The organism is Micromonospora sp. NPDC005203 (assembly GCF_042872705.1).
Classification (GTDB): domain Bacteria; phylum Actinomycetota; class Actinomycetes; order Mycobacteriales; family Micromonosporaceae; genus Micromonospora.
In genome coordinates, this window is sequence record NZ_JBIAKV010000002.1 from 163,690 (window position 1) to 276,783 (window position 113,094).

108 protein-coding genes and 1 tRNA gene are annotated in these 113,094 nt (G+C 71.1%); 63 read left to right on the forward strand and 46 right to left on the reverse strand.

Annotation, left to right across the window (positions count from 1 at the left end):
- The first annotated feature begins 25 nt into the window (after positions 1-25).
- Positions 26-922 carry a carboxylating nicotinate-nucleotide diphosphorylase gene (nadC, locus tag ACFYPM_RS05945; protein ID WP_387193349.1) on the forward strand — a complete coding sequence of 299 codons (897 nt, stop codon included), beginning with the start codon at positions 26-28 and terminating at the stop codon, positions 920-922.
- Between the two features lie 17 nt (positions 923-939).
- Complete coding sequence (locus ACFYPM_RS05950) at positions 940-1,698, forward strand: type III pantothenate kinase (RefSeq protein WP_357067967.1); 759 nt, start codon at positions 940-942, stop codon at positions 1,696-1,698.
- 15 nt (positions 1,699-1,713) lie between these two features.
- Here ACFYPM_RS05950 and ACFYPM_RS05955 read toward each other — a convergent pair whose 3' ends face one another.
- A complete protein-coding gene (locus tag ACFYPM_RS05955) occupies positions 1,714-2,454 on the reverse strand; it encodes a class I SAM-dependent methyltransferase (protein WP_387191727.1) in 741 nt (246 codons plus the stop codon).
- An 88-nt stretch (positions 2,455-2,542) separates the two neighbouring features.
- On the opposite strand from ACFYPM_RS05955, the gene lysS reads away from it, so the two are divergent.
- A complete protein-coding gene (lysS, locus tag ACFYPM_RS05960) occupies positions 2,543-4,051 on the forward strand; it encodes a lysine--tRNA ligase (RefSeq protein WP_387191729.1) in 1,509 nt (502 codons plus the stop codon).
- 111 nt (positions 4,052-4,162) lie between these two features.
- Complete coding sequence (locus ACFYPM_RS05965) at positions 4,163-4,507, forward strand: Lsr2 family protein (RefSeq protein ID WP_355032647.1); 345 nt, start codon at positions 4,163-4,165, stop codon at positions 4,505-4,507.
- 4 nt (positions 4,508-4,511) lie between these two features.
- Here ACFYPM_RS05965 and ACFYPM_RS05970 read toward each other — a convergent pair whose 3' ends face one another.
- A complete protein-coding gene (locus tag ACFYPM_RS05970; RefSeq protein ID WP_387191731.1) occupies positions 4,512-4,715 on the reverse strand; it encodes a hypothetical protein in 204 nt (67 codons plus the stop codon).
- Between the two features lie 387 nt (positions 4,716-5,102).
- Between ACFYPM_RS05970 and ACFYPM_RS05975 the strand changes: the two genes are divergently transcribed.
- Positions 5,103-7,646 carry an ATP-dependent Clp protease ATP-binding subunit gene (locus ACFYPM_RS05975; protein WP_357252797.1) on the forward strand — a complete coding sequence of 848 codons (2,544 nt, stop codon included), beginning with the start codon at positions 5,103-5,105 and terminating at the stop codon, positions 7,644-7,646.
- 816 nt (positions 7,647-8,462) lie between these two features.
- Here ACFYPM_RS05975 and ACFYPM_RS05980 read toward each other — a convergent pair.
- Positions 8,463-9,374 (reverse strand): A/G-specific adenine glycosylase, encoded by a 912-nt coding sequence (locus ACFYPM_RS05980; protein ID WP_387191733.1) that lies wholly within the window; start codon positions 9,372-9,374, stop codon positions 8,463-8,465.
- Between the two features lie 96 nt (positions 9,375-9,470).
- Between ACFYPM_RS05980 and ACFYPM_RS05985 the strand changes: the two genes are divergently transcribed.
- From ACFYPM_RS05985 to ACFYPM_RS05995, 3 genes are all read left to right on the forward strand, one after another.
- Entirely contained in the window at positions 9,471-9,983 is a 513-nt protein-coding gene (locus ACFYPM_RS05985; protein ID WP_387191735.1) for a glycine cleavage system protein R, read from the forward strand.
- A gap of 14 nt (positions 9,984-9,997) precedes the next feature.
- On the forward strand, positions 9,998-10,552 hold the full coding sequence (locus tag ACFYPM_RS05990; RefSeq protein WP_387193351.1) for a peptide deformylase: 555 nt from the start codon (positions 9,998-10,000) through the stop codon (positions 10,550-10,552).
- Between the two features lie 118 nt (positions 10,553-10,670).
- Positions 10,671-11,402 (forward strand): hypothetical protein, encoded by a 732-nt coding sequence (locus ACFYPM_RS05995; protein ID WP_387191737.1) that lies wholly within the window; start codon positions 10,671-10,673, stop codon positions 11,400-11,402.
- 8 nt (positions 11,403-11,410) lie between these two features.
- Here the strand turns inward: ACFYPM_RS05995 and disA are convergent, their stop codons facing one another.
- From disA to ACFYPM_RS06015, 4 genes are all read right to left on the reverse strand, one after another.
- The gene (disA, locus tag ACFYPM_RS06000) at positions 11,411-12,595 is read right to left on the reverse strand and encodes a DNA integrity scanning diadenylate cyclase DisA (protein ID WP_184179279.1); all 1,185 of its coding nucleotides are present in this window, start codon (positions 12,593-12,595) and stop codon (positions 11,411-11,413) included.
- 132 nt (positions 12,596-12,727) lie between these two features.
- A complete protein-coding gene (gene radA / locus ACFYPM_RS06005; RefSeq protein ID WP_357252779.1) occupies positions 12,728-14,185 on the reverse strand; it encodes a DNA repair protein RadA in 1,458 nt (485 codons plus the stop codon).
- Positions 14,186-14,270: 85 nt separating this feature from the next.
- Positions 14,271-15,086 carry a hypothetical protein gene (locus ACFYPM_RS06010; RefSeq protein ID WP_387191739.1) on the reverse strand — a complete coding sequence of 272 codons (816 nt, stop codon included), beginning with the start codon at positions 15,084-15,086 and terminating at the stop codon, positions 14,271-14,273.
- A 141-nt stretch (positions 15,087-15,227) separates the two neighbouring features.
- Positions 15,228-16,067: a UbiA family prenyltransferase gene (locus ACFYPM_RS06015; RefSeq protein WP_387191741.1), complete on the reverse strand. Its 840-nt coding sequence runs from the start codon at positions 16,065-16,067 to the stop codon at positions 15,228-15,230.
- Positions 16,068-16,112: 45 nt separating this feature from the next.
- Between ACFYPM_RS06015 and ACFYPM_RS06020 the strand changes: the two genes are divergently transcribed.
- The 4 genes from ACFYPM_RS06020 (at position 16,113) to ACFYPM_RS06035 (ending at position 19,897) form a co-directional block, all read left to right on the forward strand.
- The gene (locus ACFYPM_RS06020) at positions 16,113-16,877 is read left to right on the forward strand and encodes a methyltransferase domain-containing protein (RefSeq protein WP_387191743.1); all 765 of its coding nucleotides are present in this window, start codon (positions 16,113-16,115) and stop codon (positions 16,875-16,877) included.
- 41 nt (positions 16,878-16,918) lie between these two features.
- Positions 16,919-18,085: an acyl-CoA dehydrogenase family protein gene (locus ACFYPM_RS06025; RefSeq protein WP_387191745.1), complete on the forward strand. Its 1,167-nt coding sequence runs from the start codon at positions 16,919-16,921 to the stop codon at positions 18,083-18,085.
- Between the two features lie 94 nt (positions 18,086-18,179).
- Complete coding sequence (locus ACFYPM_RS06030; protein WP_387191747.1) at positions 18,180-19,229, forward strand: type III polyketide synthase; 1,050 nt, start codon at positions 18,180-18,182, stop codon at positions 19,227-19,229.
- 32 nt (positions 19,230-19,261) lie between these two features.
- Positions 19,262-19,897, forward strand: coding sequence for a hypothetical protein (locus ACFYPM_RS06035; protein WP_387191749.1), 636 nt, complete (start codon positions 19,262-19,264; stop codon positions 19,895-19,897).
- 49 nt (positions 19,898-19,946) lie between these two features.
- On the opposite strand, the gene ACFYPM_RS06040 is transcribed toward ACFYPM_RS06035, so the two are convergent.
- A complete protein-coding gene (locus ACFYPM_RS06040; RefSeq protein ID WP_387191751.1) occupies positions 19,947-20,633 on the reverse strand; it encodes a hypothetical protein in 687 nt (228 codons plus the stop codon).
- Between the two features lie 328 nt (positions 20,634-20,961).
- On the opposite strand from ACFYPM_RS06040, the gene ACFYPM_RS06045 reads away from it, so the two are divergent.
- Genes ACFYPM_RS06045 through ACFYPM_RS06060 form a run of 4 tightly spaced genes read left to right on the forward strand, consistent with a single transcriptional unit; the run spans position 20,962 to position 23,736 of the window.
- Positions 20,962-21,447 (forward strand): CarD family transcriptional regulator, encoded by a 486-nt coding sequence (locus ACFYPM_RS06045; protein ID WP_088950500.1) that lies wholly within the window; start codon positions 20,962-20,964, stop codon positions 21,445-21,447.
- 55 nt (positions 21,448-21,502) lie between these two features.
- On the forward strand, positions 21,503-22,198 hold the full coding sequence (gene ispD / locus ACFYPM_RS06050) for a 2-C-methyl-D-erythritol 4-phosphate cytidylyltransferase (RefSeq protein ID WP_387191753.1): 696 nt from the start codon (positions 21,503-21,505) through the stop codon (positions 22,196-22,198).
- 13 nt (positions 22,199-22,211) lie between these two features.
- A complete protein-coding gene (ispF, locus tag ACFYPM_RS06055; RefSeq protein ID WP_387193354.1) occupies positions 22,212-22,697 on the forward strand; it encodes a 2-C-methyl-D-erythritol 2,4-cyclodiphosphate synthase in 486 nt (161 codons plus the stop codon).
- A gap of 10 nt (positions 22,698-22,707) precedes the next feature.
- On the forward strand, positions 22,708-23,736 hold the full coding sequence (locus ACFYPM_RS06060) for a tetratricopeptide repeat protein (RefSeq protein ID WP_387191755.1): 1,029 nt from the start codon (positions 22,708-22,710) through the stop codon (positions 23,734-23,736).
- Here the strand turns inward: ACFYPM_RS06060 and ACFYPM_RS06065 are convergent.
- On the reverse strand, positions 23,733-24,899 hold the full coding sequence (locus ACFYPM_RS06065) for a homogentisate 1,2-dioxygenase (protein ID WP_387191757.1): 1,167 nt from the start codon (positions 24,897-24,899) through the stop codon (positions 23,733-23,735). The two genes, ACFYPM_RS06060 and ACFYPM_RS06065, sit on opposite strands and share 4 nt — an antisense overlap.
- A 94-nt stretch (positions 24,900-24,993) precedes the next feature.
- Here ACFYPM_RS06065 and ACFYPM_RS06070 point away from each other — a divergent pair, with 94 nt between their 5' ends.
- The 6 genes from ACFYPM_RS06070 to ACFYPM_RS06095 all read left to right on the forward strand — a co-directional run bounded on the left by ACFYPM_RS06070 (position 24,994) and on the right by ACFYPM_RS06095 (position 29,898).
- A complete protein-coding gene (locus ACFYPM_RS06070; RefSeq protein ID WP_387191759.1) occupies positions 24,994-25,863 on the forward strand; it encodes a hypothetical protein in 870 nt (289 codons plus the stop codon).
- Positions 25,860-27,056 (forward strand): fumarylacetoacetase, encoded by a 1,197-nt coding sequence (fahA, locus tag ACFYPM_RS06075; protein WP_387191761.1) that lies wholly within the window; start codon positions 25,860-25,862, stop codon positions 27,054-27,056. The genes ACFYPM_RS06070 and fahA overlap by 4 nt, the downstream gene beginning before the upstream one ends.
- Positions 27,057-27,230: 174 nt before the next feature.
- A complete protein-coding gene (locus ACFYPM_RS06080) occupies positions 27,231-27,440 on the forward strand; it encodes a DUF397 domain-containing protein (RefSeq protein WP_357252746.1) in 210 nt (69 codons plus the stop codon).
- A 143-nt stretch (positions 27,441-27,583) separates the two neighbouring features.
- Complete coding sequence (locus tag ACFYPM_RS06085) at positions 27,584-28,063, forward strand: SRPBCC family protein (protein ID WP_387191763.1); 480 nt, start codon at positions 27,584-27,586, stop codon at positions 28,061-28,063.
- Positions 28,064-28,165: 102 nt separating this feature from the next.
- Positions 28,166-29,422 carry a PQQ-binding-like beta-propeller repeat protein gene (locus ACFYPM_RS06090; protein WP_387191765.1) on the forward strand — a complete coding sequence of 419 codons (1,257 nt, stop codon included), beginning with the start codon at positions 28,166-28,168 and terminating at the stop codon, positions 29,420-29,422.
- 101 nt (positions 29,423-29,523) lie between these two features.
- Positions 29,524-29,898 carry an LPXTG cell wall anchor domain-containing protein gene (locus tag ACFYPM_RS06095; RefSeq protein ID WP_387191767.1) on the forward strand — a complete coding sequence of 125 codons (375 nt, stop codon included), beginning with the start codon at positions 29,524-29,526 and terminating at the stop codon, positions 29,896-29,898.
- A 141-nt stretch (positions 29,899-30,039) separates the two neighbouring features.
- Here ACFYPM_RS06095 and ACFYPM_RS06100 read toward each other — a convergent pair whose 3' ends face one another.
- The 6 genes from ACFYPM_RS06100 to hppD all read right to left on the reverse strand — a co-directional run bounded on the left by ACFYPM_RS06100 (position 30,040) and on the right by hppD (position 35,915).
- Positions 30,040-30,921: a hypothetical protein gene (locus ACFYPM_RS06100; protein ID WP_387191769.1), complete on the reverse strand. Its 882-nt coding sequence runs from the start codon at positions 30,919-30,921 to the stop codon at positions 30,040-30,042.
- A 160-nt stretch (positions 30,922-31,081) separates the two neighbouring features.
- On the reverse strand, positions 31,082-31,636 hold the full coding sequence (locus ACFYPM_RS06105) for a hypothetical protein (protein ID WP_387191771.1): 555 nt from the start codon (positions 31,634-31,636) through the stop codon (positions 31,082-31,084).
- Positions 31,637-31,756: 120 nt separating this feature from the next.
- Positions 31,757-32,860 (reverse strand): histidinol-phosphate transaminase, encoded by a 1,104-nt coding sequence (gene hisC / locus ACFYPM_RS06110; protein WP_387191773.1) that lies wholly within the window; start codon positions 32,858-32,860, stop codon positions 31,757-31,759.
- Positions 32,857-33,867: an RDD family protein gene (locus tag ACFYPM_RS06115; protein ID WP_387191775.1), complete on the reverse strand. Its 1,011-nt coding sequence runs from the start codon at positions 33,865-33,867 to the stop codon at positions 32,857-32,859. Before ACFYPM_RS06115 ends, hisC begins: the two co-directional genes overlap by 4 nt.
- 126 nt (positions 33,868-33,993) lie before the next feature.
- Positions 33,994-34,698 carry an RDD family protein gene (locus ACFYPM_RS06120; RefSeq protein ID WP_387191777.1) on the reverse strand — a complete coding sequence of 235 codons (705 nt, stop codon included), beginning with the start codon at positions 34,696-34,698 and terminating at the stop codon, positions 33,994-33,996.
- Between the two features lie 11 nt (positions 34,699-34,709).
- Positions 34,710-35,915, reverse strand: a complete 1,206-nt coding sequence (gene hppD / locus ACFYPM_RS06125; RefSeq protein ID WP_387191779.1) for a 4-hydroxyphenylpyruvate dioxygenase — start codon at positions 35,913-35,915, stop codon at positions 34,710-34,712.
- A 130-nt stretch (positions 35,916-36,045) separates the two neighbouring features.
- On the opposite strand from hppD, the gene ACFYPM_RS06130 reads away from it, so the two are divergent.
- From ACFYPM_RS06130 to ACFYPM_RS06160, 7 genes are all read left to right on the forward strand, one after another.
- Positions 36,046-36,540, forward strand: coding sequence for an Lrp/AsnC family transcriptional regulator (locus tag ACFYPM_RS06130; protein ID WP_387191781.1), 495 nt, complete (start codon positions 36,046-36,048; stop codon positions 36,538-36,540).
- 72 nt (positions 36,541-36,612) lie between these two features.
- Positions 36,613-38,055, forward strand: a complete 1,443-nt coding sequence (locus ACFYPM_RS06135; protein WP_387191783.1) for a PQQ-binding-like beta-propeller repeat protein — start codon at positions 36,613-36,615, stop codon at positions 38,053-38,055.
- Between the two features lie 114 nt (positions 38,056-38,169).
- Positions 38,170-39,837, forward strand: a complete 1,668-nt coding sequence (locus tag ACFYPM_RS06140) for a fumarate hydratase (protein WP_387191785.1) — start codon at positions 38,170-38,172, stop codon at positions 39,835-39,837.
- Between the two features lie 265 nt (positions 39,838-40,102).
- Positions 40,103-43,081 carry a BTAD domain-containing putative transcriptional regulator gene (locus ACFYPM_RS06145; protein WP_387191788.1) on the forward strand — a complete coding sequence of 993 codons (2,979 nt, stop codon included), beginning with the start codon at positions 40,103-40,105 and terminating at the stop codon, positions 43,079-43,081.
- Positions 43,082-43,116: 35 nt separating this feature from the next.
- On the forward strand, positions 43,117-44,526 hold the full coding sequence (locus ACFYPM_RS06150; RefSeq protein WP_387191790.1) for a class II fumarate hydratase: 1,410 nt from the start codon (positions 43,117-43,119) through the stop codon (positions 44,524-44,526).
- Between the two features lie 313 nt (positions 44,527-44,839).
- Positions 44,840-45,061 carry a DUF397 domain-containing protein gene (locus tag ACFYPM_RS06155; RefSeq protein ID WP_387191792.1) on the forward strand — a complete coding sequence of 74 codons (222 nt, stop codon included), beginning with the start codon at positions 44,840-44,842 and terminating at the stop codon, positions 45,059-45,061.
- A gap of 172 nt (positions 45,062-45,233) precedes the next feature.
- Positions 45,234-45,788, forward strand: a complete 555-nt coding sequence (locus ACFYPM_RS06160; RefSeq protein ID WP_387191794.1) for a GNAT family N-acetyltransferase — start codon at positions 45,234-45,236, stop codon at positions 45,786-45,788.
- On the opposite strand, the gene ACFYPM_RS06165 is transcribed toward ACFYPM_RS06160, so the two are convergent.
- Entirely contained in the window at positions 45,785-46,330 is a 546-nt protein-coding gene (locus tag ACFYPM_RS06165; protein WP_357252704.1) for a CGNR zinc finger domain-containing protein, read from the reverse strand. The two genes, ACFYPM_RS06160 and ACFYPM_RS06165, sit on opposite strands and share 4 nt — an antisense overlap.
- An 85-nt stretch (positions 46,331-46,415) precedes the next feature.
- Between ACFYPM_RS06165 and ACFYPM_RS06170 the strand changes: the two genes are divergently transcribed.
- Complete coding sequence (locus ACFYPM_RS06170; protein WP_387191796.1) at positions 46,416-47,381, forward strand: DMT family transporter; 966 nt, start codon at positions 46,416-46,418, stop codon at positions 47,379-47,381.
- A gap of 13 nt (positions 47,382-47,394) precedes the next feature.
- A complete protein-coding gene (locus tag ACFYPM_RS06175; protein ID WP_387191798.1) occupies positions 47,395-48,108 on the forward strand; it encodes an HAD family hydrolase in 714 nt (237 codons plus the stop codon).
- A gap of 161 nt (positions 48,109-48,269) precedes the next feature.
- Here ACFYPM_RS06175 and ACFYPM_RS06180 read toward each other — a convergent pair whose 3' ends face one another.
- Positions 48,270-48,866 carry an endonuclease domain-containing protein gene (locus ACFYPM_RS06180; RefSeq protein WP_387191800.1) on the reverse strand — a complete coding sequence of 199 codons (597 nt, stop codon included), beginning with the start codon at positions 48,864-48,866 and terminating at the stop codon, positions 48,270-48,272.
- 1,219 nt (positions 48,867-50,085) lie between these two features.
- Positions 50,086-50,850, reverse strand: coding sequence for an IclR family transcriptional regulator (locus tag ACFYPM_RS06185; protein WP_387191802.1), 765 nt, complete (start codon positions 50,848-50,850; stop codon positions 50,086-50,088).
- A gap of 63 nt (positions 50,851-50,913) precedes the next feature.
- On the opposite strand from ACFYPM_RS06185, the gene cysS reads away from it, so the two are divergent.
- Positions 50,914-52,329 carry a cysteine--tRNA ligase gene (cysS, locus tag ACFYPM_RS06190; RefSeq protein WP_387191804.1) on the forward strand — a complete coding sequence of 472 codons (1,416 nt, stop codon included), beginning with the start codon at positions 50,914-50,916 and terminating at the stop codon, positions 52,327-52,329.
- Positions 52,329-53,474, forward strand: a complete 1,146-nt coding sequence (gene rlmB / locus ACFYPM_RS06195; RefSeq protein ID WP_387191805.1) for a 23S rRNA (guanosine(2251)-2'-O)-methyltransferase RlmB — start codon at positions 52,329-52,331, stop codon at positions 53,472-53,474. Before cysS ends, rlmB begins: the two co-directional genes overlap by 1 nt.
- A 224-nt stretch (positions 53,475-53,698) precedes the next feature.
- On the opposite strand, the gene ACFYPM_RS06200 is transcribed toward rlmB, so the two are convergent.
- Positions 53,699-54,790, reverse strand: a complete 1,092-nt coding sequence (locus ACFYPM_RS06200) for an ABC transporter ATP-binding protein (protein WP_387191807.1) — start codon at positions 54,788-54,790, stop codon at positions 53,699-53,701.
- 341 nt (positions 54,791-55,131) lie between these two features.
- Between ACFYPM_RS06200 and ACFYPM_RS06205 the strand changes: the two genes are divergently transcribed.
- Positions 55,132-55,208: transfer RNA gene (locus tag ACFYPM_RS06205), tRNA-Thr, on the forward strand.
- Positions 55,209-55,598: 390 nt separating this feature from the next.
- Here the strand turns inward: ACFYPM_RS06205 and ACFYPM_RS06210 are convergent.
- Entirely contained in the window at positions 55,599-56,507 is a 909-nt protein-coding gene (locus ACFYPM_RS06210) for a copper transporter (protein ID WP_387191809.1), read from the reverse strand.
- A gap of 217 nt (positions 56,508-56,724) precedes the next feature.
- On the opposite strand from ACFYPM_RS06210, the gene ACFYPM_RS06215 reads away from it, so the two are divergent.
- The 4 genes from ACFYPM_RS06215 to ACFYPM_RS06230 all read left to right on the forward strand — a co-directional run bounded on the left by ACFYPM_RS06215 (position 56,725) and on the right by ACFYPM_RS06230 (position 59,080).
- Positions 56,725-57,288: a hypothetical protein gene (locus ACFYPM_RS06215; RefSeq protein ID WP_387191811.1), complete on the forward strand. Its 564-nt coding sequence runs from the start codon at positions 56,725-56,727 to the stop codon at positions 57,286-57,288.
- A gap of 182 nt (positions 57,289-57,470) precedes the next feature.
- The gene (locus tag ACFYPM_RS06220; protein ID WP_387191813.1) at positions 57,471-57,872 is read left to right on the forward strand and encodes a helix-turn-helix domain-containing protein; all 402 of its coding nucleotides are present in this window, start codon (positions 57,471-57,473) and stop codon (positions 57,870-57,872) included.
- Between the two features lie 35 nt (positions 57,873-57,907).
- A complete protein-coding gene (locus tag ACFYPM_RS06225) occupies positions 57,908-58,327 on the forward strand; it encodes a VOC family protein (protein ID WP_387191815.1) in 420 nt (139 codons plus the stop codon).
- 108 nt (positions 58,328-58,435) lie between these two features.
- Complete coding sequence (locus ACFYPM_RS06230; RefSeq protein ID WP_387191817.1) at positions 58,436-59,080, forward strand: histidine phosphatase family protein; 645 nt, start codon at positions 58,436-58,438, stop codon at positions 59,078-59,080.
- Here the strand turns inward: ACFYPM_RS06230 and ACFYPM_RS06235 are convergent.
- Positions 59,068-59,610 (reverse strand): hypothetical protein, encoded by a 543-nt coding sequence (locus ACFYPM_RS06235; RefSeq protein ID WP_387191819.1) that lies wholly within the window; start codon positions 59,608-59,610, stop codon positions 59,068-59,070. The genes ACFYPM_RS06230 and ACFYPM_RS06235 overlap by 13 nt on opposite strands.
- 275 nt (positions 59,611-59,885) lie before the next feature.
- Between ACFYPM_RS06235 and ACFYPM_RS06240 the strand changes: the two genes are divergently transcribed.
- Positions 59,886-60,653 carry an enoyl-CoA hydratase/isomerase family protein gene (locus tag ACFYPM_RS06240; RefSeq protein WP_387191820.1) on the forward strand — a complete coding sequence of 256 codons (768 nt, stop codon included), beginning with the start codon at positions 59,886-59,888 and terminating at the stop codon, positions 60,651-60,653.
- Between the two features lie 63 nt (positions 60,654-60,716).
- Positions 60,717-62,225 carry a serine/threonine-protein kinase gene (locus tag ACFYPM_RS06245; RefSeq protein WP_387191822.1) on the forward strand — a complete coding sequence of 503 codons (1,509 nt, stop codon included), beginning with the start codon at positions 60,717-60,719 and terminating at the stop codon, positions 62,223-62,225.
- Between the two features lie 61 nt (positions 62,226-62,286).
- On the opposite strand, the gene ACFYPM_RS06250 is transcribed toward ACFYPM_RS06245, so the two are convergent.
- From ACFYPM_RS06250 to ACFYPM_RS06265, 4 genes are all read right to left on the reverse strand, one after another.
- Positions 62,287-62,730, reverse strand: a complete 444-nt coding sequence (locus ACFYPM_RS06250) for an HNH endonuclease (RefSeq protein WP_357252658.1) — start codon at positions 62,728-62,730, stop codon at positions 62,287-62,289.
- Positions 62,731-62,943: 213 nt separating this feature from the next.
- Positions 62,944-64,155, reverse strand: coding sequence for a hypothetical protein (locus ACFYPM_RS06255; RefSeq protein ID WP_387191825.1), 1,212 nt, complete (start codon positions 64,153-64,155; stop codon positions 62,944-62,946).
- A 67-nt stretch (positions 64,156-64,222) separates the two neighbouring features.
- Positions 64,223-65,776, reverse strand: coding sequence for an FAD-dependent oxidoreductase (locus ACFYPM_RS06260; protein ID WP_387191827.1), 1,554 nt, complete (start codon positions 65,774-65,776; stop codon positions 64,223-64,225).
- A 30-nt stretch (positions 65,777-65,806) separates the two neighbouring features.
- Complete coding sequence (locus tag ACFYPM_RS06265) at positions 65,807-66,289, reverse strand: MSMEG_6728 family protein (RefSeq protein WP_387191829.1); 483 nt, start codon at positions 66,287-66,289, stop codon at positions 65,807-65,809.
- A gap of 95 nt (positions 66,290-66,384) precedes the next feature.
- Here ACFYPM_RS06265 and ACFYPM_RS06270 point away from each other — a divergent pair, with 95 nt between their 5' ends.
- The 4 genes from ACFYPM_RS06270 to ACFYPM_RS06285 all read left to right on the forward strand — a co-directional run bounded on the left by ACFYPM_RS06270 (position 66,385) and on the right by ACFYPM_RS06285 (position 69,575).
- Positions 66,385-68,355 carry a potassium channel family protein gene (locus ACFYPM_RS06270; protein WP_387191831.1) on the forward strand — a complete coding sequence of 657 codons (1,971 nt, stop codon included), beginning with the start codon at positions 66,385-66,387 and terminating at the stop codon, positions 68,353-68,355.
- A gap of 77 nt (positions 68,356-68,432) precedes the next feature.
- On the forward strand, positions 68,433-68,723 hold the full coding sequence (locus ACFYPM_RS06275; protein WP_387191833.1) for a DUF1778 domain-containing protein: 291 nt from the start codon (positions 68,433-68,435) through the stop codon (positions 68,721-68,723).
- Positions 68,720-69,241, forward strand: coding sequence for a GNAT family N-acetyltransferase (locus ACFYPM_RS06280; protein WP_387191835.1), 522 nt, complete (start codon positions 68,720-68,722; stop codon positions 69,239-69,241). The genes ACFYPM_RS06275 and ACFYPM_RS06280 overlap by 4 nt, the downstream gene beginning before the upstream one ends.
- Before the next feature lie 34 nt (positions 69,242-69,275).
- Positions 69,276-69,575 (forward strand): type II toxin-antitoxin system Phd/YefM family antitoxin, encoded by a 300-nt coding sequence (locus ACFYPM_RS06285; RefSeq protein ID WP_387191837.1) that lies wholly within the window; start codon positions 69,276-69,278, stop codon positions 69,573-69,575.
- 65 nt (positions 69,576-69,640) lie between these two features.
- On the opposite strand, the gene ACFYPM_RS06290 is transcribed toward ACFYPM_RS06285, so the two are convergent.
- On the reverse strand, positions 69,641-69,913 hold the full coding sequence (locus tag ACFYPM_RS06290) for a hypothetical protein (protein WP_387191839.1): 273 nt from the start codon (positions 69,911-69,913) through the stop codon (positions 69,641-69,643).
- 750 nt (positions 69,914-70,663) lie between these two features.
- On the opposite strand from ACFYPM_RS06290, the gene ACFYPM_RS06295 reads away from it, so the two are divergent.
- From ACFYPM_RS06295 to ACFYPM_RS06305, 3 genes are read left to right on the forward strand one after another with little or no spacing between them, the layout of a single operon-like run.
- Positions 70,664-73,600 (forward strand): BTAD domain-containing putative transcriptional regulator, encoded by a 2,937-nt coding sequence (locus tag ACFYPM_RS06295; protein ID WP_387191841.1) that lies wholly within the window; start codon positions 70,664-70,666, stop codon positions 73,598-73,600.
- A gap of 30 nt (positions 73,601-73,630) precedes the next feature.
- Positions 73,631-74,620, forward strand: a complete 990-nt coding sequence (locus ACFYPM_RS06300; RefSeq protein WP_387191843.1) for an ATP-binding cassette domain-containing protein — start codon at positions 73,631-73,633, stop codon at positions 74,618-74,620.
- The gene (locus ACFYPM_RS06305) at positions 74,617-75,402 is read left to right on the forward strand and encodes an ABC transporter permease (RefSeq protein ID WP_357252634.1); all 786 of its coding nucleotides are present in this window, start codon (positions 74,617-74,619) and stop codon (positions 75,400-75,402) included. The genes ACFYPM_RS06300 and ACFYPM_RS06305 overlap by 4 nt, the downstream gene beginning before the upstream one ends.
- 29 nt (positions 75,403-75,431) lie before the next feature.
- On the opposite strand, the gene ACFYPM_RS06310 is transcribed toward ACFYPM_RS06305, so the two are convergent.
- Both ACFYPM_RS06310 and ACFYPM_RS06315 read right to left on the reverse strand, forming a co-directional pair.
- On the reverse strand, positions 75,432-76,670 hold the full coding sequence (locus tag ACFYPM_RS06310; RefSeq protein WP_387191845.1) for an APC family permease: 1,239 nt from the start codon (positions 76,668-76,670) through the stop codon (positions 75,432-75,434).
- A gap of 10 nt (positions 76,671-76,680) precedes the next feature.
- The gene (locus ACFYPM_RS06315) at positions 76,681-77,427 is read right to left on the reverse strand and encodes a phosphatase PAP2 family protein (RefSeq protein WP_387191847.1); all 747 of its coding nucleotides are present in this window, start codon (positions 77,425-77,427) and stop codon (positions 76,681-76,683) included.
- A gap of 47 nt (positions 77,428-77,474) precedes the next feature.
- Here ACFYPM_RS06315 and ACFYPM_RS06320 point away from each other — a divergent pair, with 47 nt between their 5' ends.
- Positions 77,475-78,740 carry a DUF4032 domain-containing protein gene (locus ACFYPM_RS06320; RefSeq protein ID WP_387191849.1) on the forward strand — a complete coding sequence of 422 codons (1,266 nt, stop codon included), beginning with the start codon at positions 77,475-77,477 and terminating at the stop codon, positions 78,738-78,740.
- A 38-nt stretch (positions 78,741-78,778) separates the two neighbouring features.
- Here ACFYPM_RS06320 and nagA read toward each other — a convergent pair whose 3' ends face one another.
- The 3 genes from nagA to ACFYPM_RS06335 are packed head-to-tail and all read right to left on the reverse strand — an operon-like array spanning position 78,779 to position 81,794.
- Positions 78,779-79,888, reverse strand: coding sequence for an N-acetylglucosamine-6-phosphate deacetylase (gene nagA, locus ACFYPM_RS06325; RefSeq protein ID WP_387191851.1), 1,110 nt, complete (start codon positions 79,886-79,888; stop codon positions 78,779-78,781).
- The gene (locus tag ACFYPM_RS06330; RefSeq protein ID WP_387191853.1) at positions 79,885-80,868 is read right to left on the reverse strand and encodes an ROK family protein; all 984 of its coding nucleotides are present in this window, start codon (positions 80,866-80,868) and stop codon (positions 79,885-79,887) included. Before ACFYPM_RS06330 ends, nagA begins: the two co-directional genes overlap by 4 nt.
- Positions 80,865-81,794 carry an SIS domain-containing protein gene (locus tag ACFYPM_RS06335; RefSeq protein ID WP_387191855.1) on the reverse strand — a complete coding sequence of 310 codons (930 nt, stop codon included), beginning with the start codon at positions 81,792-81,794 and terminating at the stop codon, positions 80,865-80,867. The genes ACFYPM_RS06330 and ACFYPM_RS06335 overlap by 4 nt, the downstream gene beginning before the upstream one ends.
- Before the next feature lie 190 nt (positions 81,795-81,984).
- On the opposite strand from ACFYPM_RS06335, the gene ACFYPM_RS06340 reads away from it, so the two are divergent.
- The 9 genes from ACFYPM_RS06340 (at position 81,985) to ACFYPM_RS06380 (ending at position 88,782) form a co-directional block, all read left to right on the forward strand.
- Entirely contained in the window at positions 81,985-82,770 is a 786-nt protein-coding gene (locus tag ACFYPM_RS06340) for a DeoR/GlpR family DNA-binding transcription regulator (RefSeq protein WP_357252614.1), read from the forward strand.
- Positions 82,771-82,890: 120 nt separating this feature from the next.
- Positions 82,891-83,901, forward strand: coding sequence for an ATP-binding cassette domain-containing protein (locus ACFYPM_RS06345; protein WP_387191858.1), 1,011 nt, complete (start codon positions 82,891-82,893; stop codon positions 83,899-83,901).
- Positions 83,898-84,914 carry an ABC transporter permease subunit gene (locus tag ACFYPM_RS06350; protein WP_387191860.1) on the forward strand — a complete coding sequence of 339 codons (1,017 nt, stop codon included), beginning with the start codon at positions 83,898-83,900 and terminating at the stop codon, positions 84,912-84,914. Before ACFYPM_RS06345 ends, ACFYPM_RS06350 begins: the two co-directional genes overlap by 4 nt.
- Before the next feature lie 112 nt (positions 84,915-85,026).
- Positions 85,027-85,434, forward strand: a complete 408-nt coding sequence (locus ACFYPM_RS06355; RefSeq protein ID WP_387191862.1) for a DUF3263 domain-containing protein — start codon at positions 85,027-85,029, stop codon at positions 85,432-85,434.
- A gap of 183 nt (positions 85,435-85,617) precedes the next feature.
- Positions 85,618-86,253 carry a hypothetical protein gene (locus tag ACFYPM_RS06360; RefSeq protein ID WP_387191864.1) on the forward strand — a complete coding sequence of 212 codons (636 nt, stop codon included), beginning with the start codon at positions 85,618-85,620 and terminating at the stop codon, positions 86,251-86,253.
- Positions 86,250-86,645, forward strand: a complete 396-nt coding sequence (locus ACFYPM_RS06365) for a phage holin family protein (RefSeq protein ID WP_088950443.1) — start codon at positions 86,250-86,252, stop codon at positions 86,643-86,645. The genes ACFYPM_RS06360 and ACFYPM_RS06365 overlap by 4 nt, the downstream gene beginning before the upstream one ends.
- 22 nt (positions 86,646-86,667) lie before the next feature.
- Positions 86,668-87,267, forward strand: coding sequence for a DUF3618 domain-containing protein (locus ACFYPM_RS06370; protein ID WP_387191866.1), 600 nt, complete (start codon positions 86,668-86,670; stop codon positions 87,265-87,267).
- A complete protein-coding gene (locus ACFYPM_RS06375) occupies positions 87,236-88,132 on the forward strand; it encodes a hypothetical protein (RefSeq protein WP_387191868.1) in 897 nt (298 codons plus the stop codon). Before ACFYPM_RS06370 ends, ACFYPM_RS06375 begins: the two co-directional genes overlap by 32 nt.
- Before the next feature lie 140 nt (positions 88,133-88,272).
- Positions 88,273-88,782: a GNAT family N-acetyltransferase gene (locus tag ACFYPM_RS06380; protein WP_387191870.1), complete on the forward strand. Its 510-nt coding sequence runs from the start codon at positions 88,273-88,275 to the stop codon at positions 88,780-88,782.
- Between the two features lie 52 nt (positions 88,783-88,834).
- On the opposite strand, the gene ACFYPM_RS06385 is transcribed toward ACFYPM_RS06380, so the two are convergent.
- The 8 genes from ACFYPM_RS06385 to ACFYPM_RS06420 all read right to left on the reverse strand — a co-directional run bounded on the left by ACFYPM_RS06385 (position 88,835) and on the right by ACFYPM_RS06420 (position 98,047).
- Positions 88,835-89,767 carry an SMP-30/gluconolactonase/LRE family protein gene (locus ACFYPM_RS06385; protein WP_387191872.1) on the reverse strand — a complete coding sequence of 311 codons (933 nt, stop codon included), beginning with the start codon at positions 89,765-89,767 and terminating at the stop codon, positions 88,835-88,837.
- A gap of 92 nt (positions 89,768-89,859) precedes the next feature.
- Positions 89,860-92,085, reverse strand: coding sequence for an AAA family ATPase (locus ACFYPM_RS06390; RefSeq protein WP_387191874.1), 2,226 nt, complete (start codon positions 92,083-92,085; stop codon positions 89,860-89,862).
- A 36-nt stretch (positions 92,086-92,121) separates the two neighbouring features.
- The gene (locus ACFYPM_RS06395) at positions 92,122-92,637 is read right to left on the reverse strand and encodes a hypothetical protein (protein WP_387191876.1); all 516 of its coding nucleotides are present in this window, start codon (positions 92,635-92,637) and stop codon (positions 92,122-92,124) included.
- Between the two features lie 37 nt (positions 92,638-92,674).
- A complete protein-coding gene (locus ACFYPM_RS06400) occupies positions 92,675-93,421 on the reverse strand; it encodes an ATP/GTP-binding protein (RefSeq protein WP_387191878.1) in 747 nt (248 codons plus the stop codon).
- Positions 93,399-93,887 (reverse strand): DUF742 domain-containing protein, encoded by a 489-nt coding sequence (locus ACFYPM_RS06405; protein ID WP_387191880.1) that lies wholly within the window; start codon positions 93,885-93,887, stop codon positions 93,399-93,401. The genes ACFYPM_RS06400 and ACFYPM_RS06405 overlap by 23 nt, the downstream gene beginning before the upstream one ends.
- A complete protein-coding gene (locus tag ACFYPM_RS06410) occupies positions 93,884-94,357 on the reverse strand; it encodes a roadblock/LC7 domain-containing protein (RefSeq protein ID WP_355027544.1) in 474 nt (157 codons plus the stop codon). Before ACFYPM_RS06410 ends, ACFYPM_RS06405 begins: the two co-directional genes overlap by 4 nt.
- On the reverse strand, positions 94,354-96,882 hold the full coding sequence (locus ACFYPM_RS06415; protein WP_387191882.1) for a nitrate- and nitrite sensing domain-containing protein: 2,529 nt from the start codon (positions 96,880-96,882) through the stop codon (positions 94,354-94,356). Before ACFYPM_RS06415 ends, ACFYPM_RS06410 begins: the two co-directional genes overlap by 4 nt.
- Positions 96,869-98,047 carry a hypothetical protein gene (locus ACFYPM_RS06420; protein WP_387191884.1) on the reverse strand — a complete coding sequence of 393 codons (1,179 nt, stop codon included), beginning with the start codon at positions 98,045-98,047 and terminating at the stop codon, positions 96,869-96,871. Before ACFYPM_RS06420 ends, ACFYPM_RS06415 begins: the two co-directional genes overlap by 14 nt.
- 375 nt (positions 98,048-98,422) lie before the next feature.
- Here ACFYPM_RS06420 and ACFYPM_RS06425 point away from each other — a divergent pair, with 375 nt between their 5' ends.
- Together ACFYPM_RS06425 and ACFYPM_RS06430 are read left to right on the forward strand one after the other, a co-directional pair.
- Positions 98,423-101,287 carry an alpha/beta fold hydrolase gene (locus ACFYPM_RS06425; RefSeq protein WP_387191886.1) on the forward strand — a complete coding sequence of 955 codons (2,865 nt, stop codon included), beginning with the start codon at positions 98,423-98,425 and terminating at the stop codon, positions 101,285-101,287.
- Entirely contained in the window at positions 101,287-102,153 is an 867-nt protein-coding gene (locus ACFYPM_RS06430) for an ABC transporter permease (RefSeq protein ID WP_387191888.1), read from the forward strand. Before ACFYPM_RS06425 ends, ACFYPM_RS06430 begins: the two co-directional genes overlap by 1 nt.
- Here ACFYPM_RS06430 and ACFYPM_RS06435 read toward each other — a convergent pair.
- The 4 genes from ACFYPM_RS06435 to ACFYPM_RS06450 form a co-directional block, all read right to left on the reverse strand.
- Positions 102,150-102,731 carry a DUF4232 domain-containing protein gene (locus ACFYPM_RS06435; protein ID WP_387191890.1) on the reverse strand — a complete coding sequence of 194 codons (582 nt, stop codon included), beginning with the start codon at positions 102,729-102,731 and terminating at the stop codon, positions 102,150-102,152. The genes ACFYPM_RS06430 and ACFYPM_RS06435 overlap by 4 nt on opposite strands.
- A gap of 238 nt (positions 102,732-102,969) precedes the next feature.
- Positions 102,970-103,446 carry a hypothetical protein gene (locus tag ACFYPM_RS06440; RefSeq protein ID WP_387191892.1) on the reverse strand — a complete coding sequence of 159 codons (477 nt, stop codon included), beginning with the start codon at positions 103,444-103,446 and terminating at the stop codon, positions 102,970-102,972.
- A complete protein-coding gene (locus ACFYPM_RS06445; RefSeq protein WP_387191894.1) occupies positions 103,421-103,729 on the reverse strand; it encodes a hypothetical protein in 309 nt (102 codons plus the stop codon). The genes ACFYPM_RS06440 and ACFYPM_RS06445 overlap by 26 nt, the downstream gene beginning before the upstream one ends.
- 98 nt (positions 103,730-103,827) lie before the next feature.
- Positions 103,828-104,331 (reverse strand): hypothetical protein, encoded by a 504-nt coding sequence (locus ACFYPM_RS06450; RefSeq protein WP_387191896.1) that lies wholly within the window; start codon positions 104,329-104,331, stop codon positions 103,828-103,830.
- 357 nt (positions 104,332-104,688) lie between these two features.
- Between ACFYPM_RS06450 and ACFYPM_RS06455 the strand changes: the two genes are divergently transcribed.
- Positions 104,689-104,817, forward strand: coding sequence for a GntR family transcriptional regulator (locus tag ACFYPM_RS06455; protein WP_387193358.1), 129 nt, complete (start codon positions 104,689-104,691; stop codon positions 104,815-104,817).
- Here the strand turns inward: ACFYPM_RS06455 and ACFYPM_RS06460 are convergent, their stop codons facing one another.
- The 3 genes from ACFYPM_RS06460 to ACFYPM_RS06470 all read right to left on the reverse strand — a co-directional run bounded on the left by ACFYPM_RS06460 (position 104,818) and on the right by ACFYPM_RS06470 (position 106,444).
- Positions 104,818-105,402 (reverse strand): hypothetical protein, encoded by a 585-nt coding sequence (locus ACFYPM_RS06460; RefSeq protein WP_387191898.1) that lies wholly within the window; start codon positions 105,400-105,402, stop codon positions 104,818-104,820. It abuts the gene before it with no gap.
- Positions 105,399-106,040, reverse strand: coding sequence for a hypothetical protein (locus tag ACFYPM_RS06465; RefSeq protein ID WP_387191900.1), 642 nt, complete (start codon positions 106,038-106,040; stop codon positions 105,399-105,401). Before ACFYPM_RS06465 ends, ACFYPM_RS06460 begins: the two co-directional genes overlap by 4 nt.
- A 140-nt stretch (positions 106,041-106,180) precedes the next feature.
- Positions 106,181-106,444 (reverse strand): hypothetical protein, encoded by a 264-nt coding sequence (locus ACFYPM_RS06470; RefSeq protein ID WP_387191902.1) that lies wholly within the window; start codon positions 106,442-106,444, stop codon positions 106,181-106,183.
- A gap of 210 nt (positions 106,445-106,654) precedes the next feature.
- Here ACFYPM_RS06470 and ACFYPM_RS06475 point away from each other — a divergent pair, with 210 nt between their 5' ends.
- From ACFYPM_RS06475 to ACFYPM_RS06485, 3 genes are read left to right on the forward strand one after another with little or no spacing between them, the layout of a single operon-like run.
- Complete coding sequence (locus tag ACFYPM_RS06475) at positions 106,655-108,193, forward strand: N-6 DNA methylase (RefSeq protein ID WP_387191904.1); 1,539 nt, start codon at positions 106,655-106,657, stop codon at positions 108,191-108,193.
- 11 nt (positions 108,194-108,204) lie between these two features.
- Positions 108,205-109,395 carry a hypothetical protein gene (locus tag ACFYPM_RS06480; protein ID WP_387191906.1) on the forward strand — a complete coding sequence of 397 codons (1,191 nt, stop codon included), beginning with the start codon at positions 108,205-108,207 and terminating at the stop codon, positions 109,393-109,395.
- A gap of 46 nt (positions 109,396-109,441) precedes the next feature.
- The gene (locus tag ACFYPM_RS06485) at positions 109,442-112,852 is read left to right on the forward strand and encodes a DEAD/DEAH box helicase family protein (protein ID WP_387191907.1); all 3,411 of its coding nucleotides are present in this window, start codon (positions 109,442-109,444) and stop codon (positions 112,850-112,852) included.
- The last annotated feature ends 242 nt before the right edge of the window (positions 112,853-113,094 follow it).

The following is a 113,094-nucleotide window of genomic DNA, read 5'->3' on the forward strand; positions in this document are numbered from 1 at the left end:
CCCGCAGTCGCGAACCGAGACCTCACTGACGGGGTCGACAGAGGCGGCGTTGCGGTCGGGCGGGCTGGATCCGGCGCAGGTGCGGCAGGTGATCGAGACCGCGCTGGTCGAGGATCTGGGTCCCGATTTCCTGGACGTCACGAGCGTGGCCACCATTCCGGCGGAACAGACCGACACCGCCGACCTGGTGGCTCGCGCGGATGGCGTGCTGGCCGGGATGGCGGTGGCCGCCGCCGTGTTCGAGCTGGTGGGCGAGGTGACCGGCTTCGGTCGTACCGTCGAGGTGTCGGTGTTGGCCCACGACGGTGAGCGGGTGGCCCGCGGCGCGGTGCTGGCGACGGTGACCGGCCCGACCCGGCTGCTGCTGACGGCCGAGCGGACGGCGCTGAACCTGCTCTGCCGGATGTCCGGGGTGGCCACCCACACCCGTGCCTGGGCGGACGCGTTGGCCGGCACGAAGGCGATGGTGCTGGACACCCGCAAGACGACGCCGGGCCTGCGGGCGCTGGAGAAGTACGCGGTGCGGGCTGGTGGGGGCACCAACAAGCGGATGGGCCTCTACGACGTGGCCATGATCAAGGACAACCACAAGTTGGCGGCCGGAAGTATCACGGCGGCCTACCGGCGGGTCCGGGAGGCGTTCCCGGAGATGCCGGTGCAGGTCGAGGTGACCGGAGTCGACGAGGCGGTCGAGGCGGTGGAGGCCGGGGCGGATTTCCTGCTCTGCGACAACATGACGCCCGAGGTGCTGGCCGAGGCGGTGGCCGCCGTGGGCGACCGGGCAGAGTTGGAGGCGACCGGCGGGTTGACCCTGGAGGTGGCGGGCCGGTACGCGGCGACCGGCGTCGACTTCCTCTCGGTGGGCGCGTTGACCCACTCGTCGCCGATCCTGGACATCGCGCTGGACCTGCGCACCGACTAGTTGTCTAGGCTGCGTGCGTGCTGCTCTGCATCGACATCGGAAACACCAACACCGTGCTGGCGACCTTCGACGGCGACAAGCTGGTGCACTCCTGGCGGATCAAGACCGATGCCCGCTCGACGGCGGACGAGTTGGGCCTGATGTTCCGAGGGCTGCTCGCCGGGGACAACGTCGAGATCACCGGCGTGGCCGCCTGCTCGACCGTGCCGGCCGCGCTGCGGTCACTGCGCACCATGCTCGGCCGCTACTACGCCGACCTGCCGAGCGTGATCGTCGAGCCGGGTGTGCGGACCGGGGTGCAGTTGGCGATCGACAATCCGAAGGAGGTGGGTGCCGACCGGGTGGTGAACACGCTGGCCGCGTACTCCCTCTACGGCGGGCCGTCGATCGTGGTGGACTTCGGTACCACCACCAACTTCGATGTGATCAGCGGTCGCGGCGAGTTCCTCGGCGGGGCGTTCGCCCCGGGCATCGAGATCTCCTTCGACGCGCTGGCCGCCCGGGCGGCCCAGCTGCGCAAGGTCGAGGCCACCAAGCCCCGCTCGGTGATCGGCAAGAACACCGTGGAGTGCCTCCAGGCCGGCCTGTACTTCGGCTTCGCCGGGCAGGTGGACCGCATCGTGGAGCGGATGACCGAGGAGTTGGGCGAGGTGAAGGCCGTGATCGCCACCGGCGGGCTGGCCTCCCTGGTGATCAACGAGTGTCGCACCATCACCCACCACGAGCCGATGATCACGCTGATCGGCCTCCGGATGGTCTACGAGCGCAACCTCTGACGCCGCAGCGGGCCGTCAGCGCCGGCGGGCTCGGAAGACAAGCGTCCGGTACGGCAGCTCCACGCGGTCCCGTCCGGCCAGGTCCGGATGGGTGGCGAGCAGGTCGCGCAACTCCCGCTCCACCGCCTCCTGGCTCGGCCGGTCGGCGGTGAGGTAGTACGAGCGGGTGCGCATCATGCCGACGACCTCGTCCACGGTGAGGGCGGTGCGCTGGCTGAACTCACCGACCTCCACGTCGCCGAACGCCGGGCCGAACGTGGTCACCGACTCGATGAGGTTGTCGGCGTTGCTGTCCATGTGGGCGGTTCGACCCAGCTCGGCCACCCACTCGACCCGATCGTCGCGGATGTTCCAGATCGGGGCGAACGTGCCGTCCGTCCGGAGCACACGGGCGATCTCCGCATGTGCCCGCTCCCGGTCGAACCAGTGGTAGGCCTGCCCGACCAACACCGCGTCCGCCGCCCCGTCCGGCAGGGGAATGGACTCCGCTCCACCAACCAGGGAGTCGACACCCGGGGTGGCCACCGCCAGTTGGGCGCGCATGCCCGGATCGGGCTCCACCGGGGTCACCTCGTGCCCGAGGGCGAGCACCTCGCGGGTGAGGATGCCGGTGCCCGCGCCCAGATCGACGACCCGGGCGGCGTCGCCCAGCCCCTCCAGCGCCCAGCGGACCGCGGCCTGCGGGTAACGGGGTCGAAGCCGGTCGTACTCCGCTGCCGCCGCGCCGAACGACAGGGCCTGAGTGTGATTCGCCATGACGGGCAGGTTATCCGGTAACGACCCTCTGGCGGCATGAGTACGCTCAGGGGCTGACCCCGCCGAAGACTCCCTGAGGAAACGTGCCGTGAGCGAGCAGAACGCCGTGCCAGTGGACCCCGCCGACGACCTTCCCGAGCAGATGAAGGTCCGCCGGGAGAAGCGGGACCGGATGCTCGCCGAGGGCATCGAGCCCTACCCGGTCGGCTTTGCCCGGACGGCCACCCTGGCGCAGATCCGGACCCGCTACGCCGACCTGCCGACCGACACCGCGACCGGCGACCAGGTCGCGGTCACCGGCCGGGTGATCTTCGTACGCAACACCGGGAAGCTGTGCTTCGCGACCCTGCGCGACGGCGACGGCACCGAGTTGCAGGCGATGCTCTCGCTGGACCGGGTCGGGCCGGAGCGGCTGGAGGCGTGGAAGCGCCTGGTCGACCTCGGCGACCAGGTCGGCGTCACCGGTGAGGTGATCACCAGTCGCCGGGGTGAGTTGTCGGTGCTGGCGCAGCAGTGGGAGATGACCGCCAAGGCGCTGCGACCGTTGCCGGTGGCACACAAGCCGCTCTCCGAGGAGGCCCGCGTCCGGCAGCGTTACGTCGACCTGATCGTCCGGCCCCAGGCACGGGAGATGGTCCGTACCCGAGCCGCCGCCGTGCGCAGTCTGCGCGATTCACTGCACGGGCAGGGCTTCGTCGAGGTGGAAACGCCGATGCTGCAACTGCTGCATGGTGGTGCGACGGCCCGACCGTTCGTGACCCACAGCAATGCGTTGAGCACCGATCTGTATCTGCGAATCGCTCCGGAACTGTTTCTCAAGCGCGCTGTGGTTGGCGGCGTCGACCGCGTCTTCGAGATCAACCGCAACTTCCGTAATGAGGGTGTCGACTCTTCGCACTCGCCGGAGTTCGCGATGCTGGAGACGTACCAGGCGTACGGCGACTACGACACGATCGGCGAGCTGACCCGCAATCTCGTGCAACAGGCGGCGATCGCGGTCAGCGGTTCGATGGTGGTGACCCACGCCGACGGACGCGAGTTCGACCTGGGTGGCGAGTGGCGGTCGGTGACACTCTTCGGCGTGCTTTCCGAAGCGCTCGGCGAGGAGGTCACGGTCCGCACCGACCGATCTCGCCTGGTGGAGTACGCGGACAAGGTGGGATTGGCGGTCGACCCGAAGTGGGGGCCGGGCAAGCTGGCCGAGGAACTGTTCGAGGAGCTGGTCGTCCCCAGCCTGGTGGCACCCACCTTCGTGCGGGACTATCCGGAGGAGACCAGCCCGCTCACCCGGGGCCACCGCAGCGAGCCGGGGCTGGCCGAGAAGTGGGACCTCTACGTGCTCGGATTCGAGCTGGGCACCGGATACTCCGAGCTGGTCGACCCGGTCGTCCAGCGGGAGCGGCTGGTGGCCCAGGCGCAGCTCGCGGCCCGTGGCGACGACGAGGCGATGCGCCTCGACGAGGACTTTCTGCGGGCGATGGAGTACGGAATGCCACCGTCCGGCGGTATGGGAATGGGAATCGACCGGATGTTGATGGCCCTGACCGGCCTCGGAATTCGGGAAACGATCCTCTTCCCGTTGGTCCGCCCCGAGTAGGGCTCGCCCGGCTCACCCACGCCGTAACGGCATCCTATTGACGCGGCAAGTACTGCGGGGGTTATTGTGCTCTCGTTAGCAGGAGTGCCCTGCTCGAAAGGAATGTGGGACGTGGCCAAGCAGATCATTCACAAGCTGGTCGATGACCTGGACGGCGGGGACGCGGAGGAGACCGTCAAGTTCGCCCTCGACGGCGTTCAGTACGAGATCGACCTGTCTAGTGCCAACGCGGCTAAATTGCGCGACGCTTTTGCCTCGTACGTGGGCGCCGGCACCAAGGTCGGCCGGGGCGGCGTGGTGATCGGTGGGCGTGCTGCTCGCGGTCGGGGTGGCGCGACCGCCGATCGGGAACAGAACAAGGCGATCCGGGAGTGGGCCAAGAAGGCCGGCAAGGACATCTCGGACCGGGGTCGTATCCCGCAGGAGATCGTTGACGAGTACCACGCGAAGCGCTGATCCATCAGCGGTGGGTGCCAGTCGCCCCCGCAGGCGGCGACACCGACGCCGGGCCGGAGTGGTTCTCCGGGCCGGCGTCGCCGTGTCCGGCGTCGCCGTGTCCGGCGTCGCCGTGTCCGGCGTCGCCGTGTCCGGCGTCGCCGTGTCCGGCGTCGCCGTGTCCGGCGTCGCCGTGTCCGGCGTCCAAGGTCCGGGGGGCGGGAAGCATTCCGCCTCCACCGACGTTGTCCACAACCAGTGGAGCAACTATCCACAGCCTGTGGACAACCCTTCCCAGGGTCGGCGCAGCGGTCGTCACAAGCCCGGTTCACCCCCACCGGAGGCTTCCGGAGCGCTTCCGAGGCCGGGATCGGGCTCCGGTCGTGCAGTCGGATTTCGCTCTGCGCGTAGCGACAGGACTACCGGAACACCTCCTGAGCGCGGACGGTTGTCCAAAACGACGCGGAACCGACCCAGACCGAAGACACACGACCTCAGCTGAGTCGGTCAGCGACGATAGAGTAAGGAGGCACGGACGCCCGTCCCGGACGTTCGTGCACCGGCCCCGCCAAGATCTTGACCATCAAGGCGCACGGCACGTGAGGAGCACGAGGGCATGTTCGAGCGGTTCACCGACCGAGCGCGACGGGTTGTCGTCCTGGCCCAAGAAGAGGCCCGGATGCTCAACCACAACTACATCGGTACGGAACACATCCTGCTGGGCCTGATCCACGAAGGTGAAGGCGTCGCGGCAAAGGCCCTGGAGAGCCTCGGCATCTCCCTGGAGGGCGTCCGCCAGCAGGTCGAGGAGATCATCGGCCAGGGCCAGCAGGCGCCGAGCGGGCACATCCCGTTCACGCCGCGGGCCAAGAAGGTGCTGGAGCTGTCGCTGCGCGAGGCGCTGCAGCTCGGCCACAACTACATCGGCACCGAGCACATCCTGCTGGGGCTGATCCGCGAGGGCGAGGGCGTCGCCGCCCAGGTGCTGGTCAAGCTCGGCGCCGACCTCAACCGGGTCCGCCAGCAGGTGATCCAGCTGCTCTCCGGCTACCAGGGCAAGGAGCCTGCCGCGGCGGGCGCCGCGCCGGGTGAGGCCGCGCCGTCGACCAGCCTGGTGCTGGACCAGTTCGGCCGCAACCTGACCCAGGCCGCCCGCGAGGGCAAGCTCGACCCGGTCATCGGGCGCGAGAAGGAAATCGAGCGGGTCATGCAGGTGCTCTCCCGCCGTACCAAGAACAACCCGGTCCTGATCGGTGAGCCCGGCGTCGGTAAGACCGCCGTGGTGGAGGGGCTTTCCCAGAAGATCATCAAGGGCGAGGTGCCCGAGACCCTCAAGGACAAGCAGCTCTACACGCTCGACCTGGGTGCGCTCGTCGCCGGTTCCCGCTACCGCGGTGACTTCGAGGAGCGCCTCAAGAAGGTGCTCAAGGAGATCCGCACCCGCGGCGACATCATCCTGTTCATCGACGAGATCCACACCCTGGTGGGTGCGGGTGCCGCCGAGGGCGCGATCGACGCCGCGAGCATCCTCAAGCCGATGCTGGCCCGTGGTGAGCTGCAGACCATCGGCGCCACCACGCTCGACGAATACCGCAAGCACCTGGAGAAGGACGCCGCTCTCGAGCGCCGGTTCCAGCCGATCCAGGTGGGTGAGCCGTCGCTGGCGCACACCATCGAGATCCTCAAGGGCCTGCGCGACCGGTACGAGGCGCACCACCGGGTCTCGATCACCGATGCCGCCCTGGTGGCCGCCGCGACGCTGGCCGACCGGTACATCTCCGACCGCTTCCTGCCGGACAAGGCGATCGACCTGATCGACGAGGCCGGTGCCCGGATGCGAATCCGTCGGATGACCGCGCCGCCAGACCTGCGTGACTTCGACGAGCGCATCGCCCAGGTGCGTCGCGACAAGGAGTCCGCGATCGACGCGCAGGACTTCGAGCGTGCCGCCCAGCTGCGCGACAAGGAGAAGCAGCTGCTCGGCCAGAAGGCCCAGCGGGAGAAGGAGTGGAAGGCCGGTGACCTGGACGTCGTCAGCGAGGTTGACGACGAGCAGATCGCCGAGGTGCTCGGCAACTGGACCGGCATCCCGGTCTACAAGCTGACCGAGGAGGAGACCTCTCGCCTGCTGCGCATGGAGGACGAGCTGCACAAGCGCGTCATCGGCCAGGAGGATGCGGTCAAGGCGGTCTCGAAGGCGATCCGGCGTACCCGGGCCGGCCTGAAGGACCCGAAGCGCCCGTCGGGCTCGTTCATCTTCGCCGGCCCGTCCGGTGTCGGTAAGACCGAGCTGTCCAAGGCGCTCGCCGAGTTCCTCTTCGGCAGCGAGGATGCCCTCATCCAGCTGGACATGTCCGAGTTCCACGACCGTTACACGGTCTCCCGGCTCGTGGGTGCCCCTCCCGGCTACGTCGGTTACGACGAGGGCGGGCAGCTGACCGAGAAGGTGCGGCGTCGGCCGTTCTCGGTGGTCCTCTTCGACGAGATCGAGAAGGCCCACCCGGACGTGTTCAACACGCTGCTCCAGATCCTCGAGGACGGTCGGCTCACCGACGGTCAGGGTCGGATCGTGGACTTCAAGAACACGGTAATCATCCTGACCACCAACCTGGGCACGCGTGACGTCGCCAAGGCGGTGTCGCTGGGCTTCCAGGCGTCGGAGGACTCCGAGTCCAACTACGACCGGATGAAGCAGAAGGTCAACGACGAGCTCAAGCAGCACTTCCGGCCTGAGTTCCTCAACCGGATCGACGACACCATCGTCTTCCACCAGCTGCGTCAGACCGAGATCCTCTCGATCGTGGACATCATGATCCAGCGGATCGAGGGCCAGCTGCGCAACAAGGACATGGGTCTGGAGCTGACCGACAACGCCAAGAAGTACCTGGCGGCGAAGGGCTTCGACCCGGTGCTCGGTGCCCGTCCGCTTCGTCGCACGATCCAGCGCGACATCGAAGACAACCTCTCCGAGCGGATCCTCTTCAACGAGCTGACCCCGGGTCAGATCGTCGTGGTGGACTGCGAGGGCGACCCGAACGACATCGACAAGTCCAAGCTCGTCTTCCGGGGCGCGGACAAGCCGGTCGAAGTTCCGGACGCCGTGCCTGCCGACCTCGGTGGCACTGCCGCTGGCACCGCCGCAGCGGCCACGGACGAGTAGCACAACCAGCAATACGGGGCGGGGTCTCGGTGGCGTGAGCCATCGGGGCCCCGCCCCTCGTTGCGCTACCCCGAAGGTCACCCACACCGCACCCGCCGGTGCCGCGCCAGCGCCGGTGCCGCGCCAGCGCCCGTGCCTGTGTCGCGCCCGTGCCTGTGTCGCGCCCGTGCCTGTGTCGCGCCCGTGCCTGTGTCGCGCCCGCGCCCGCCCCTGTGTCGCGCCCGCGCCCGCCCGGCCCGTGCCGCGCCCGTGGCTGTGCGTGCCCGTGGCTGTGCCTGCCTGCGTCCGTGCCTGCCTGCGCGCGTGCAGTGCCCGTCGCACTCGCCGTGCCATCTCAGGCAAGATCCACGCAACATCAGGGAAAGTGCTGCCTCAGCGCGTTCGGAGGCAGCACTTTCCCTGATGTTGCGGGTGAAAGAAAAGGGACGGGGCCGGAGCGTGGGGCGGCGTGTCGAGGTCGGGTTGGGGCATGGCCTCCCGGCGGAGCACCCTGCCCCAAGATCATGCAACATCCAGGATTTAGGGGTATCCGGCGCGCGACGACACCACTACACCCGGGATCGAGCACGATCTTGGGGTGCTCGAGGGCCGTCCGGCAGATGTGCGAGTTTGGTCGGCTGGGCTGGACGGAACCCGGCCCAGGCGCGGCCTCCCGAGCGGAACCCGGCCCAGGCGCGGCCTCCCGAGCGGAACCCGGCCCAGGCGCGGCCGCCCCAGCGGAGGCCGCGTTAGGCGGAGGTGCCCAGGCGGGGCCGCCCCAGGAGGACTCGCCCCAGGGGGCCGTCTCGGTGGGACCCCCAGCGAGGGGCCGGTGAGTCAGCTGGTGAGGTCGGCGGTGGGAAAGGACGGGCCGTCGCCGGCGAGGCGGAAGGAATCGGTGTCGGCCGGTTCGACGAGCCCGTCCTGCACCAGGCCGGCCAGGGCTCGGGCACGTTGCACGTCGTCGGTCCAGACCTGGTCCAGCCGTTCGTGCGGCACCGGACCGGTGCTGTCCCGGAGCACCCCGAGCAGCAGGCCGCGTACCTGTCGGTCGGTGCCCGCGTACCGCTGGGGTCGGCGGGTTGGACCTGTTGGGGCCTCCTGGCCGGAAGCCCGCCACGCGCAGATCGACTCGACCGGGCAGGCCGGGCAGCGCGGCGACCGGGCGGTGCAGATGACCGCGCCCAGTTCCATGAACGCGGCGCTGGCCAGCGCCGCCGCAGCCGGTTCCGTCGGGAGTAGCTCTTCGGTGGCGACCAGGTCGGCTGGCCGGGTGACCGGTCCGGCGTCCGGCTCGCCGGCTACCGCCCGGCAGACCACCCGTCGCACGTTGGTGTCGACCACGGGGTGCCGCTGCCCGTACGCGAACGCGGCCACCGCCCGTGCCGTGTATGTGCCGACTCCCGGCAGGGCCAGCAGTTGCTCCAGGCGGTCCGGGACCTGGCCGCCGTGCCGGTCGACGATCGCCACCGCGCATTCCCGCAGCCGAACCGCGCGACGGGGGTAGCCGAGGCGTCCCCACATCCGGATCGCCTCGGCGGGGGTGTCCGCCGCCAACGCTGCCGGATCCGGCCAGCGGGCCAGCCACGCCTGCCAGACCGGCACCACCCGGACCACGGGTGTCTGCTGAAGCATGACCTCGCTGACCAGGATGGCCCACGGGCTGGTGTCCGCCGCACGCCAGGGGAGGTCACGGGCGTGTTGCTGGAACCATCGGCTGACCAGGGTGGCGAAATCGGGTTGAGTCATGGCGACGTCGATGATGTCACGCGCCGGGGTCCCGCTGGTTGGGCGGCTCGGGCGGGGTGTCACGGCGGCGCGCCCCGGATCGGAGAGAATGCGCGGATGAACGAGCTAGCGATCACCGTCATCGGTCGGGACCGGCCGGGCATCGTGGCCGACGTAGCCGAGGTGCTGGCTCGACTGGGCGCGAACCTGACCGACAGCACGATGACCCGGCTGCGGGGGCATTTCGCGATGACCCTGATCTGCACCGGGCCGGCCACCGCCGAGGTTGAGGCCGCGCTGGCGCCGTTGGCCGCCGAGGGTCAACTGCTGGCGACGGTACGCGCGGTCACCCCGGACGGTGAGGTGCCCGCGGTGGGTGAGCCGTACGTGCTGGCGGTGCACGGTTCGGATCGGATGGGCATCGTCGCGGCGATGACCCGGGTGCTTGTCGACGCCGGCGGGAATGTCACCGACCTGAGCACCCGGTTGGCGGGTGCGCTCTACGTGGTGCTGGCCGAGGTCGAGTTGCCGGCGGGGGTGGCCGACGCGCTTGTGGACCGGCTGCACCGGACGGCTGCTGACCTGGGCGTGGAGGTCACGCTCCGGCCGGCCGACCCGGATCTGTTGTGAGCGGCGCGGAGAGCGTGCCGTACGCCGGTCTGGGTGGCTGGACGCCGGAGGCGCTGGTCGCGTCGGGTGCGGTGCGTGCGGTGTTGTCCGCCCCGCATCCGGTGCTGAGTCGGGCCGCCGGAGAGGTCGATCCGACGGCGGACGAGACGGTCCAGCTCGCGGCAGACCTGGTGGCGACGATGCGGGTTTCGCCGGGTTGTGTCGGGTTGGCCGCCCCGCAGGTCGGGGTGGGTGCTCGTGTCTTCGCCGTCGACGTGACCGGGCACCCGAAGGCGGTGACGGTGCACGGGACCTTCGTGTTGTGCAACGCCCGTGTGGTGGAGGCGACCCGGTGGAAGCCGGGCCGGGAGGGTTGCATGTCGGTGCCGGACCTGACCGGTGACGTAAAGCGGGCCAGCCGGCTGGTGGTCGAGGGTGACCTGCCGGGCACCGGGGAGCCGGTCCGGTTGGTGACCGACGGTTTCGAGGCGCGGGCGTTGCAGCACGAGATCGACCACTGCTCGGGGCTGCTTTTTCTGGATCGGGTGGCTGGTGCGCACGCCGTCTATCAGCGCAAGGTCTACCTCTGAGCGGGCGCCGGACGATCGGGGTGTCCATCCAGAGTGGAGGGTCGTGCCCGCGTTCCGACGGGGCTCCGGCGCGTCGCGCCACACTGGCGGGCACACCGCGGCTACGGTGGGGGGCATCATGCGTCTGACGGTCGGCCCCCTGCCACCCGCCGTGTACTGGCGGCGTCGCGTCGTCGTACTCGGAGCGGGGCTTCTCTTCCTGATTGTCCTGCTCTACTCCTGCACCGGCTCGGATCGTCCCGACCGCGACCGGAAGGCTGCGGGGTCGCCGACGGCCACGCCCACCGGGGCGGCCGGTCCGGGCGCGCCGGTGCTGACGCCACAGACCGGCGCTCCGCCGCCGTCCGCCTCCGGCGATGCGGGCGCGACGACCCCGGACGCGAAGACCCCGAGCCCCGCGATCACCAGCAACGACCCTCCGCCGGGCACGGTGGCCAATTCGGTGGACGACGGCACCTGCACCGATGCGGAGATCCGCGTGGTCTCGCTGGCAAGTCCGACCTCGGTCCAGCGCGGGGCGGTGGCCGACCTGCAACTCAAGATCAAAAACACGTCGGACCGGACGTGCAGCCGCAACGTCGGCGCCGACCTGCAAGAGATCTTCATCAAGTCCGGTGCCGAGAAGATCTGGTCCTCGGACACCTGCGGCAAGGTCCAGGGCTCGGACGTGCAGTCCTTCACCCCGAACTTCGAGCGCTCCTACCAGGTGGTGTGGAACGGGCGGGACACCAGCCGGTGTGACGCCAGTGGGTTGGCCGCTGGGCCGTTCCCGCCGCTCGGCGCGTACGAGGTGTTCGCCCGGGTCGGCACGAAGCTCAGCGCTCCGGTGAAGCTCACCGTCACCGGCTGAGCCGGAGGTCAGACGTACCGCTCCAGGATCGACGCCTCGGCGAGCCGGGACAGCCCTTCCCGGACACCGCGCGCCCGGGCGTCACCGACCCCCTCGACGGCCTGTAGGTCCTCCACGGTCGCGCCCAGCAGCCGTTGCAGGCTGCCGAAGTGCACCACCAGGCGGTCGACCACCGCCACCGGCAGCCTCGGCACCTTGGCCAGCAGTCGGAAGCCGCGCGGGCTGACCGCCGCGTCCAGCGCGTCCGACGCGGCCGGGTAGCCGATCGCCTTGGCCACCGACACCAGGTCGATCAACTCGGTGGCACCGAGCAGGTCCAGCTCGACAAGTGCCTCGTCGAGGGTGCGCGACTTGCGGCCGACCGGCAGGTAGTCCCGGATGACAAGCGTCCGATCGGCGTCCACGCCGGCCATCAGCTCGTCGAGCTGCAGGGCCAGCAGGCGGCCGTCGGTGCCCAGCTCGACCACGTAACCGGCGATCTCGTCGGCGATCCGGCGGACCATCTCCAGGCGCTGCACCACGGCCACCGCGTCCCGTACGGTGACAAGATCCTCGATCTCCAGGGCGGATAGCGTGCCGGAGACCTCGTCCAGCCGGAGCTTGTAGCGCTCCAGGGTGGCGAGCGCCTGGTTGGCCCGGGAGAGGATCGCCGCCGAGTCGTCGAGCACGTGCCGTTGGCCGTTGACGTAGAGGCTGATGATCCGCATCGACTGGCTGACCGAAATGACCGGATAGCCGGTCTGCCGGGCCACCCGCTCGGCGGTGCGGTGCCGGGTGCCGGACTCCTCGGTCGGGATGGACGGGTCGGGCATCAGGTGCACGGCGGCCCGGACGATCCTGGTGCCGTCGCTGGAGAGCACGACGGCGCCGTCCATCTTGCACAGCTCGCGGACCCGCGTCGCGGAGAACTCCACATCCAGCGGGAAACCGCCGGTGCACAGGCCCTCGACGACCTTGTCGTAGCCGAGCACGATGAGCGCGCCCGTGCGGCCACGCAGGATGCGCTCCAAACCGTCGCGCAGGGCGGTACCCGGGGCCATCAGCGCGAGGTTGGCGCGCAGTGGATCGCCGGCACTCCCGGTGGCTCCCGCGGTCACGCTCACGCTGATCGGGCGGGCGGGCGAGCCCACGGCGCCGGTGCGGGCCTGGGGCGGCGCGCCGGCTGGCTTGGTGGTATCGCGGTCGATCGGCACGAACACAGTCTACGGACTGCCGTGCGGTGGGTGCTGTCGTGGTTACTGTGATGTGTCACGATGCGGCCCTTCCAACCCGTTTCCCGCTTGCGGCGTGCTGTCCGGTTTTGCCGTCCCCGTCGGCACGCTGGGTCACTCGGCGGACGCGCGGGCCGCATGGTGCAGCGCCGAACGGACGTCCGTGACCTCGGTCACCCGCATCTGCTGGGGGCCGGCGCCGGTGCTGGTCGGGCCGCATCCGGGCGGCACGAGGGCCACCTTGAACCCCAGCCGGGCCGCCTCGGCCAGCCGGCGGGGCACCGCCCCGACCCGGCGCACCTCGCCGGTCAGACCCACCTCGCCGATCGCCACCAGGTGCGGTGCGATGGCCAGGTTGAGCCCGCCGGAGGCGACCGCCAACGCGACCGCGAGGTCCGCGGCCGGCTCCACCACCCGGATGCCGCCGACCGTGGCGGCGAAGACCTCCCGGTCGTGCAGGGTCAGCCGCTCGGTGCGCCGCTGGAGCACCGCGAGCACCATCGCCAGTCGCGCCGAGTCGAGGCCGGAGACGGTACGCCGGGGAGAGCCGGCCACCGTCGCGCCGATCAGCGCCTGCACCTCGGTGACCAGGGCGCGCCGCCCCTCCATGGCCACCGTGACGCAGGTGCCCGGGACCGGCTCCGCGTATCGGGTCAGGAACAGCCCGGACGGGTCCGCCAGGCTGCTGATGCCGCCCTCGTGCATCTCGAAGCAGCCGACCTCGTCGGCCGCGCCGAACCGGTTCTTCACACCGCGCACCAGGCGCAGCGAGGAGTGCTTGTCGCCCTCAAAGTGCAACACCACGTCGACCAGGTGCTCCAGCACCCGAGGCCCGGCCACCTGGCCGTCCTTGGTGACGTGCCCGACCAGCACGGTGGCGATGCCCCGCTCCTTGGCGACCGAGACCAGCGCGGCGGTGACCGCGCGCACCTGGGTGACCCCACCGGGCACCCCCTCGGTGCCGGTGGTCGAGATGGTCTGCACCGAGTCGAGCACCAGCAGGCCCGGCTTGACCGCGTCGAGGTGGCCGAGCACCGACCCCAGGTCGCTCTCCGCCGCGAGGTAGAGCTGGTCGTGCAGGGTGCCCATCCGTTCGGCACGCAGGCGCACCTGACTGACCGACTCTTCCCCGCTGACGACAAGCGAAGGGCTGCCGGCACCGGCTGCCCACTGCTGGGCCACGTCCAGCAGCAGTGTCGACTTACCGACGCCGGGCTCGCCGGCGAGCAGCACCACGGCGCCGGGCACCAGACCGCCGCCGAGCACCCGGTCGAGCTCGCTCACCCCGGTGGGCACGGCACGGGCCGGGGCGGCGCTGATGGTGGCGATCGGCCGGGCCGGCTCGGCCGGCATCCGGGAGCTGACCACCCGACCGGCCACGGTCGGGCCGGTCGTCGTGCTCTCGACCACCGCGCCCCACTCGCCGCACTCCGGGCAGCGCCCCACCCACTTGGGCGGCTGGTGCCCACAGGCGTCGCACTCGTACGCCGGGCGCGGCTCGCGGGCGGCGGACCGCCCACGCGCGGCACCGGCCGTGCCGCTACGCGAAGGAGTCGATCGGGAGGTGGTCACATCAGGACGCTAGCCCTCTCGTACGACGAAAACACCCCGGCGTGGTGGTCACCACGCCGGGGCGTCCGTCGATACGGAGGTCGTGTCACTCGTGGGTCGTGCCGCCCTCGTTGCCCTCGTAGCCGCCCTCACGCTCGATGAGCGGCGAGGGAGGCGCCGCAGGGGTGAGCGGCACCGCGATCGGCGCCTGGCCGGTCACCGTGTTGCCGTTGCCGAAGTCGAAGGTCACCGACACGTTCTGGCCGGAGCGCAGCGATTCGGTCAGGCCGATCAGCCGGAGCTGCGAGGTGGCCTCGGAGTTGAGTTGGATGTAGCTGAGCGGAGCCAGCTCGATCCGGGCCAACTGGCCGGGGGCGGCCGGACTGGCCGAGCCCGACGCCCGCGCCGACTCCGGAGCGGACGGCGTGGCCGAGGACGAGCCGGTCTCGGACGGGGTCGCCGACGGGCTGGCCGAGCGGGACGTGGAGGTCGACGGGCTCTGCGAGCCGGACGGAGTCGCGCTGCCCGACGGAGTCGCGCTGGCCGAGGCGGACGCGCTGGCCGAGGCGGACGCGCTGGCCGAGGCGGACGCGCTGGCCGAGCCGCCGCCGATGCGCACCTCGCGGGCGCTCTCGGCGGTGACGGTGACGGTGACCGTCTGCTTCGAGTCGTTGTAGATCACGGCGCTCAGCGGAGCGTCCTGGCCGGCCCGGTAGCCCTCGGTGCCCGGGTACTCCACCAGCAGACCACGCACGGAGAAGGATCCGTTGTTGGTGGTGAGGTTGACGCCCTGGATCGACGGCTCCTTCAACGCGGTCTCGGCGATCTGACCGGCGCCGCATCCAGACGCCAGCAGGCCGGTTGCCGCAATCCCGGACAGCAACAGGGCCGCCCGCCGGGAACCCCTGATCGAGCGCGTCACGTCGGTCCTCCTCGTCACAATCCCCACCCGGGCCGCACGCCCGGGCACGGTGGCCATACCCGCGCAGACCGCGCTCCAGGGTAGTTGGGGCTGATCGAGGCCCGCACGCGGACCCGGCAATGCCACCTGGCCGGGTGGCGCTCACACCACCCGACCGCTCGCCACCAGCAGGACCACGTCGATCAGGGCCACCAGCATGACCGCGCGGAAGGCCGCCACCGGCCGCCGGCCGGCCCGGACCGCCGAGCGTCCCGCGTACCAGCTCAGTGCCGGCACCACGGCGGCCGTGCCGACCGCGGCCAGCCCGATGGCCGACGGCGGCCCGGGTGGTCCGAGGACCAGGGTCGCGGTCGCCGCGAGGAGCAGACCGGCCGCCGCCGCCCGACTCCCGGCGGACCCCAGCCGATGCGGCAGGCCGCGCACCCCGGTCCGGGCATCGTCGGCCAGGTCGGGCAACACGTTGGCGAAGTGCGCGCCGGCCCCCAGGCAGGCCGCCGCGACCAGCAGCCAGGCGGGTGGGGTCGGCTGACCGGGCAGCGCGAGCACCACGAAGGCGGGCAGCGCGCTGAAGGAGACGGCGTACGGCACCACCGAGAAGGCGGTGGCCTTCAGCGGCCAGTCGTAGAGCAGCGCCGAGACGAGGGCCACGGTCAACCAGAACGCCGCCGTCGGGTTCGTGGTCAGCGCCAGCAGCGGACAGGCCACCGCGGCCGCCGCCGCAGCCCAGGCCGTGGTGCGCCGGCCGACCGCGCCGGCGGCGACAGGTTTGTCGGTACGCCCCACCGTGGCGTCCCGCTCGGCGTCCAGCGCATCGTTGGTCCAGCCCACGGCGAGCTGGCTGGCCAGCACGGCGAGCACCACAGAGACGATTCCGGACGGTCGGTGACCCACTCCCCAGGCCAGTAGGCCGGAAACCGCGGTGACCGCTGCGGCCGGTTCCGGATGGCTCGCTCTGACCAGCCCTAACACCCTTGACGACATAAGGGAAGTCTGGTCGTTACCGAGCAGTCGTGCCACGCTCGTGCCATGCGAGACGTGGCTGCGTCCGCGGCGTCCACCGGCCCCCGGGTGCTGCCGCGAAACGACCCGCGCCAGTACGACGACCTGGCCGCCGAGTGGTGGCGGCCGGATGGCGCGTTCGCGATGCTGCACTGGCTGGCCGCGGCCCGCGCGGCGCTGGTGCCACCGGCGACCCGTCCCGACGAGCTGCTGGTGGACCTGGGTTGCGGTGCCGGTCTGCTCGCGCCACACCTGGCCGGCAAGGGCTACCGCCACGTCGGTGTGGATCTGACCCGCTCGGCGTTACTTCAGGCGGCCGAGCACGGAGTACGCGTCGTCCAGGGTGATGCGACGGCGGTCCCGCTCCCGGACGGCTGCGCCGACGTGGTCTCCGCGGGCGAGTTGCTGGAGCATGTGCCGGCCTGGCCGCGGGTGGTTGCCGAGGCGTGTCGCCTGCTGCGTCCTGGTGGCCTGTTGGTCCTGGACACCCTGAACGACACGGCCCTGGCCCGGCTCGTCGCGGTACGGATCGCCGAGCGGTTGCCGACGGTGCCGCGCGGAATCCACGATCCACGGTTGTTCGTGGACGCCCGGGCCCTGGTGGCCGAGTGCGCCCGGCACGGCGTGGACCTGCGGGTGCGCGGCATCCGTCCGCAGGTCGGGGGCATGTTTGCCTGGTTGCTGCGCCGGGCCCGCGCGACCGGTGCGACGTCCACCGTCCGCGCGCCGCGCATCGTGCCGACCCGGTCCACCGCCGTGCTCTACCAGGGCCGGGGGGTCCGCAAAGGATAGTCCGGCCGTGGTGGGGTATGGGACGCCGAGGAGGAGACGATATGACGGTGCAGGCGTTTGAGGCGGCCCGCCGGTTGGCGCCGCGGTTCGCCGCGCGCGCGGCGGAGCACGACCGGGACGGTTCCTTCCCGACCGAGGACTTCCGCGACCTGCGGGAGGCTGGCCTTTTCGGGTTGATGGTGCCCCGGGCGCTGGGAGGCATGGGGGCCAGCTTCGCCGAGTACGCCGCGGTGGCCACTGAGCTTGCCCGAGGCAACGGCGCGACGGCCCTGGTGTTCAACATGCACGCCTCGGTGACCGGTGCCCTGGGCGCGGTCACCGAGGAGTTGGCCGAGGCGTTGGGCGTGCCGGACGAGGCGTTGGAAGCTCGGGATCGCCTGCTCACCGCCGCCGCCCAGGGCTCCTGGTACGCGGTCGCGATGAGCGAGCGCGGTGCCGGTGCCCGGCTGTCCCAGCTCACCATGGCGTACGAGGAGACCGACGAGGGTTGGCATCTCAAGGGCAGCAAGACGTTCTGTTCCGGCGCCGGTCACGCCGACGGTTACCTGGTGGCGGCACGCAGCGCGGCCGACCAGTCGGTGGTCTCGCAGTTCCTGGTGCCGGCCGGCGACGGGTTGACCGTGGAGCCGACCTGGGATTCGCTCGGCATGCGCGCCACCTCCTCGCACGACCTGCACCTGGATGTCACGGTGCCCACGGACCGACTGCTCGGCGGCGTGGAGGGGCTGGCGCTCGTGGTCGCCCAGTTGATGCCGCACTGGCTGGTGGCCAGTTACGCGGCCGTCTACGTGGGGGTGGCCCGGGCGGCGATCGACGCGGCGGCCGAGCACCTGAACGCCCGCAACCTGGCCGGCCTGCCGGCGGTGCGGGCCCGGCTGGGGCGGGCGGACGCCACGACCGCCGCCGCGCAGCTGGTGGTCGCCGAGGCGGCCCGTCGGGTGGACGACGCGCCGGGCGACGAGGAGACCAACCGCTGGGTGTGGCGGGCGAAGCTGCTCGCCGGCACCACGGCCGCGGAGGTGGCGGCGTCGGTGTTGGAGGCCGCGGGCACCTCGGCGACCCGACGTGGTCACCCGTTGGAGCGACTCTACCGCGACGCCCGCTGCGGCTCACTGCACCCGGCCACGTCGGACGTCTGCGCCGACTGGCTGGGCATCGCCGCTCTGGGCGGCGACCCGGACCGCGACGGATCGGCACCGCGTTGGTGAGGCGGATCCGCGGGTTCGGCACGGAAGGAGGGCCAGCCAAGGCTGCTGGTGGGACGGCCAGGGGGAGGACAGCATCTGACGAGAGGTGGGGATCGTGTCCGTACCAGTGATCGCGGGGCTCGGGACTGCACAGCCGCCGTCCGCTTCGCAGGACGAGTTGTGGGAGGGCTTCTTCTCCCGGCACTTCACCGGCACCACCCGGTCGTTGGCCCAGCGGATCTTCGCGAACTCCGGGGTGACCCGGCGTCAGGCCGCGGTCAATCCGCTGTTGGAGGACGTATCGGACTGGCCGACCGAGCGTCGGATGCGCCGCTACCAGGTGGAGGCGCTGCCGCTGGGCAAGGAGGCGGTGGGTCGCGCGTTGACCGCCGCCGGGCTGGACGCCGGCGACATCGGGATGTTCATCGTCTGCTCCTGCACGGGCTACGCCACCCCCGGGCTGGACATCCTGCTCGCCCGGGACCTCGGCATGGCGGCGGACACCCAGCGGATGTTCATCGGCCACATGGGCTGTTACGCGGCGCTGCCCGGCCTCGGCGCGGCGAGCGACTTCGTCACCGCGCGGGGGCGGCCGGCGCTGTTGCTCTGCGCGGAGCTGACCAGCCTGCACATCCAGCCGTCCAGTGCCAGGGTGGACACCCAGCAGATCGTCTCGCACGCGCTCTTCTCGGACGCCGCGGTCGCCGCCGTGGTCGTGCCGGGTGGTCCGGGGTACGCGTTACGCGAGGTCACCTCGGTCACCGACACCTCGACCGCCGATCACATGACCTGGGACGTCACCGATGCCGGCTTCCGGATGGGGTTGTCGCCAAAGGTGCCGCAGGTGCTGTCGAGGCACGTACGCGGGTTGGTAGACGACCTGTTGGCCCGGCACGGCGTCACCACTTCCGAGGTGGATGGTTGGGCCGTGCACCCGGGTGGGCCGCGGATCCTCAACGTGGTGGAACGGGAGTTGGCCCTCCCTCCGGAGGGGCTGGCGGCGTCTTGGGCGACGCTCGACGAGCACGGCAACTGCTCGTCGCCGACCGTGTTGCTGATCCTGGACCGGTTGGGCCGTTCTACGCCGGCGGCTCGACGCATCGTCATGCTCGCGTTCGGCCCCGGCCTCACCCTGTACGCCGCCCTGCTCGATCGACAGGAGTAAGAATCTGCCGCTGGCGGCGTTACGCTCGACGAATGGATGCGACGGCTGAGGGGCGGCTGCGCTCGACGGTGCTGTTCGGTGCGACGGTGGCCGTCCTGGTCGCCGGTGGCTGGTGGTGGCGCTCTGCCGCGCCCTCCCCGTTGGCCGGGCCGGCTGGTGCGGCGACGGCACCTGCCGTGGGGCCGAGCGTCAGCACGCCGTTGGATCTCCCCCTGGTCCGGGGTGGTGGGCTGACCGCGCGGGTTGACGGAGAGACGGGGGCGGTCGTCCGGGCGGTGGATATCCCGCGGGCGGTGCTCGACCCGGCCAGCGGTGAGATCATCGACATCGAGGGTGATCCGAGCTGGCTCTTCTTCCAGGGTGAGCTGCCCTCGTTCCGCGAGACGATCTGGCAGGAGCGGGCGGTGCTCGTGCCGAGACAGCGCATCGTCCGGCAGGCGGGCGGCGGCGACTCCCGCTACCTGCTGCAGTACCGGTGCACCAGGCCGGGCACCCTGTCGGTGACGGTCTTCGAGGCCGAGTCGGCCGGGCCGTCCGAGATCGACTGCGATGGCGTGATCACCAGCGCCGAGGTGCTCTCGGGCGGCAGGCCGTTCCGGGTGACGCTGTCGACCGGCGGGGTGCACGAGATCGATATCGAGGCGCAACTCGTCGGCCTGCCCCGCTAGGCCCGGTGTCGACGCACCTGGCCCGGCGGGGTCATCGGCCTTCGTGGCGTCAGCCGGCAAGGGCGCTCAGGTCGTTGCGGTAGGAGTCGACAGTCCCCAGTTCCGACAGCACCCGGGTCACCGTGCCGGTGCGGTCGACCAGCAGTGCGGTCAGAGTGCCGGGGTGGACCGGTTGGCCCAGGAACGACCGCAGTCCGCCAGCGGGGTCGGCAAGTGCCCGGACGTCCGTGCTCGCCGATGGCGAGGTCGCGACCCTCCGCCCTCCGGCCACGGTGATCACCGCAATTCCCGGGGGCGCCGCGGCCGCGGCCTCGTCGATCCGCTCGGGGCAGGGGCAGCCGTCCACCAGGATGATCATGGCGGGCAGCAGGCCGCGCAGCGGCACCGGCGCCTGGGCGGCGTCGACCAGGTCCAGCGCGGGCAGTGCCCGGCCGGCGACGGTTGCGGGAGGCGCGTACGGGGCCGGGGTCGGTCGGTCGGTGCCCCGGCTGGCGCGGGGCCAGGCGACGGCGAGCAGGCCGGCCATCGTGGTGAGTAGCGCGACCACCAGCACCAGCAGTGGCAGGGCCAGTTGGCCGGGGCGGTCGCCGGCAGCACGGCGCAGTTCGCGACGAAGCTTGGCGGCCTCGTCGGCGAGCGCCGAGGCGTCGTCCGGGACCACGATGCGCCCCCACTCGGGCGGTAGGCCGGGCAGGCCGTCGGCTGGCCCGTGACCCTCGGCATCCGGCTTGCCCATCGGACCTCCTGGGAGGGGCTCGAGAGCGGTGTGCGGCTCGGCCTCCAGGGTCGCGCACCAGGGGCACCTCCCGCTACACCTGGGCGCATTCCCGCCAGCCGCGATACCATGGGAGGAGCGCATAGCCCTTGATCTCGACGTTCTGTTCACCCGTGCCGGGCAGTCATCCGCACGTTACGGAGCGTGTTCGAACCATTGGTTTGACCGCCTGTCAAGCTGAAGCAAGACCTCTCACAGGGCCCCTGAGCTGCGCCAATGGTCAGGACATCGGTGAGACATCGGTGCCTGATCGTGTTACCCTAGACACAGCGAAAGGGGTTTCGAACCTATGGTTTTCAGTGTCGGCGAGACCGTTGTTTACCCCCACCACGGGGCCGCACTCATCGAGGCAATCGAGACTCGGATCATCAAGGGCGAGCCTAAGAAATACCTCGTCCTGAGGGTTGCGCAGGGTGACCTGACGGTCCGGGTGCCGGCCGAGAACGCCGAGATCGTGGGCGTCCGCGAGGTGGTCGGCGAAGAGGGCCTCGGTAAGGTCTTCGACGTTCTGCGGGCTCCGCACACCGAGGAGCCGACCAACTGGTCGCGGCGTTACAAGGCCAACCTGGAAAAGCTGGCCTCCGGCAATCCGCTGAAGGTCGCCGAGGTCGTTCGCGACCTGTGGCGCCGGGAGCGGGAGCGGGGCCTCTCTGCGGGCGAGAAGCGGATGCTGGCCAAGGCCCGCGACATTCTCGTTGGTGAGGTCGCGCTGGCTGAGAAGAGCACCAAGGATGAGGCGGAGACGCTGCTCGACAAGGTCCTCACCGAGGCCTAGTCCGCAGAGCATCGTCGTCCTACCAAGTAGCAAAGAAACCACCGAGGACCGCGACGTGACCGCGCAGCTCAACCCGCGCGGTGACGTTGCGGTCCTCGTTCCTGCGGCGGGTGCCGGCGTACGGCTCGGCCCCGGCCGACCCAAGGCGCTGCGCCTGCTCGCCGGTGAGCCGCTGTTGGTGCATGCCGTGCGGCGACTGGCCGCCGCGCCGTCGGTGCACACGATCGTGGTGGCCGCGCCGGTCACCGACGTGCAGGCCGTCCGCGAGCTGTTGGCCCCGGTGGCAACGGTGATCGTGGTGGCCGGCGGTGCGGAACGACAGGCGTCGGTGGCCGCCGCGCTGGCCGCGGTGCCCACCGGCCCGACGATCGTGCTGGTGCACGACGCCGCCCGCGCGCTCACCCCACCCGAACTCGTCGAATCCGTCGCGGCGGCGGTTCGTGACGGGCGGGACGCGGTGATCCCGGTGCTGCCGGTCGTCGACACGATCAAACAGGTGGATGCCGACGAGGTGGTGCTCGGCACCGTCGACCGTTCCGCCCTGCGCGCGGTGCAGACCCCGCAGGGTTTCCGCCGGGCCGTGCTCAGCGCCGCGCACGCCGCGGCCGGAGATCCCCTCACCGACGACGCCGGGCTGGTCGAGAAGCAGGGCGTCGTGGTGAGCTGCGTGCCGGGCTCGGAGTACGCCCTGAAAATCACCAGGCCGTTCGATCTGGCGCTGGCCGAGCACCTGCTTGCCGCCTCCGGTTGACGCGTACTCTCGGATCATGATCGTTCCCCGGGTCGCCATCGGCACCGACGTGCACGCGTTCGAGCCCGGCCGGCCCTGCTGGGTCGCGGGCCTGCTCTGGCCCGACCAGGACGGCCTCGCCGGGCACTCGGACGCCGATGTGGTCGCGCACGCCGCCTGCAACGCGCTGCTCTCCGCCGCCGGCCTCGGTGACCTCGGCTCCGCCTTCGGAGTGGGCCGGCCGGAGTGGGCCGGCGCGTCCGGGGTGGCGCTGCTGACCGAGACGGCCCGCCGGGTACGCGCCAGCGGCCTGGAGATCGGCAACGTGTCGGTGCAGGTGATCGGCAACCGACCCAAGATCGGCCGGCGTCGGGCAGAGGCCCAGGAGGTGCTGTCCGCTGCCGTCGGCGCCCCGGTCACCCTCTCCGCCGCGACCACCGACGGCCTTGGCTTCACCGGCCGTGAGGAAGGGCTGGCCGGCGTCGCGGTGGCCCTGGTGTACGACGCGCCGGCCGCTTAAGCTCGCCGCGATGTCCAGCGACCCAGCCCCCGACCAGTCCGCCGCCGACGGCTACCTCCAGCGGGCCCAACTTCTCGCCGAGCTCGGGCGCCACGACGAGGCGGCCGGGGAGCTGGCCTACGGGTTGGCCCTGCAACCGGATGACGTGGACGCCCTCACCACGCTGGCTCGGGTGCACCTGGCCGCCGGTCGCCCGACCGAGGCGCTCACCGCCGCCGACACGGCCGTGGCCGCCGCACCGGAGGCCCTACCGTCGTTGGTCGCCAGGGGCATGGCGCTGGCCGACCTGGAGCGCTACGGCGAGTCGGCGGCCACCGCCGACCGGATCCTCGCCCTCGGTCCGGCCGACGCGTACGCCCAGCGGAGCGCGGCGGCGCTCCTGGCCGACGCCCGCAACGGCCAGCCGGCGCTGAACGCGGCCTGGCGTGGTGTCGAACTGGCTCCGGAGGAGCCGCAGGCGCACCTGGTGCTCAGCCTGGTTGCCGCCCGGCTGAACCTGTTCGACCTGGCCGAGCGGGCCTACCGGGAGGCGTTGCGGCTCGACCCGCGCGTCGCCGAGGCTGGGCACGACGTCGGGGTCCTGAGGTTGGAGCAGCGCCGCTGGTCGGAGGCGTTGGCGCACGTCGCCGAGACCGTCGCCATCAGCCCGAGTCGCATCGACTCGCCACGGACGCTCGCGCACGGCCTGCACCGCCTGGTGCTCTACGGCGCGGGTTGGTCGCTGGTGGCGGCAGTGCTGGTGGCCTTCGCGGCGTCGGCGAGCGACGGGTTGTCCCGCGTCCTGGCGGTGCTCGCCGCGCTCAGCGGGGGGATCGTGGTCTGGCAGCTCGCGGCCCGGTTGCCGGGGCTGACCCGGACCGTCCTGCCGGCCCTGCTGCACTCGGACCGGGCGATCGCGCTGGCCGTCTACGCCGTGGCGGCCGCGCCGCTGCTGCTGCTGGTGTACGCCGTGGTCGGTTCCCCGTGGCCCCTGGTGCTGGCCATCGCCGTCACGGCGGTAGCCGAGTTCGCGATCTTCACCAGAACCGCGCTCCGCTAGCCGCGACGCGCCCAGGTCCAGGCGTACCCCTCGTCCTCGCAGCCGCTGGCGGCGTCGCAGAGATCGAGGGGGCGGAAGGTGTCGACCATGACGGCCAGCTCGTCGAAGTAGTCGGCGCCGATGGACCGCTCGGCGGCACCGGGCTGGGGGCCGTGGGTGAAGCCGGACGGGTGCAGGGAGATCGAGCCCTGCTCGATGCCGGAGCCGCGGCGGGCCTCGTAGTTGCCGCCGGTGTAGAAGAGCATCTCGTCGGAGTCGACGTTGTGGTGGTTGTACGGCACCGGGATCGACTGCGGGTGGTAGTCGACCTTGCGGGGCACGAACGAGCAGATGACGAAGTTGGGACCCTGGAAGGTCTGGTGCACCGGCGGGGGCTGGTGGATGCGCCCGGTGATCGGCTCGAAGTCGTGGATGGAGAACGCCCACGGGTAGAGGTGCCCATCCCAGCCGACCACGTCGAACGGGTGGTTCGCGTAGACGTAGCGGGTCCAACCACGGCGGTGGCGGACCAGCACCTCGACCTCCTCGCCGTCGACGAGCAGCGGGGCCTCGGGGCCGCGGACGTCGCGCTCGCAGTACGGCGAGTGCTCCAGGAACTGACCGCGGACGGAGAGGTAGCGCTTGGGCGGGCCGATGTGCCCGGACGCCTCGACGGCGAGCAGCCGGACGGGCTGGTCGCCGGTGGGCACCAGCCGGTGGATGGTCGAGGTGGGGATGACGACGTAGTCGCCCGCGACCGCGTCCAGCACTCCGAACGGGGACTCGACCCGCAGGGTGCCCGACTCGACGTAGAGGCAGTGGTCGCCGGTGGCGTCGCGGAACAGCGGCGAGGGTCGGTCGGCGAGCACGTAGGAGATCCGGACGTCGTCGTTGGCGAGCAGGTACTGCCGGCCGAGGACGGGGTCGGCGCCGCCGGTGTCCAGTTTGTGGGTGCGCAGGTGGCGGGGCTTGAGCGGCAGGTTCGGTGCCCGGGTGAACGCGGGCGGGGTGAACTCGTCGGCGGCCACGATCGCGGTGGGCGCGTGCCGGTGGTAGAGCAGGGACGAGTCGGAGGAGAAGCCTTCCTGGCCCATCAGCTCCTCGGCGTAGAGGCTGCCGTCGGGCTGCCGGAACTGGGTGTGGCGCTTGCGCGGCACCTCGCCGACGCTGCGGTAATACGGCATTTCGCCTCCCGAGATGTCCCGTCCACCGGCCAGGTGTGTCCGATAATCGGACGTTGTTGTCCGTTCCTCGTAGCGTCCCGTACATTCTTGTTCCGTGTCAACGCAGGTGCCCGCACTCCTGACCGGCCTGGTGGACGACGCCGCCGTCTTCCCGCCGGGCAGCGCCGCGCTCCACGACGCCCTGGTCGCCCACCGCCAACACCGCGCCGCCTGGTACACCGACCTGGTCGGCCCCCTGCTGATCCCCGCCTCGACCGTCTCGGCGGGCGAGCTGAGTGGTCTGGTCGACCCGGGTGAGGGCCTGGTGGTCGGCGTGATCGGTGACACCGGGGTCGGCAACCTGCCGTTCGCGCTCTCCTTCCTCGCCCCGGACGGCGTGACCGCGCGGCAGGTCGAGGTGGCGGTCGCCAAGCGGGGCGAGGACCCGCTGCCCGGCGTCGTCGAGCTGCTGCGACTGACCGACGCCATGCCGGGCGTCGAGGCCGTGTACGCCGAGCTTCCGCTGACCTTCGGCCTGATGGGCGCGCTTGACGCGATCGCCGCCGCCCGCGTCGACGGCGTGCCGATCGCCGCCAAGTTCCGGACCGGCGGACTGGCCGCCGAACTGTTCCCCACCCCGGCCGAGCTGGCCGCCGTGATCTGCGCCTGCCGGGACCGGGACCTGCCGTTCAAGCTCACCGCGGGGCTGCACCAGGCGGTCCGGCACCTCGACCCGGAGACCGGCTTCACCCACCACGGGTACGCCAACGTGCTGGCCGCGACGCTTGCCGCCGCCGACGGCGAGAGCGTGGGCCGGGTCGCCGAAGTGCTGACCGCGCTCGACCCGCGCCCCCTGTTGGAGCGCGCGACCGTACGGCTGCACGAACCCCGCCCGCTCTGGGTCGGCTTCGGCTCGTGCAGCATCCTGGAACCACTTACCGATCTGATCCGGCTGGGGCTGGTGAACGGGGGCTACGACGCATGACCTGGGTGACCGGCGTTGACGGTTCGCCGTACGGGGTGACGAACCTGCCGTACGGGGTCTTCCGGCGCGACGGGGGTCGGCCGCGGATCGGCGTACGGATCGGGTCCTGGGTGTTCGACCTGGCCGCGGCGGAGGCCGCGGAGCTGGTGCTGGCCGCCGGTGCGTTGTGCCGACCCACCCTCAACGAGTTCATGGCGCTGGGACGTCCGCAGTGGATCGCGGTGCGGCAGCGGATCACCGAGTTGTTGACCGACCCGGCGCACCGGGCCGACGTGGAGCCGATGCTGGTGCCCCTCCACGACGTGGAGCTGTTGCTCCCGATCGAGGTGGCCGACTACGTCGACTTCTACTCCTCTGAGCACCACGCGTCGAACGTCGGGCAGATCTTCCGCCCCGGTCAGCCGCCGCTGCTGCCGAACTGGAAGCACCTGCCGATCGGCTACCACGGGCGGGCCGGGACGGTGGTCGTCTCCGGCACGCCGGTGATCCGGCCGACCGGCCAGCGGGCCTCCGCCGAGGGACCGGTCACCGGCCCATCGGTACGCCTGGACATCGAGGCCGAGGTCGGCTTCGTGGTGGGCGTACCCAGCCGGTTGGGCGATCGCGTGTCGGTCGACGACTTCGCCGACCACGTCTTCGGGGTGGTGCTCGTCAACGACTGGTCCGCCCGGGACATCCAGGCCTGGGAGTATCAGCCGCTCGGCCCGTTCCTCGGCAAGTCGTTCGCCACCTCGGTCTCGGCCTGGGTGACGCCGCTGGACGCGCTCGGCGATGCCCTCGTGCCCGCCCCCGACCAGGACCCGCCGGTGGTCGACTACCTGCGCGACGTGCCGCACCTGGGTCTGGACCTCCGGCTGGCGGTGGAGTGGAACGGCGCGCTGGTCAGCGAGCCGCCGTTCGCCACCATGTACTGGACGCCGGCGCAGCAACTGGCCCACCTCACCGTCAACGGCGCGTCACTGCGCACCGGCGACCTGTACGCCTCCGGCACCGTCTCCGGCCCCGACCGTGCCCAGGTGGGCTCGTTCCTGGAGCTGACTTGGGGTGGGGCGGAGCCGGTGACGGTTGGCGACGAGAGCCGCACCTTCCTCGCCGACGGCGACACGGTGACCATCACCGCCACCGCGCCCGGCCCGGACGGCACGACCATCGCCCTGGGCGAGGTCAGCGGCACCATTCGTCCGGCCAACTGAGCGGTCGCATTACCTCCGTCTCGTGCACGGGACCGGTTATCGCACAGCCGGTGCGATAACCCGGCCGGGTTGACCCGTTGATCGTCCGGATCCCGTTGCCTCGCCGCGCGATCCGAGCCGGGCTCAACCCGGCTGCCAGCGGTGGGGCGTCCATCGCACACGGAGGTAACGACGATGCACGATCTTGCGGGCGCGGTCTGGCGTACCAGCAGCCGTTCCAACGACCAGGGGCTCTGCGTGGAAGTGGCGGACAACCTGGTCGATGTCCACGGTCTGGTCGCGGTCCGCGACTCCAAGGACCAGGCCGGCCCCACCCTCGCGGTCAGCCCGCCTGGGTGGACGGCATTCATCGGCGCGATCCGGGCGGGTCGCTTCGAACACTGACCGGAGCATCGGCACCTGTCGACGACGTCTGGTGCCGAGCAATGGTCCAATCGGACAGCGTGGCCTCCGGGAGGTGGAAAATCCGTCCCGGGGGCCCCGGCCGGCCCCTACTCCGCGTACCGTCGGGGACACGGGAGGCTGGCATGTCGACGGTGGCGGTTACCAGGTTCATCGAGGCGCACGCCGTCGATGTCTGGGGTCTGCTGACCGACCTGCCCGGCCGTACGGCCCGGCTGACCGCCGCGGGCGCGATCGAGGTGCTCACCCCGGGTCCGTTCGGGCCGGGCACCGCCTGGCGTGAGGAGCGTGCCCAGCCCGGCGGCGGCACGCTGACCGAAGAGTTCCTGGTGGTGGAGGCACTCGCCCCACACCGGTTGGTGCTCTGTTCCTCAGGTGCTGGCGTGGACTACCGGATCACCTGGAGTCTGCGACAGGTCCAGCGTCGCCGTCGGGGATGCACGGCGGTCACCGTCACCCAGGAGGCCGTGCCGACCGCTCCGTACGGGCGGGTGATGGCGCTGCTGCTCGGCGGCCTCGCCGCGCGGGCGGTCGAGGTGGCACTCGGCCGCGACCTCGCCGACCTGGCCGTGGCGGCCGGCACCGGCGCCGTCGAAGCCGCCTGAGCGCCGGCCGGTCACCTCCGCCTCCGCATCCGCGCGTGGTCGCCCTGACCTGCGCGGGGTCCGGCAGGTTCCGCTGGGTAGGGTGCCGGGCGGAGGTGCGGCATGGGGATCCCGAGGGGCCGACGACGGCTCGCGATGGCGGTCGCGGCGCTGCTCGCGACAGTGGTCGTCGCGGTCATCGTCCACCGGGTGCTTGCGCCGGCCGAGGTGAGCACGGTCGCCCAGGCCGAGTATCCGCAGGCGGCCCGACCGGCCGCCGGTGTGGTCGGTCGACTGCCGGTCGCCCCGTTGATCGTGGACGGGAGGCTGCGGGTGTACGCGGCGCACCGCCAGGTGTACGCCGACCGGCCGGTCGACGGTCGGCACCGGACCACCCCGTACTGGTCGTACCGGCGCTGGCCGGCGGAGTTGACCGGGGTGGTGGCCAGCGGCCGTACGGTGGTCAGCCGCTGGTCCGACGGACAACTGGTCGCGCTCGACGCGCCGACCGGTCGGGTGCTCTGGAGGGCCGACGGCCCGGAGCCCGCCGAGGGCGGTGCGGTGGTACGCCGTACCGGTGCGGCAATCGTCTGGGACCCGCGCGGGCTGCACCTCACCGACCTCACGGACGGCCGCACGGTGGTGGTGGTCAGCGGGGACACCGAGGCGCGCGGGGTCGAGGTGAGCGGCGGTCAGCAGCTCTGGCGGGTCGAGTTGCCCGGCCGGTGCCGCGGCGACGTCGGCACCACGGTCGGCGGACAGCTGATCGGTCTGGACCGGTGTGCCGGACCCGCGACTGTCGAGTTCCGGGACGCGGCGACCGGTGCGGTGCGTGAACGCTGGCGACCGCCGGGTGGGTCCGACGAGTTGGTGGTGACTCCGCTCGGTTGTCGTAGCGGTCGGTCGGACTGCCTGGCCCTGCGCACCGCGGGACCGGGCGACGCGGCCGGCCGGGGCTGGCTGGTGGGCGTCGGCGAGCCGGTCGCCGCCCCCGCGCTCGATCCGGCCGGGGCAACCGTGGTGGGTGAGCAGGCCGTGGTGGTGCTCGACGGGGTGGTGGTGGGTCGGTCGGCGCTTACGGGCGCGGAGCTGTGGCGGTCCGCCGATCTCGGTGCGGCACGGGTCCTGGCCGCGCAACCTGGCCGGGTGCACCTGCTGACCGACGCCAACGACCTGGTGACGCTGGACCCGGCGACCGGTAGGCGACTGTCCCGCTTCTCGCTCAACGTCGGGCGGGATGGGACGGGCTGGCTGCCCGGGGCGGTGGGGGCCGAGGGCGGCTACGTCGCGGTGGAACGTCTCCGCCGGCCGGTCGACCCTGGCGCGGACGACAGGCGCTACTACCTCACTGCGGAAGCGGTGATCCTGGCCCGCACCTGATCGTGGCGTCTCCGGTGCCCAGAAGTCCGAACCGTGCATACCCTTTGTCGGTAAAAGGTATGTTTTTCACGGTTCAGATTTCCTCGGGAAGGGGTCGACGCATGGGCAGGACAGCAGCCAACTACCTCGTGGGTGGCGCACTGGCCGCCGCGGCGAGCCTCGCACTCGCGGTCCCACCGGTGCTTGACGCCGATCCCGCGTCGGCGCGCGGGTTCACTGCCGCCCGGGTCGCGCCGTCGGCGGACACCGGCGTCACCTTCGAGATCCTGCCGGCGTCGCCGACACCCACGCCGACGCAACCCGCGCCACCCACGCCCACGCCGACGCAACCCACGCCGGCGCCACCGCAGCCCACACCCAGCCACGGTCAACTGCCGGTCACCGGTTCCGGCGGGTCGACGTTGCTGCTCGTCGGACTGGGCGTGCTCCTGCTGATCGTCGGTGGCCTCGCCGCCCGTCGCTGGCGGCGCGTGTGACCTACACCGTCCGGCGGCGGTTGACGTTGGCGGCTGGTGCGAGCCTGCCGCCGGTGGCTGGTCCATCCTGTGCGCCGCGTCGATGGCCGGTGCGAAACCCGCCGCCGGCGGCCGATGCGCTGCGCGGCCGACGCCGTGGCGTCAACGTCCGGCCGGGACCCGCTCCCGTGGCCTGCCGGTGGGTGGCCGAGGGGACTGGCGGAATCGGCGGACCAGCACCGCGAGTCCGGCGAGGAGCAGGAGGCCCGCGACGGCCGCAGCCAGGGTCCAGCCGGACGCCATCCGGGAGATGACGTTGCCCCGCTTGCCGACCTGACCCGGGTCGGGAAACTCGATCTGCGCGCTGACGCTGCGCTTCACCAGCCCGCTCTCCAGGTTCACCTCGATCTTCCAGGGCCCGTTCGGCAACGCGGCCGGTAGCCGGGCGATGACCTGCCCGGAGCCGCCCGGCGCCAGCGTGACGCCCTGCACCACGGGGAACGGGCCGGCGCGGCTGTCGGCCGGTCCGTCGCTGAGGGCGACCGAGCCGGTCAGGTCGATGGCACGACCGCCGGTGTTGGTGACCTGGGCGGTCACCGAGGGCTCGCCCTCGGGGCCACGGGCCGGGCGAAGCTCACCGATGGAGAAGTCGGAGACCGGTTCGCCGCCGGGTCCGATGTCGAGGTACATCCGGACACCGATCCGGTGGATCTGGGTGACCTCCCCGCCGGCCCGGGGCGCGGAGGTGGCGGACGCCCAGATCACGCCGTACCGCTCGCCGCGCGAGGCGGGCGGCGGCACCGTGATGGTCGCCAGCACCCGGGCCTCGCCCCACGCTTCCACCTCGACGGCCGAGGTGTCGAGGCTGACCCAGGAGGTCAGCTCGTTGGCCGCGCGGCCCTCACCGAACCTGAACTCCGAACCCTCCAGGGTCGCCGCCGCCGGATACACGTCGATGCGGCGGGCCTCGTCGGTGCGATTGGTGATCAGTAGTTGCCGCTTGATGGTGGTGCCCGGCGGCAGGTGATCGACGATGTAGCGCAACGCCCGGGGGTCGTCGCGCCGGTTGGTGGGTGCCTCCAGCAGCCGGATCCCGAGGCGGTCGTCGGCGTCTGGCTCGGCCGCACCGGCCCGGGTCGTCAGACCCGGACCGGCGAGGGAGAGCAGCGCCAGTGCGACCGCAACGGTCGACCGGCCGTGGCGGCTAGGCCACCGAATGCGTCACCGTCCCGGTGTAGACGCCCGCGATGCTGTCCAGCGGCACGTTGACGATCAGGGTGGGGTTCCAGGTCGCCGTGTTGCCGCCCGTGCCGCCCGAGTGGGTGAACGCCGTGACCGGGGTGACGCTGGACAGCGGCTCCGCGGCGCCGGCGTTGGCCTGACCGGGCGTGAAGGTGCCGGTGCCGGTGGTCGCCGTCGCCGGACCGGACCAGTAGTCGATCTCCTCCGGAAGAACCGTCTCGGGAGGACTGCCGCCGCCGGTCTGGAAGACGCTCGCGGTCACCGAGGCGACCCAGGAGGCGTCCGCCGCACCCCGGGAGTCGGTGACCGTGACCGGCCCGAGCTGGCCGGTGATGGTGCCGCCGGGCGCGCCGGTGCCCAGGTCGGCGGTGGCCGGCGCGTCGATGTCGAGGGTGCCGGCGAGTATCTCGAAGGTGACGGTGGTGGTGTCGGTGGGCGCGGCGGCGGCCGGTGCGGCGAGGAAGCCCACCATCGCGGCTGCGGCCGCTCCGGCGAGGCAGATCTTGGCAGTATGCACTGTTTGTTACCCCGTTCTCGAAGTGAGCCGGCGTGATTCCGCGATACAGCCGGCTACTTCGCAAGATAGGGGAGCTAGTGGGTCAAAAATGGACAAACGGCGCTTATGGCCCGTTCTGGGTCAGGCCAGTGCGGACTCCGACGCGGCCAGGAACGCGTCGTTCTCCGCGGGGGTGCCGATGGTGACCCGGACCCCGTCCCCGGCGAACGGTCGCACGATCACCCCGCGCGCCTCGCACGCCTTGCCGAACGCCACGGCCCGCTCGCCCAGCGGCAGCCAGACGAAGTTGGCCTGGCTCGTCGGCACCTCGGGCACGAACTTGCGCAGCGCCTCGGTGACCCGGTCCCGCTCGCCGACGACCAGGGCGCAGCGACGCTCCATCTCCGCCGCCTGGCTCAGCGCGGCGAGCGCACCGGCCTGGGCCGCCGTGCTGCTGGAGAACGGGGTCGCCACCTTGCGGATGGCCGCGGCCACCACCGGCTGGGCAACCAGCCAACCCATCCGCAGCCCGGCCAGACCCCACGCCTTGGACAGGGTGCGCAACACCGCCACGTTCGGCCGGTCCAGGTAGTCGAGACCGTCCGGCACCTCCGCGTCGGTGACGAACTCCCGGTACGCCTCGTCGATCACCACCAACACGTCGTCCGGCACCGCGTCGAGGAATCGGTCCAACTCGGCCCGGCGCACTGCCGTACCGGTGGGGTTGTTCGGGTTGCAGACGAAGATCACCCGGGTCCGTTCGGTCACCGCCGCGGCCATCGCCGCCAGGTCGTGCCCGTGCCCGGCGTCGTTGGGCACCCGCACGCTCGTCGCGCCGCTGGTCGCCACGATGATCGGGTACGCCTCAAAGGACCGCCACGAGTAGAGCACCTCGTCGCCGGGCAGGCAGGTGGCTCGCACCAGGTGCTCGGCGAGCGCCACGGACCCGCAGCCGGTGGCGATCCGGTCGGCGTGCACCCCGTACCGCTCGGCCAGCGCGTCCCGCAGCGCGACCACGCCCATGTCCGGGTAGCGGTGCGAGGTGGTGATCGCCTCGGTGACCGCCTCCACCACGCCCGGCAGCGGCCCGTACGGCACCTCGTTGCTGGCGAGCTTGATGGCCTCCGGCAGGCCCAACTCACGGGCCAGGTCGGCGGGACTGCGACCCGGCACGTAGTTGGGTAGCGCGTCCAGGTCGGCGCGGGTCAGCCGCAGCGCCGGCTGGTGACGTCCGGAGTCGGTCATGGGGTGTCTCCCGGGGGCTGGTTGCGGTCGTTCGAGGGGGTGGAAGCGAAGCCGTGCGGAACTTCGACGACGACTGTCTGCGCGCGCTTGTCGTGCAGCGCCTGGCGCAGCGGGTGGTCGAAGAGCGGGGAGAGGGCGTCGACGAGTTGCAGCACCAGCCCGATCCCGGCGCAGTACCAGAACAGCGTCGGCAGACCCAGCAGACTCCACCGGCTCAGCGACCGAACCATGCCCAGCGGCTGGTCGGTGGCGATCGGCACCGCCCGGATCCGCATCAGCCGCTTGCCGACGGTCTGCCCGTTGGCGGCCATGGCCGGCACCTCGTACGCCAGCCAGAGCGCCGCGGCGATCAGCAGGATCACCAGCAGGAGCGAGTTGGCCTGCTCGCCGGGCAACGGCAGGCCCTCGGCGGAGGTCTCGCCCCGCTCGGCCCGCCGGAAGATCTCCCGCCAGTACGGGGTCCACTCCTGCGCCCAACGCCAGACGAACCAGCCGTTGGCCACGATGTTCAGCGCGAAGACGAGGCCGAAGTCGATCAGCCGAGCTACGAACCGGCGGCCGTAGCCGGCCAGCACGAAGCCGTGCGGTCGCGGCTCGGGCGGTCGCATCGACCAACCGGGGTGCCCGGGCGGTGGCGCCCAGCCAGGTTGGCCACCCGGAGGCACCCAGCCCGGCGGACCGCCCTGCGGACCCCAACCGGGAGGGCCGGCAGCCGGTCCCGAGACTGGGCCGTGGCCCGACTGCGGGCCGTACCCCGGTGGTGGGCCGTACCCCGGTGGTGGACCCGGATGCGGCGGCCCGCTGGGGGCGACGGTCGCCGGGTCCGGGGTGCCCGACCCCGCGGGCGCGACCGGGGTGACAGGTGCGGGCGGCGGCTCGACCGGCGGAGGGCCGTCCGGCGGAATGGCGTCGACGGGGATGGGCGCGCCGAGCCACCCCTCGCCGTCCCAGTAACGCCTGGTGTCGGTGTCGGCCGGGTCCACGTACCAGCCGGGTTGAACGCTCACGCCACCGCTCCGCTTCGCTGCACGGCGGCGCGAGGCGCCACGCTCCTGAGCCTGCTGGTTCGCTCACTGCGCTCGCTCACGCCACCGCTCCGCTTCGCTGCCTGCTGTTTCGGTCGTTGCGCTCGCTCACGAGGACACCTTAACGACGACCGTGTCGGCGAACTTGTCGTGGAGGCACTGCTGCCACGGCTTGTCCCAGAGCTGCCACAACCCGTCGACGTAGGCACCCCCCGGGACCAACGAACCTCCCAGGTACTGCACGAGCCAGCGCCGGCCGGCCATTCGCCGGTCCAGCGTGCGGCTCGGGTCGATCGGCACCACGCGCAGATTCAGCACCTTCTTGCCGACCGTCTGACCACCGCGCTTGAGGTACTCCACATGGTAGAGCCAGTAGAACCCGAGCGTCACGACGAGGAGCCCGAGTTGCAGCAGCAGGATCGGCAGGAAGAACTCGACGAAGAGGGTGGGCAGATCGGGTTCCACCAGGGAGCCGTCCGTGTGGGTCCGGGTCATCTCGGTGAACATCCGCCACCAGAGGATGAAGAAGAACGGCAGGAACAGCACCAGCGACACGGCGCTGGCCAGCGCCGTGTCGATCAACCAGGCCAGCAGCCGGTCGGCGAAACTCGCGAGCGGCTGGCCGCCCGGGCTCAGCGGCGGCGGCAGCGGGCCGGGTGGTCCGGCGTGCCACGGTGGCGGTGCGTACCCGGGTGGGGCGTACTGCGGCGGCGCCGCGTACCCGTGGGGGTGTGGTCCGGGCGGCGCTACGCCGCCGGCGGCGGGCTGAGGCCCACCGACCGGCGGCGTCGGGTACGACGGAGGCTGCGTCACGCCCGCAAGTGTTACAGGTTGCCGCGGGCTTCCTGCTCCCGCTCGATCGCCTGGAACAGCGCCTTGAAGTTGCCCTTGCCGAAACCGAGCGAGCCGTGCCGCTCGATCAGCTCGAAGAAGACCGTGGGGCGGTCCTGCACCGGCTTGGTGAAGATCTGGAGCAGGTAGCCGTCCTCGTCCCGGTCGACCAGGATCTTGCGGGCCTTCAGCTCCTCGATCGGCACCCGCACCTTGCCGATGCGGGCGCGCAGCTCCGGGTCCTCGTAGTACGAGTCCGGCGTGTCCAGGAACTCCACCCCGGCGGCCCGCATCGCGTCGACGCTGGCCAGGATGTCGTTGGTGGCGACGGCGATGTGCTGCGCCCCGGGGCCCTGGTAGAACTCGAGGTACTCGTCGATCTGGGACTTCTTACGGGCGATCGCCGGCTCGTTGAGCGGGAACTTCACCTTGCGGGTGCCGTTCGCGACGACCTTGCTCATCAGCGCCGAGTAGTCGGTGGCGATGTCGTCGCCGACGAACTCCGCCATGTTGGAGAAGCCCATCACCCGCTTGTAGAACTCGACCCACTCGTCCATCCGGCCCAGCTCCACGTTGCCCACCACGTGGTCGACGGCCTGGAAGAAGCGCTTCGGCTGGATGCCGGCGGCGATCATCGGCTGCCGGTCCACGATCGGTCCGCGAGCGGCGAAGCCGGGCAGGAACGGGCCGGTGTAGCGGGACCTGTCGACGAGCGTGTGCCGGGTGTCGCCGTACGCGGCGATGGCGGCCATCCGGACCGTGCCGTGCTCGTCGGTCACCTCGTGCGGCTCCACGACGGTGGCGGCGCCCTGCGCGATGGCGTGCGCGTACGCGGCGTCCACGTCCGGGACCTCCAGCGCGATGTCGCTGATCCCGTCGCTGTGCTTCGCCACGTGCTCGGCGCCGTCGGCGTCCGGGCGCACCGCGCCGGTCAGCACGAACCGGGCCGAGCCGCTGGTCAGCACGTACTGGGCGTGGTCCCGGTAACCCTGCTCGGGGCCTCGGTACGCCACACAGGTCATGCCGAACGCGGTGGAGTAGTAGTGCGCGGCCTGCTTGGCGTTGCCGACCAGGAAGTGCACGTGGTCGAGGCCCCGGACCGGGAACGGGTCGTGGCTGATGTCGTGGTCGACAGCGCCGACGAGCCGGTCGATGTCGACGTCCTCGGTCGACTGGGGTCGGTCGATCGCCTGGGTCATGATGGCCTCCCTCGCGTACCGGCCGGCCTCGTGGGCCGGTTGTTGACCGAAGGATCGCGGTGCGGGCATCGGCTGGGCAACTGTTCGGGTAAATGCTGGTCAGGTTGCGCATTCGGTATGGTCTGGGTCCATGAATGGTGAGCAGAATGTACAGCTCGACGTACTCGACGTGCGCTTGATCGAACTGCTCGCCGAGGAGCCGCGGATCGGGGTGCTGGAGTGCTCCCGCCGGCTCGGGGTGGCCCGGGGCACCGTGCAGGCCCGGCTGGACAAGCTCGTCGAGCGGCGGGTCATCGTGGGCTTCGGCCCGGAGATCGCACCGGCCGCGATCGGGTTCGGGGTGACCAGCTTCGTCACCCTGGAGATCAGCCAGCGGCACGGCCACGACCCGGTCACCGCCCACCTCGCCGCCATCCCCGAGGTGCTGGAGGCGCACACCATCACCGGCTCCAGCGACCTGCTCTGCCGGATCGTGGCCCGCTCCAACACCGACCTGCAACGGGTCATCGACCAGATCGTCTCGTCCGTCGGCATCACCCGGGCCTCGACGATCATCGCGCTGGCCGAGCAGATCCCCTTTCGTACGCTGCCGCTGGTGCGCAGCGCCGTGCGGGCGTCCTCGTAACACCTTCGCGCGCAGAAAGCGCGGCGACACGGCGGCGCGGGCGTACGGAAGATCCGTGATCGTGGCTACGGTGTGCGGGTGGCGAAGGGGAGCGTGCGCGGCGGGCTGCTGCTCGGCCTCGCCGTGGTCGTCGCGCTCGCCGCGACCGGCGTGTGGAATCCCTTCCCCGGCCTGTGGGACTGGGTGGACCGCAGCGAACCCATCTCCGAGCCGGACGTGGTCTGGCAGCAACGGATCGGCGGCACACCGCGCAGCGTGACCATCGCCGGCGACGCCGTCGTGATCGAGCAGCGCACCCGGGTGGAGGCCCGCAGCCTCGCCACCGGCGCGCAGCTCTGGGAGCGCAAGGCGGACTGGTCGGCGGTCGCGGGCGGCGACCGGGACGCGGTCGTCGCCGTGGGCAAGCTCCTGGTCAAGGGGTACGAGCTGCTCGACCCGGCGACCGGGGTGACCCGGCGCCGCGACGACGACGCGGTGGCCGTCTGGACGTACCGCAACCTGCTCCTCGACGCCCGCTGCACGGAAGCCACCGACTGCACCCTGAGTGCCTGGGACCCGCGCGGCACCGCGCCACTCTGGACAGCGTTCCTGCCCGGGGTGCACAGCGGCCTGCTCGCCGACAACCCGGGTCTGCGCGGCACCCGCCGGCTCGAAGCCACCCGGATCGACGACGGGGTGGCCGGGGCGGAGCCAGCGCCACCGCTGCTCGGCTTCCCGGTGGACGGCCGGGTGCACGTCGTCGACACCGCGACCGGTCGCGTGTTGCAGAACGTCGAACCCGCGCGGGACGAGCGGCTGTCCGTGGTGGGCGGCCGGATGCTGCGGATCGCCGCCCGATCCCAGGACGGCACCTGTTACTTCGCCATCTCCGCCCGGGACCCGGCGACCGGGCAGGAGGCCTGGCAGCGGGCCGGGGTCAACCTGCGGACCGCCGACAGCGCCGGCTGCGTGCAGCGCGAAGACCCGCAGGGTGCGCGGAACGTGCTGATCGGTGTCGGCCCGGACAGCCGCGAGGCGGTCGTCGACGGGTATGACGGTCGACTGCTCTGGGTCGGCGAAGCGGGCACCAAGCTGATCGCTGTCGACGACCGCTACGCGGTGTTCCGCGCCGCCGACAAACGTTCCGTGGTCGCCCGTCAGCTCGGCACCGACCGGGTGCTGTGGACGCGGCCCGCCAGCGGCAAGGCCGGTGCCGCGCTGACCCCGTACGCGGCGGTGGTCGCGGACGAGAAGCCGTCCCGGTTGGCCGCGGTCGACCCGCGCAACGGCCGGGAGTTGGCAGTGCTGCGCACCTCCGCGAACGCCCTCGCGGTCGGGTCGCAGGGCATGATCATTGGTGAGGGGCGCGAGATCGGCTACGTCCGCTTCGGCGTCGGCGGGGGCTCACCGGCCCGCCCGCCCGGCGACGGCGGGACCTCCGGTCCGGGCGGCACCGGCCCCGGTGCGCCGAACAACGGCGACTGCGGGCCGAAGGGGGAACTCTGCCCCGAACCGGACGGCGGCAAGGACGGCTGAGGGCCTGGTCGTCCGATCGCTGAGCGGGCGGCGGGACCGCGGGATGAGAGCGGCGTCCCAGGACCCGCCCGGCGGGTGGGAGTGATCGACCGGTCTGCCCTAGGCTTGCCGCTCATGAGCAGTGCCGCCGCATTCTCGTACGCCCCCCTGCTGCCGACCGGCCCCGACCAGACGGACTATCGCCTGGTCACCGACGAGGGCGTCGACGTCGTACACGGCCCGGGAGGCCGCCGGTTCCTCACCGTGGAGCCGGCCGCGCTCACCGCGCTGACCGCCGAGGCGATGCACGACATCGCGCACTACCTGCGCCCCGCGCACCTGGCCCAGCTCCGGGCGATCATCGACGACCCGGCCGCCTCGCCGAACGATCGGTTTGTCGCGCTGGACCTGCTGCGCAACGCCAACATCGCCGCCGGCGGGGTGCTGCCGATGTGCCAGGACACCGGCACCGCGATCGTGATGGGCAAGCGCGGCCGGCACGTGCTCACCGACGGCGCCGACGCCGAGGCCATCTCCCGGGGCGTCTACCAGGCCTACACGAAGCTCAACCTGCGGTACTCCCAGCTCGCCCCGCTGACCATGTGGGACGAACGGAACACCGGCAGCAACCTGCCGGCCCAGGTCGAGTTGTACGCCGAGGACCCGGACGGGCACCCCGACGCGTACAAGTTCCTGTTCATGGCCAAGGGTGGCGGTTCGGCCAACAAGTCGTACCTCTACCAGGAGACCAAGGCGCTGCTCAACCCGACGCGGATGATGCAGTTCCTGGAGGAGAAGCTGCGGCTGATCGGCACCGCCGCCTGCCCGCCGTACCACCTGGCCATCGTCATCGGCGGCACCTCCGCCGAGTACGCCCTGAAGACCGCGAAGTACGCCAGCGCGAAGTATCTCGACGCGCTGCCCACCTCCGGTTCGATGAGCGCGCACGGCTTCCGCGACCTGGAGCTGGAGGCGGAGGTGCTGGAGCTGACCCGCAACTTCGGCATCGGCGCGCAGTTCGGCGGCCGGTACTTCTGCCACGACGTGCGGGTGGTCCGGCTGCCCCGGCACGGCGCGTCCTGCCCGGTGGCGATCGCCGTCTCCTGCTCGGCGGACCGCCAGGCGGTTGCCAAGATCACCCCGTCGGGTGTGTGGCTGGAGCGACTCGAGACCGACCCGGCGCGGTTCCTGCCCGACGTCACCGACGACGCGCTCGACGCCGAGCTGGTCGTCCGGGTCGACCTGAACCGGCCGATGGACGAGATCCGCGCCGAGCTGTCCAAGTACCCGGTGAAGACCCGGCTGTCGCTGTCCGGCCCGCTCGTGGTGGCCCGGGACATCGCGCACGCGAAGATCGCCGAGCGGCTGGACGCCGGTGAGCCGATGCCGCAGTACCTTCGCGACCACGCCGTCTACTACGCCGGGCCGGCGAAGACCCCCGAGGGCTACGCTTCCGGCTCCTTCGGCCCGACCACCGCCGGCCGGATGGACGCCTACGTAGAGAAGTTCCAGGCCGCGGGCGGCTCCCAGGTGATGCTCGCCAAGGGCAACCGGTCCGGCCAGGTGACCCGTTCCTGCCAGCAGCACGGCGGCTTCTACCTCGGCTCGATCGGCGGTCCCGCGGCCCGCCTCGCCCAGGACTGCATCAAGCACGTCCAGGTCCTCGAATACGCGGAGCTGGGCATGGAGGCGGTCTGGAAGATCGAGGTGGAGGACTTCCCCGCCTTCATCGTGGTCGACGACAAGGGCAACGACTTCTTCGCCGAGGTCACCAAACCGGTGCTCACCGTCGGCCGCCGCTGACCCCACCGGCACGGCAAGGGGCGTCGAGCGAATCCGCTCGACGCCCCTTCTGTCGCCTGTGCTGTACCGACATCGGTGCGCACGTTCCGCCGGGGGGCGGCGGGGCGTGCGCACCGCCCCCGTCGGATGCCGTCACCGACAACTCGGGAGTGAGTGTCCGATGGACCGCTGCCGATCCGCTCTCACATCGCTATCGCCTGACTACGCCGATCCGTCACCGCCGGACTACTCTGCTGAAAGTCGGGCCATTGAGGCGGGGGAGCAGATGCGGTTCGGGATCCTGGGGCCCCTGCGGGTCGGCGGTGGCGAGAGCACTGTCACCGCTGGTCGAGACCGGATCGTGCTCGCCATGCTGCTGTTGCGGGCCGGCCGGCTCGTGCCTGTCGAAGAGCTTGTCGACGCGGTGTGGGAGGAACGCCCTCCGGCCACCGCCCGGGCCCAGTTGCAGACCTGTGTGTCCCGGTTGCGACGCCGGTTCGCCGAGCTTGGGCTGGCACCGGAGGCCATCGTCACCGATCCGGCGGGGTACGGCGTCCGCACCGGGCCGGACGACCTGGACGTCGAGATCTTCGCCCGGGGTGTGGAGACGGCCCGGGCGAGCGCGGAGGCCGGACGGCTGGACGACGCGCGGACGGAATACCGCATTGCCCTGTCGCTCTGGCGAGGGCCGGCGCTCGGCGGTATCCCGAGCCGGAGCATCCGCCGCCGCGCGCAGGCCCTCGACGAGCAGCGCCTGACCGCGGTGGAGGAGTGCGTCGACGTCGAGCTGAGTCTCGGCCGAGGCGCCGAGTTGATCGACGAACTCACCGAGAGCATCGACCAGCATCCGCTGCGAGAGCGGCTGCGCGGCCAACTGATGCTCGCCCTCTCCTCGGTCGGTCGACAGGCCGACGCGCTCGCGGTCTACCGGGAGGGTCGGCGGTTCTACGCCGACGAACTGGGCATCGAGCCGGGCGCCGAGCTCCAGAAGCTGCATCAGCGCGTACTCGCCGGCGATCTTGTCCTGGCCGGTCGGGCGCCGTCGCCGATCCAGCCGGTCCGCTCGCTGCCCCGGGCGATCGGCGACTTCACCGGTCGGCAGCAGACGCTGGCCCGCCTCCGCAAGGACGTGGAGGCCGGCGCGCGAATCCAACTCATCGACGGAATGGCCGGCAGCGGTAAGACCACCCTCGCGGTGCACGTCGCCACCGCACTGGCCGACGACTACCCGGACGCCCAGCTCTACATCGATCTGCACGGGCACAGCGAGCGCACCCCGCTGACACCGGCCGCGGCGGTGGCCACGCTGCTGCGGCAGCTCGGCCTGCCCGCCGAGCGGGTGCCGACGAACCAGGACGACCGGTTGGCGCTCTGGCGCACCGAGTTGGCCGGTCGGCGGGCCCTGCTGGTGCTGGACAACGCGGCCACCGCTGACCAGGTGACGCCCCTGCTGCCCAACGGCTCGCGTTGCCTGGTCCTGATCACCAGCCGGCGCCGGTTGGTCGGGGTGGACGAGGGGCGACCGTCGTCACTGCCCGTACTCGACCCGGACGAGGCGATCGAACTGCTCGGCCACGTGGTCGGCGTCGACCGGGTGGCGGCCGAGCCGGAGGCGGCCTCCGAGGTCGTCCGCCGTTGCGGCCACCTGCCACTCGCCATCCGGCTGGCCGGTGCCCGACTGGCGCACCGGCCGCGTTGGCGCATCGCCGACCTGGCCGAGCGGCTGACGAGCCGACCCGATCCGTTGGCCGAGTTCGAGGCGGGCGAGCGGTCCGTCGGTCGGGCCTTCGCCCTGTCGTACGCCCAGGTGTCACCGGCGGCGCAGCGTGCGTTCCGGCTGCTCGGCCTGCACCCGGGGGTACGGTTCGACAACTCGGTCGCCGCCGTCCTCGCCGAGCTGCCCCTGCCCGACGCCCAGGACCTGCTCGACGAGTTGGTCGACGCGAACCTGGTCGAGGAGGCCGAGCCGGGTCGGTACCGGTTGCACGACCTGGTCCGGGAGTACGCGCGGACCCTGGTGTCCGAGCCGGGCCGGGAAGTCGAGCGGCGGCACGGTGTCGAACGTCTGCTCGACCACCACCTGCACGTCGCGACGGTGATCGCCCGCAAGGCGGAGCTCTCCTCGCTCCACTCGCTGATCGTGGTGGCGGAACCGCTCCGCCCGGACCTGGTCGCGCTCGTCGCCGAGCAGGGCCAGGCCTGGCTCGACGAGAACCTGGCCGTGTGGACCGCGCTGGTCCGGCTGGCGGAGACCGAGGCGTTCCTCCGCTACTGCTGGCAGTTGGCGAGGGCCTGCTGGTACGCCCAGTTCGAGGGCGGTCGGCTGGATGAGCTGATCGAGACGCACACCATCGGCCTACGTGCCGCCGAGGCGTTGGGCGACGACCGGGCAGTGGCGACGGTGCTCAACTATCTGGCCTCGGCCCACTACCGGCTGGGTGATTTTCCCGAGTCGATCCGGGTCATGGAGAGGTCGCTCGAAATCTTCCGTGGGCTGGGCCTGCGCAGCGGGTTCCGCAACTCGCTCGGCAACCTGGGCAGCTCGTACGCCGCCAACTTCGAGTTCCGCCGCGCCCGGGAGTGCTTCGACGAGGCCCGCGCGGTGGCGACGCGGATGCGTGACAAAGAGGCGCTGACGAACGAACTCAACAACCTGTCGATGACCCTGCTGCTGTGGGGACGGCACGACGAGGCGCTGCGCATCGCCCGCCGGCACCTGAGCATCGCCCGCGAGGTCGGCGACCCGCGCCGGATCGGCAACGCCCTGGGGCATCTCGGGATGATCCGGCATCGGATGGGTGACGTGGGACCGGCCAGCCGGTTGCTGCGGGCGGCTCTGCGCGCCAAGCGACAGATGAGAAACCGGTTCGGTGAGGGTGAGGTGTTGAACGAGATCGGAATGATCGAACGGGAGGCTGGGCGCCCGGAAAAGGCCGCCGACCTGCACCGTGCGGCACTTGTCGCGATGACCGAGGTGGGGGACCGCGTCGCCCAGTGCGGCTCGCGCAACCTGTTGGCCCGAGCCATCCTGGACCAGGGGGACGTGACGAGCGCACTCGACCTGCATCGCCGGGTGCTCGCCGATGCCAGCGGGCTGGGAGCCCGAAACGAGCAGGGCCGGGCGTTGGAAGGCATTGCCCGCTGCCTGCTGCCGACCGACCCGGCGGCGGCCCGCGCACACCTGACCCGGGCGCTGTTCCTGTTCCGCCAGATCGAGTCGCCCGACCAGCACGAGGTGGCACGCCTGCTCGCCGAGTTGGGCTGACGGATCATCTGCGAGTCGGCGACGGGCGCGGCAGGATGGTACGTGTGACGACTCCAGAGGCGACCGGTTACCGGATCGAACGTGACTCGATGGGCGAGGTGGAGGTGCCCGCCGAGGCGCTGTGGCGGGCACAGACCCAGCGTGCGGTGCAGAACTTCCCGATCTCCGGCCGCGGCATCGAGCCGGCCCAGATCAAGGCCCTCGCCCAGATCAAGGGCGCGGCGGCCGAGGTCAACGGCGAGTTGGGCGTGATCGAGGCTAACGTGGCCGCCGCCATCGCGGCCGCCGCCGCGCACGTGGCCGACGGCGGTTACGACGACCAGTTCCCGGTGGACGTTTTCCAGACCGGTTCGGGCACCTCGTCGAACATGAACGCCAACGAGGTGATCGCCACGCTCGCGGGCCGTGAGCTGGGCTCACCGGTGCACCCGAACGACCACGTCAACGCCTCCCAGTCGAGCAACGACGTCTTCCCGTCCTCGATCCACCTGGCCGCCACGCAGTTCATCGTGGAGGATCTGCTGCCGTCGCTGGGCCACCTGGCCTCGGCACTTGAGGCCAGGGCCGCGGAGTTCGAGACCGTGGTCAAGGCCGGGCGCACCCACCTGATGGACGCCACCCCGGTCACCCTGGGCCAGGAGTTCGGTGGGTACGCCGCCCAGGTTCGCTATGGCATGGACCGGCTGGAGGGCGCGTTGCCCCGACTGGCCGAGCTGCCACTGGGTGGCACCGCAGTCGGCACCGGGATCAACACCCCGCTCGGCTTCGCCGCTGCCGTGATCGGCAAGCTACGTGAGTCGACGGGGCTGCCCCTGTCCGAGGCGCGCAACCACTTCGAGGCGCAGGGCGCCCGGGACGCACTGGTCGAGACGTCGGGGCAACTGCGGACCGTGGCGGTCGGTCTTTACAAGATCGCCAACGACATCCGGTGGATGGGTTCCGGTCCGCGTGCCGGCCTCCGCGAACTGCGTATCCCCGACCTCCAGCCCGGCTCGTCGATCATGCCCGGCAAGGTCAACCCGGTGGTCGCCGAGGCGATGCGGCAGGTGTGCGCACAGGTGATCGGCAACGACGCGACGGTCGGCTTCGCCGGCTCCCAGGGCGACTTCGAGCTGAACGTGATGCTCCCCGTGATGGGCCGCAACCTGCTGGAGTCGATCCGGCTGCTCTCCGCGGTGAGCCGGCTGTTCGCCGACCGGCTGGTGGTCGGCCTGGTCGCGGACGCCGAGGTCTGCCTGGCGTACGCCGAAGGCTCACCGTCGATCGTCACCCCGCTCAACCGCTACCTGGGGTACGACGAGGCCGCCTCGATCGCCAAGGAGGCGCTGGCCAAGCAGACCTCCATCCGCGAGGTGGTGATCTCCCGCGGCCACGTCGACTCCGGCAAGCTCACCGAGACCCAACTCGACGAGACGCTCGACCTGCTCCGGATGACCCACCCCTGACCTCCGGCCGGTCCGGCTCAGTGGGTGTCGCTTGGGTTGGCTCAGTGGGTGTCGCGCGCGTCCCGGGCTGCGCATCCCGGGCCGGGCTGCGCGTCCAGGGCCGGGCTGCGCGTCCAGGGCCGGGCTGCGCGTCCGAGGCCGGGCCGGGCGAAGATCGCGCTCGATCCCGGATGTCAACGCCGTTGCGTTAGGGCTGTGGCCGACGGGTCACTCCGCTGCTGACTATCGGGGCTTGTAGATCAAGACGCGTCGAGCAGGAGACCCGCGCCGATCTTGCACTTCCTGTCGCCGATTTAGGCGGTAATGCACCATAATGTCGGGGCAGAAAGTGCAAGATCGCGATGCGGGATCGGTTGACGAACAGTCATTCCGCCTAACGCAACGGTGTTGCAGCAACCAGGACAACTTTTGCGTCGAGGTGGCGACGAATCTCGGGGGCGTGGTCGGGGTGCGCGACAGGAAAGACTTGGACGGGCCCGTGTTGGTTGTCGACGCGTACTCCTGGCGGCTCGTCGTGACCGGGACCCGGCGCTGACGCGACAGCCGTGCGCGCGACGACGGTCGCGGGGTTCTTCCACGCAACTTCACCGATGTTGCTGTCTCGTCGTGGCCTGAGGCAGCAACTTCACCGATGTTGCGCGGATCCTGGTGTGGGCGGAGCGGGTAAACGGCTCGACTGTGGTGTGGGGCGGCGGGATGATCCCGTTATGAGTGACCTGCCTCGGACCTTGCGGCTGCGGTTTCGGCGGCTGACCAGGACCGACGTGGACGCATTGGTCGAGTTGGACAGTGATCCCGAGGTGATGCGGTTCCTCAGCGGTGGTGTCGCCACGCCGCTGGCCACGGTCCGCGACGAGCAGTTGCCGAGGCTACTCGGCCAGTACGAGCGGCATCCCGGCCTGGGTCGCTGGGCGGCGCTCGACCGGGAGAACGGCGACTTCCTGGGTTGGTTCGCGCTCGACCCCTCGGCGGACGGCACCGAGGCCGAGTTGGGCTACCGGCTGCGGCGCTCGACGTGGGGCCGGGGGCTGGCTACCGAGGGGTCGCGGGCGTTGGTCCGGTACGCCTTCGACACCGTCGGGGTGCGGCGGGTCTGGGCTGAGACGATGGCCGTCAACGAACGCTCCCGGCGCGTGCTGGCCAAGGCGGGTCTGCGCTATGTGCGGACCTTCCACCTCCAGTGGGACGACCCGATTCCGGGGACCGAGCAGGGCGAGGTGGAGTACGAGTTGCGCGTCGAGGAGTGGGCGGCCACTGCTTAGGAGCGACCGGTGGCCCGACGGGCGCGGTAGGCGGTAACCGCGGCGCGGTTGCCGCAGCCGGCCTCACAGAACCGCCGCGACCGGTTGCGGGACAGGTCGACGACGACGTTGTCGCAGTCCGGGTACTCGCAGACTCGCAGTCGGCTCAGCTCGCCCATCCGGACCAGGTCGGCGATCGCCATCGCCGCCTCCACCGCGATCCGGGTGGCCAGTGGCGCGTCGCGGGGCACGGCGTGCAGATGGTACGGCTCGTCGTCGTGCTCGATGAGCTGCGGCAGCGCCCGGTGCTCCAACAGCAGGCCGTTGACGATGGCGACGATCTCGGGCGGCTCGGCGTCCCAGATGCGGCGCAGTCCGGGCCGCAACCGCTGGACGGCGCGTAGCTCGGCATCGGTGTGCTCGTGCCGCCCGCTGTACGAGTGGCGGACGAAGAACGCGTCCAGCGCGGCAACGTCGGGCAGCAGTTCGCCGGACCGACCTGCCGTGTTCACAAGCGCCGCGGCAGCGATCAGGGAACACTCGGTGTCATGAGCAAAGAGCATCTTGACTCCTGTCAGAGCTTCCGCCTAGCGTCATTAGTACAAGGATAGTTTGCTCATGACACGGTGCCGACCCGAGGAGCGCGACATGCACTCACGACCCGCCGCCGGTGCCGCGTTGGCGCTGCTCTCCGCAGTCACCTTCGCCACCTCGGGCACCTTCGCGCGATCACTCATCGAGGCCGGCTGGTCGGCCGAGTCGGCAGTGATCGCCCGGGTCGGCATCGCCGCCCTGGTGCTGGCGATCCCCGCGCTGCTCGCGATGCGGGGGAGGTGGGCCGTCCTGCGGAGCAACGCCACGTCCATCGGGCTGTTCGGGCTCCTCGGGGTGGCGCTGGCCCAGGTCTGCTACTTCAACGCCGTGCGCTACCTGCCGGTCGGTGTCGCGCTGTTGCTCGAATACCTGGGAATCATCCTCGTCGTGGGGTGGATGTGGCTGCGGCACGCGCAACGACCTCGCCAGCTCACCGTGGCCGGGTCGGTAGCCGCCCTGATCGGACTGGCGTTCGTGCTCGACCTCGCTGGCACCGCCGATTTCCACCCGGTAGGGGTGCTCTGGGGACTGGGCGCGGCATTCGGCCTGGCCGGGTACTTCGTGCTCGCCGGACGGGTCGACCCCCGGCTGCCCTCGGTCGCCATGGCCAGCGGCGGAATGGCCGTCGGTGCCGTCGTGCTGCTCCTCATCGGGCTGACCGGTCTGCTGCCGCTGCGCGCCACCTTCGGCGAGGTCACCTTCGCCGGGCAGCCCACCAGTTGGTTGTTGCCCATCGCCGGGCTCTCGCTGGTGGCCGCCGTCATCGCGTACCTGGCCGGCATCGCCGGCAACCGGATCCTCGGCCCCCGGCTGTCGTCGTTCGTCGGGCTGACCGAGGTGCTCTTCGCGGTGCTGATCGCCTGGCTGTTCCTGGACGAGTTGCCCACCGGCTGGCAACTCTTCGGCGGCGCGATGATCGTCGCCGGAGTCGCGCTGGTCCGACTCGACGAGCTGCGCAGGACTCCAGCAACGTCCGCGTCCGACCCAACCGAGCCGGCGCTGGCGCTCGACGGTCGGTGAGACAGTGGGCAGCGTGCTGACCACAGTGGTGTTCGACGCCGACGAGACTCTGCTCGACCTGCGCCCCGCGGTGACCGGCGGGCTGGTGGCCGTCCTCGACGAGATGCGACGGCGTACCCCTGGGGCGACCGAGGTGACCCTCGCCGAACTCGAATCGGACTGGGACGCGGTCTTCGGTGACCTGTCGGCTGCCCCGGTCACGGAGATCCGCCGCGCCGCACTGGCCCGGTCGCTGGCCCGCGCCGGCCTGAACGACGAACTGGACGACATCGCCGACCTCTTCTTCGCCCGCCGGTTCGCCCTCACCAGACCCTTCCCGGACGTGCCAGCGGCGCTGGCCACGCTGCGCTCCCGGTACACCCTGGGCTACGCCACCAACGGCAACAGCCGCGCCGAGCGCTGCGGGCTCACCGGAGAGTTCGCCTTCGAGGTGTACGCCCACCAGAACGGCCTGCCCAAGAAGCCGGCCCCGGAGTTCTACACAGCGGTGGTCGCCGCAGCCGGGGTGCCAGCCGGGCAGATCGTGTACGTCGGGGACTCGTGGGAGCACGACGTGGTGGCACCCCGGCGGGCGGGCTTGCGGTCGGTGTGGTTGAACCGACACGGGCTGCCTCGTCCGCACGGTCACACGCCCGACGCCGAGGTGTCCACTGTGGCCGACCTGCCAGCCGCGCTGGCCAGCCTCCCAGCCGGACGTGCCGATGAGTCGGCAGGTCTGCGGGCCTGACCGACCGTCGAACGCTGCGGGCTTGCGATGCGGGGCGGCCGTGCGGGCTGGCCGTGCGGGCCGGCGGGCTTGATCCACTCGGGTTTCCTGAGGGTGGGGTGTCGACGCCCGGTGGACGGCGCGGTTTCCAGGAATCCAAGTGATCGTGATCCGGTGGAGGGTCACCGTCGCCACCCGCGGGAGGCCAGCGCGGCGCGCACCTCGCCGAGCACCGTCGGGAACTCGCCGTGCAGCCGTCGACTGGTCACGTGCAGGACCAGCCAACCCGCGCCGACCAGCAGGTTCAGTCGACGGCGGTCGCGGTGCAGCTGATCTGCGTCAGAGTGCCACTGCCCGTCGTACTCGACAGCAACCCGAAACTCGGGCCACGCCAGATCGGGATGCAGGACAACGCCATTGGCTAGGTGCACCGGAAGTTGAACGACGGGGCGTGGCAGCCCACCGAGCACCAGCCGTACGCGTAGGTGCGACTCCGGTGGGGACTGGGCTGAGCCGTCGGCCAGGTCGAAGAGCCACCGTGCTCGTCGCCCACCGGGCCGGTCCGCGTTTCCGGCCGCCAGAGCGCCAAGCGTGTCGCGATCGGTCAGCCCTTGGCCGAGCAGCGAGTCGACGATGGCGACGGCACGGACCGGGTCGAGCCAGACGGCGGTCTCCCAGGCGGACCGTCCCGGGTCGGAACGGGGAATCCTGCCGCCCGGCTCCCAGGGTGGCCCGGGCGTGTCGACTCGTTGATCGTCGTCGGGTCTGGCCGGTGCCACGCTGCCCGTTTCGACCGACGATGCGGCTGGCCCGGGCAGTTGCCGTGTGCGGCCGGGTGGCATTCCGACGGCGGTCTGACGCCCGACTCCCCGGAGAGAGCCCGCGTCGGGTGTTCGGCTCGGGCCTGGTGGACGTCCTGCGTCGGGTGTTCGGCTCGGGCCTGGTGGACGTCCTGCGTCGGGTGTTCGGCTCGGGCCTGGCGGGCGTCCGGCGACCGCTGCTCGCCCGGGGTGCGTCAATCGACGTGCGTGCTCCGGTCTTCGATTGTCGTTCGTTGCACGACACGGGTTCGGCACGCTCCCGGCCCGCCCCGGTGGCTCGACGGTTGACAGTAAGGTGCTGGCGTTGACGTGCACGCGGAGGCCGCGTTGGGGACCGATCCGCAGAGGTCGGGGCACGAGGACGTGAACGTCGTCGGTGAAGGCGGCGGCGTGTTCGACACCGTGCAGGTAGGCGGCCGACGGGCCGGCGATCATCACCCCGGACGGCAGCCGGAGGAGGGCTGCGCGACAGGCCAGGGCGTGGTCCCGGTCCAGTCGCGCGTCGGCGTACACGTCGTGGCGCAGCCGCACCCAGGCGGAGCTGCGTAGCTGATGCTCGGTGAGCAGGCCATCCCGGACAGCGTCGGAGCCGCGGAAGACCTGCCAGGTCAGGGCGTCGGGGCGATGCGGACGTGGTGGCATACGAGCAGCCTGCCGACCACCGGTCGGCCGCCGAAACCCCTGTGGACAACCTGACCCACGCCCGCCCTCGCGCCCTGTGGACAACCACGAGCCCGCCCGCCGATCGTGGTATGGCGCGGCCGCGTGGTCAGATCCCACCCCGTTGGCGGACGTCTTTCGTCCAGGCCACATTGTGCGGGGGTGATCCGGGCCGTGGGACGTGGCGGCGCTGGCGGTGGCGAGGTGCGCCGGGCGGCGCCTGTCGCGGGCAGGATCCGGGCCGGAGGTGGGCAATGATCGACTCGCGTTTCTGAAAGGTGGGCCATCGCAGACCTTGGGATACCGCGCCATCCTTGAACCCGAGTTGATCAAGCCGCCGCCGCCGCCGCCGCTGCAAGCCGCCGCCGCCGCCGCCGCTGCAAGCCGCCGCCGCCGCCGCCGCCGCTGCAAGCCGCCGCCGCTGCAAGCCGCCGCCGCTGCAAGCCGCCGCCGCTGCAAGCCGCCGCCGCTGCAAGCCGCCGCTGCCCGTGGCGGGCGAGGGGTGGGGGGTCAGGGGTCAGCTGAGGGCGGTGGTGATGGCTCTGGCGGCGGCCAGCACCTGGGGGCCGATCGTGTCGACGTCCAGTGCAGCGAGCGCGACCACGCCGACGCTGGCCTCCAACCCGGGCACGCCGAGCACCGGTGCGGCCACCCCGTACGCCCCGGCCTGCAACTCCCCGCTGCTGCTCACCGGCGTCGCCTCTCCGGCTCGGCCGGCCAGGATGGCTCGGCCCGCCGCCCCTCGGTCCAGCGGGTGCCGTGCCCCGGCGCGGTACGCGACGTGGAACGACGTCCAGGTTGGCTCGACCACGGCCAGGGCGACGCCCTCGCCACCCTCGACGACGGTCAGATGTGCGGTTGCGCCGGCCTGCTCGGCGAGGCGGCGTAGCGCGGGCAGGGCACCCTCGGCGAGCAGCGGCTGGGCGCGTCGGGCCAGGTGCAGCAATCCGGCGCCGAGGCGCAGCCGGCCGTCGCCGTCGCGGCGCAGCATGCCGTGCCCGGTCAGTGGACCGACCAGCCGGTAGACGGCGGCCCGGCCGATGCCGAGCCGGTTGGCGGCCTCGGTGACGGTCAGGCCGCCCGAGGCGTCGGCAACCAGGTGCAGCAGCCGTAACCCTCGGTCGAGGGTCTGCGACATCTCCCCGGGACGTCCCGCCACGGCATCGGCACGCCCGACCGCGCTGGCTTGTTCGACCGGGCCGGCCTGTCCGATCGGGCTGGCCTGCCCCGGCACCGCGTCGGTGGGGGCTGGAGTCTCGCCGGAGCGTGCGGTCGCGTCCACGCCTGGCAGCGTACGACCCGGCACCGGCAGGTCCGGACAGGCACGGACAGCTACCCTTGTACGGTGACGCTACGCCTGTATGACACCGCCACCCGATCGGTGCGGGACTTCGTCCCCCGGGAAGCCGGCAAGGTGGGGGTCTACCTGTGTGGTCTCACCCTCCAGTCCCCGCCGCACATCGGTCACCTTCGCTCCGGTGTCAACTATGACGTGCTGCGACGGTGGCTGCGGGCCGCCGGCTACGAGGTCACCTTCATCCGCAACCTGACCGACATCGACGACAAGCTCCTGGTCAAGGCGGGCGAGCAGGGGCGACCGTTCTGGTCGATCGCGTACGCGAACGAGCTGCTCCTCGCCGAGTCGTACCGGGCGTTGAACGTGCTGCCGCCCACCTATGAGCCGCGCGCCACCGGGCACATCCCGGAGATGCACGAGCTGATCACCAAGTTGATCGCCGACGGGCACGCGTACCCGGCCACCGACGGCTCCGGCGACGTCTACTTCGACGTGGCGTCGTGGCCGGCGTACGGGTCGCTGTCGGGCCAGTCTCCGGACGCGATGCAGTCGGCCGGGGACGCCCCCGACCGGGGCAAGCGGGACCCGCGCGACTTCGCGCTCTGGAAGGGCGCCAAACCGGACGAGCCGGCGGACGCCTACTGGCCGTCGCCGTGGGGGCTCGGCCGCCCGGGTTGGCACATCGAGTGCTCGGCGATGTGCTGGCGGTATCTCGGCCCGGAGTTCGACATCCACGGCGGCGGGCTGGACCTGACGTTCCCGCACCACGAGAACGAGATCGCCCAGTCCAAGGCCGCCGGTCTGCCGTTCGCCCGCTACTGGGTGCACCACGGTCTGCTGAGCATCGGCGGGGCCAAGATGGGCAAGTCGGCCGGCAACGCGCTCGACCTGGCGTACGTGGACTCGCTCGGGGTGCGGCCGGTCGAGCTGCGTTACTACTATGCCGCCGCGCACTACCGCTCAGTGATCGACTACTCGGAGGACTCGCTCCGCGACGCCGCGACCGCGTACCGCCGGATCGAGGGTTTCGTGCAGCGGGCGGCCGAGCGGGTCGGCGCCGGTCAGCCCGGCGAGCTGCCCGGCGGCTTCGTCGCGGCGATGGACGACGACCTCAACACGTCCGCCGCGCTGGCCGTGCTGCAACAGCACATTCGGGACGGCAACACCGCGCTGAGCGTCGGCGACGATGTGACCGTCCGCACCACCCTGGCCGCGGCACGGGCGATGCTGGATATCCTCGGGGTCGACCCTCTCAGCCCGGCCTGGACCGGCGGTGGCCGCACGGATGATCTACGTGCCGTGGTGGACTCCCTGATCGCGTTGGCCCTGGAGCAGCGCGCGCAGGCCCGGGGCCGCAAGGACTGGTCCGCCGCGGACGCGGTACGGGACCAGCTCAAGCTGGCCGGTGTGGTGGTCGAGGACACCCCCCAGGGCCCCCGTTGGACTATTGGAGAGCAGGACTGATGGCCGGCAACTCGCAGCGCCGTGGCCGGCGACTGACGTCGAAGGCAGGCGCCCCCAAGGGCACCGGCGGCAAGAACAAGGACTCGTTGGCCGGGCGGGGGCGCACCCTGCCCGCCGACGAGCGGCCGTGGCACAAGGGCTACTCGGGCACCGAGAAGCTGCCCCAGCGCACCGCCTGGAAGCAGGACAAGGAGCGTCGCGCGGCGGTTGAGGAGGGGCGCGCCCCGAAGATCGGTCAGCCGGGCAGCAAGGACACCACCTGGGGTAGGGGCGGCGGTCGGGGCGTACCGGGCGGCCGGGGTGCCGCCACCGGCAGAGGTGCCACCGGCGGCCGGGGTGCCACCGGCGGCCGAGGCGGCCCTCGGGTCGCGCCGGGGCGCAAGTCCAACCCGAGCAAGGACACGCCGGAGTTGCTGGTCGGGCGCAACCCGGTGCTGGAGGCGTTGCGCGCCCAGGTGCCGGCGACTGCGCTCTACACCGCGCAGGGCATCGACATGGACGACCGGATCAACGAGATCATCCGGACTGCCGCCGACCGGGGCATCGCCAACCTGGAGATCAGCCGGGCCGAGCTGGACCGGATGACCGGCGGGGTGTTGCACCAGGGCGTCGGGTTGCAGGTGCCGCCATTCGCGTACCAGCCGTTCGAGGACATGGTCGCCGCCGCCCTGGAGCAGCAGGCCCCGCTGCTTGTCGCGCTGGACGGTGTGACCGACCCGCGCAACCTGGGCGCCGTGATCCGCTCGGCTGCCGCGTTCGGAGCACAGGGTGTCTTCGTACCCGAGCGTCGTGCCGCCGGGATCACCGCGACCGCCTGGCGGACCAGCGCCGGCGCGGCCGCGCGGGTGCCCGTGGCGCAGGTGACCAACCTGACCCGGTCGCTGAAGGCGTGCCGGGACGCCGGCTTCATGGTGGTCGGCCTGGACGCCGACGGTGACACCGACCTGTACGACCTGGAGGCCGCCGTCGGTCCGCTGGTGGTCGTGGTCGGTTCCGAGGGGCGCGGGCTGTCCCGCCTGGTCGGGGAGACCTGCGACCTGACCGTCAGCATCCCGATGATCTCCGAGGTCGAGTCGCTGAACGCCAGCGTGGCTGCCGCGGTCACCCTCGCCGAGGTCGCCCGCCGCCGCTCGGTCGAGCTGTAACGACGTCGGCGAGGCCCCCTTCCGCCCGGTGCGGGAGGGGGCCTCGCCGTCAGATCTACCGGGTCCAGGAGACGAAGTGCGGCGAGGCTGGGAGCGCGGCCCGCCGTGCCGAGTCACCCCAGAGAGCCACATCCGCGCTGGCGCCGCGGGGTGAAGAGCCACCACCGGTACGACGACAGGGGCGGCCCGCCGAAGCGGACCGCCCCTGTCGGTTGCGCGTTGGGTCAGATCCGGCCGCCGGTGGCGGCGTGGAAGACGTGGCTACGACCGGTACGCGGCTTGACGAACACGGTGTCACCCATGTTCGGCATGGTGCGCCGGTCGGTGCGGACGACGAAGCGCTCCGAGCTGCCACCCAGCGCGGCGTGCCCGTAGACGTTGGCGTCCGAGCCGAGGTCCTCGACCAGTTCGACCACGACCGGCATGCCACCCTCGGTCGGGCTGACCAGGTCGCAGTCCTCTGGACGGAAGCCCACGGTCACCTTGCCGTTGCCACCCTCGGCGCGGGCCGCCGCGACCTGCTCGCGGGTCAGCGGGATGTTCAGCTCGGCGAACTCGGCGCCCTGCTCGTGCAGCGGAACGGTCTTGATGTTCATGGCGGGGGAGCCCATGAAGCCGGCGACGAACACGTTCGCCGGGGTGTCGTAGAGCGCGCGCGGGGTGTCCACCTGCTGGAGGACACCGTCGAGCAGCACGGCGACGCGGTGACCCATGGTCATGGCCTCGACCTGGTCGTGCGTGACGTAGACCGTGGTGACGCCCAGCTTGGCCTGCAGGGACGCGATCTGGGTACGGGTCTGCACACGCAGCTTGGCGTCGAGGTTCGACAGCGGCTCGTCCATGAGGAAGACCTGCGGCTCGCGGACGATCGCGCGGCCCATCGCGACACGCTGACGCTGACCACCGGAGAGCGCCTTCGGCTTACGGCTGAGGTATTCCTCCAGCTGCAGCAGGGCTGCCGCTTCCTTGACCCGCCGGTCGATCTCCGACTTGGAGGTCTTGCGCAGCTTGAGGGCGAACGCCATGTTCTCGTACACCGTCATGTGCGGGTAGAGGGCGTAGTTCTGGAAGACCATCGCGATGTCGCGGGCCTTCGGGGGGAGGTGGGTGACGTCACGCTGGTCGATGTAGATCGACCCGGCGTCCACGTCCTCCAAACCGGCGAGCATCCGCAGGCTCGTGGACTTGCCGCAACCGGAGGGGCCGACCAGGACGAGGAACTCGCCGTCGCCGATCTCGAGGTTGAGCTCGTTGACGGCGGGACGCTCTTGGCCCGGGTAGACCCGGGATGCCTTGGAGTAGGTGACCGTAGCCATGGTGAAGCGCTTCCTTTCACCGGCAGGAACGTGCCGGACGATCCGAGTGAAGGAGCGACCGGCACGTATCCGTGCCGGTCAGCGGACGGCGGCTCGGCGCGCGGGGGCACCGGGCTGTCTCCCGTGTCAGTGAACCGTAAACGGGTTTCCCCCTGCTGCCAAGGCAGGGCGGCGCCCAACCTGGCCCACGGCCTACGCATTCCGGTCACTCGGGCACGCTCAACCATCAATCGACACGCCCGTGCACCCCTGCGCGTCGGGTTGTTGACGTTTCCAATGCTCGGGAGGCCTCGCGAGCGGGATATCCGGACGTCACTCGCTATGCTGACCTCGACGCACGCGCCCCTGTAGCTCAGCTGGCCAGAGCACTCGCCTTGTAAGCGAGATGTCGCCGGTTCGATCCCGGCCGGGGGCTCCAATTTCACAAGGCGTTTCGGGGCTGTGCCCGCCGCGAAGTGGCCGAATGACAGCAACGGGACGCCCGAGAGCTTCCCGTCGAGCTGGCCGAGAGCCTGACGCGTCGCGTCAAGGTTGGCGTGAGCGTAGACCTTGAGCGTGATCTTCACGTGGGCGTGCCGAGCGGTGGCCTGGACGACGTGCGGCGGGACACTCAACGTCAACAGGGGCCGCCGCGTCGAACATCAACCGGCGCACGACAGCGGACTACCGACCTGCGTTTGTGGGATGCCGGCGAAGCAAGGGTCACCGGCTTGGAGTTCGGAGGGGTCGGGCTCCAGCCGCCAGGGTTTGTTGAGCCAGCCGTGCGCGTCCGGGTCACGAGGAATGCTCCAGCTCATGAGGGACAAAGCTAGATCGTTTGCCGTGGGATGAGGGCGTCAGCGTCACCGGCAGTGCCGTAGCGGCCTCCCCGGTTGGCGGTAATCTGCTCAGCCAGGGCGAGCGCCGCCGCGACCTGACCTTGCGCCCCAGCTACACCGTCTACCGTCGAGATCCGTGCATGCAGCGCTTCGTCGCCGCGGACTATCCCGATAGCGCTGCCGTCGCCGGAAATGGTGCCCGCCACGACGGTCCGCCCGCTCATGGCGATCTGTGCGGCCAGGGTCACGATCGCGGCGTTCCGCTCGGCTGGGTTTCGCTCCACATAGGGTGCCCCGGTCACCAGGACCGCCCCGTCCGAGGGGCCATCGAGCTGCTTGGGTGCGGCGAGGTACCCGGCGTTCGCGAAGGCAGGCAGCACCGTTGAACGGTGGGCGCTGGCCGGCCCGAGCAGAGTCGTGGCCAGGAGGGCGCCAGCGGTTTCGACTCCGTTGCTGTTGCCCGGCAGAGTGATCGGCGGAGGGCTGCTACGGCGGGTCAGCCCAAGCAGGTCCAGACTGTTCTTGGGGTCGAAGAATGCTTCCTGGATGTGGATGGGCCCGGATACGGCGGCGCCGGCCAGTTCAAGCTTTTCGATCACGCCCTCGGCGCGGTCGCGTCCGGACGGCGTCGTCAGCACCACGATCCGGCGGTTGGCCAGCGTCCCGCGCAGCACTGCGGGCGCCGTGTCGTTGATGTAGTCGTCCTTACGGCTCGCCTCCTCTTGGAGGTCATCGGTTGTCTGACGAAGCTGATCGTTGGTTTTGTGCGCTGCGTCGATTGAGCCCCGGAGCACGTCGGTGGCGTAACCGTTCGCTGCGGCGGTGCCGAATACCGCACCGACCGCCAAGGCGACAAACACCGCAGCAAGCGAGATGACGTGGTAGCGAAAATTAATCATCGGCGTACCTTAGTGACGAGGTCCGTGCGGGTCACTGGGACAACCCGCGCGATGCGAGCCCGCCCGCCGCCAGCAGGAAAGCGGCGGTAACCTGGGTGATCATACGGTTGCTCGCCGTGGTGGCCGTGCAGCACGACGTCGGGCTTCGACACGTTGGCATGCAAGAGGCCACGACGCCTGGTGGAACCGCTCGGGATGCGTGCGCGTCAGAACCGGTGTGAAGCTGCGCGCCGCAATCCTGTCTGTCCTGACCGCTCTCGGCCTCAGCCTCGTCGTGGTCGCCTTACCGGCCGAGCCGGCACGGGCTTGCAGTTGCGTGCGCCCCGCCGAGGCGGACGAGCGAGCCGACCTGATCGTCGTCGGCACGATCACCGAGGTGATGGACAACGGGGTCCAACTCGCGGTGGCGTCGGTCGAGAAGGGCAGCCTTCCGGCAGGGGCCACGCTCAGGCTGAGGGTGGGCCGCAGTGAGTCCAGCTGCGGCTACAACTTTCGCGTCGGTACCCGATATCGCGTGAATTCCACCGGTGGGGCTACTGGGCTGTGCTCGGGAGTCAGGACCGCACCGGCGCCTGCGCAGTCGCAGATCACACCGTCCGCTTCGGTGGCCGCCCCGACGCCTGTCACGGCCGCGCCGACGCTCGATCAGTCGTCGGGCCGTTGGTTCGCGACCGGTGCCACTCTGACGATCCTTGCTGCGGGAGTGGTCGTGGCGGTCCTGCGACGGCGGCGGACCAGAGCGAACATTCACCGAGGGACCGGGCCAGCCGCAGGCCCGTAGGCGGTATCGAACAGTCACCGAGGGTGCGCCATCGATCACCAGCCGGCTGACCCCGGGTGTGGGCTCCGCTTCCACCAGCCACCGCCGAGGCGAGTCCGCGTACCGGCCGTATGCTTGACGGCGGTATGCGGGCGCCAGCCTGCGGCAATGTCGGGTACCAGAGCGGATGTGCAACCGAGCCGATGAGTCGCGCGGTGGAGGAGTCGAACCGGGCGATGCTGCGTGCTCGGGACGCGATGGACCGGGCGTACGCCGAGCCGCTTGACATTCCCGCGCTGGCCCGGATCGCGTACGTCTCCGAGTCGCACTTCATCCGCACCTTCCGGGCCACGTTCGGTGAGACCCCGCACCGCTACCTGCAACGCCGCCGGGTGGAGCGGGCGATGATGTTGCTGGTGGAGACCGATCGGGACGTCACGGACATCTGCTACGCCGTCGGTTTCAGCAGTCTGGGTACGTTCAGCCGGACGTTCCGCCAGATCGTCGGCGAGTCACCCTCGGATTTCCGGAGGCACCGCGTCGCGCCGGGCAATGTGCCGTCGTGCTTCGCCAAGGCTTGGACCCGACCAAGTAGTTTTGGATAAGCAGCAGGTCACGGGTTACCTCTAGCGTCATGGGCATGACGATGAACGCGATCAGCCGCTCCCAGATCTACGTCCTCGACCAGGACGAGGCGCTCGATTTCTACGTGCACAAGCTCGGCATGGAGGTCAACACCGACCAGGATCTCGGCTTCATGCGGTGGCTGACGGTCAACCTGCCCGGCGACCCGGAGCGGGAGATCCTGCTGGAGAAGCCGGGCGCACCGGCCCTGGACCCGGCTACCGCCGAGCAGGTCCGCGAGCTGCTCACCAAGGGCGCCCTGGGTGGGTACCTCTTCATGACCACCGACGACGCCCACAAGACGCACGAGGAACTCGTGGCGAAGGGCGTCGAGATCACCGACGAGCCGACCGAGCGCCCGTACGGGATCGACTTCGGCATCCGGGACCCGTTCGGCAACCGGATCCGCATCGGCCAGATGTTCCCGCGCGCGTAGGGGGGAGCGGACGCGAGCGGCGTCCGGCCGGGCCGACCGAGCTGACGGCCGCAGGACCGGGAGGTGCGGGGTGGAGCCCGCGCCTCCCGATGTGTTGGGGTGGGCGGCATGCTGACTCGCCTGCTGTACCTCGCCCGACACGCCGAGCAGGACCTGACCGCCGGGCGGGAGTCGGATGCCGAAGAGCCGGACACGGGCCTGACGGCGCGGGGCCGGCAGCAGGCCGCGCTGCTCGGCGAGCGCCTGCGGGGCCGCCGGTTCGCCGCCGTCCACCACGGACCGTTGCGCCGGGCCGCGCAGACCGCCGAGCTGGTCGCCGGGTCGCTGCCCGAGATCCCGGTGTACGCGTCGGAGTTGGCCGGCGACCACCTCCCACACGACACGGACCCGGCCGGCCTGCCGCCCGCGTACGCCAACTTCCTGGCGCAGTTTTCGACGGCCGAACGGGTCGACGGGCCGCGGGTGACGGCGGCGGCCGTGCGGCGGTTCGCCGGCCCGGTTCCCGGGGAGGCCCCCGACGGCGAGCCGGTCCGCGAGTTGGTCGTGACGCACAGTTTCCTGATCGCCTGGCTGGTGCGGCACGCGCTCGACGCGCCGGAGCGGCGTTGGCTGGGCTTGAATCTGCACAACGCGGGCCTGACCGTGATCCGGTACGGCCCGGCCGGCCCGCCGAATCTGATCGCCGTCAACGACGTGGCCCACCTTCCGCCGGAGTTGCGGGGTACCGGCCTGCCCCCGGACTACCTGGTCTGAGTGCCGGTTGCCCGCAGCAGCAGCTTGACCAGGGACTGGGTGGCCGGCGGTGGGGCGGCGTCGGCCGGGCAGTCGACGTAGCCGGTCTCGATGCCGCCCACGGTGAGCCGGTAGCTGAACGCGTCCGAGCAGGTGGTCGAGCGGGTCGGCTGCCGTGCCTCGGCGGCCAGTCGGGGGTCGGCGGCCAGTCCCGTCAGGCGGCCGAGGTCGGCGGGGGTGAGCTGGCCGGTACGTCGACTGCCGGCCCGGTCCACCGCGGTCCACCGACCGTCCGGCTCGACGGTCACGGCGTCACCGCGGCCGGCGAAGCCGCCGGAGGTTCGCAACATGACCGGGGTTGGCGTGCCGCTGGTCGCGGGGCCGCCGGTGAGGGCGCCGGTGGGCGGCGGGGTGGCGGTGTCGGCCGGGCCGGGAGCGTCGCTGGCCGAGGGTTGGGCCGGGGTGGTGGGAGCTCGGTCGACGCCTGTGCAACCGACCAGGAACGACGCCAGGAGCGCGGCCGTGACGGCACTCGTCGATGCGGGTCTCATCTCCGTCGGACGCGCGACTCCAACCGCTGGTTCCCCCCAAGTCTGCGCCGTTCCGCAATCTTGGACAGTTCCGCGCTAACGGAAACTGTCCAAGATTGCTATGGCAGCGCGCCTGCGGCGGGCCTGACCGGTCGTCTTCGCTATCGTCGCCGCAGCGGCGCGCGGAGCTGGCGGCCGGACCGGCACGGAGCTGGCGGCCGGACCGGCGCGGAGCTGGCGGCCGGACCGGCACGGAGCTGGCGGCGTCGCTTGACGGTGGCACGGAAGGAGCGGATGTGTCGGACGCGGAGTTGACCGTCGAGGTGACCGGACCGGTCGCGACGGTGGTGATCCACAACCCAGCCCGGCGCAACGCGATGACCGCCGCCATGTGGCGTCAGCTCCCGGAGGTGCTCGACCGGCTGGAACCCGACCCCGACGTGCGGGCGCTGGTGCTCACCGGCACGGGCGACGCCTTCTGCGCCGGGGCGGACCTGGGTGATCTGACCGAGCTGCTGGACGCCGGCGACGCCAGCATCGCGGTTGCCGCCGAGGAGCGGCTGGCCGGCTTCGCCAAGCCGACCGTCGCGGCCATCCGGGGTGCCTGCGTCGGCGGTGGTGCGCAGCTCGCGGTCGCCTGTGACCTGCGGATCGCGGCGCAGGACGCCCGTTTCGGCGTACCCCCGGCCCGGCTCGGTCTGGTCTATCCGGCACCGACGACCCGCCGGCTGGCCCGGCTTGTCGGCCCGTCCGCCGCCAAGCATCTGCTGTTCACCGCCGAGCTGATCGACGCCGAGCGGGCCCTGCGGGTCGGCCTGGTCGACGAGGTGCTGCCACCGGACCGGCTCGCCGCGCGGGTGGACGAGTTGACCGCGACGATCGCCCAACGGTCGGCGTTGAGCATTGCCGCGGCGAAGGAGATCATCGACGACCGGGCCGGGGCGGCCCGGATCGCCTGGTGGCATCGGAAGGTGCTGACCACCGGCGAGGCCCGCGAGGGGGTCGCGGCGATGGCCGAGCGGCGTGCGCCGCGCTTTGCCTGGCGGCCGCCGAGCGACGACTGAGTGCGCGGGCTGCCGGCGGGGAGGGGGTGGCCCGCTGCCGGCCGGTACGGCAGGCTGTCCGTCGTGCAGCGTGATCAGTTGCTTGCGGGCCGCTATCGGCTCCTGGAGCGTCTCGGCAGTGGCGGCATGTCGGCGGTGTACCGGGGGTACGACGAGGTGCTCGAACGTGATGTCGCGGTGAAGGTGCTCGTCGCCTCGGACACCTTCGCTCGGCAGCGGATCCGGGCCGAGGCCAAGGCGGCTGCCCGGCTGTCGCACCCGCACGTCACCGGCGTGTACGACTACGGCGAGTCGCCCGTGGACGGTTCGCCGGTCCCGTTCGTGGTGATGGAGCTGCTCGACGGTCTCACTCTCGAACAACGCCTGGCGGCCGGGCCGATGCCGCCGCGCGACGGTCTACGGGTCTGCGCCGAGGTGGCTGCTGCTCTCACGGCCGCGCACGCTCAGGGGTTGGTGCACCGCGACATCAAGCCGAGCAACGTGATGCTCACGCCAACCGGCGCGAAGGTGCTCGACTTCGGCATCGCGGCCGTCGCCGGCGAGTCGGAGATCGACTTCGAGGGACGGCTGCTGGGGACGCCGGCCTACCTCGCCCCGGAGCGAATGGAGGCCGGCGAGGTGCTGCCGGCCTGCGACGTGTACGCCCTGGGCCTCCTGCTGCACCGGGTGCTCACCGGCGGGCTGCCGTGGTCGGCCGAGACGCAGACCGGGATGCTCCGTGCCCACACGCACGTCGAGCCGGACCCGCTGCCGGAGATCGACGGCGTGCCGCCCGAGGTCCACCGGCTCTACCGCTGGTGTCTGGCCCGCGACCCCGCCGATCGGCCGCCGGCCGCGGAGGCGGCCCGCATCCTGCTCGCGGCCAGGAGCGAAGCGACGTCCGAGGGGACGGGCGTCACCGCGACACCGGAGGCCGGCTCAGCCGAGCCGACCGACACCGCGACCGCCGACTCGGCTGCTCCGACGAGACGCCTGTCGTGGCGTCGGCGTCGTCGTCGGGCCATCCTGGCGGTCGGCGGCGCGGTTCTCATCGCGATCACCATGGCCGGGTCGCTCGGCGACTTCGGCAATCGTCGACCGGAGGAGGGTCCTCCCCCGACCGGCCGGGACCCGGGCACCACCGCCGTGGGGATGCCACGCGCCGCGGAGCCGGCCGACGAGATCACGACCGGGCCGTCCGCCGTCCCGCCGGCCCAGGACACCGCGCCTGCTGCCCGGACCGGCCCCCCGACCGGTCCGGGCCCGACGGCGACCCCCGCCCCGACAGCGGCCCCGACCGCCACCGCGCCCGGTCCCACGCCGACCACGCCCGGCCCGCCCGCGTCGACGCCCACCCTTTCCGCCGACGTGCCCGTGCAGGCGCAAGGAGGGACGATCACCTTCCGCTGCGTGGGGAAGTCCGCCGAGGTGCTCGCGGTGGCACTCGCGCCCGGATTTCGGGCGGAGGCCTACGACCCGGGCCCGGCGAAGCAGATCCGGGTCGAGTTGACCTCCACCGAGCACCGCAGCGAGATCCGGGTGAACTGCCCCAACGGCCGCCCGAACCCGCAGGTGAAGGAACGCGCCGCCTGACCCGGGGGCCGGCGGGTGCCGCGCCCCGGGACGCGGCCCCCCGTTCCCGCCGGCCGGTCCGTCACCGCCCGGCGAGCGCTCCCCAGCCCGGGTTCACCGGCTCCCGGCGCAGCGGCATGCCCGCCTCCGCCGGCGTCCGGTCACCCTTGCGCTGGTTGCAGCCGTAGCAGGCGGCGGTGGTGTTCCGCCAGGTGTTCCGGCCGCCGCGCGAGCGGGGCAGGATGTGGTCGATGGTGGAGGCCGGCCCGCCGCAGTACGCGCAGCAGCGGTCGTCGCGGCGCATGACCCCGGCGCGGGACCAGGCCGGCCCGCCGCTGAACCTCCACCTGGTGACGACGTAGCGGACCAGCCGCACCACCCGGGGCATCGGGAAGACGCCGATCACCTGGTCCGGCTCGGCCTCGTGGATTTCGGCGACCCGGCGGCAGAGCATCCGCACGGCATGTTGAACGGTGACCCGGTGCAGCGGGCCGAGGTCGGCGTTGATAACGAGGACGGCGTCCACCGGGGCTTCCTTTCACGATGGTGACGGACAGCGAAGAGCCGCCCGGTCCGGTTGGTGGACGGGGCGGCTCGGCGCGTACGGGTACGCGTCAGTCGGGCCGGCCCGCCCGGGGACCTTCCGCTCGGCAGCCGTCGCCGGGCAGCGTCGACGGCACGGTGCTGACGTGCAACATCGTCATGACCTGCTCCCGCGGCGGTGGTTGACCTTGCCTGATCACGGTAGGTCCGGGCGGGTGAGGGGGGCAACGTATTTCGATCGACCGCCCGGCTCCTCCGGGCGGCGTGGACGGCGGGTCCGGGGTGCGACGACTGCCGTGCGCCGGGCGGCGGTCAGCGGCCGGTCCAGCCGCAGGGCCATGCGCGCGGTGAGTTCGCTGTCCAGCAGGGGCCGGTTGACCTCGCCGGCGACCGCCAGCGCCGGCCCGGAGACCGACCGCCAGATCGCGGCCAGGCCGGCACCGAGACCCACCAGGGCGACGGTGGCCCGGGTGGTCGGTGAGCCGGCGGCCGCGGCGGCGCTCACGCCGACCACCGCGAAGAGCACCAGCAGCAGGGGTACGAGTACGGGCCAGAAGATGCCCCGCGCCGCCTGCGCCACCAGCCGTCGATCCCGGATGATCAGGTTCCGGGCGATCACCGCGTAGTCCTCCTCGTCGAGCAGGTCACGGGGGTGCAGGCCGCCGGTGAGCACGTCCCGCCAGAGGTCACCCTGGCCCCGCAGGGCTCGGCTCAGCTCGGCGGGCGCGGGTTCGGCCGGGTCCCCGTGGCCGGCCCGGTCCACAGCGGTCGCCCAGGCGGCCAGCGACCGGCGCACCACCGCGGCCGAGTACGGCGGCAGCACGCTTGCCAACTCGTCCAGCCAGCGGCTGATCTGGATCTGCCGACCCCCGAACTGCTTCAGCAACTGGGCGGCGTCGCCAGCTCGGACGGTGTCGGCCACTGATCGGCCCAGCCGGTAGGCCAGCCCGACCCGGTGGTTGGTGGCCATCGCCCAGCGCAGCACCTCGACGTTGAGGTCGTCGAGGGCGAGCAGCAGCGGCACCGGATCGGCCGGGTCGGGCCGACCCGGGTCGGGCAGCAGGGTCCGGGCGGCGGACGTGTCGGGAACCGGCCCGGTGTGCCGGGTGAGTTCGGCGATCTGGGCCAGCGCGACGTCCACCCCGTCGAGGTACATGCGCATCCGCCGGTGGGCGGACATCTCGGTGAGGTTGGAGAGCTTGGCCGGCGGTACGGGTGGTCGGGCCTCGACGGGGGCGCCGAACTCGGTGTGCTGCCCATGGTGGTAGGCGTCCGCCATCCACCAGCCGAGGCGCAGTGCGGTGACGATGCAGGCGCGTTCGTCGCGGATCAGTGGGTACGCGTCGTCGCGGCCGATCTCGCCGATCGGTGGACGGTTTTCCGCGCCGGCGCGGTGCAGTGGTGACATCCCCCGCTGCCCTCCCGCCCGGTCGATCGACGGTTGATCAATCAAGCGTACGACAGCGTACCGATGCTTATGTTGTGTTTTGTCGGTTTTGGGTGGCGCGACCGGCCAGCAGCCCCCGGGGCCGGATCGACCGCACCGGCTCCGCCGCGCTGCCCTCCGCGCGCAGGATGTAGTTCGCGGCGATGATCCCGGTCGCCGCGGAGCGTTCCATCAACGCGCTCGGGAAATCCGTGGCGATGCCGTCACCGGCCAGGTAGAGGCCGGACGCGTCGGTGCGTACCCCTGGTCGCCAGGCGTGGCTGCCCGGCGTGAACGCCGGCGCCTGCGCCTCCACCCGGGCCCGCAGCTCGCGGACCCGCAGGTCGCCGGCCTCCGGCCAGAGCGCGACCAGCTCGCGGCGCATCCGCTCGGCCAACTCCTCGGCCGGCACCCCCGGCTCGCAGGCGTACGCGTGCAGCTCGATGATCGACCCACCGGTCTGCCGCGCCCAACGCCGCGACTCGTTCTCCAGCCGGTGGTAGAGCGTCACCGAATCCAGCGTGGGCTGGCGGGACACCCCGCTGAACACCGCCCGCTCGGCGGCCACGTCCCCGTCGCACCAGTACCGGGCCACCGCGTACGGCGGGCCGGGCCGGCCGAAGGCGGGCATCCGGGCGGTCAGCTCCGGTGCCTGCTCGACCACGTCGGGAGAGGCCGCGACAAGCGCGGCAAGCGCCGGCGGGTCGACGGCCAGCACGACGTGACCCGCCGGATGACTGCCGCCGTCGGTGGTCGTCACCCGCCAGCCCTCGGCCTCCCGGTGCACCCCGGTGGCGGCGCAACCGGTGCGGACCCGACCGCCGTGCTTCTCGACGTGCCGGGTCAGCGGCTCCCAGATCGCCGTGGCGTAGTCCTCGTCCGGGCAGTCGAACGCCAACCCCTCCGGGTTGCCGAGCAGATAGAAGTGGAACTGGGCGACCATCTCGGCGGCCGACATCTCCGCCTCGTGGTTGAAGAACGAGTGCGAGAAGACCTCGAACAGCATCGCCCTTGCCCGGTCCGGCAGCCGCAGCGACGTCAACAGGTCGTCGGCCGTGGTGTCGTCCAACTCGGCGTAGGTGCGCACCGGGTCGTAGCTGAGCAGCGGCAGCGCGGCGTCCCAGTCCATCAGGCGCAGGTCGCCCAGGCGCAGACTGGGGCTGCGCAACAGCAGCGCGAGCAGGTTCGCCGGCGGTGCGGGCGGCAGCCTGCCGAACTCCTCGGTCGGCCACTGCGCACTGAGGATCGGGTAACCCGCAATGGGCTTGAGGAAGCCCAGGTCGGGATCGATCCGGCGGAGGATGGACCGCCAGTTGTAGTACTGTCGAAAGAACGCGTGAAAACCGTGCTCGTTCTGCTGGCTGCCCTCGGCGAGCGCCTCCGGCCAGGCGCCCAGTCGACCGCCGAGCGTCGGTGCCGCCTCCAGCACCGTGACCGCCACGCCCCGCTCGGCGAGCACCACCGCCGCCGACATGCCGGCGATGCCGCCGCCCACCACCACCGCCGCGCTCGGTCGCGGCACGCGGTCCGCGCCACCGCCGCCCGGGTCGACCAGATGTTGGCGTACGCCGATGAGCCGACCCGCCACTTGCGACAGCGCCATGGGCACCTACCTCTCTCCGCCCAGTCTCCGTCACGCGAGGCAGCGGCGCGCGCGGTCCGAGGTGGGCCAGACGTACTCCAGATCCGTCGGAACGTCGTCGCCGAAGAGGGGTCGGTAGTGCTCCGGGTCCTTGCGGACCAGCGAGGCGCGGTGGCTCAGGTGCAGGTCGGCGCGGCCCAGCCAGGGCGGCAGCTCACCAGCCTCGGCCAGCTCGTCCTGGGTCCGTACGACGCCGGCCCCGCAGGCGGCCGCGAGGTCCACGGTCATCGTGGTGGCGCAGGTGTCCGCCCGCCCCGGCTCGGTCCACACCGCGCACATGTCCAGCCCGTAGCGGACGAGCGCCTCCTCGTACCCGGCCCACATCTTCACCGCCGGGTGGTTGCGCCAGCCGTACCCCGGTCGGGTGAGCCCCCGCAGCACCTGGATGGCCTCCACCCGCTGTTTGCCCAGCCGCTTCTGGTCCAGCGTGCGGGCGCTGGCAAGGAAGTCCGGGTAGGGGAGGAACGTCTGCATGCGGCTGCACTACCCGTCGCGGGAGCCGGCATGCCTGGCCGCGGGATGATCCGGACGGGGTCGCCCACCGTGGCCGTGCTGATTACGATCCGGGCATGGCGGAGCCGTGGCGGGACCGGGCGCGACGGGCGGTCGAGTGGAACTGGCGGCTGCGGTCGGTGGGTGATCCCCGCCCGCACTACGTGATCTGCGGTAAGGACGCGCTCGCCTACTACGTGGCCCGGGCGATGCTCGAATCCGAGCTGCCGGCGGGCGGAGCCCGGGTGACGGTCGTGGTGCCGGAGCGTTACCGCAGCAACGGCCCGGACGTGGCGGGGTTGCGCGGACTCCGGGTGGTCCGCTCGGATCGGCTGGACGTGGCCACCTTCGAGGCCGCCGGCCTGGTCGGGGCGACCGGATTGGCCCTGCTGCACCAGGACGACGTCGGCAACCTGCACGCGGCGCTCTGCGCGCAGGCCGTCGACCAGCAGGTCCGCCAGGTGCTGCGGATGTTCAACGGCACTCTCGCCGACGGCGTACGCAAGCTGATCAGGGCACCGGTCGAGGTGCTCTCCGACGCCGAGATGGCCGCGCCGGCCTTCGTGGCCGCCGCGCTCGGCGAGGTCGACCCCAGTTCCTTCCAACATCGGGACAAGACGCTCCGGGTGGCGCGGCGCGCCGACGTCCGCCCGCAGGACGTGGTCTGCGCCCTGGCCCACCTCACCGAGGCACAGGGGGTGGAGTTGCTGCCGGCCGAACAGGCCGGCGCGGACCTGGTGCTCGCCGAGGCGACCGGTCAGCCGCCGGGCACCGAGGTCGCCGCCCGTCGGCTCGTCCGGGCCCGCCAGCGACGCCGTCCGGTCTCGGTGCTGCTGGGAGCGGTACGCGGCTTCGCCACCCGCAAGATCGGCGTCGCGGTGATGCTGGTGCTCGCGGTGATCGCGGTCCTGGGGGCGCTGATCTCCCGCACCGAGGAAGCCTCCCCACTGGAAGCCCTGTACCTGACCCTGGTCACCACGCTCAGCGGGGCCGACCCGGACACCACCAAGTCGGCCGGCGCGCAGATCATGCAGGTGGTGCTCAACCTGGCCGGGTTGGCGCTGATCCCGCTGATCACCGCCGCCGTGGTGGACGGCATCGTCAACGCCCGACTGGCCCTGCACACCGGCCGGTTGCAGCCCGCGCGGGCCGGGCACGTCGTACTGGTCGGCCTGGGCAACGTCGGCACCCGCGTCATGGCGCAGCTCCGCGAGTACGACGTCGAGGTGGTGGCGATCGACAAGGATTCGGAGCCGCGCGGTGGTGCCCTGGCCCGTCAGCTGGGGGTGCCGCTGATCGTCGGTGACGCCGCGCTGCCCGAGACGCTGGCCGCCGCGTCGGTCGTCGACTGTCAGGCGCTCGTGGTGGCATCCACCGACGACGTGGCCAACCTGGAGGCGGCGCTCGCTGCCCGCGACCTCCGCGCCGACCTGCGGGTGGTGCTGCGGCTCTTTGACGGTGACTTCGCCGAACGGGTGGAGGAGACCTTCGCCCTCGGGGTGTCCCGCTCGGTCTCCTACCTGGCCGCCCCAGCCTTCATCGGGGCGCTCACCGAACGCGCCGTTATCACCACGATCCCTGTCGACCGGCACGCGTTGCCAGTCGCCGAGGTGCCGGTCGCGGCCGGCTCCGAGTTGGACGGCCGGCCGCTGGGTGTGGTCAACCGGGACGGGCAGGTCCGGGTGATCGCCCGTACCCCGGCGGGCGGCACCAAGACGATCTGGTGGAAGGACCTCGACCCCCGCCAGGTCATCTTCGCGGGCGACCGGTTGACGGTGGTCGCCCGTCGGCGCGGCCTGGACTGGCTGACGCACCAGTCCGCCCCGCCGGCCCGGCCAGGCCCGGTCCCCCGGCCGGCCGGTGCGGTCCACGGCGGGGTGCACATCCCCGCCGCGGCAACCCCCGCGGGGCTGAACCCGACCGCCGCGGAGGTCGGCGTGACACATCCCGTTGCTCCCGCCGGGGCTGCTCCCTCGACGCCTACTGGCCGCCAAGTGGACGAATTCGAACTGACTCGCCGGCAGGACGGGACCGGCGAGGTGAGCTGACGCCACCTCGGGCCCTCTCCCCGTCACCATCAAGCGATCTACCTTGCGGTGGCGTACGTTGTGCGTACACTCGGGCTGTGAGTGCGAAGGCGGAACGGCTGCACCTACGGGTTGATGAGCAGCAGAAGGCGTTGTTGGAGGCGGCGAGTCAAGCCGCTGGGGACAGCGTCTCGACGTTCGTGTTGAAGGCGGCGACCGAGGCAGCGGCGGATGTGCTCGCCAACCGACGGGCGTTCCTGCTGGACGAGGACGCCTGGCGAGCGTTCGACGAGGCGTTGCAGGGGCCCGCGCAGGACGTCGCCGGGTTGCGGGAACTGTTGACCGGTCCGACGGTGCTCGACCCGCCGACTGATGGTGGGCTCCGGTGAGTTCACGCTTCTCGGCGGTCGAGCCGCTGTCGGCCGAGATCGCGGTGACGGGGTTCGACTGCGGCTCCCGCGCCCAATCGGTCTGGCTGGTCGAGCATGCCCTGCAAGCCCATCGCGCGGGTCTGTCGCGGGTGTACGTGGTGCGGGACAACGAGCACCCCGACCAGCGGATTGCCGGCTATTACGCCCTGGCTGCCGGGAGCGTCGCCCCCGCCGATGCGTCGCCCCGCCTGCGGCAGGGTGCCGGCCGTTACCACCAACCGGTAGTGATCCTGACCCGGCTCGCCGTCGATCGCAGCGCACAGGACGTCGGGCTGGGGCGAGCCCTGGTGGTCGACGCACTACGGCGGATAGCCGCCGCCTCCGAGGTCATCGGCGTACGTGCGGTGCTCATTCACTGTGAGACAGAAGCCGCCCGCGACTTTTACCAGCGGCTGGCCAAGTTCGAGGCCAGCCCCACCGACCCCATGCACCTGTTGCTGCTGATGAAGGATCTTCGCCGCGCGCTCAGCGGATGATCCTGACGCGGTACCGAATGGTGCAGTTTCCTGCATGGAAACAATCACGCTACGCGAATTCCGTGACGGCGCGGGCCGGGTGCTGGACGGTATTGAGCGCACCGGTGAGCCCATCATCATCACGAAGTACGAACGGCCCGTCGCCGTGCTCATCGGCATCGACGAGTGGGAAGAGATCGAGGCGTTTCGAGATCGCCGGGATTCGGCGGTGATTGCCCGATCTCGTGCCGAAGGCCAGTTCGTGCCGCTATCGGCGGCGCTGGAGTCGCTCGGGGTCGATCCTCGTGAGGTGGATGCACTGCTGGCCGATCGAGCCAACGGCGAGGCGGCATGAAGGTTCAGGTCGACCGGGACGTGCTGGTCTGGCTGCACAAGCAGCCCCGTAAGGTATAAGGACGGCTACTCGTGAGTCCGGCCCCGCTGCGGCCGGTTGCCGGTAACGCGGTACGCCTCTAACCGGTCACGCGCCCACCGCAGCTCCTGGCACCCGTCCGGCCGGCAGCGGCGGCACGTCCACAGCCCGGCGAGCTGGACGAAGACCTCGCGCCGCGCCACCGCCGTACCGTGTCGGTCCAACTCGTATCCGCTCAGCCAGACCCATCCATGGTTGGTGAGCCGGTCCTCCACCGCTGTCAGCCGGAATATCAGGCTGCGCTCCCCGGCGAACTGCACAGACGCCCTCCGGCCAATCGTGAACACCTGACCGGGCTGTAGGCCCAACCGCGCCCGGCAGCACCGCTCGGCACATCTGGGCACCGCGTTCGACGGTGAGCGCTTGGCAGCGGGCACGGCCCCACCTCCGGTAGACGGGCAGGTCCGGCCACCGATCCCCGATCAGGTATCCGGACCGCTACCCCTTGTGTCGCCCCGATAGGGGATCAATGGGGCGACCCCCTGTCAAGATAGACAGGGGGGTGCAGTTACCGATGGAGCAGCACGTATGGTGGGCGCAGGGGGCTTCCAAGTTTGGCAGAGGGTCCGGTCGGGATCGTCGGGGGCATGGTGCGGAAGTTGTACGGCTCAGCCGAGCTACAGGAACGGTTGGGCGTGTCACGCGTCCGAATCGTCCAGCTCACGAGCCGCCCCGACTTCCCAGAGCCGTTCGATCGGCTGGCCGGAGGCTCCGTCTGGTTGGTGGAAGACGTAGAAGCGTGGATCACCGAGCACCAGCCATGGAAGGCGCGCGGCGCGGACGAGCCGCCCCCGCCCGAAGGCTGAGGCGGCTCGGGCCGCTCGCCCTGCGGGGAAACCAGGGGTAGTCAGGGTCCGGACGTGATTGAGCCCTCGGGCGGGCAATCTCAGGGCTGGCCCCCGCTGCCGGCACACCTGCACCCGGGCGGCCCACGCCTCAGGGTCCGCCGTTCTGAATGGCGACCGGAGGCGTCAGGACGTCCGGCCGGGTGGTGCGTGACAATCAGTGCCATGCGTTTCCGCGTCCTGGGGCCGACCCAGGTGTTGCTGGCCGACGGGCGTGAGATTCCCGTCGGCGGTCCGCGGCTGCGCGCGCTACTGGCGCTGCTCCTGCTCGACGCGGGTCGGGTGGTCTCCGCCGAGCGGTTGATCGACGGTCTGTACGGCGAGCACCCGCCGCGGGGTGCTGCCAACGCGCTCCAGTCCCTGGTGTCGCGCCTACGTCAGGCGCTGCCCGCCGCGCACACCCCCGTCGAGTTCCACCCGGCCGGATACCGCCTCGCCGTTGATCCCGCAGACGTCGACGCGTACCGGTTCGAGCGGCTCGCCGAGGCCGGGCGTCGGGCGCTTGCCGGTGGTGACTGGCCCCGTGCGTCGGCAGTGTTGCGCGAGGCGCTGGAGCTGTGGCGGGGTCCCGCCCTGGCCGATGTCATCGACGTGGCCGGCGTACCCGCGCAGGCGGCCCGGCTGGACGAGCTGCGGCGTACCGCCACCGAAGATCGGATCGAGGCCGACCTGGCGTTGGGCGGGCACGCGGAACTGGTCCCGGAGTTGCGGCAACTGGTAGTGGCGCATCCGCTGCGGGAGCGGCCGCGGGGCCAACTCATCCGCGCTCTGTCCGCGCAGGGCAGGCCAGCCGAGGCGCTTGCCGAGTTCGAGGACGCTCGGCACACCCTTGCCGAGCAACTCGGGGTCGACCCGTCGCCGGCGCTGGCAGCGATCCACCTGGCCGTGCTGCGGGGCGACGAGAGGCCCGCCGTGTTTCGGGGCGGGGACAGCTCCGCCGTGCGGCCCGGCGGGGACAACTCCGCCGTGCGCCCGACGACCGAGCAGGCGCTGCCGAGCCAGCTCAGCACGTTCGTCGGACGGGAGGAGGAGCTCAAACGCGTTCGTGCGTTGCTCGGCGAACGGCGGCTGGTCACCCTCACCGGCCCCGGGGGAGCGGGCAAGACCCGGCTGGCCATCGAGGCGGCGGGCCGCGCGGACGGCGAGGTCTGTTTCGTCGAGCTGGCCGGGCTGGCCGACGGGTCGGACGTACCGCAGGCGGTGCTGAGCGGGCTCGGTCTGCGGGACGCGGGACTGCGGGCGCCGGCCGAGCCGGGCCGACAGTCCATCGACCGACTGGTCGAGTCGCTTGCCGAGCGGCGGCTGCTGCTGGTGCTCGACAACTGTGAGCACGTCATCGCGGACGCGGCCCGGCTCGCCGCACGGCTGCTGGGCGCGTGCCCGGCGCTGCGGGTGCTCGCCACGAGTCGCGAGCCGCTCGGACTGGCCGGCGAGGCGTTGTGCCAGTTGTCCGGGCTGACCCTGCCGCCACCGGACGTGTCGACGGAGGATGCCGACGACTACGCGGCGGTCAGCCTGTTCGTGCAACGGGCCGCTGACGTCGCACCCGACTTCACCGTCACACCGGCCAACGTCGACGTGGTGCTGCGGATCTGTCGTACCCTCGACGGCCTGCCGTTGGCGATCGAGCTGGCCGCCGTGCGGCTGCGGGCGTTGCCCGTCGCCGAGGTGGCCGCCCGACTCGACGACCGACTCCGGTTGTTGTCCATGGGCAGCCGGGCCGCGTCGCCCCGACACCGCACCCTCCGGGCCGTGGTCGAGTGGAGCTGGGACCTGCTCGACGACGCCGAACGGAGACTGGCCCGCCGACTGACCGTCTTCGCGGGCGGCGCGACGTTGGAGGCCGCCGGGAGCGTCACGGGCCTTGCCAGCGCCGAGTTCGTCGACGCGCTCAGCGGTCTGGCCGACAAGTCCTTCGTGGAGTTGAGCGGCGGCCGTTACCGGATGCTCGAAACGGTGCGCGCCTTCTGCGCCGAACATCTCTCCGAAGCCGGCGAGGCGGACCAGCTGCGCCGTGCCCACACCGCGTACTTCCTGGAGTTCGCCTGGGCCGCCAGCGACCACCTCCGGCAGGCCGAACAGTTGCACTGGTTGCGGCGGCTCGACGTCGAGCGGGACAACCTGCACGCCGCGCTGCGCCGTGCCACCGCGGCCGGTGACGCGCCGGACGCGGCCGGGCTGGTCGCGGCCCTGACGTTCTACTGGTGGCTGCGTGGCATGCGCGGGGAAGCGGCCCGGTTGGCCGCCGACGTCCTCGACCTGCTGGGGGACGAAGCGCCGTCCGGGCTGAATGAGGAGTTCGCCCTCTGCGTCTACAACGCCGCGCTCGCCGGTGCCGGTCACCTGCCGTCGCTCGGTACGCAGAAGTCCGTGATCCGCAGCCTCGACCGGTCCCCTCGACAACCGTTCCTGCTGTATCTGTCGGGGATCTCGACCGGACCCCCGTCCGGCGGAGCCGATCACGTCGAAGAGCTGATGCGGGAGCTGTGGCGGCTGGTCGGCCCGGACACGTGGATCAACGCGCTCGGCGCGATGGGGTACGGCTCGGCCCTGATGTGGAGTGGCGATTACGACCGGGCCAGGAGCGCGCTGGCCACCGCGCTCGACGGATTCCGGAGCACCGGGGACCGGTGGGGCTGCATGATCACGCTCGGTGCGCTCGGCGAACTGGCCGCCTGGCAGGGTGATCCGGAGACGGCGGGCGCCCACATGGACGAGGCCATGGGACTGGTCGAGGAACTCGGGTCGGCCGTCGACCAGGCCGACATGCTGCGGACCAGGGGCGAGATCCGGCTGCGGGCCGGCGACCTCACCGGGGCGCGGGACGACTTCGCCGGTGCGCTGCTCCTGGCGCAGCGCAGCGGCGCGCCCGAGCTCGTGGCCAGTGCTCGTCTCGGCCTCGCCCAGGTGGCCCGGCTGCGCGGCGATCTGGTCGAGGCGAGACGGTTCTGCGAGGAGGCCCTGGTGGGTGGGCTCACCGGGTGGTACGTCGGCGAGGCCACGCGCGCAGAGATCATCTTGGCCCTCGACGAGATCAACAGGGCGGCGCGAGCCGGAGCCGCGAGCCCGCCCGGTGCGCCGCCGTCAGCGGACGGTGCGTGACCCGTCAGCGCCCGACCGCACCCTGGCGGCATGACGACATTCGACGTGACAGCCGAGGGGCTGGGCAAGCGGTACGGCCCAACGCGGGCACTGGACACCTTCGACCTGGCCGTACCGACCGGCACGGTGTACGGACTGCTGGGACCGAACGGCGCCGGGAAGACGACTGCCGTACGGATCCTGACCACGCTGCTGCGCTTCGACGTCGGCCGGGCCACCGTGGCGGGGTTCGACGTGCGGCGTCAGCCGGACGAGGTGCGGGCCCGGATCGCGTTGACCGGTCAGGACGCCGCGGTCGACGAGATCCTCAGTGGCCGGCAGAACCTGGAGTTGTTCGGCCGGCTGTTCCGGCTGGGTCGACGGGCGGCCCGTCAACGCGCCGACGAGTTGCTGCAACGGTTCGGGCTCGACGAGGCGGCGGGCCGGTCGGCAGGCGAGTATTCGGGTGGGATGCGTCGCCGGCTGGACCTCGCGGCCAGCCTGATCCGTACACCCCGGGTGCTCTTCCTCGACGAGCCGACCACCGGCCTGGACCCGCGTAGTCGCAACCAGGTGTGGGACCTGGTCCGTGGCCTGGTCGCGGACGGGACCACGGTCCTGCTCACCACGCAGTACCTGGAGGAGGCCGATCAGCTCGCCGGCCGGATCTCGGTGATCGACGCCGGTCGGGTGGTGGCCGAGGGCTCGCCGGACGAGCTGAAGTCGATGACCGGCGGCGACCGGATCGAGGTGGTGGTGCGGGATGCGGCGGATCTGACCCAGGCCGCCCGCATCGTCGCGTCGATCTGTGCCGCGGAGCCGGAGCGCGATCCGGAGGTGCGGCGGCTCAGCGTGCCGGTGGCCGACCGGGTCGCCGGGCTGGTCGACGTGGTGCGGGCGTTGGACGACGCCGGGGTCGCGGTGGAGGACATCGGCCTGCGGCGCGCGACGTTGGACGAGGCGTTCCTGCATCTGACCGGGCACCGGCCGGACGAGGCCCGCGAGCCCGTCGGCGTTGGCGCGAAGGCGGACGTGGCATGACGGCGGCGGTGACCGACGGCTGGACGATGACCCGGCGGAACATGATCCACGTGATCCGCGCACCGGAGGAACTGATCCTCTACTTCTCGCTGCCGATCATGTTCGTGCTGGTCTTCGGGTACGTGTTCGGCAGCGGCATGCAGGTGGCGGGTGGCGGCAACTACCGGGAGTTCCTGCTGCCCGGGGTCTTCGTGATGACGATGCTGTACGGCCTCGGCGCCACCGCGACCGGCGTGGCGCTGGATCTCAGCCGGGGTGTCGTGGACCGGTTCCGGTCGATGCCGATGGCCCGGTCCGCCCTGATGACCGGCCGCAGTGCCGCCGACCTGCTCCGCGCCCTGCTGGAGATGTCCACCCTGCTGGTCTGCGGCCTGCTCGTCGGGTGGCAGTGGCGGCAGGGTGTCGGCAAGGCGTTGCTCGCCGTCGGGCTTCTCCTGCTGCTGCGGATCGCGATCACCTGGGTCGGGATCTACCTGGCGCTACTGGTCCGCAACCCGGACACGGTCGGCGTGATCGTCTTCCCGGCGGCGTTTCCGTTGAGCGCGATCTCGAATGTCTTCGTGTCGCCCGAGCTGATGCCGTCGTTCATCGGGACGATCTCGGAGTGGAATCCGTTGTCGGCCACCGTCGCGGCGATCCGTGAACTGTTCGGCAACCCGGGCCTGGGTGGCGACTCCTGGCCGGCGGAGCACGCCGTGCTGTTGGCGGTGCTGTGGCCGGTGCTGCTGATCGCGACGTTCGCGCCGCTCGCGGTGCGCCGGTACCGGCGGCTGAGTCGCTGACCCCCGGACGCCGGTGGCCTGTGCTCAGGTCACCGGCGGGCGGGGCGCAGCGCGTACCAGGCGGCACCGGCGGCGAGCACACCGAAGCCGGCGAGGACGCTGCCGGTCGGCAGGTTGACCGCGAGCAGCAGACACCCGACCAGCCCCAGGCCGGCGAGCACCCGCACCGGCGACCGCCGACCGGGCTCCCGCCCCAACGTCAGCGCCGCCGAGTTGGTGATCGCGTAGTAGACGAGCACCGTGCAACTGGAGAAGCCGATGGCGCCGCGGACGTCGCCGAGCAGCACCACCACGATCACCACGGCGGCGACCGCCAGCTCGGCCCGGTGCGGCACCCGGTGCACCTGGTGCACGGCGGCAAGCGCGCCGGGCAGGTCCCGGCGGCGAGCCATCGCCAGGGTGGTCCGGCCGACCCCGGCGACCAGGGACAGCAGGACCCCGACGACCGCGATGGTGGCTCCGGCGCGGACCACCCAGGCCAGGCCGGGCAGCCCGGCGGCGGTCACCACGTCGACAAGGGGCGCGGCGGAGTCGGCCAGCCGGTCGGCGCCGAGGACCCCGAGCGTGATCACGGCCAGCACCAGGTAGATCGCGAGCACCACCCCGAGCGCCAGCGGCACCGCGCGGGGAATCGTCCGCCGCGGGTCGCGGACCTCCTCGCCGAGCGTGGCGATCCGGGCGTACCCGGCGAACGCGAAGAACAGCAGCCCGGCGGCGGTGAGCACGCCCCGGGCGGAGCCGCCGGGCTCGCCGAGTCGCTCCAGGCGCACCGGCCCGCCCACCAGGCCGACGACCGCGACCAGGGCCAGCACGGCGAGCACCAGCGCGACAAGTGCCCTGGTCACGGTGGTCGTCTTGCCGATGCCGCGCAGGTTCACCGCGGTCACCGCGAGCACCGCGCCGACCGCGACCAGCCGGGCCTGCCCCGGCCACAGGTAGGCCCCGATGGTCAACGCCATCGCCGCGCAGCTCGCCGTCTTGCCGACGACGAAGCCCCAGCCGGCCAGGAACCCGGCGAACGGTCCGAGGCGCTCTCGGCCGTAGACGTAGGTGCCGCCGGACTCCGGGTAACGGGCCGCGAGCCGCGCCGAGCTGGTCGCGTTGCAGAAGGCGATGAACCCGGCCAGCACCAGCGCGGGCAGCAACCCGGAGCCACCGGCCGCCGCCGCGGCCGGGCCGAACACCACGAAGACGCCCGCACCGAGCATCGAGCCCAGACCGATGACAACCGCATCGGGTACGCCGAGCCGCCGCGCCAGTCGATCCACAGACTGGAACCTAGGGGTACGAGGTGAACGGCCGGTCCCAGGCGCGTAGCCGGCCGGGGAGCGGGAGGTCGTCCCACGGCACCCGGTGCAGCACGCGGTCCAGGAACAGACCGATCAGCAGGGCTGCCACGCCGTCGGTGAGCCAGTGGAAGTTCAGGTAGGTCGTGGTGACCAGCAGGATGGCCGGCGGGGCGAACCGGATCAGCCGGTGCACCCTCGGGTGCAGTCGCCCAGCCGTCAGCGCGGTCAGCAGGACGGCTATCACTCCGTACCAGAGGATCGCATTGACGACGTGCCCGGACGGGTAGGACAGGTCGTACTCGGTGGGCGGCAGGTCGTTGAAGATCCGAACCGCCTCGGTCGGCGGCAGATCGGAGCTGGGCGCGGCCCGGTCGGTCAGGACCTTGAGCGGCCCGACCGTCAGGTAGAGCAGCACGAAGGCCCCCGCCACCAGCAGCAGCGGCCGTACGGTGCGGCCCCGCCAGGCGACCGCCACGGCGAGCGCCCCGGCGAGGGGCGTCAACAGCCAGCCTCCCTGGCCGATGAGGTTGAACGCCCGTGCCGTCCAGTAGATCGGTGCCGGGTGGTGGGCATACGCCCACTCCCGGACGGCCAGGTCCAGCCCGAGCAACGCACCTGTGGCGAGGGCGATGGTCACCGCACCGAATCCGACCAGCAGCAGGGCGTCGAACCACCAGCCGGCCGGGCGGACGGGCCGTAGCCGCAGGTCACGTCGTACCGCCGTGGGTTTGAGCACGCGACCACGCTACCGGCCCGGCGCGAGGCCGGGGTGTCCGGCGCTGTGTGCCCAACCACGATGTGAGGCGATGCGGGGGGCGAGGCGTCATGCTTGTGCCCGTGCGGATCACGTCTGCCCTCGTGGACCCGGCGCTGCTCGACCTGCCCTGGTCGACACCGCTGGAGGAGTGGCCTGCCCAACACCTGGTGGCCCTGCCGCAGGGCATCTCCCGACACATCGTCCGGTTCGTCCGGCTCGGCGACTACGTCTACGCGTTCAAGGAGACCCGCGAGCGGATCGCCGAGCGGGAGTACGACCTGCTCCGGGCCCTGGAACGGATCGACTTCCCGTCGGTCGAGGCGGTGGCGGTCGTCGCCGACCGGCAGGCGGAGGACGGCGAACCCCTCGAATCGGTGCTGATCACCCGGCACCTGCAGTTCTCCCTGCCGTACCGGGCGCTGTTCTCGCACACCCTGCGGCCGGAGACGATGAGCCGGCTGCTCGACGCGCTGGCCGCGCTGATCGTGCGGATGCACCTCACCGGCTTCTTCTGGGGTGACTGCTCGCTGTCCAACACACTGTTCCGCCGGGACGCCGGCGCGTTCGCCGCCTACCTGGTGGACGCGGAGACGGGCGCGTTGCACAACTCGCTCTCCAACGGTCAGCGCGGTGAGGACCTGGAGATCGCCCGGGTGAACATCTTCGGCGAGGCGTTGGACCTGCAGGCCGCCGGCCTGCTGCACGAGTCCATCGACCCCGAGGTGGTCTGCGAGGAGGTCGTGCAGCGCTACGAGCGGCTCTGGCACGAGATCACCTACGAGCAGGCGGTCGAGCGGGAGGCCCGGCACGACATCGAGGGTCGGATCCGCCGCCTCAACGAGTTGGGCTTCGACGTGGCCGAGGTGGCCATGTCCTCGATCGACGACGGGCGTTACCTGGTCCGGCCGAAGGTCGTCGACGCCGGCTACCACACCCGGCGGCTGCTGCGGCTCACCGGTCTCGACGCCGAGGAGAACCAGGCGCGCAAGCTGCTCAACGACCTGGACGCCTATCGGGCGGAGAGCGACCTGACCGACGAGCAGCAGGCCGCGCACCGCTGGCTCACCGAGGTCTTCGAGCCGGTGGTCCGGGCCGTTCCCGCGCACCTGCGCCACAAGCTGGAGCCGCAGGAGTTGTTCGCGCAGATCATCGAGCACAAGTGGCTGCTGTCCGAGCAGGCCGGCCGGGATGTCGGGATGCGTCACGCGGTCCAGTCCTACCTGGCCGACGTGCTGGTGCACCGCCCCGACGAGCAGGCCGTGCTCGGCGTCGACGTCCCCGCCCTGAGCTGACCCGCCCTCCCCCTGGCCGGGACGCCGGCCCGGACGCTTCACTCCACCCAGGTGCCGCCGCGCAGGACCCGGACCACGTTGAGGTCGGCGTCCAGCACCACCAGGTCGGCGCGGAGGCCAACCTGGATGGAGCCCACCCGGTTGCCCAGGCCGATGGCGCGTGCCGGGGTGGTGGCCACCATCCGCGTCGCGTCGGCGATCGGGATTCCGGCATTCACCGCGTGCCGCAGCGCGGCGTCCATGGTCAGCGTGCTGCCGGCGATGGCACCGTCGCGGGCGAGTCGGGCCACCCCGTCGGTCACGGTGACGGCCTGGCCGCCCAACTCGTACTCGCCGTCGGGCATCCCGGCGGCGGCCATCGCGTCGGTGATCAGTGCCGCACGGTCCGGACCCGCGGTCGCGGCGACGAAGGTCAGCATGCCGTCGTGCAGGTGCACCCCGTCGGCGACCATCTCGCAGATGACGGTGGGCGCGTCGAGCAGGGCCACCGCCGGCCCCGGCTCGCGGTGGTGCACCGGGCGCATCCCGTTGAACAGATGGGTGCCGACACTCGCGCCGGCGGCGACCGCGGCGCGGGTCTGCTCGTACGTCGCGTCGGTGTGCCCTACCGCCGCCACCACCTTCTGTGCGGTGAGCAGCTTGATTGCCTCCAGCGCGCCGTCGCGTTCCGGGGCGAGGGTGACCATCCGGACAGCGCCCCGGCCCAGCTCGATCAGCTCGGTCAACTCGTCGGTCGACGGGTCGCGGAGGTACTCCGGGTTCTGCGCCCCACAACGGGCCGCGGAGAGGTAGGGGCCTTCGAAGTGGACTCCGGCCAGCACACCCTCGTCGACCAGCGGGGCGAACGCCTCGGTGGCCGTGCGCATCAGCGGGAAGGGCGCGCTGACCAGGCTGGCCAACAGGGTGGTCGTGCCGTGTGCGAGGTGGAACCCGGCCGCCGCTCGGGCCTCGTCGGCGTCCCCGGTGGTGAAGGTGTGCCCACCGCCGCCGTGGGTGTGCATGTCGACGAAGCCGGGCAGGATCCAGTTGCCGTCACGGACCGACGGATATTCGGCGACCGCGGTGATCCGATCGCCGTCCCATTCGACGCAGCCCTGTCGGATGACACCGGTCGGGGTCACCACTCGGCCGTCCACCCGCACGGTCATCGCTCCTCCTGATTGTCACGGACGCGTACCGCGTCCTGGTCACGGACGCGTACCGCGTCCAGGGCGAGCAGGGCGGCGCCGAGGCAGCCGGCCTCGTCGCCGAGGGCTGCCGCGACCAGCCGCGGCTCCCGGTGGAAGGTCATCCGCTCGTGCAGTGCCACCCGAAGTGGGACAAGCAGTCGGTCTCCGGCCTGGGCCAGGCCGCCGCCGAGCACGATCGTCGCCACGTCGAACAGCGCCTGCCCGGTGGCGAGACCGTCGGCGAGCGCCTCGACCGCCTCCTGCCAGACCTGGCCGGCGAGCTGTTCCCCGGCTGCGGCCCGTTCGGCGACATCGGCCGCCGTCCCGGGCGCACCGCCCAGTTCGGCGTAGCGGCGGCCGATGGCGGCGGCCGAGGCGATCGTTTCCAGGCAGCCGGGCCGACCGCAGCCGCAGCGCGGGCCGTCGGGCCGGACCAGGATGTGGCCGATCTCCCCGGCCGCGCCGTGCGCGCCGACGGACGCCGAGCCGTCGACCACGTGGGCGGCGGCGATGCCGGTGCCGATCGCCACGAACAGCACGTGCCCGGTGCCGCGCCCGGCACCGAGCCGTGCTTCGGCGAGGCCACCGACGCGCACGTCGTGGCCGAGTGCCGTGGGCAGACCGAGCCGGGTCACCGCCAGCTCCCGCAGGGGTACGTCCCGGAAGCCCACGTTGGCCGACCAGACCGCCACGCCGCGCGCCTCGTCCACCACCCCGGGTACGGCGATGCCGACCGCGATCGGCGTGAGCCCGTCGGCGCGGGCCTTGTCGGCCAGCCCGGCAGCCACGTCCAGGATCGTGTCGACCACGGCCGCCGGGCCGCGCGCGGCCTGGGTGGGGTGCCGCTCGGTGCGTACCGCGACGCCGTCCGGTCGGACCAGGGCGCACTTCATGCCGGTGCCGCCCACATCCAGCGCGACGACGACCTGGCCGGTGGCCCCGGCGTCGCCGCTGGTCACGCCAGCACCACCGACCGGGACAGGTGTCGGGGCGCGTCCGGGTCGAGCCCTCGGCTGGTCGCCAGCGCGACCGCGAAGCGTTGCGCCAGGATCAGGTCGGCCATCGGGTCGACCGGGGTACGACCGGCGGACCAACTGCCCAGCACCGTGCGCCAACCGTGCGTACGGCTGTGCACGAAGGCCGCCCCGGTGGCGGCCACGTCCTCGGGTAGTCCGTCGGGTAGCTCGCCGAACGCCCAGACCAGTCTGCCGGGCGCGCCGACCGAGATGGGGCCGTGCCGGTAGTCCATCGCCGGGTACGCCTCGGCCCAGAAGGTGGCCGCCTCACGGCACTTCAGTGCTGCCTCCTGGGCCAGCCCGATCGTCCACCCCCGACCGAGGAAGGTGACCTGCCCGATGGTGGCCGGGTCGATCGGCAGTGGGGATCGCACCGCCACTTCGGCGTCGGCGGCGAGCGCGGTCACCGGGTCGCCGAGGTGAGCCCGGAGCAGGGCGAGTGCGGTGGTCGCGAAGCGGGTCTGCACCACCGACCGCTCGTCGGCGAAGGGCATGGTCACCGCGGCGGTGGCCAGCTCGACCGCCGGTGACGCCGGGTCGCCGACGATGACCGTGGTCGGGGTCTGCCCGCGCAGCGCGGCGAGAAGCTCCAGCACCTCCGTGGTGGTGCCGGAGCGGGTGATCGCGATCAACCGGTCGTAGCGGCGCCCGGCGGGGAACTCGGACGCCTGGAACGCGTCGGTCTCGCCCTGGCCGGCCTGCTCGCGGCGGCCCGCGTACGCCATCGCCATGAACCACGACGTGCCGCAACCGACGACGGCCACCCGCTCACCGGGGCGGGGCAGGTCACCGTGGACGACGCCGGCCAGTGCGGCCGCCTCCCGCCAGCAGTCGGGCTGGCTCGCGATCTCCGCGTCCACGTACGCCATGGGTACTCCTCGCCGGTGCGCAATACGGCTCGTTAGGCACGCATTTCGCGCGTCATTCTGCGCGAACGGCGGTGGTCGTGGCAACTGACCGACCGATCGCGCAGATCAGCCTTTTGCGTCAGCCTAGTTTCGCGCACTAGTGTGCACGCAATCAATCACCGTCCGTGCTGTCACTGGGAGGACCCCCGCGGTGGACCGGTACGCCAGATGGAACGCCCTGCTCGAGATGCTGACCGACAACGGCCGGGTCAGCGTCGAGGCGGCAGCCGAGCGGCTGGACGTCTCCCAGGCCACCATCCGGCGTGACTTCGACCAGCTCGCCCAGCAGCAGATGATCACCAGGACCCGGGGCGGCGCGGTAGCCAACGGCGTGTCGTACGACCTGCCGCTGCGCTACAAGACGGCCAAGCACTCGGCGGAGAAGCAGCGGATCGGCGCTGCCGCCGCCGCGCTCGTCACGCCGGGCACCGTGGTCGGTCTGAACGGCGGCACCACCAGCACCGAGGTGGCGAGGGCGCTCGCCGTGCGTCCGGACCTGAACACCAGCGCCGAGGGCGCCCAGCTCACCGTGGTGACCAACGCGCTGAACATCGCCAACGAGCTGCTGGTCCGGTCGCGGATGAAGGTCGTGGTGGCCGGCGGGGTGGTGCGCCCGAAGTCGTTCGAGCTCGTCGGCCCGCTGGGCGGGGCGCTGCTGCGTGAGGTCACTCTGGACGTCGCCCTGCTCGGTGTGGACGCCATCGACCCGCAGCTCGGTGCGGCCGCCCACCACGAGGGGGAGGCCGCGATGAACAACCTGATGGTGGCCCGGGCCAAACGCGTGGTGATCATCGCGGACTCGTCCAAGCTGGGCGGTCACGCCTTCGCCCGGATCTGTCCGGTCGAGCGGGTCGAGACGCTGGTGACCGACTCCGGTGCCGCCCCGGAGGTGGTGGAGGCGTTCCGCGCCGTCGGCGTACAGGTCATCTGCGCCTGAGTGGTCACGCTCCGTCGATGACATAACCCGTTCGGCGCGTCGATGCATACCCCGTATTGCACGCGTCTGCATACCGCGTATGGTGTCGGCTGTCACGCCCACCCATCGGGGAGGTGCAGCTTGCCGGCTGTCCTGGAGATCGAAGGTCTACGTAAGACGTACAAGAGTCGTCGACGCGGTTCCCGCAACGCGCTCGACGGCTTCGACATGCGGGTCGACGCAGGGCAGGTGCACGGCTTCCTGGGCCCCAACGGGTCCGGCAAGACGACCACGCTGCGTACCCTGCTCGGCCTGATCCGACCCGACGGCGGCCGGATGTCGCTGCTCGGGCACGAGGTCCCCGACGCGCTGCCCACGGTCGTCCGCCAGGTCGGCGCGATCGTGGAGAGCCCGCAGTTCTTCCCGCACTTCACGGCACGGGACACGCTGTCCCTGCTGGCCGGGGCGGGCGAGGTGCCGGCCGTCCGGGTCGACGAGGTGCTGGAACTCGTCGGGCTGCGCGACCGGGCCGACGAGCGGGTCAAGACGTACTCGTTGGGCATGAAGCAGCGGCTCGCTGTGGCCTCGGCCCTGTTGAAGAACCCGACGCTGCTCATCCTCGACGAGCCGGCCAACGGCCTCGACCCGGGCGGCATTCGCGAAATGCGCACGCTGATGCGCGGTCTCGCCGAATCCGGGATGACAGTGCTGCTGTCCAGTCACATCCTCGGTGAGATCCAGTTGATCTGCGACTCGGTCACCATCATCTCGCTGGGCCGGCGGGTCGCGTTCGGCCCGGTCGACGAGGTCCTCGCGCAGCACTCGTCCGGTGCGGTCCGGGTCCGGCTGGAAGCGGTGAGCGACCTGCCGGCGGCCACCGAGGCGCTCACCGCGGCCGGCATCGGGGTCACCGGTCAGCACGACCACCTGATGTTGACAGGCGTCGACAAGCCGGCCTCGGTGACCCGCCTGCTCGCCGAGCGCAACCTCTACGTCAGCGAGTTGGCGCCGATCGCGGTCGATCTGGAGAGCGTCTTCCTCGAACTGACGTCCACCGCACCGGTCCCCGGTCAGCACCGGCAGGTCGACGAGTCCATGAAGGTCGGCGGCGCGGGTCAGCCCGGCGCCGCCGGGGGAGGGTGGGGCGCGTGAGCCTCTTTCGTACGGAGCTGCGTCGACTCGCCAAGCGGCGCTTCACCAGGTACATGACGTTGCTCGGCCTGCTGGTGCTGGCCGCGGTGGTCGTCGGGGTGTTCCTCACCAACCAGAAGATCGACGCTGGTCAGCTCGCCAAGGCCGAGCGGCAGGCCGAGCAGCAGTACCAGGACCAGGTGCGCTGGAGCGAGCAGGCGCGGGTCGACTGCGAGCGGGCCAAGGCGGCCGGTACGTCGAACGACGACCGCTACCCCGACGACTGCTCGCAGATCTCGCCGCCGCCCCGCGAGGAGATCCAGGCGCAGTGGTTCCTGCCCTCGACGTTCGACTTCCGGAAGACGTTCGACGAGACCCTGATCCCGTTCGCGGCGATCCTCGCCCTGGTCGGATTCGTGGTCGGCGCGTCCTTCGTCGGTGCCGAGTGGAGCAACGGCGGCATGATGAACCTGCTGCTCTGGCGTCCGAAGCGACTCACCGTGCTGCTCACCAAGCTGGCCGCGCTGCTCACCGGCATGCTGGCGGTGGCGCTGCCCGCCGCGGTGCTCTGGTTTGCCGGGTTCTGGGGGGTCGCCACGTTCCGCGGCAGCACCGAGAAGATGACCTCCGGTGCCTGGCAGTCGTTCGTGCTGACCGGAGTGCGGGGTGTGGTCCTGGTGTTGGTGGTCACCACCATCGGCTTCGCCCTGGCGTCGCTGGGTCGGCACACCGCGATGGCCCTGGGTGGCGTGGTGGCCGTGATGGTGGTCGGCCAGTTCGGTCTGGGCATCCTGCTGGGGTTGGCGAACGTGCGCTGGCCCGAGGCGTACCTGCTGCCCACGTACCTGCTGGCCTGGATGCTCAAGACGGTCAAACTGCAGGACTGGGACTCCTGCGAGGCGACCTTCAACGGGTCGTGTGAACCGGCGAGCATGGACATCACCTGGCAGCAGTCCTCGGTGCTGCTCTCGGTCGCGGTGGTGGTGATCCTCGGAGCGGCGCTCTGGACGATGCGTCGCCGCGACATCTCCTGACCGGATCGTTCTGACGCGGCGCGGTCGGCCCGGCCGTCGGGGTTCCCGGCGGCGCGGGGCTGGCCGCGCCGGCTGGTGCGACCCAGGTCGTCACCGCACTAGGCTGAGGGCCATGTCCGCCGACGCCACCCCGGCCGCCCCCGAGCCGTCCACTGACGCTCGTCGGGGTGACGTCGTGGGTGCTGTCGCGCCTGCGGTGCCGACTCCGCGGCCGGTGCCGCCCATCGAGAGCACCGACGATCCCGAGCCGGACGACGGGGTCGCCGTCGCGCCCAGCGCGCCGACAGCAGTCGGGCTGACCGAGCGGGAACAGGCCATCCTCGCCTTCGAGCAGCAGTGGTGGCGGCACGCCGGCGCCAAGGAGCAGGCCGTCCGGGACACCTTCGGGCTCTCCTCGACCCGCTACTACCAGTTGCTCAACGGGCTGCTCGACAACCCGGCCGCGTTGGCCGCGGATCCCGTGCTGATCGCCCGGCTCCGCCGGTTGCGCTCGTCGCGCGCCCGCAATCGCCGCCGCTGACCCGCGCGATTGTGCACTTTGTGCTGACGCTTCGCGTCCTCTGCACCCTTTGTCAGGGCAGGAACCGCAAGATCGGCATTCCGCCACCGCAGCCCGCGCGCCGGTATGCCCGCTGGTCAGGTGGGTAGGCGGGTGGTGTTCCGAGGTCGCCACGCGACCAGGTACCCAGGAGGGGAGCGGAGCATGACGGCAACGAACCAGGGCGGGCGCGGGCAGCAGGCCCGACAGGAAGCCTCCCGGGTCGGCCAGCAGGCCACCCAGGCCGGCGGTCAGGTCGCCCAGGCCGCCGCCGAGCAGGGCGGGCAGGTGGCCGCAGAGGCGCGCAGACAGGCTCGGCAGTTGACCGGCGAGGCCGGTGGGCAGCTTCGTGACCAGGCGCAGACCCAGCAGCGGCGGGCTGCCGAGGGACTTCGCGACCTGGGTCAGAACCTCGGTTCGATGGCCGAGCGGGACGGCGACTCCGGGCTGGCCGGTCAGGTGGTACGCAAGGCGGCCGACGCCGCCCAGCAAGCCGCCGGGTGGCTCGACGAACGCGAGCCTGGTGAGGTGCTTGACGAGGTACGCACGTACGCGCGCCGCCACCCCGGGACGTTCCTCGCGGGCGCGGCGGTGGCCGGGCTGCTGGTCGGGCGGCTCAGCCGAGGCCTGAAGGCGCCGGCGTCCGGCGACGGTGGAGGTGGGAGCGCACCCGGCGGGCCGTCCCAGCCGCAGGGCACGCCAGCGGAGCCTGGTCAGCCGTACGTGGGTACGGCACGGGCGCAGAACGTCTCGCCCGCCAGTGAACCAGTGCGGGACCTGCCCGGTGGGGTGGCCCCGTGAGCGCCCCGGAGAAGGAACGGACCCAGGCCTCGGTCGGCGAGCTGCTGGGCGACGTGACCCGGGACATGTCCACCCTGGTGCGCAAGGAGGTCGAGCTGGCCAAGGCCGAGCTCCGCGAGGAGGTCAGCCAGGCCGGCAAGGCTGGCGGCATGTTCGGCGGGGCCGGGCTGGCCGGGTTCCTGGCGGTGCTCTTCGTGTCGTACGCCCTCTGGTGGGGGCTGTCGAACACGATGGACCAGGGGTGGGCGGCGTTGATCGTGGCCGTGCTCTGGGCCGCCGTGGCCGGTGGTCTCTTCATCAACGCCCGGACCCAGCTGAAGCGGGCACGCGCGGTGCTGCCCCGGACAAAGCAGACGGCCCGGGAGTTGCCGGACGCCCTGCGGGGTCGGTGACGGAATCGGGAGGGAATAGATCATGTCCAGTGATCCGGATCAGATCCGGCGGGAGATCGAGACCACCCGCACCGAGTTGAGCAATGACGTCGACGCGCTGACCGACAAGGTCAGCCCGCGTCGGATCGCGGGTGACCGTGCCGGGCAGGCCCGGGACGCGTTCACCCGAGCGAAGGAGAAGATGATGGGCAGCTCGAGTCACCTGGGGCAGGAGACCGGCCAGCGGATGTCGCAGGCGGCTGGCTCGGTCCGCGACGAGACCCGTTCGCTCGGGCAGCAGTCCCGCGAGCAGGCGCAGGGCAACCCCTTGGCCGCTGGCCTGGTCGCCTTCGGTGTCGGTCTGCTGGCTGCCTCGCTGATGCCGCCGAGCGGACGCGAGCGTCAACTCGCCGGACGAGCCCGCGACATGGTGAGTGAGCACTCCGGTCAGCTGCGTGAGCAGGCGAGCCAGGTGGGCCAGCAGATGCAGGACAACATGCGTGAGCCCGTGCAGCAGGCGGCACAGTCGGTGCGGTCCAGCGCCCAGCAAGGGATGTCCGCGGTTGGCGACCAGGGCCGTTCGGCCGTCGGTCAGGTGCAGGGGGAGACGCATGCGGCCGTCGACGACCTTCGACAGCGCTGACCCGACCGGTGCGCCGGGGCCGGTGCCGGTGATGCGGGTACGCTCCGCGTCCGCACCGGCCCCGGGCCGGCCGGTCAACGAGGATCTGGTCTTCCAGATCGGTCCGCTGGTCGGCGTCCTGGACGGCGCGACCGTGCCGGAGGGCTTCGACACCGGCTGCGTGCACGGGCCGGAGTGGTACGTCCGGCACCTGGCCGCCCGCCTCGGCGTCGCCGAAGCGGCACGCCCGGCGGCACGGCTGACCAGCAACCTGGCGGCGGCCATCCTCGCCGTGCGTGCCGACCACGGTGGGCAGTGCGACCTCGACCATCCCGGCACCCCGTCCAGCACCGTGTGCCTGCTGCGGGACTGCGGCGACCAGGTGGACTACCTGGTGCTCTGCGACAGCCCTCTGGTCCTCGACGCCGGCGGTCAGGTCAGCGTGGTCACCGACAACCGGCTTGCCGCGGCGATGGCCGAGCTGCGGGAGACGGTGGCCGTCCTGCCCGGCGGCGCGGCGGATCCGGTCACCCGGTTCCGGCACGCCGTGAGCGTGCAGCGGGAGCGGATGAACCGTACCCATGGCTACTGGGTGGCGGCCGCCGACCCGGACGCGGCCTTCCACGCGGTGACCGGGTCGATGCCTCGGCGAGGTCCGACGGCGATCCGCCGGGCGGCCCTGCTCAGTGACGGCGCATCCAGTGCGGTGGAGCAGTTCGAACTCACCGACTGGGCCGGACTGCTGGATCTGTTGGGCGCCGACGGGCCGGGCGCGTTGCTCGACCGGGTCCGGGCGGCCGAGCGCGACCACCCGGACCGGTTGCGCCGGCACAAGCCCACCGATGACGCGTCGGTGGTGTTCTGCGAGTTCGCGCCGACGGTTTGAGCCCGCTACACCCGGTCGGGTGACAACAGAGAGTGATGTGGAACACCCCGCCCGCCCGACCGGCCGGTACCGCTGTCCGGACCGCCAGTGGATGGCCAATGGGGTGGACTTCGGCCGATGAGCGCGGCAGACTGCGGCACGTGGCGGGTGCGGTCCGGCTGGAGCCGGTGAACGAACAGAACCTGGAGCCGTTGCTCTCCGTAGCGGCTGCCGAGGCAGAGCCCAGCGATGTGATGCCTCCGGTCGAGGCCCCCGCCGGCTGGTCGCTCGCCCGTCGCGAGGCGTTCCGGGAGTTCCATCGGGCCAGCTTCGGCGGGCTGGACGGCCCCACCCGCTCGCAGATGTACGCGATCCTCGTCGGCGGCGAGGTGCTGGGTATGGTTCGGATGACTCGCTGTGACGAGCCCGGCACGGTGGAGGCCGGCATGTGGCTCGGTCGCTCGGCGCGCGGGCAGGGGATCGGCGCGGCCGCCCTGCGGGAGTTGCTGAACGCCGCCGCTCGGGCGGGCATGCGGGTGGTGGTCGCCGAGACGACCCCGGACAACTTCGGTGCGGTCGCCGTGCTGCACCGGTCCGGCGCCAAGCTGTACGAGGAAGACGGCAAGGTGCGTGCCGAGATCTGCCTGGACTCGACCCCGCCGGCCCTCTGAGCCCGCCCCGGCCGGTCGGCGGCGGCCGCAGGGCCACCGCCGACCGCCTGGATCAGGCCGGCACCCGGACGATGTCGTAGTCGGTGGTCGGCGTCGACTCCACGTCGAACCGCCCGTTCACCACGTACAGCGCCGAGCCGAGCAGGTCACCGGTGGCCGGTGAACGTAGCTGCGGACTCGTGATCTCCCGCTGCACGGTCCCGGCGGTGTAGCCGGCGTTCAGCCGGACCACCGCGATGACGTTGCTCAGGTTCCGGATCACGTAGAGGGTGCGTCCGCGCAGCACCAGCCCGTCGGCCCGGTCCACCGAGTAGCCGCCGAGGTTGAAGACGCGACTGCCGCCGGTGCGTGGGTCGACGCGGACGAGTTGGCCGGTCAGCATCTGCGCGACAAGCAGGTCACCGCCTGGAAGCGCCACGATCCCGTTGTTGAACGCGTCGGGTGTCGCGCCCGGACCGGTGAGCGGCAGCACCCGGACGGCGGCGGGGGCGGGCAGGCGGCCACCCGGACCCAACGGCACCACGTACAGCACCGGTCGGGTGGAGTCGGTGAAGTAGACCGCCCGGTCGGTGATCACCAGGTCGTTGACCAGGGTGTTGGGGTCGGTGGTGAATGGGTAGTGGGCCAGCCTGGCGCCGCTGCCCGGGTCGTACACGCTGGCGCCACCGCCGGTGAAGTCGGCGGTCCAGAGCCGGCCCCGCGAGTCGATCTTGATCCCTGCCTTGGCGGCGCCGGGTGTGCCCGGGATCAGCCCCGAGCCGCGTCCGGTGCGGAGGTCACCCCGCCACACCGCGCCGTCCAGCACGGACCCGACGTACACCGTCGTGCCCCGACCGATGGTCAACCCTTCCGGGGTGAAGCCGTCGGGCAGGGCGATCCGGGCCGGGAACGGCTTCGTCGGGTGGGCGGTAGCCGGCGCACCGACCGTGGCCAGGGTGGCCGCCGCGACCAGGGGAACGAGGAGAAGGGACAGCAGCTTGCGCAAGGAACACCGCCTGACGTCCAGGTGGAGAACTCCACAGAGGAATGTGATGCTCTAACAACACTTCGGAGGCACCAAAAGGTTGGCCGCGGTGCTCAGTTCCGTCGGGTGCCGTACGCGGCCAGCGCGGCGACCTGGGCCGGATCCAGCGAGGGGCGCACCCGTCCCCGTGCCGCCGAGACGTGCCCGGCGGTGACCGTGGCGGCGGTGAGAGACTCCCGCATCGCGGCCAGCGCCGCCTCCCGGACCAGCGCCGCGCAGTCCGCCGCGGAGAAGCCGGTCAGCTCGTCGCCGAGGGCGGCGAGGTCGACGTCCGGCGCCAGCGGCACCTGCCGGGACGCGGCTCGCAGGATCTCCGCGCGGGCCGGCCCGTCCGGCGGTGGCACGTAGACCAGCCGCTCCAACCGGCCCGGCCGCAGCAACGCCGGGTCGATCAGCTCGGGCCGGTTGGTCGCGCCGACCACCACCACGTTGCGCAGCGTCTCCACCCCGTCCAGTTCGGTGAGCAGCGCGGCGACCACCCGGTCCGTGGTGCCCCCGTCGGTGGCCTGGCCGCGTACCGGCGCCAGGGCGTCCACCTCGTCGAGGAAGATCAGGGTGGGGGCCGCCTCCCGAGCCCGGCGGAACAGCTCGCGGACCGCGCGCTCGCTCTCGCCGACCCACTTGGAGAGCAGTTCCGCGCCCTTCACCGACAACACATTGGCCCGCCCCGAACCGGCGAGCGCGGTGACCAGGTAGGTCTTACCGCAGCCCGGTGGCCCGTAGAGCAGCACACCGCGGGGCGGCTGCACCCCGAGCCGGGCGAAGGTGTCCGGGTAGGTCAACGGCCACAGCACCGACTCGGTGAGCGTCTGCTTGACGTCGTCCAGGCCACCCACGTCGTCGAGGGTCACCGAGGCCAGCTCCAGGGTCGAGGCCGCCATCGTGGTCGGCCGGACCACCTCCCGGGCGGCCGTGAAGTCCGCCATCGACACCGTCGGCGTCTCGGCGGACTTCTGCCGCAGCGCCGCGCGTACCCCGGCCTCCCGGACCAGCGCGGCCAGGTCCGCCGCGACGAACCCGGGGGTACCCGCGGCCACCTCGTCCAGCCGGACGTCGTCGGCCAACGGCACCTGCCGGGTCAGCACGGTGAGCTGTTCGCGGCGCAACGACTGGTCGGGAAGCGGAATGCTGATCCGCAGCGACAGCAGGTCGGGTGCGCGCAGCGCGGGGTCGACCGCCTCCGGTCGGCCGGTGGCGCAGACGACCGCGACGCCGGCCCGCACGCACTCCGCGAGCACCTGGCGGAACACCGTCGCCACCGGGCCGGGCTCGTCCGCCGGTGCGAGCGCCTCGACATCGCTGACCAGCAGCACCGCCGGCCCGCCGGCTCGGGCCGCCGTCGCCGCGGCCCGCAACCGGTCGGCGGCGGCCTGGTTCGTCGACGCGGCCACCTCGGGTGCCCACAACGGGTGGACGCGGGCACCCACCCGGGCGGCGACGGCCCGGACCAGCGCCGACTTCCCGGAGCCGGCCGGACCGACGAGCAGCACCCCCAGCGAGATGGTGGTGCCCAGCCGGCCCAACACCTCCCGGTGGTGGAAGCCGAGGTCGAGCAGCTCGGTCAGCTCCTCGGCCTGGGTACGCAGCCCGGGAAGCTCGTCCACGTCAGGTGTGTCGTCCGGCTGGTCCACCTCCGGTGCCGCGTCGGTCGTGCGGAGCGGCCGCGCCCACCCGGCGTCGACCGGGGCGGGTCCGCCGTGGGTGGCGGGGCCGTGCTCCCAGCCGATCATCGTGTCCATGGTGACCAGCGCGCCGGCGGCCGGCTCGACCGTACGCACGGTGAGCAGGGTGCTGGTCCAGGCGAAACCGACAGTGTTGGCGAGGCTGCGCCGAGCCGCCTCGACCAGGCTGCGCACCGAGGCGTCCGGCAGCACGTCCTGTGGCAGCAGCGACACGTCGTCGCCGCCGGTGAGCACCTTGCCCAACAGGGCCAGCCGGAGCATCTCCGGGCTGACCGCCGCGACCACCTCCACCGGCCCGGCCAGGACGACCCGGGCCGCCGGCACCAGCGGCGCCGGGCTGACCCGCACCTGGGCGCCGTCGCGCACACCCAGGTTGCCCAGGGTCAGGTCGTCGGCGTACAGCAGGGAGCTGCTCGCGCCCGGCGCGGCGGTCGCCACGATTCCCGCCGTCTCGCGGCGGCCGGCAAGCCGGACCGGGTCGCCGGGCCGCAGCCCCAGCGCGGTCAGTGCCTCCGGATGCAGCCGCACGATGCCCCGCCGGGCGTCCAGCGCGGCCGGCCGTAGGCTCGCCGTCAGGGTCAGGTCGGGTTGCGCCACCGCCCGACCGTAGCCGCCGCAGGCCAGCCCCGCCGGTCAGCGCCGCGGATCCAACTCGTCCAACAACGACGGATCCCGTCGGATCAGCTCGGCCAACCGGGCCGCCGGGTCCGGGGTCAGCCCGTCCGGGCCGGGCGCCCACTCGGGGACCGTCCGGCCGGACAGCGGCCACGCCGGCGGGGGTTCCACCGGCGTCGTCGGCGGCACCGGCCCGACCGTGACGTCCGGCCCGTCCCAGGAGACCCGCATGGGGTACGTCCGACCCTCGTGCTGCACCTGCACCGTCACCACCAGCCCGGGATGGCCGCCGACGACCTGACGGACCGCCTCGGCCACCTCCTCGACCGGACCCCACCCGGGGACCTCGCCCGGGGAGTCCGCCCCCGCGTGCCGGGGGTCGTGCCGTCCCGGCCCGGCGCCGCGGACGTCGTCCGTGCCCGGCACCGGAAGGTCCGGCGGCGGCATGCTGTCGTCACGGTCGTTGGTCCGCCGGCGCCGCGCCTCCTCGCGCCGGGCCAGTCGGGCCAGCGTCTCGTCCAGGTCGCCCCTCACCAGATCACCTCTTCCCGCACGGCCGGAGCCGGTCGGCTCAGGCTTGCCTGTCCCGGGTGGCACGTTCCAGCGCACGGTCCAGGACGACAAGCAGGGCGTCCCGCACCGAGAGCCGGTCCCGGGCGTCGAACTGCACAACGGGCACGTGGTCACCGATGGCCAGTGCCCAGCGGATCTCGCCGAGTTCCAGGGCCAGCCGCCCGTCGAAGGCGTTGACCCCGACCACGAACGGCAGCCCGGCCCGTTCGAAGAAGTCGATCGCGGGGAAGCAGTCGTCCAGCCGGGCGCTGTCCACCACGACCAGCGCGCCGAGCGCCCCGCGGGCGAGGTCGTCCCACATGAAGCCGAACCGGGCCTGCCCCGGCGTGCCGAACAGGTAGAGCTTCAGACTCCGGTCGATGGTCACGCAGCCGAAGTCCATCGCCACCGTCGTGGTGGTCTTGGTGGAACGGATACCCGGATCGTCCACGCCGATCCCGGCGGTCGTCATCTCGGCCTCGGTGGTCAGGGGAGCGATCTCGGAGATCGCACCCACGGTGGTGGTCTTGCCCACCCCGAACCCACCGGCCACCAGGATTTTGACCGGGATCGGCGGTGCCGCCGGCTTACCGACCGGCGGCGAGGGCCTCCCCGCGCCGGACGGAGGCTGGTACGGCGGCGGCGGTGGGCCGGCGCGTCCGACTGCCGGCCCGGCGCCCGGCACGGCGTAACGGGCGGCGGCGCTGTTTCCGGCGGCCCCGCCGAGCGGGGCGACCGGCCATTCAGGAGATCGCACGAAGTCCATCAATCACTCGCAGGATGAGGTCGGGGTCGGCGGCATCGTTGGTGTCGCTGACGTGCACGTCCAGGTGCCCGGCCGCCCGTAGGTCGCCGACCAGGACCCGCGTCACGCCCAGGTGCAACCGGGCGCGGGCCGAGATCTCGGCAACCGAGATCGGTGCGGCGCAGAGCGCGATGATCGCCTGGGATTCCGGTGCCAGCAGGGCATCGGATCCGCCGGTCGGCCAGCCGCCGTCCATCCGGGCGGTCACCTGCGTCTCCAGCCCGATCGCCGGGTCGGCACCCGCCACCCGTCCGGAGGTGAGCACGAACGGACGGGGGCCGGCCGGTCGACCGTCGTCCGGCTCTGGCTCGGGCAACGCCGGCGCCATCACCTCGCCCGCGTCGGTCGGGCGAGGCGTGTGCAGGTACGGGCGGATCCGGGTCCTCGGTTCCGGGTCCGGATCCTCGCCGGCGACGTCGGGGGTCACTGCTGAACGGCGTTCTTCAACTCGACGATCAGCCGCGGGGTCAGGGCACCACCGGCCCGCCCGGCGAAGAGCGTCATCTCGTACGCGACGGTGCCCAGGTTGGCTGACCGGTCGGCGACCACCCCGAGCACCGAACCGCTGCTGATCGCGCTGATCAGCAGGTAGCCGTCGGCCATGTCGACGATCACCCGGTTCAGGCCACCGAGGGCGTACCAGCTGGCCGCCCCACCGGCGAGACTCGTCATCCCGGAGACCACCGCGGCCAACCGCTCCGCGTTGGACCGGTCCTTGATCGCCGACATGGCCATCAGGAGGCCGTCCGAGGAGACCGCGATCGCCTCCAGGACCCCGGCCGTGCCGGAGGTGAAGGAGTCCAGCAACCAGTTGAACGTGCGGGCCTCCGGGCTGAGGTCCCCGCTCGCGCCGGACTGGCTCTGGTCGACGTTGTCGTGCAGGAAGGGACTGGTCACCGTGATGATCCTTCTTCGTTCCGGCGGTCAGGGCCGACTTCGCGGAGCGCGCGGGCGACGCCCTCCTCGAACTCGCTGATCTGCTTGCGGACCTCGGCCGGGTCACCGAGGTGCGTACTGGGTGGCTGACAGGCCGGGACGACCGTGAGGTTCGCCCCCGGAACCCGTCGGCTCAGTCGGGGCCGACCCGGGGTGGTGTCGGACGGATCGGCGCCACCGGCCACCGTAGGGCCGAGGCCGCCCGGTGTGCTCGGCAGGTCGACGGTGTTCAGTTCGGCCCGGCGTACCCCGGCCTGGAACGCCTCGACCAGGGCTCGCGCGGCGGCGGGGTCCGCACTGGTGGCGTCCACCGGCCGGGTTGGTGGGGCGGCGGCGTGCAGGCTGGCCCCGGGCACCCGCTGCCGAACCCGGGGATTGCTCGGTGCGCCCGACGGTTCCGGCTCCGGGTCGGCGGGTGCGGCCTGCTGCGGCGGCTGCCCGGGGCCGAACGCGTTCCAGGACGGGCTGGCCTCCAGGCTGCGGGTGGCCCGGCTGAGCAGGTCCGAGTCGAAGCGGGTTGGCTCGGCGACCGCCGTCGTGCTGGATCGTGTGGCGCGTCCGGACGCAGCCGCCGTACGCCGGTCCCGCTCCGGCACCGAGGCCCGGGCGACGGTGCTCCCGGCCGGGTCGGCACGGCGCAGCACAAGTGACGTCGACGGGATCTCCAGGTATGCCGTCACTCCACCGCCGGGGGTGGCGGCCAGGCCCACCTCCCAGCCGTGGCGGCGGGCCAACCGGCCCACCACGAAGAGGCCGAGCACCTCGGTCGGTGCCAGGTCGAGTCGTTCCCGGCGGGTGAGCCGGGCGTTCTCCTCGGCCAGCCGTTGCTCACCCATGCCGATGCCGTGGTCCACGACGGTGACCCGCGCGCCGAGGCCGGACGTGTCGGCGGTCACCAGCACCCGGGTGTGCGGCGGGGAGAAGGCGGTGGCGTTCTCCATCAACTCCGCCAGCGCCAGGATGAGGTCGCCGACCACCGCCGGGGCGGCTGAGATGCCCGCCGGCACCCGCACCTCCACCCGGGTGTAGTCCTCGATCTCGCCGAGCGCCAGCCGGACCACGTCGGCCAGCGGCACCGGCGCGGTGTGGGCGTCGGCGCCGGCCGAACCGGAGAGCACCACCAGGCTGCCGGCGTTGCGTCGCAACCGGCTGGAGATGTGGTCGAGCCGGTACAGGTGCTCCAACCGGCCGGGGTCGGCCTCCTGCTTCTCCAACCGGTCGATCAGCGCGATCTGCCGGCCCACCAGGTTCTGGGTACGCCGCCCGACGTGGCCGAACATCTGCGCCACGTTGCGCCGGCCGGCGACCTGCCGCTCGACCAGCCGCGCGGCGGTGCTCTGCACCCGGTCGAAGGCACGCGCCAGGTCGCCGATCTCGTCGTTGGCCCGGATGTCCACCGGTTCCAACCGGATCGGCTGGGGGCTCTCCCCCTCGTCGTCGGTGACCCGGACCAGCTCCGCCTCGGCGACCCGGGCGACCCGGTCGGCCGAGCGGGTGAGTCGGGTCAGCGGTCGGGCCACCGTCCGCGCGACCGCCGCGCTGAGCAGCACCACCAACGCCAGGATCAGCGCCGCGGTGGCCCCGACCAGGTACGCGGCCGTCAGCGCGCGCCGCTGCTCGGCGGTCACCTCGGTGAGTACGTCGGCGACCAGCTTCTTCTCCACGAACTGACCGAGCCGGATCATGGTGCGGACGGCCGGGAAGAGCGCCTCCATCGGCACGTCACGGACCGCGCTGGCCGGGTCGCGGGCGCTGGTGGCCAGGAAGTCCGAGCTGGTTCGCGCGGCCACGGCCGCGTCGTTGAGCTGGGCCACCTTGAGCTGCTCGGGTGTGATCAGGCTGCGGAAGCGCTGGTTGTCGACCAGGAGCGCGGCGATGCACGCCACGTACCCGTTGATGGTGTCCGAGGTGCCGATCGCCTTGACCAGCAGGCTCAGGGTGGCGCAGGCGCCCAGCCCCTCGTCGGCGCGGAGCAGCCCGTCGAGGGCGAGCACCTGACGGCCCGGCAACGTGTCGGTGTCCACCCCGAACACCAGACGCAACGAGTCGATCAAACCCTTGTTGACCGGGCCGAACGCATCCATCACCTGGCCCGGGTTCGCGACCCGGGCCAGCACGGACGTGCGCAGCTCGATGAGACTGGACACCCCGTCCAGGGCGTGGTCGACCCGGTCGGTGAGCGCGCCGCTGCGCCCGGCCCGCAGGTCGGCCACCCGGTCGTCCACGTCGGCGGACTTGCGGACCACCTCGCCGCGCTCGACCCGGCCGAGCAGGAAACCGACCGAGAGGATGCGTTCCTGCTGGAGGTCCTGGACGAGGCTGCCGACCCGGCTGGCGAGCCGTACCCGCTCGGCGGTGTCGCTGGCCCGCTGGGCCGCGCCCACCCGGTCGAGCATCACGGGCACGGCCAGGCCGACCATGCTGAGCAGCGGGATCACCACGAGCAGCGCGAGCTTGCCGCGGATCCGGAGCCTACCGAGCAGCATCGAAGGCCCCCCACCGCGCGGGCTCCGCGTCGCGCGCCACGTCGGCCGGTTGCGACCCGCGCGGGTCGTTGGGCACCGGTTGCCACGAGTCTGCCGGCGCAGGGGTGTCGGCACTCTCCGTGCGGGTCACCGCCAGGGCCGCCCGACGCCGCGCCCGGCCACCGGCGGCGACCTGCAGCGCGGCGAGCCAGCTCAGCAACAGCACCGCGAGTACGCCCGCTGTGCCGATCAGCCAGCGGCTCCGGTCGAAACTGTCGATGCGTTCGACCAGCAGGGCGTCCAGTTCGGCGAGGATGACCGGCTGAAGTTGGCGGGCCGCCCGGTGCGTGTTGAGTCCGGCGGCGCTCAGATGACCGGGGTCCACCACGCTCGTGCCGTTGGCGGGAGCGGAGTACGCGGCCAGCGCCTCCACCGAGCGTTGGTAGGTGTCCAGTGGGGTGAGGACGTTGGCACCGAGATCGGTGCTCTCCGAGCCGTCCACGGCGGAGCGCAGGTTGTCGACGAGGTCACCGGCGGGTGCCAGGGCGGCCACCCGCAGACCGGTCAGCTCCATCATGCCGCGTGGTTGCTCGGCGGCCGGTCGGCGGGAGACCAGCATGCCCAGGTCGGCGAGCCGGCCGGCAGCCACCACCGCCTCGGGCAGTTCCTGACCGGCGCTGTCCTGGAGAAAGAAGGAGTCAGCGACGGGATCACGGACCAGCCCGGAACTCTCCCGGACCTTGCGGTGCAGTGCCAGCAGCAGGTCCGAGACCTCGCTGTACGCCGTGTAGGCGGCCTCCGGGTCGGCGGGGCCGCGGCCGCGCAGTGCTTCCACCTTGGCGCGTACCCCGGCCCAGCGTTCCTGGCTGAGCAGTTCGGCGCCGATGCGGGCGTCCACCGCGGCGGCCTCCTCGACCGCCCGGTTCAGCGCGTCGCCGGACACGGGTCGATTGCTGACCGCGGCGGACTGGGCCTCCACGAGGGCGTCGGTGACCGAGCCCAGCGCGGTGACGTACTGCACGCCGAGTCGCTCCCGGACGGCGAGGTCCCGGTCGTCGGTGGTCTGCTGCCAGGCGGACGTGACGAGCAGACCCACCGGTGCCAGGAGTACCCCGACGAGCAGCAGCGGCAGCAGTCGGCCCAGGGTGGACGGACGTCGACGGGCCCGCGGCGCGGGGACTGTCATGGTTGTGTCTCCTCCGGCATGGGGCGCGGATCGGCGCGGTGTCGGGTGACCCCGACAAGTCCCGTGCACCGGACCGGAAAACTAACCGACCCCCTTGCTGGTCAGGCCTCGATGGACGAGTCAGGTTCGCGTCAGTTCGAGCAATGTCACCATTCGCCCCCGTTCTCGACACTCTCTGTTTCGTCAGTGGGTGTGACATGGAGGGATGCAGGCCGATATCCGTGAAAGATCGGAATTCACGGGATCCGAACTCAACTCACTGTGCCGCGTCGGACATGGCGCGCTCGCTGCCGTCCGTGCACCGATCGGGGCAACCGGACGGACGTACGGCGGATCTCAGCCAACGCTCAGGCTGCGGGCCGTACCGTGTGCCGCATGACATCGCCGTCGCCGGCCGCCTGGTTTCGGCGTGCCCTGCCCACCCGACGCCGCGCGATCGCCGCGGCGGCGGTCGTCGTGCTGCTGGCCGCCGCCGTGACGTGGGCGGTGTGGCCGCACGGGTCGGGCGTTCGCAGCACGAGCGAGATGCTCACCGTCCGCTCCGGACCGTCCGACGACCAGCCGGTGGACCTCGACACCACCTTCTACCTGCCCGACGACGCGTCATCCGGTCGGAAGGTCCCGGCGGTGCTGTTGGCACACGGGTTCGGCGGCACCAAGGAGTCGGTGCGCTCCGACGCGGAGGAGTTCGCCGGGCGCGGCTACGCGGTGCTCACCTGGACCGCGCGGGGTTTCGGCCGCAGTGGTGGCGAGATCCATCTGGACAACCCGGACCACGAGGTGCGCGACGCGTCTCGGCTGCTGGACTGGCTGGCCGCCCGACCGGAGGTCCGCACCGACGCCGCCGGTGACCCGAAGGTCGGTGTGGTCGGCGGCTCGTACGGCGGTGGGTTGGCGCTGTTGCTGGCCGCCCAGGACCGTCGGGTCGACGCGATCGTCCCCATGATCACCTGGAACGACCTGTCCCGTGCCTTCCTGCCGGAGAGCACCGGTGGGGCGCCGACCGAGGGCGTGTTCAAGAAGGGCTGGGCCGGTCTCTTCTTCGGCGGCGGCGGCAACGTGGGTTCCGGCCCGGCGGGGCTCTCCGGCGGGACCGCCGCCCAGCCGCAGGGCGCACCGGCGTCGGCGGGCCCGCCCAGCCCGGGGCCGGGCGCCGGTCCGGGCAGCGGTCCCGGTGGTGCCCCGGCCGGTGCGGCCGACCCGTCCTGCGGCCGGTTCGCGGCCGACGTGTGCGCCGCGTACCTGCGGATCGCCACCACCGGGCGGGCCGATCAGGCGGCCGTGGACCTGCTGCGCCGCTCCAGCCCGGCGGGCGTACTGGACCGGATCAAGGCACCCACCCTGCTGGTACAGGGCGAGGCGGACACGCTTTTCCCGCTCGGCGAGGCGGACGCGAACGCGAAGGGCATCGCCGCCACCGGCACCCCGGTCCGGGTCGCCTGGTTCACCGGTGGGCACGACGGTGGCAGTGGACCCCGGTCGGACTCCGACCGGGTGAAGTTCCTGACCGTCCAGTGGCTCGACCACTACGTCAAGGGCGAGGGCAAAGCGCCCGGTGACGACTTCACCTGGTCGCGGATCGCCGGCTTCGACGCGCTCGACCGGGGTCTGGTCGCGACCGGATTCCGCCGCGCCGACTATCCGGGTCTGACCGGCAACGCCCGCCGGGAGGTCACGGTCGCCGGGCCGGCCCAGCCGATCGCGAACCCGCCGAACGGCAACCCGGCCGCCATCTCCTCGATCCCGTTCGCCGGTGGGCTCACCTCCCTGCTGGACGGCGTGGCCGGTGACGTTCCCGGCCAGCACGCCCGGTTCGAGTCGACGCCGCTGACCGAGGCGGTGGACGTGGCAGGTGCGCCCACCGTCACCCTGCGGGCCGCGTCGCCGACCGGCACGGCGGTGCTCTTCGTCAAGCTCTACGACGTCGACAAGGACGGCGCGGCGACCCTGCCGAACGGCCTGGTCGCCCCGATCCGGCTCACCGGCCTGCCGCAGCAGGTGCAGGACGCCGCCCCGGTCACCGTGACGCTGCCCGGGATCGTCCGCCGGGTGGAGGCCGGGCACCGGCTGCGGCTGGTGGTGGCCACCTCGGACCAGGCGTACACGACGCCCGCCGAGCCGACCGTCTACACGGTGTCGGCGGACGGCGCGGTCAGCCTGCCCACGGTCGACGGCGGGCCGATCCCCACCACCGCGACCCTGTGGCGCTGGGTGCTCGCCGGTCTGCTCGCCGCCATCGCGATCGGCCTCGTCGTGGTCGTCGCCGTGCTGCGCCGCCGGCATCGCCGCGAGGACCGGTCGGTGCATCCGGAGTACGCCGACACGCCGTTGGCCGTGCGCGCGCTGCGCAAGGAGTACGCGGACGGCTTCGTGGCGGTGTCGAACGTCGACTTCGAGGTGCACCCGGGTCAGGTGGTGGGTCTGCTCGGACCCAACGGCGCCGGTAAGACCACCACCCTGCGGGTGCTGATGGGGTTGACCCAGCCGACCGCCGGGGAGATCTACGTCTTCGGTCGCCGGCTGGTGCCCGGCTCGCCGGTGCTGTCCCGGATCGGCGCGCTGGTCGAGGGACCCGGCTTCCTGCCGCACCTGAGCGGGTTGGAGAACCTGAGGGCATACTGGCGGGCCACCGGCCGGCCGTGGAAGGACGCCCAGTTCGACGCGGCCCTGGAGATCGCCGGGCTGGGCGACTCCGTACAGCGCAAGACCAAGAACTACAGCCACGGCATGCGCCAGCGGCTGGCCATCGCCCAGGCGATGCTCGGGCTGCCCGAGCTGCTGGTGTTGGACGAGCCGACGGACGGGCTCGACCCGCCGCAGATCGCCGAGATGCGCCGGGTGCTCCAGCGGTACGCCACGGACGGGCGGGCGGTGCTGGTCTCCAGCCACCTGTTGGCCGAGGTGGAGCAGACGTGCACCCACGCGGTGGTGGTGAACAAGGGCCGGATCGTGGCGTCCGGGCCGGTGGAGGAGATCGTGGGCGAGTCGCCAAGCGTGCTCTTCGACGTCAGTGACCCGGTGGCGGCGCGGGCGGTGCTGGACCGGCTGCACGGGGTGCGGGTGCTGCCCGAGAGCGACGGCCAGTTGGTGGTCGACACCAACGGCACGGCTCGCAGCGAGGTGGTGGCCGAGCTGGTGCGCGCCGGCATCGGGGTGGACCGGGTGGTGCCGCGACGCCGCCTGGAGGACGCGTTCCTCGCCCTGGTGGGCGACAACTCTCGGGGAAGCGGTGACCGGTGATGGCTGTTACTGGCGCGGGTGAGGCCCAGGGCTACCGGCCGTCGGCCACCATGCCGTTCGTGGCCGAGTTCCGTCGGCAGGCGTCCCGGCGGCGGACCCAGCTGGCGCTCGGGTTCATGGTGCTGCTGCCGTTGGTCATCCTGATCGCGTTCCAGCTCAACTCCGGTGGCGACGACGACAACGGCAACAACGAGTTCGCCAGTCTGGTGGACCTGGCCACCTCCGGCGGCCTCAACTTCACCCTCTTCTCGATCTTCGTGTCGGCGTCGTTCCTGCTGGTGGTGGTGGTCGCGCTGTTCTGTGGCGACACGGTGGCCAGTGAGGCGAGCTGGGGCAGCCTGCGGTACCTGCTGGCGATCCCGGTGCCCCGGGCCAGGTTGCTGACGGTGAAGCTGGTGGTCGCACTCGCGTACTCGGGACTGGCTCTTGTCTTGTTGGCCGGCACCGCGTTGCTGGCCGGCACCCTGCGCTACGGCTGGTCGCCGCTGCGCAGCACGGTCGCCGCCGAGCTGGAACCCACCGAGGGGCTGCTCCGGTTGCTGGCCGTGCTCGGCTACCTGGCGGTCGTACTGCTGGTGGTGGCCGGGTTGGCGTTCCTGCTGTCGGTGATTACGGACGCCGCGCTCGGCGCGGTCGGCGGCGCGGTGCTGCTCTGGATCCTGTCCAGCATCCTGGACCAGATCACCGCCCTGGGCGCGTTGCGCGACTTCCTGCCCACCCACTTCAGCACCGCCTGGCTGGGGTTGCTCTCGACCCCGGTGCAGACCGACGACGTGGTGCGCGGCTGCATCTCGGCGATCGGTTACGCGACGCTGTTCTGGGGGCTGGCGTTCTGGCGCTTCACCCGCAAGGACATCACGTCCTAGCCCTTCTTCCAGGCGCTGACGCCGATCCGGCCGGTGTTGCCCAAGTCGATCGGGCCGTCCGGATCGACCTCCTCGGCCGGCTGCCCGGCCGCGGGTGCCACCGTCAGGTACTCGCCGTTGGTGGCCACCACCGTCGGGTCGGTGACGAGGTTGCGCCAGAGCAGCACGGCCGTGGCCCGATCGTTGGGGGCGAGGGTGACCTCCCGGGGCGGTTGGTCGAAGCCCGAGGTGATCTCCTTGCCACCGTTGACCACACGCAGCAGGACCGGTTCGCGGTGCTCGTCGAACACGTGCAGCACCGGGTATCCGTTGAGCTGGTAGGGGCGGTCGCCGCAGTTGATCAGCTCCAGGCCGAGGGCGCGTAGGCCCATCGCGGCGTCGCCACCGGTCGAGCGGATCCGGACGCCGGTGGCCGGGCACGGGTCGATGCTTGCCGATGGGCTGGGCGCGGTCGGCGGCTTGCGCGGGCCGTCTTCGGCCTGACTCCGATGGTCTTCAGCAGTGCAGGCGCCAAGGACAAGAGCCGCCGCCGCCGTTGCGCTGATCCGTCGCCATGCTGCCGTGTCGCGGAGGATCATCCGCTGATCCTCGCTCACGGGGGCGTGCCGCCGTCGCCCGGCCTCGACTGTCGCGGGCCCTGTCGAGCTGCCCCAGATCTGGACCGGCGTTGCATCCCCGCCCCCCTTGCTGCACCGCTCGTCTGGCGGGGGACTCCTCCCGGTGCGGCTTTGGAGCTGAATCGTTTGTGACATCGCTCGCCGGATCACGCAATGCCGTCTGGTGTTCCTTAGTCGAGGCGGTCGCGGCGTTCGAACGTCAAAAGCTCGGCGAGGTCCTGCTCCTCCTGCTGGCGTGCCTCCTCAGCCGGCACCGCGCGTCGCCGATTGTCGTATTCGGCGTACACCTGCCCGATCCGCGCCTCAGCGGTCGCCGCCGATACCCCACCCGCGCCGCCCAACACCTGCCGTTCGTTGAAGGCCAATCCGGCGTGCCGATGTCGGCGACGGCCGGCAGCATGCCGTCGTTGAGCGCCTCGGCGAAGCCCTCGCCGGCAAGGTCACCGGCGGAGAGGATCGTCGCGGCGAACAACTCGGCCTCGATCGGATCGTTCGTCTTGATCAGGTCGGCAGCCTCGGTGACCAGGTCGTCGATGAAGTTCTGCGGGTCAAAGTCAGGGTCTGAGCACGCCGGGCAGTCGCACTGGTCCAGGTCGACGGCTCTGGTCCGACGCACGACCTGCTGGCCGGAGCGACTGGGCTTGGCGCGCTTACGGCGGCGGCTCTCGGGACTCATCCGAGCATGTTTCCACCGGTGCCGGGCGGGCTCCACAAGACCCGCCGGGGTGGTCGGCGTGAAGGGTGCAACGGGCGCCGCCGGGGAGGCGGTGGTCGCACCAGACGCGGGTACGCACGAACTGGCGGTCCTCCTCGCTCAGCGTCGTCTCGCCGAAGTCGATGGCGCTGACATGGCCGAGCGAGTCGCGTAGCGCCTCTGCCAGTGCCCGCGCGCCGTCGATGCTGGCCAGGGTGGTGGGCAGGTGCACGATCCAGCGCGGCTGTTCCTCGTACTCCGTCATGGCCCTTCCTCGTCTCTTCGGCGCCGAGGCGGGTGGGGTCGACCGGCGTCTGCCCGGACACTCGCCGGCCGGAGCCCGGCACCCGCCCCGGGCCTGCTTCAGGTGGTCGGTCCGGACAACCCCTCGGTGTACGAGGTCAGCGCCGCGACGGCGGCGGTCAGGCTCTCCGACATCAGGTCGAGGTGTTCGGCGGCCCTGGACCACTGCCCGCTCGCCACCTCGGTGGCCGGGTCGGGCTGGCCGGCGTCGATGAGTTGCCGGCTGGCGGCGTTGATCCGCGCGGGGAACTGCCCGACCCGTTCGGCTGTGGCACCCAACTGATCGCGAACGGTGTTCAACAGCTCGACCAGGTCACCGATGCTGGGATGGCCCGCGTCGGTAAGCAATCGGCGTACACCATCGGTGAGCTGGCGCTCTGCCTCGCCGGCCAGGTCGAGGGCGTCGTCCCCGCGCCGCCGGGCCTGCCGAATCGCCGGGTGGGCGCAGCCCGCGCTGGTCCGCTCCAGCAGGACGGTCGCGGCGGCCACGGCGAGGTACGTCTCGCGCAGCTCGCCGGCCACCTGGCCGACCTCCCAGGCGGCGCTTGCCTCGGGCACCGTCACGTTGGCCTCCTCGGGGCTTGGTGGGGTGCCGGGGCAGCGCGACAACCAGCCCAGATGGGGGACATCTGAACCGCCATGCACGCTGCCCCGGCAGGGGGACCGGGCGTACGCCCGGGGGACGAATCTCCTGCTGCCGAGCGAGGAGGTCCGCAGCTCAATCATAGGTGTCTAAGTTATTTAAGTCAACGTCGAAGTTGTAGGTAACTAAGTTGGCGTGTTGCAATGGTTGGGCCGAGCGAGGAGTACCGCCTGATGCCCAACCGCGTTGCTGACTACATCCGTGTCGTGGACGCCATCACCGCGCAGATCAGCGCGGGCGAACTTGCGCCGGGCGACAAACTGCCCACCTAGGCGCAACTGGCCGAGCATTACAAGATCAGTGTCACCACCGCCCAGCAGGCGTTGCGGATTCTCCGCGAGCGCGGCCTGGTCGAGGGCCACCAGGGCAAGGGCACCTATGTCGCCGGGAAGCCCAAGACGGCATAGTCAGATGGAACGCAGGTAGCCCCGCAGGTTGTCCTTCGATAGGCGCAGCAGCGTGCACGCCTCCTGGACCGACCGTCGTGCGCCGGTTAGTTGGCCGCCGACCTGTTGCAAGACTGACGGGCTTGCGCCCGCGAGCACCGTCATCAGCCAAGCGCTGTTGTTGCTGATCCGATCCATGGCGCCGAGCAGGACTTGATGGGTTCCCTCTATCGAGGCGATGACCTGCTCGATCTCTGTGGCAACGCCGCCCACACTGACAGAGCCGCTACCTGTCGGATTGCGCAGTCGACGTCCACTGCGGCGCTCTCGCAGGGTGTCGAACCCCGCCGTCACCATCGCCTTCGCGGCAGCCCCGGAAGCAGCGCCAAGTACGAGCCCGGATCCAGCCAGAACAGTTGGCGGGACTGATACGCCCTGCTTCGCTACCGCAGTGGCGGCTGCGAGGCCGAGGACTGCCCCGCCCCACTCGCTCAGCTTCTCAACGAGCTTGCCGATGCCTTCCTTCGGTGCCTCGTATCGGAGGGTGCGAAGATAGCCGTCCTGCTGCCGCGATCCGTTCCGGTATCCCCGCCGGCGATAGCTCACAGCACCGCGACTGGATCCAGGAACGCGCACTGCGTGGCGATCATCATCGGCATGTTGAGCGCGAGTTCCCGGGCAACTCCTTCTGCGGTCAGGCCGATCGGCTCCTCGCTTTCCTCCAACTCCTCTTCGTCTGCCCGCGCAAAGTAGGCACACGCCTCCCAGAGGTTCGGGTGAACGAATGAGAACGCCCACATCACATAAGCATCGTTTTGCACGGCCACGAGCGCCCGGTTGTGGTGGCCCATGCGGTGGTAGTGGGGCTCTTCGGGCGTCGAGCCCATCCCCTCGGCGGTCGGGAAGAGCCGGTAGCGCCGGAACAGATCGTCCAGCGGCCCCTCCGGGTCGAACTCCAGCAGCAAGCCACGGTCGATGAGTGATCCGACCAGGCTCTCGACCTGCGGCTGCGGGTTCGATGCGTTGAGCAGCAAGTCCACCAGCCGAGCCCGATCAACTCGTAGCTTCGAGTGGCCCTCCAGATCGAGGAAGGCGGCACCGTAGACACTGAACTCGTCCTCAGTTAGCTCAAGCATGTCCCCGCCGAGGTGAACTTCCCACGACTCGGGCTTCGGGTCGGCAGGCCGCACATAACGGTGCTGCGGCCCCAGGCTGAAACCCACTGGGATGATGACGCGAGGCATGAGCCGTCCCTTCGGCGATGCGAGTTGCGCTGACCCTACCGAAACGGGCACCCTCGGTCAGCCCTGCACAACCGATGGTGAACACCTCGGCGCCCGTGCCGGACCGTCCTGGGTGCCGCCACCTATGGCCGCAGCGTTCGTCAGCCGAGGACGTTCATGTAATTGCGGGCTGCCTGAGAACTGCCCTGTAGCAGGGTCATCGCCTCCACGAGGCGTTGCTTGCTCTGCTCGGCGCGGGAGATCGCCTCGGCGAGCGCCGGATGGCCGGTGCCTGCGGCCACAGCCCGAAGCCGACCCAGGGTTTGCTCGGTGGCCTCTACGGCGGCACGGATTTGCTGGTGTGTGGCGTTGCCCTGCTCCGCAGCCTGCGCGAGCGCCCCCTTGACTTCCTCGATGCTCGCCATCCGTGCCTCCCGACCTCGATGCGAAGCGGTCTCGCGCACTGTGTCGGGCCGGACACTATCCGACATCGGCGCGCTGCCGCCTCCCGGGCACTCGGTCGAGTCGGCAAGTTGACATTGCTGCTTACGCCCAGCTCGTGGGTTCCCATGCGCTCTGCGGCGTCGTAGCCTTGCGGGTTCGGACGACGCACACACGCTGGGGGACGACGTCTCGTGATCACTGGTGAACTGAAGAGCAGGATCGATCGGATCTGGGACGCCTTCTGGTCAGGCGGCATCTCGAACCCGCTCGAAGTGATCGAACAGATCACTTACCTGCTGTTCATCCGACGGCTGGACGAGCTGCACACGCTGGCGGAGCGCAAGGCCACCCGCACCGGGCAGCCGATAGATCGGCGGATTTACCCGTCAGGCAATGACCCCAAGGGCAAGCCGTACGAGGATTTGCGCTGGTCTCGCTTCAAGGATGTTAAGCCGGGCGCCATGTACGAGACGGTCGGTGAACACGTCTTTCCGTTCCTGCGCACGTTGGGCGGTGATGGCTCGACCTACGCCACCCATATGAAGGGCGCTCGCTTCACCATTCCAAGCCCGGCACTCTTGTCCCGAGTGGTGGACATGCTAAACGCCGTGTCGATGGAAGACCGGGACACCAAGGGTGATCTCTACGAATACCTGCTAAGCAAGATCGCGACCGCTGGCCAAAACGGACAGTTCCGCACCCCTCGACACATCATTCGACTGATGGTGGAGATGATCGCGCCTGGCCCCGATGACATAATCTGCGACCCGGCCTGTGGCAGCGCCGGATTTCTCATGGAGGCTAGTGAGTACGTCCGCCGCGAGCATCCCTACCTCTTCCACGATTCCAAACGTAATAAGCACTTCCACCGCGATATGTTCCACGGCTTCGATTTTGACAGCACCATGCTCAGAGTGGGCAGCATGAACATGTTGCTGCATGGTGTAGAGAACCCGGTCATTGAGTACCGCGACTCCCTGGCGCAAAGCGTCGCCGACGAGGCTGAGAAGTATTCAATCATCTTAGCCAACCCGCCCTTCGCTGGCAGCCTCGACACCGATAGTGTGGCTATAGACCTATCCCAGGTGGTCAGCACCAGGAAAACCGAGCTGCTTTTCCTGATACTCTTTCTGCGTTTACTTAAGCCCGGTGGTCAAGCGGCAGTAATCGTGCCAGATGGCGTGCTCTCGGGATCGGGCGCCGCCTACAGAGAGGTGAGACGCGTATTGGTGGAAGACCACAAATTGGACGGTGTGGTGAAATTGCCGGGAGGTGTTTTTCGGCCGTACACCGGAGTGTCTTCCGCCATCCTAGTCTTTACAAAGACTGACAGCGGCGGCACTGACAACGTTTGGTACTACGAAGTTTCCGCGGATGGTTGGAGCCTAGATGACAAGCGAGTGCCGCTCCTCCCGAACGATAAGCTAGGGCCAAGGCCGGCGGTCGAACTCGCTAGCGCCGACTATGCCGCAAACAATCTTCCAGATGCTCTAGCCCGTTGGGCTGAGCGAAATGGTGACGAGTGTAAACGTACGCGTGCTGAGCAGAGCTTTTGTGTGGCGAAAGAGGAGATCGCCAGCAATAACTACGATCTTAGTCTCGGTCGTTACAAAACGGTCCTTTATGAGGAGGTCGAATACGAGCAGCCTCTGCAGGTGCTTGCTGACCTCGAACGCCTAGAGGGTGAGATTCTCCAGGGCATATCCGACTTGAAGGACATGCTCAAATGAGGACTGTCACGGTGGCTAAGCTCTCTGAACTGGCCTCAATTAATCCGAGGATCGTAGACAAGCCTAATCTCGATGATGTCGTGGCCTTCTTGCCGATGGCGGTAGTGGACGCCGAGCTAGGTACCGCGGTGGCGCGTGAAGAACGGTCTTTCCGGGTGGTGTCTAAAGGGTTCACGCTCTTCGAGGATCGAGACATACTGGTCGCAAAAATCACACCCTGCTTTGAGAATGGGAAGATCGCACAAGCTGAATTAAGTACACGAATAGGTGCGGGATCGACCGAATTCCATGTGGTTCGACCTGATCGGTCTCGCGTAAACGAGCGGTTCTTGCTGCACCTTCTGCGTCATCCGAGAATTCGCACCGCAGGCGAGCAGCGGATGACAGGTAGTGCGGGTCAGCGCAGGGTTCCGGCGTCCTACATTGCAGGGCTTGAGATGCCGGTGCCACCGCTTCCCGAACAAGAGAGGGCTGCGGATGTTCTTGATTCGGTAAACGGCCTGCGCGTTAAGAGGCGTGCAGCACTGACCCGATTGCGAATGCTCACTCAGTCCATCTTTTTGGAGCTATTCGGGGACCCTGTCCGCAATGATCGAGGGTGGCCTAGGGTTCCACTCGGGTCGTTGCTCCAGCAGATTCAGAGTGGGCATAGCCCTCGATGCATGGATAGGCCGGTGGTGGATGGCGAATGGGGTGTGCTCAAGCTGGGTGCCGTCACTTCATGTGAATTTAATCCCGATCAAAATAAGGCTCTTCCGCATGGTATTGAGCCGCACTTGGAGGATGAGGTTCAGGCAGGCGACCTCCTGTTTTCGCGTAAGAACACTCGCGAATTGGTCGCCGCATGTGTTCTCGTGCAAGAAACTGTGCCGCGACTTCTTATGCCGGATTTGATATTCAGACTCAAGCTTGCCGATAAAGCGGACGTTGATCCCGCCTTCTTGCATCAGCTTCTAATATTTCCTTCGAAGCGCCGGGTTATCCAAAATCTCGCAGGCGGTTCTGCGGGCTCCATGCCAAATATCTCCAAAGCAAAGCTCCGAGAGGTCCAGATCGAGCTGCCACCACTCTCGTTGCAGCGCGAGTTCGCTCGACAGTTGGAGTCGATCGAGAAAATGAAGACGGCGCAGCGTCAGCATCTGGCCGAGCTAGATTCTCTGTTCGCGTCGCTCCAGGATCGGGCCTTTCGCGGCGAGCTCTGATGTGTGATGATCGAGGGCTGTCCACGCGTTGGGGGGATCTTCGTCGATGAGCAACTTCGTGTTTCTGCGCGCCGAGTGGCCGGAGCTGTACGCTGAGGCCGAGCAGGCAGAGCTGAACGCTGCGGTCAATCCGCGTACCGCCTGTTTTTACGCACGTCGCTGCCTAGAACACGTGGTGAAGTGGCTCTACCGTTACGACGCGACCCTTGGTAGGCCCTACAAGGACACGCTCGCGGCAATGACCGCGCACCCGGCCATGAGGAGCTTGGTCGGGGATGCAATCCGCACCAAGATGGAGATCATCCGCAAGCAGGGCAACGATGCCGTCCACGGTAGTGGGCGGGTGCCTGACGCGGAGGCAGTGGTTCGCGAGCTGTTTCATGTGACCTACTGGCTTGCCCGGCGCTACACCCGCGACCCTGCCGCCGTACCCCCGAGTGCTCTTGCCTTTGATCCTGCACTGGTGCCGCGCCCGGTGGACGTGCGGGCGCAGAGCAGGGCGGAGGTCCAGGCGCTGGACGCGCAGCTTGCGGCCCGCGACGCGAAGCTGGCCGAGGCGGAGGGCAAGAACGCCACCCTGGACGCCCAGATCGCCGCCCTGCGCAAACAGATCGCGGCGGCGAAGGCCGCCAACGCGGCGCGGCCGGACGATCACGACTACAACGAGCAGGAGACCCGCGACCGCTTCATCGATTTGCTGCTCGCTGAGGCGGGCTGGCGGCTGGACCAAGAGCGGGACCGCGAGTTTCCAGTCAGCGGGTTGCCACACGGCTCTGGCAACGGTCGGGTGGATTACGTGCTGTGGGGCGACGACGACAAGCCCCTGGCCGTGGTCGAGGCGAAGCGGGCGCGGCGGGACGCGATCAGCGGTCAGCAGCAGGCGAAGCTCTACGCCGATGCGTTGGAGGCGGCCTACGGGCAGCGGCCGGTGATCTTCTATACGAACGGGTACGAGATTGCCCTCTGGGACGACATCCAGTATCCGCCCCGGCCGGTGCAGGGTTTCTACACCAAGGACGAGTTGCAGTTGCTGGTGCACCGTCGGACCAGCCGTCAGCGGCTCGCTGATCTGACCATCGACAGCGACATTGTCGAGCGGCACTACCAGCAGCGGGCCATCCGGCTGATCTCGCAGTCCTTCGAGGACGATCACCAGCGCAAGGCACTCGTGGTGATGGCCACCGGGGCGGGCAAGACCCGGACCGTCATCGCCCTGGTCGAGTTGCTGATGAAGGCCAACTGGGTCAAGCGGGTGCTCTTCCTGGCCGATCGCCTCGCGCTGGTCAAGCAGGCTGCGGCGGCGTTTACCGAGCACCTGCCCGACTTAGTCACCGTCAACCTCACCGGCGACAAGGTGGGCGAGGGGCGAGTGTACGTGTCGACGTACCCGACCATGCTGAGCCTGATCAATCAGACCGACGGCGACCTGCGCCGGTTCGGGCCGGGCTACTTCGATCTCGTCGTCGTCGACGAGGCCCACCGGTCGGTCTATCAGAAGTACCGGACGATCTTCTCCTACTTCGACTCGCTCCTCGTCGGGCTGACCGCCACTCCGAAGAACGAGGTCGACCGCAACACCTACGGCCTGTTCGATCTGGAGGACGGTGTTCCCACCGACGCCTATACGCTCGAAGAGGCCGTTGCGGAGAAGTACCTTGTGCCACCGCGTGCCGTCGCGGTCGATCTGCGGATTCCAACCTTCGGGCTTCGCTACGACGAGTTGACCCAGGAGCAGAAGGACGAGTGGGACGCGCTGGAGTGGGGTGACGGCGGCGAGGTGCCCGACGAGGTGGTTCCTGCGGCGGTCAACACCTGGTTCTTTAACGCCGACACGATTGACAAGGCGCTTGAATTCCTGATGACTCGTGGCCATCGGGTCGCCGGGGGCGACCGGATCGGCAAGACGATTATCTTCGCCAAGAACAACCGCCACGCGCAGGTGATTGCTGAGCGGTTCGACGCCAACTACCCGCACTACCGCGGTGACTTCGCCCGGATCATCACCCACCGGATCGAGAGAGCCCAAGGGCTGATCGATTCCTTCTCCATCACGGAACGCCAGCCACACATCGCTATCTCTGTCGACATGCTGGACACCGGCATTGATGTGCCCGACGTCGTCAACCTGGTCTTCTTCAAGATCGTGCGATCCAAGACCAAGTTCGCGCAGATGCTCGGCCGGGGCACCCGGCTGCGCCCCGACCTCTTCGGCCCGGGCGTCGACAAGAAGGACTTCTTTGTCTTCGACTTCTGCGGCAACTTCGAGTTCTTCGGCCAGAACCCACCCACCACCGAAGGCTCGCTCAGCCCGTCACTCACGGAGCGACTGTTCAAGGCCAAGGTCGAACTGATCAACCAGCTCGACCAGCGCCAGGCCGCAGACGCCACCGACAGCGACGCCACCGACGGTACGCGCAGCATCGCCGGCCTGCGCTGGGACACCGCCCGTGAACTGCACAACAGGGTAAGCGGCATGCGCCTGGACAACATCGTTGTGCGCCCGCACCGCCGTTGGGTCCAGCACTTCGTCGAGATCGAGAACTGGCACTGGCTCTCTCCGGAAGCCTCGGCGGAACTCGCCGCCGGGCTGGCCGGTCTGCCCAGCGAGGTGCGCGACGACGCCGAGGAAGCCAAGCGGTTCGACCTGCTGATCCTGCGATTGCAGCTTGGCCTGCTCACGCCCGACAGCCGATTCAATCGGCACCGCACCGAGGTGCAGGAGATCGCCTCCGTGTTGCTAGAGCAGACCACGATTCCGGTGATCCGCACCCAGGAGCAGCTCCTAGAGGAGGTTGCCGGCGACGAGTGGTGGCAGGACGTCACCCTGCCGATGCTGGAGCTGGCCCGACGGCGGATCCGTGGCTTGGTCCGACTTGTGCCCAAGGCCCGACGGGCCGTGGTCTACACCAACTTTGCCGACGAGATCGATCAGATCGTCGAGATGTCGTTCGCTGGTGTCGGTGTCGGCACCGACCTGGACCGATTCCGCGAGAAGATGCGCGTCTACCTGTGGACCCACGAGGACCATGTAGCGGTGCAGAAGCTGCGCCGCAACCGGCAGCTTTCCGGCACGGACCTGGCCGAGCTGGAACGGATGCTCGGCGAGAGCGGTGTCGGTGACAAGCAGGACATTGACCAGGCCCGGCGTGCTTCCGAGGGCTTGGGCCTGTTCATCCGAACCCTGGTCGGGCTGGACCGGGCGGCGGCTCAGGAGGCGTTCAGCGAGTTCCTGACCGACCGGACGCTCAACGGCGCCCAACTCGACTTTATCAACCTGATTATCAACGACCTGACGATGAACGGTGTCATGGAGCCGGTGCGCCTCTACGAGTCCCCGTTCAACGGGGTCGCGCCGCGCGGCCCCGAAGCCCTGTTCTCCAACGACGACGCCGATCGTATGGTCTCGATCCTGCGGACGATCAAGAACAACGCCATCTCGGCGAGCGAAGTCGCGTGACCGGAAGGCAGCTCGCTTAGAGACGAGTAAAGCCCAACTCAGGACAGGGCTGGTTCGCGGCGAAGGGCGCTCGCCATCCGTTTCGGCTGCTCGCCATGCCGCTCACTACCGCATCCGCCCCAGCGAGGTGACCGACGGTTACTGCCGACCGTCGGCTGCGCCCACCGCCCCAGGTAGGGGTAGGAATTACTCATTTAGGGTCGGTCGAAGACCTTGATCGACCGAATTCCTGCTCTTCGGCA

Bases quoted from the DNA above. Each gene is read 5' to 3' on its own strand.
- rlmB (WP_387191805.1), top strand. From the start codon at position 52,329: ATGGCCGGCAACTCGCAGCGCCGTGGCCGGCGACTGACGTCGAAGGCA.
- ACFYPM_RS06040 (WP_387191751.1), bottom strand. From the start codon at position 20,633: ATGGGCAAGCCGGATGCCGAGGGTCACGGGCCAGCCGACGGCCTGCCC.
- ACFYPM_RS06225 (WP_387191815.1), top strand. From the start codon at position 57,908: ATGACGATGAACGCGATCAGCCGCTCCCAGATCTACGTCCTCGACCAG.
- ACFYPM_RS06150 (WP_387191790.1), top strand. From the start codon at position 43,117: ATGGTACGTGTGACGACTCCAGAGGCGACCGGTTACCGGATCGAACGT.
- ACFYPM_RS06020 (WP_387191743.1), top strand. From the start codon at position 16,113: ATGCGAGACGTGGCTGCGTCCGCGGCGTCCACCGGCCCCCGGGTGCTG.
- hppD (WP_387191779.1), bottom strand. From the start codon at position 35,915: ATGACCCAGGCGATCGACCGACCCCAGTCGACCGAGGACGTCGACATC.
- ACFYPM_RS06465 (WP_387191900.1), bottom strand. From the start codon at position 106,040: ATGCCTCGCGTCATCATCCCAGTGGGTTTCAGCCTGGGGCCGCAGCAC.
- ACFYPM_RS06485 (WP_387191907.1), top strand. From the start codon at position 109,442: ATGAGCAACTTCGTGTTTCTGCGCGCCGAGTGGCCGGAGCTGTACGCT.
- ACFYPM_RS06220 (WP_387191813.1), top strand. From the start codon at position 57,471: ATGAGTCGCGCGGTGGAGGAGTCGAACCGGGCGATGCTGCGTGCTCGG.
- ACFYPM_RS06440 (WP_387191892.1), bottom strand. From the start codon at position 103,446: ATGAGTCCCGAGAGCCGCCGCCGTAAGCGCGCCAAGCCCAGTCGCTCC.
- ACFYPM_RS06300 (WP_387191843.1), top strand. From the start codon at position 73,631: ATGACGACATTCGACGTGACAGCCGAGGGGCTGGGCAAGCGGTACGGC.
- ACFYPM_RS05980 (WP_387191733.1), bottom strand. From the start codon at position 9,374: ATGACTCAACCCGATTTCGCCACCCTGGTCAGCCGATGGTTCCAGCAA.
- ACFYPM_RS06355 (WP_387191862.1), top strand. From the start codon at position 85,027: ATGTCCGCCGACGCCACCCCGGCCGCCCCCGAGCCGTCCACTGACGCT.
- ACFYPM_RS06140 (WP_387191785.1), top strand. From the start codon at position 38,170: ATGAGCAGTGCCGCCGCATTCTCGTACGCCCCCCTGCTGCCGACCGGC.
- hisC (WP_387191773.1), bottom strand. From the start codon at position 32,860: ATGACCGACTCCGGACGTCACCAGCCGGCGCTGCGGCTGACCCGCGCC.
- ACFYPM_RS06060 (WP_387191755.1), top strand. From the start codon at position 22,708: ATGTCCAGCGACCCAGCCCCCGACCAGTCCGCCGCCGACGGCTACCTC.
- ACFYPM_RS06200 (WP_387191807.1), bottom strand. From the start codon at position 54,790: ATGGCTACGGTCACCTACTCCAAGGCATCCCGGGTCTACCCGGGCCAA.
- ACFYPM_RS06430 (WP_387191888.1), top strand. From the start codon at position 101,287: ATGGCTGTTACTGGCGCGGGTGAGGCCCAGGGCTACCGGCCGTCGGCC.
- ACFYPM_RS06425 (WP_387191886.1), top strand. From the start codon at position 98,423: ATGACATCGCCGTCGCCGGCCGCCTGGTTTCGGCGTGCCCTGCCCACC.
- ACFYPM_RS06470 (WP_387191902.1), bottom strand. From the start codon at position 106,444: ATGGCGAGCATCGAGGAAGTCAAGGGGGCGCTCGCGCAGGCTGCGGAG.
- ACFYPM_RS06435 (WP_387191890.1), bottom strand. From the start codon at position 102,731: ATGATCCTCCGCGACACGGCAGCATGGCGACGGATCAGCGCAACGGCG.
- ACFYPM_RS06420 (WP_387191884.1), bottom strand. From the start codon at position 98,047: ATGACAGTCCCCGCGCCGCGGGCCCGTCGACGTCCGTCCACCCTGGGC.
- ACFYPM_RS06080 (WP_357252746.1), top strand. From the start codon at position 27,231: ATGCACGATCTTGCGGGCGCGGTCTGGCGTACCAGCAGCCGTTCCAAC.
- ACFYPM_RS06375 (WP_387191868.1), top strand. From the start codon at position 87,236: ATGCGGCCGTCGACGACCTTCGACAGCGCTGACCCGACCGGTGCGCCG.
- ACFYPM_RS06145 (WP_387191788.1), top strand. From the start codon at position 40,103: ATGCGGTTCGGGATCCTGGGGCCCCTGCGGGTCGGCGGTGGCGAGAGC.
- ACFYPM_RS05955 (WP_387191727.1), bottom strand. From the start codon at position 2,454: ATGGCGAATCACACTCAGGCCCTGTCGTTCGGCGCGGCGGCAGCGGAG.
- ACFYPM_RS06295 (WP_387191841.1), top strand. From the start codon at position 70,664: ATGCGTTTCCGCGTCCTGGGGCCGACCCAGGTGTTGCTGGCCGACGGG.
- ACFYPM_RS06305 (WP_357252634.1), top strand. From the start codon at position 74,617: ATGACGGCGGCGGTGACCGACGGCTGGACGATGACCCGGCGGAACATG.
- ACFYPM_RS06130 (WP_387191781.1), top strand. From the start codon at position 36,046: ATGAATGGTGAGCAGAATGTACAGCTCGACGTACTCGACGTGCGCTTG.
- ACFYPM_RS06095 (WP_387191767.1), top strand. From the start codon at position 29,524: ATGGGCAGGACAGCAGCCAACTACCTCGTGGGTGGCGCACTGGCCGCC.
- ACFYPM_RS06270 (WP_387191831.1), top strand. From the start codon at position 66,385: ATGGCGGAGCCGTGGCGGGACCGGGCGCGACGGGCGGTCGAGTGGAAC.
- ACFYPM_RS06235 (WP_387191819.1), bottom strand. From the start codon at position 59,610: ATGAGACCCGCATCGACGAGTGCCGTCACGGCCGCGCTCCTGGCGTCG.
- ACFYPM_RS06085 (WP_387191763.1), top strand. From the start codon at position 27,584: ATGTCGACGGTGGCGGTTACCAGGTTCATCGAGGCGCACGCCGTCGAT.
- fahA (WP_387191761.1), top strand. From the start codon at position 25,860: ATGACCTGGGTGACCGGCGTTGACGGTTCGCCGTACGGGGTGACGAAC.
- ACFYPM_RS06015 (WP_387191741.1), bottom strand. From the start codon at position 16,067: ATGTCGTCAAGGGTGTTAGGGCTGGTCAGAGCGAGCCATCCGGAACCG.
- nagA (WP_387191851.1), bottom strand. From the start codon at position 79,888: ATGACCGTGCGGGTGGACGGCCGAGTGGTGACCCCGACCGGTGTCATC.
- ACFYPM_RS05995 (WP_387191737.1), top strand. From the start codon at position 10,671: ATGCGTCTGACGGTCGGCCCCCTGCCACCCGCCGTGTACTGGCGGCGT.
- ACFYPM_RS06360 (WP_387191864.1), top strand. From the start codon at position 85,618: ATGACGGCAACGAACCAGGGCGGGCGCGGGCAGCAGGCCCGACAGGAA.
- ACFYPM_RS06045 (WP_088950500.1), top strand. From the start codon at position 20,962: ATGGTTTTCAGTGTCGGCGAGACCGTTGTTTACCCCCACCACGGGGCC.
- ACFYPM_RS06335 (WP_387191855.1), bottom strand. From the start codon at position 81,794: ATGGCGTACGTGGACGCGGAGATCGCGAGCCAGCCCGACTGCTGGCGG.
- ACFYPM_RS06160 (WP_387191794.1), top strand. From the start codon at position 45,234: ATGAGTGACCTGCCTCGGACCTTGCGGCTGCGGTTTCGGCGGCTGACC.
- ACFYPM_RS06255 (WP_387191825.1), bottom strand. From the start codon at position 64,155: ATGTCACCACTGCACCGCGCCGGCGCGGAAAACCGTCCACCGATCGGC.
- ACFYPM_RS06090 (WP_387191765.1), top strand. From the start codon at position 28,166: ATGGGGATCCCGAGGGGCCGACGACGGCTCGCGATGGCGGTCGCGGCG.
- ACFYPM_RS05985 (WP_387191735.1), top strand. From the start codon at position 9,471: ATGAACGAGCTAGCGATCACCGTCATCGGTCGGGACCGGCCGGGCATC.
- ACFYPM_RS06165 (WP_357252704.1), bottom strand. From the start codon at position 46,330: ATGCTCTTTGCTCATGACACCGAGTGTTCCCTGATCGCTGCCGCGGCG.
- ACFYPM_RS05975 (WP_357252797.1), top strand. From the start codon at position 5,103: ATGTTCGAGCGGTTCACCGACCGAGCGCGACGGGTTGTCGTCCTGGCC.
- ACFYPM_RS06285 (WP_387191837.1), top strand. From the start codon at position 69,276: ATGGAAACAATCACGCTACGCGAATTCCGTGACGGCGCGGGCCGGGTG.
- ACFYPM_RS06415 (WP_387191882.1), bottom strand. From the start codon at position 96,882: ATGCTGCTCGGTAGGCTCCGGATCCGCGGCAAGCTCGCGCTGCTCGTG.
- ACFYPM_RS05970 (WP_387191731.1), bottom strand. From the start codon at position 4,715: ATGCTTCCCGCCCCCCGGACCTTGGACGCCGGACACGGCGACGCCGGA.
- ACFYPM_RS06370 (WP_387191866.1), top strand. From the start codon at position 86,668: ATGTCCAGTGATCCGGATCAGATCCGGCGGGAGATCGAGACCACCCGC.
- ACFYPM_RS06265 (WP_387191829.1), bottom strand. From the start codon at position 66,289: ATGCAGACGTTCCTCCCCTACCCGGACTTCCTTGCCAGCGCCCGCACG.
- ACFYPM_RS06025 (WP_387191745.1), top strand. From the start codon at position 16,919: ATGACGGTGCAGGCGTTTGAGGCGGCCCGCCGGTTGGCGCCGCGGTTC.
- ACFYPM_RS06260 (WP_387191827.1), bottom strand. From the start codon at position 65,776: ATGGCGCTGTCGCAAGTGGCGGGTCGGCTCATCGGCGTACGCCAACAT.
- ACFYPM_RS06035 (WP_387191749.1), top strand. From the start codon at position 19,262: ATGGATGCGACGGCTGAGGGGCGGCTGCGCTCGACGGTGCTGTTCGGT.
- ACFYPM_RS06445 (WP_387191894.1), bottom strand. From the start codon at position 103,729: ATGACGGAGTACGAGGAACAGCCGCGCTGGATCGTGCACCTGCCCACC.
- ACFYPM_RS06400 (WP_387191878.1), bottom strand. From the start codon at position 93,421: ATGGACTTCGTGCGATCTCCTGAATGGCCGGTCGCCCCGCTCGGCGGG.
- ACFYPM_RS06210 (WP_387191809.1), bottom strand. From the start codon at position 56,507: ATGATTAATTTTCGCTACCACGTCATCTCGCTTGCTGCGGTGTTTGTC.
- ACFYPM_RS06230 (WP_387191817.1), top strand. From the start codon at position 58,436: ATGCTGACTCGCCTGCTGTACCTCGCCCGACACGCCGAGCAGGACCTG.
- ACFYPM_RS06065 (WP_387191757.1), bottom strand. From the start codon at position 24,899: ATGCCGTATTACCGCAGCGTCGGCGAGGTGCCGCGCAAGCGCCACACC.
- ACFYPM_RS06170 (WP_387191796.1), top strand. From the start codon at position 46,416: ATGCACTCACGACCCGCCGCCGGTGCCGCGTTGGCGCTGCTCTCCGCA.
- ACFYPM_RS06155 (WP_387191792.1), top strand. From the start codon at position 44,840: ATGTCGGGGCAGAAAGTGCAAGATCGCGATGCGGGATCGGTTGACGAA.